The organism is Treponema sp. R80B11-R83G3 (assembly GCF_054786115.1).
In genome coordinates this window covers 1-83,504 of record NZ_BDHF01000608.1, presented here as the reverse complement: position 1 = coordinate 83,504, position 83,504 = coordinate 1, and the positions used below count along the sequence as shown (strand labels likewise).

The window sequence follows — 83,504 nt, the reverse complement described above, 5'->3', positions numbered from 1 at the left end:
TACAACACTTCCGTAACCCGGCCGTCATGGACTTTTGCGGTAACAGAAACCGAGCCAAATTTTAATTCAGCGGCATTTACCAAAAGACGCGTAATCATCGCCTCTGCCTTGCTCTGGTTCACGATTTCACTTCCTTAGTGTTTTTCTCAAGCCATTGAAGCAACACAGATTGCCGATACAGTACCCTGCGCCTCACCTTCGTTCTAGGGATTTTTAAGCTGTCCAAAGTCGCCATACATACTCCCAAGTAATTGGCGGCCGCCTTCCTCGATAGGACGCTGTCTTGTAAAGAAATGGTATTCATAATTCCTCCAAAATGAAATTTTCTAAACACAAAAAAAGCCGCCACCCATCTGTCGGAAAAAAAGCATGGCTTATATCCCATGCCTATCCCCGGCAGGATAGGTGACGGCTGTCCGTGTTTAGTTATCTTTTATACAATTACATTATACTTATGTAATGTTATTTTGTCAAGATATTTTTTATTTTTTTCTCTTTTATTTTACGCAATTAAATGTAAGAAGAAAGACAAAGAAAGACAAAGAAAGACAAAGAAAGACAAAGAAAACAAATAATGAGAATAAAAGAGTTAAAATTGCACATAACATTTCAATTGCACATAACATTTCAATTGCACATAACATTTCAGTTATGCATTTGCCCCGAAGGTATTAAATTGCCGAAGCTTTCAATCTGCGCCTGCTGTATCCGTTCCCTGTCTCCGGCTTTACGGTGGTCGCTGTAGTGATCGAGCATTACAAGGGTTTTATGTCCTGTTTGCGATTGCAAAAGTTTTTCATTCACCCGCTCCCTCATATAAGCGGTGAAGTAATGGCGCCACCCATGAAAGGTATACGCCTTCGCCGATTCCTTACTCATGCCGGTTCTTACCAGAGCCGCCCGTAAATCCCTAATAAAAATTTCCGCTTCCATCGGTTTGCTGTCTGACAGTTCCGCCCAAAAAATAAAACTGTCCATGCTTGCCCCGTGCGGATTGCGCCCAGCCAGTGCGAGCAGTTCCTGAATAATCGCCGGAAATGGCACTTCCACGGTCCTGCTCTCATTGTTCTTGGTTGTTTTCAAGCCGTCCATGAAGTTCCAGCTATGCCTGACATACAAGCAGTCCTTGCCTAAATCCTGAACCCTCAAGCCCTGTATTTCCCCTGCCCTAATGCCTGTTACCATCGCGAGCATATTGGCAAGCCGTGCGCGTTCATCATTCCATGAAACACGAAAAACCGCTGCGGCAAGTTCGGGGCTAAGTATTTGGCGTTCTGCCGTACTTCCTGAAAACTTGGTGTGTCCTGACGAAACATCGGAATCAATCATTCCCCGGTGAAAAGCCCATTTCAGAGGTACTGTCCCGGAAGTAATAATTTTATTTTTCCGTTTTGATGAAAGCGTAAGTTCTCCTAATTCCGATATAAAGGCATCTACATCGGCCCATGTAATATCTCCCACAACTTTGCCGGGGAAAAATGGAATCCAGTATTTTTCAACATCGCCGGACTGCCCCTTCACGTAACGCCGGTGCAGTCCGTGTTTTTTCCGTAGTTTCTCTTTGACGTATGGAGAATTTTCGTAATTCCAGAATTCCCTCAGATACTCCCCAAAGTCAACAGCCTGCTTACTCTCTGCCAGCACGTAACTTTTAAGGAATCCTCTCCGCTGTAATTCCTTGCATATAAAAACGGCGTCGGCTTTTGTAATATCCGCCGACTTAGCCATGTCTCGGAGGCTGTACTGCTTTATATTAATACAGCCTTCTCTGTTGGGGATTCCGTCCCTAAGCCAGGTAAAGGCTGTTTTTACAGCCTCTGATTCCGTTTTTTGCTTGGTACTTATTGCGGGAAGATATTCACCAGTTTCATCGTTTTTGAACGCTACCAGATAACATGGGCGATCCGCTCTTTTGAAAACTGAAAATGGGAGGTTCTTCATATTCCTAACCCTTGCAAACGGCATTGAAAAACGATTCCATGTGTCGTTTTTATGTGCCGTTTTCGTTATACGCAATGATTAAGAACGCCCGTTGTCGGGTAGTCCTCCCCATAATTCCTTATCACATAAGGAGTTAAGGTTCCAGCCAGAACCGGGAATCGAACCCGGGACCTGCGCATTACGAGTGCGCCGCTCTGCCATCTGAGCCATCCTGGCTAATATTTTCTTATTATATCAATTAATTCTCTAAATATTCAATAACTGTTACCCGGCGTAGCCGTATAGTTTCACGTTCTTAAAACTCCAACTCAACCGCGCCTCTCGACCTTATCCTCAGTACTGTCAGCGAACCTGCGCCGAATACCGCTTCGATATATGCGCGGTAGGCTATCATTGCGTCTATTGGAATATAAGTTTGAATAGTTCCGGCGAAACCGCCGCCGTGGACCCTGCACGCGCCGCGCAGTTTTTGTTTACGGAAAAAATTTTTTGTCAGCGCGAGAGCAGAGGCAATACCTTGATCTTTGGGGCGGGTTGGGGAAAATACGTTTTGCAAAAACTCCCATGAAGAGTCGCCCGATTCATTTACCAAATCCAAATAGGAGCTTAACGTCCGCTGTTTTTCGGCGGCTGTCGCGGTTTTTTCCATTTCCAATAAAATCGCCGTCATTGCGTCTACTCTTTCGTTTTCATTAAAAAAGTGAATGGCGCGTAAAAACGCCCTGTCTCCCAATGAATTTTGCACTTCGGCAGCGCGGGAAAGGAATGTTTCTTTTTCCAATTCCCTAAGTACGGATTTGCCGAAAAACGAGGCGACAGCTTTCATTTCCGCCGGAATGGAAGCATAATCGGCGGTAAGGTCGGCGTGACTGCCGCCTGTGTTCACTACGCAAAGAGCGTAACCGGCGGCGGCAGGATCAAAATTGATTTGCCTTACTTTGGGGAGCGAAACATCGGCAAAATCAATCGCTACAGCGCCCCCTGTGGCGCACGCCGCCTGATCCATTAAACCGCATGGTTTTCCAAAGTGGACATTTTCCGCTATCTGGCCAATTTGCGCTATTTCCAAAGCGCTAAGTTTTCCCTCACCGTAAAGAGAGTCGAATATGCGGCATAAAAGAGTTTCAAGCGCCGCTGATGATGACAACCCCGAACCTATAAGTACGGTTGAGTTTGCGTTAGCTGAAAAGCCGCCTGTTTTACAGCCGCGCTTTGATAATTCATCTGCTATTCCCCTAATGAGCGCTTCTGTCGTCCCTTTTTCTTCAGGTTTTGGCTGTAAATCAGGAGAGCCGTTTTTATCCGTCAAATTAATTTTTACGTCAGGAAATCCTGTTGAGCGGAAAAATACAATGTTATCGTTTCGTTTTTGAACAATGGCGGCATTATCCAGTTGAATGGACGCCGCCAGCACTTTACCCTGATTATGATCTGTGTGGTTGCCGGCAAGTTCCGTCCTTCCGGGAGCGCTGAAAACCCGCAAACTTTCTTGACAGCCGACAAACTCCTCCGTATTTTTTTGCGCTCCCAAAATTATCGATGTATAACGCTGTTTTGCGGCGTCAACTTCACGCTCTCCGTAAAGTTCTGTGAAAATTTCCGCAGAGTGTTTTGAATTAATTTTTTCCAAAAGACCGTTATCAATCATTGTACTTTTACGTCCGCTGTTTTTTTATAAATTATCAGATAATCAAAAAAAGAAATTATTGAAATAACTGCGGAAATAGCAAAGGCAATAAGCGCGCAGATTTTAATATACGGCAAGATCAGATTAAATAATCCCAATCGTTCAAAACTTACGGCTAAAAACGTAATAGCCGCCGTTATGATAAAAGCGACGGTTTTTATTTTTCCGCCCATACGCGCGCCCATAGCAATACCTTTTTTCGCCATCAGGTTGCGAAGGAACATGATGGCAAATTCGCGGTAAACAATCAGTAAAAATAAAAATGCCGCAAAAATACCGGCTGGAAAAACACCGTCGATAATAAAACAAAGGAAAAAAGTGATCTGCGTAAGCGTGTCGGCGAATGGGTCTAAAAGTTTTCCAAAGTCGCTTGTTAAGTTTAGTTTGCGGGCGGCAAAACCGTCAAAATAATCCGTTATTTCAGAGACGATAGCAATGATCCAAAGTACCGGCACTGTCCATGCCGCTCCGTTCACGAATAGCGAAGGAAAAAAGCGGGGTAAAAGATAAATGACAAAAAACACTGGGGCGAGGATAATGCGGAAAAATGACAATTTATTTGCAAGGTTCATGGTTAATATTGACTGTAAAAAGCGAATATGTCAATCGTTTTTTTTCTTGTCTTTTGGCGAAGAACTCTTTACGTCAATTAATACGGGAATAAGAGAGAATCCCAAATCTTTGCGTATTTTGTTACGTAAATACGAGATATATGAATCGCTTACAACCTGAATACGGGAAACAAAAAAAATGAAGTGTACGGGGTTTGCCGATTTTTGCACGGCGTACTTAATTTTAAAATAGGTTCGCGGCCCTGTAGGCGGCGGATATTCCTGCAACCACCGTTCCAAGGCCTGATTAAGCTGTGACGTTCCCACTTGCAGATTGAGTTGTCCGTACATTTTTATCGCCGTATTCAACAGTTTATCAACACCAGAGCCGTCTTTCGCGCTTACGGGGATAACGGGGGCGTATTCCATTTGACCAAACTGAAAATGAATTTTTTCTTCCGCGTCCTTAAATGTATTTTTTTGCTGGGGCATTGTATCCCATTTGTTAAGTGCCATAATAATGCCCCTGCCCTGGTCATGGGCGAGAGCGGCGATTTTCTTGTCTTGGTCTGAAAGTCCCTCTACCGCGTCAATCATTAGTATGACAATATCAGCGTCGCTGATTGTTTTAATCGCCCTATTTACGGAATAGTATTCGATATTTTCATTCACCTTTGCTTTTCGTCTTATGCCTGCCGTGTCCATGATAATAAAATTACGCGATTTCCAACTGAAACGCCCCTCAACAGTGTCTCTTGTCGTGCCTGGGATTTCGCTTACGATAGAAGCGTTCGCGCCTGTCAGCCTGTTTGACAGCGTAGACTTGCCCGTGTTGGGTTTGCCCAAAAGCGCTATTTTGATAACTTTTTCTTCCTGTTCTTCTTCCACTTTGGAAAAATCAAGACGCTTTAAAATTTCCTGTTGAAGCTCTCCGATATTGTCGCCATGCTCTGCGGAAATCATTAAAACTTTTTCAAAGCCAAAGGTAAGGACATTCCACGCGTCAGCCTCGTGTCTGCCACCTTCGGTTTTGTTTACGGTAACAATTAATTTTTTCCGGTACGGGCGTAAAATGTTTATAAGCTCTTCATCCTCGCTTGTTATCTCGCCGGCTTCAAGAAGCAAGACAACAAGGTCGGCTTTTTTTATTGTTTCAAGAGTTCTTTCAACTACCAATTTGTCAAGCTCATTGCAATCCGCTAGTTTGAATCCGCCTGTGTCGATAAGGCGTAAAGGTTTTTCATTGATAAAGCAATCCGCTTCTACGGGGTCTCTCGTAACGCCGGGCGTAGGATCGGTAATCGCCCTGCGTTTGTGAAGCAGTCGGTTAAAGAGCGTAGACTTTCCCACATTGGGACGGCCGGCGAGGACAACAGTAGGAAGGTTGCGGTATTTTATATTTGTAAGCATATTATTTCTTCCTAATCATTTTTATTAAGCCTGTAAGATTCTCGTCTTTAACAAGCGCAAGCAATAAAACACCTAACAACAGATAAATTATCGCGTTTATTATCAATGGTATGCCGTAACTGATAATACGCCCATGCCCGGCGGAAATATCACGTAACACAGGGGAGAGGAAATAAATTGGAACGGCGGCGATAGCGGAAAGAATTAACATTTTTAATATGTAAAGTAAAGCCGAACCTGTTACAGCACCTAATTTGATGTTGGGGTTTTTCCCAAGAAAAATCACGAGTAAAATTGTGTTAATCGCGCTTGCGAAAGACAGGGCAAACGCTATGCCCGCGCCCCGGAAAGGCACGGATAAAGCAGCGGCAAGGATAATGTTTACAACCATCGAAATAATTCCTGCGATGGTAGGAGAGACAGTATTGCTCTGAGCGTAAAAAGCCGGAGCGATAATTCTGTTAAGTGCTATAAATAAAAGTCCCGGCATGTGGAAGGTGAAAGCGGAAAGAGTAAGGGCTACAGATGTTTCGTCAAAACTGTGGCTTTGGAATAAAAGGCGGATTAAACTCTGCCCTTCTACAAGAGAGAACAATGTTACAGGTATCGCTATTAAAGCGATTATATTAATAGAAGAAATTAATCGCTTATTGTAAATATCCCATTGGGAAGTTTTTGCGTATTCGGTAAGGTTCGGCAGAAGCACTGTCCCAATCGACACGGCAAACACCCCTAAAAATAATTCCTGAAGCCGCAAAGAATATTGCAGGCTCGACACGACTCCTTCCCCCGCTCTCCCTCCTAACGCAGTGGAAACTAAATCGTTAATTTGATAGGCAGCCATGCCAATAACTGTGGGGCTGATCAATCTCAGCACTTTCCGCGTACCGGGATTGTCAATCGCGCGTTTAATTCCCGTGATAAAAAATTTATAGCCTTTTTTTATAACAAATGGAAACTGAATCGCCGCTTCAAGAAATCCGCCGATAAGGATGCCAACCGCCATTGCCCGGGCGGGATTTTTTGTAAAGGGACTCAAAGCGTAAGTGCAAAGTATTGTAACAATGTTTAATAAAATCGGCGCAAGCCCGGACGGAGTAAAAATGTGAAGGCTGTTTAACACTCCCTGAAACAACGCCGCAAGCGAAATAAATCCAAGAAACGGAAACATCACTCTTGTTAAAAAAACGGTCTCGTCAAATTCTTCTATTCCAAAAATACGGACAAGCAAAGGAGCGGCGAGTATTCCCGCCATTACCATCAATGTTACGATAAATGTTAGAAACGTAAACACGCATGAAAAAAACTCTCGTGCTTTTTCTTTGTCGCCCTCAAGCATATATTCCTTAAACGTAGGAATAAAAGCGACGGAGATTGAACCTTCGGCAAAAAGTCGGCGGAAAAGATTTGGCAACAAGAACGCTACTGAAAAAGCGTCGGATAGGGCGGTAGTGCCGAGGAACCTTGCCTTTGTCATTTCCCTGAGAAGTCCGAGGATACGTGAAATTAAAGTGAGGAGTGAAAGCGCCGACCCATGCTTTACAAGCGAAGCTGCCGTCTGTGGAGAATTATCAGATTGAGTTACTTCCATTTTTTTCCCGTTTGAAATGTACGGTAAATTTTACATTGTTTGGCGGATATTGTAAACCGACATTTATAGGAGGCTATACTGTTTTTTGTGTAAATGAAAACGTCATTTTTTCCCCATTCCTATTTACACAAAATTTATGACAAGCCTTGTAAGAAAACTGCTGGAAATTTGATTTTTTAAGAAGTAAGGAAAAATGGAAAATCTATTTACACAAAAAACAGGATACCTCTATTTATCCCAGACCGCACTAGAGATATTAATCAGTAATAAGTGATTGCCGAAGGAGAAAATTCTCAGGTATACATTTTGCCATAGGAAAATGAAATTATTTTTTAGCTGCTTTATGCTGTTCCAACTCTTCAAGTTTTCTTTTCGCAAGTTCTTTTACTATATCTTGAGGCATTGTGTCCAAAAGTTCTTTGTAATGAGGTTGGAATACCTTTCCGGATTCCATTATTATGCTACCTTTCTCCAAAGTAGTTTCTGATGTTTCTCTCATACGCTTCTTCTTCCTCGCTATCAGCTTCTCTGGCTGAAAAAATTCGTATTAATTGATCCCGCATGGTAAATGAAACGGTAATCAATAAATTTTACATTGTTTAACGGCTATTGTAAACAGGCATATAAGAGATTATACCATTTGCCCTCTACACGATGTATGCCCAAAGAATTTATTCAGTACAGGCGGACAGGCTGCGCACGCTGTAAAAACTTCGTAAGAGTCCGCCTCGCACTGGCGGCCACCTAAAGGCGGCCTTGCTTTTATTGGGGACTGCGGCATATTTATTGGTGCTCTCAGCGTGCGGCATTATTCATCTACACGGCTACGCCGTGCGTTTATTTGGCTGTGGCGGGGAACCCACAGAAGATGTTTTTGCCATGCGCAGCCTGCCCTGACTGTACTCAAGGATTTTTTTGGGCATACATTCTAACCACTAAAACACATTAAAAAAAGTATCATCGAAAAAGTCCTATTTATGTGTTTTAGTGGTCAGACGGTAATTAGGCATTTTCCCCCCAATTCCCACTTATACAAAATACTTGTAATTCCCCCAAAAAACGCTTGATATTTGCAACTTTCACTTGAAACTTTTAATGGGAACTGGTAACATATTCACAATGAGCCAAAATTCCGCCCATTTTACCGATAAAAATCATTCTCCAAGCTTAAAATTGCCTTCGGCAATTTTAAGCCATGATCGCAACAGGGCAACAGGGCAACAGGGCAACAGGGCAACAGGGCAACAGGGCAACAGGGCAACAGGGCAACAGGGCAACAGGGCAACAGGGCAACAGGGCAACAGGGCAACAGGGCAACAGGGCAACAGGGCAATTATATCAACCATGTAAAAATCGTGTCAACTATCTAACAGTATATAGTAAATCCAACTTTTATTTTTTCTCATTGTACATACAAGCGGACAGCGTGTTTCGATACGGGACAATTTGTCTTTTGTATAACTTTGTCGTTGACAAAGAATTCCGTCTCATAATGAACCGCAGGTTCAAGGACGGGTAAATCTTCGTGATTACCGTCCGTTCGCCAGCATCGTTGGCGCAGAAATTGGTAATCATAAAAAAAGAGGTTCTCAAATGAAGAACTTTGGAAAAGTTTTAGGCATTATCTCTCTTATAGCGGTAATCGGATTTTCAATGGTGTCATGCGGAGGCGATGACAGCGGTGGTGGCGGCGGAAGCATTGATTCTTCAATAGTAGGTAAATGGTATAATACACAGGCAAATGCCAATGCTGACGGTACTACAGGATTAATGTTTGAAATTAAATCTGACGGCACATTTACTGAAGGTGGTACTTATCCATATAATAGCGGACATTATGGCACAAAATGTACTACATCTTCAGGAACAATCACAACATGGGTTGGCAGTACAGATAAAGCCGCTGCGAAATATTCCGTTACAGGAACGGCATTATCCCTTACAAACGGCGAACACGGCTGGAATGGCATAACACCTGCAATTTATTACAAAAAAGCATCAAACAGCGGCGGCGGTGATACCACCTATACCGCAACGGCTGATAATGCAACCAGTACAACGGCCATCAATTTTACTTTTAGTGCGGCAGTTTCAGGTTTAACCGCAAGTGATATAACCGTTACTAATGTAACCGGCTCTGTTGCCAAAGGAGCATTGACAGGAAGCGGGACGAATTGGTCTTTGGGCGTTACCGTAAACACCGCCGGAACCGTAACCGTGATCATTTTAAAAAACGGCATCGAAAGCGGAAGCAAAACAATAACCGTTGCTAAAGGATCGGGCGTCGGTACTACAACCTATACCGCAACGGCTAATAATGCAACCAACACAACAGTCATCAATTTAACTTTTAGCGCGGCAGTTTCAGGTTTAACCGCAAGTGATATAACCGTTACTAATGTAACCGGCTCTGTTGCCAAAGGAGCATTGACAGGAAGCGGAACGAGTTGGTCTTTGGGCGTTACCGTAAACACCGCCGGAACCGTAACCGTGATCATTTCCAAAAACGGCATTGAAAGCGGAACAAAAACTGTAACCGTTGCCAAAGGATCGGGCGGCGGTGATACCACCTATACAGCAACAGCTGATAATGCAACCAACACAACAGCCATCAATTTAACTTTTAGCGCGGCAGTTTCAGGTTTAACCGCAAGTGATATAACCGTTACTAATGTAACAGGCTCTGTTGCCAAAGGAGCATTGACAGGAAGCGGGACGAATTGGTCTTTGGGCGTTACCGTAAACACCGCCGGAACCGTAACCGTGATCATTTTAAAAAATGGCATTGATAGCGATATAAAAATTGTTACCGTTGCCAAAGCATCGAGCGGAAATCCTTCATGGCCGACAGAATTACTGGGCTCTTGGTATGTTACTAATGCTAATATCGACGGCATAAGCTTTTACAATTCTACAGGCGGCGGCAAAGCTACCAGTTATTTTACCGCTCCGAACTCAATATCTAACAGAGGTCTTGAACTCAAATCAATCAACGGAAAAACCATTCAAGTGGTGATGGAGGGTTCATCGAAGTCGGATCCAGATGTAATAGTCACCTTGTGCACTGACTATACTGTTACAGGAGAAGGTCTTGAGACAACAATATTAGTTCTCAGCGGCGGAGATGCTATTTTTTCGAACTTAATGAATAAAGAGTATAAACTGCGGTCGAGAAATTAACGGTAACGTTGGTAGTAAACGCACGGGTGTCTCCTATGATTTAGTCAAGAGGAATTTTGTTTTTTCCTCTTGACCGCTCCCTCTCCTTAAGCACACATTGTTTGTCCGGCCGAAACAACCGGAATATTTTTCGGACCATCCCATTTCCGCGCCTCGTAAACCGTTTTATTGCGTAATATCGAGTACATGAGTTCCGCCAATTTGCGGGCTATCGAAACTATGGTCTTCTTTTTGCTTGCCTCCTGACATAGCGTATAATATTTATAACGCGTATGAAGAGCCCCGCCTTTTTTGCAAAGCGTCATCGACCAGGCCGCTTGCACCAGCAAACCTCGAAGATAAGCGTTCCCGCGCTTGGTTATATGCCCATGCCGTTGGATTGTCCCGGAAAAATCCAAGCGCGGAACAAATCCGATATAATTGCTCACTTGCGCCCCTTGTTAAATCTGCTGCCGTCCCCGACATGGGCTGTAAAAGCGAAAGCCACTACAGGACCGATGCCGGGTATGCTTTGCAGCCGCTTCATGTCCTCATCATTTTTCGCCTCTTCAGTCAGATACCCCCGGCAAAGCCGGGGGCTTGAATGGTGAACCGCTCAAAGCGGTTCGTTCTGGAACCGCCTAAAGGCGGTTTTTGGTGTTAGTTATCCTTGAACATTTCCAACTGATCAAGCCGGTGGTCCTCCGCTTCCTGTTCCCTGATATACTTTCGTATCATTGCTTCATCCCGTCCGACTGTTGACACATAATATCCTCTTGCCCAAAAATTCTGTCCGCTGAAGTTTTTTTGCATCCCTACAAATCTCCGCTCTATCGCAATAGCGCTTTTCCCTTTGATATAACCGATTACTTGCGCTACGGCATATTTGGGCGGTATTTCGATAAGCATATGGATATGATCAGGGCATAAATGCCCTTCTACTATCCGGCTCTCGCGTTCCCTTGCCAACTCATGGAATATACTTCCCAAGTATTTTGCCACTCCCCCATACAGCTGCTTCTTACGGCATTTCGGTATCCATACCACATGATACTTGCATTCCCATTTGCTATGGGCTAAACTCTTTACATCGTTCATTGTACCTCCTATCTCTTGAACTTTGGCGGTTCACCTTGATAGGAGGTTCTTTTATCTTCCCTGAAATGTCAAACTCTTTGAGTCCCCCGGCAAAGCCGGGGGATTACCTTGTATTTATGACAAGCCTTGCAAGAAAACTGCTGGAAATTTGATTTTTTAAGAAGTAAGGAAAAATGGAAAATCTATTTACACAAAAAACAGGATACCTCCCTGTATTGAAGAAAGTCTTTAAGCATACATCTTGCCATCACCTAGGAATTGTTCCCACTTAACTAAAAATATCTTTTCTCATACTGATTGTTTTGTTCCGTTTGCCGTTCATTTCGGCATTGGGAACAAAGCCGTTTTTTTGGTAAAAATCTATAACGCTTTTATTGTGTTCTATATCAGCATCTACAGTGAGGAAGCGGCAGGCAAAAAGTTGGCGATTACAAGTGCGGGCAACTGCTAAAGCATTGTTGATCATGTATGTGCCAAGTCCTTTATATTTACTCTGTGCCGGATTGGAAACAGCAAGTTTTGCTATTTTCATTGCTGGAATAGTCTTAAAAGGGTAATTAAGATTGTGGATTTCTTTTTCTGATACTGATAATTTAATTGCGTCAGCGATTAGCGACATATAAGCAACAATAGTACCGTTAGCTCGTTCTCTTAACAGCCATGTCAAGGCGATATGGTCGTTTTGAGAACGAAGGGCATCATCAAACAGATAATCGTTGTATTCATCTATAAGGCACGAAAAACCGCCTAATGAGGTATCAGATGAGAGTTGTTCAATCCAAAAATAAATATTGCCGTTTTCGAGGTTTATTGTCTGCCGTCTATTCATTTTATAAGAAGCCTCATAAAGGCTTCTTCTTCCGCTTTATGACGCTTCAGGACTGCCGCTGTCGGTTTACGGCGGATCTCCTGTATAACTTGATATATTATTTTTTTATCTTTTATCTCCGTTGGTTGGACGGGTTTTACTTTTGTTCCCATTATATTGCCTCTTTTTTTAATTTAATTTCTTGAAGGCATATTGTCAAGCGATAACTTTTTCTTGGCAACACACCAATGCCTGACACCGCTTTTTGATAGTGCCGTAAAAAGACCACAAAGAATAAGGGGTTTTTGTCCGTTATCTTATCGTAAAGCTCACGCTTAACCTTCGGACAAAAACCCCTTAATTCCTTTTATATTTCTACTACGCGCATATTTGTAGAAAATATCTTAGCTCTCTAGGTTCGCTCTGGTTCGTGTGGTTCGTGGTAGAAATTCTTTGTAAACCAATCCCTAGTAGTCCATTCCCCCCATGCCGCCCATACCGCCGCCAGGCATTGCCGGAGCTTCCTTCTTCTCAGGAATATCCGTAATGGCGCATTCGGTGGTGAGGAGCAAACTCGCAATCGACGCCGCGTTTTGTAACGCCGAGCGGGTTACTTTTGCCGGGTCAATGATACCGGCTTTCAGCATGTCAACCCATTCCATCTTGGCGGCGTCAAAACCGATGCCCTTCTTTTCGTTCTTTGCCTTTTCAGAGATGACTGCGCCGTCAAGACCGGCGTTTTCGGCGATTTGGCGGATTGGCTCTTCTAGGGCGCGTTTTACAATTTTAAAGCCGACTCTTTCATCGTCGGTAAGGTTGGAAGTGTCTGACTTGTCAAGCGCGAGACTTGCCTGAATCAATGCGATAGCGCCGCCGGGGACAATGCCTTCATCGATAGCGGCGCGGGTCGCGGACAGGGCGTCTTCAACGCGGTGTTTTTTCTCTTTAAGCTCGACTTCGGTAGCCGCTCCTACATTGATAACCGCAACGCCTCCCGCGAGTTTTGCAAGCCGCTCCTGTAATTTTTCGCGGTCGTAGTCGCTTGTGGTATCTTCAATTTGCGCTTTAATCTGCGCGATTCTGTCCTGAATGTCTTTCTGTTTGCCGGAACCGTTAATAATCGTGGTGTTATCCTTATCGATTTTTACGGTCTTCGCCTTGCCAAGCTGTGAAAGATCGGTGTTCTCAAGTTTGAGGCCGAGTTCTTCGGAAATTACTTCGCCGCCTGTAAGAATGGCGATGTCTTCCAGCATGGCTTTTCTGCGGTCGCCAAAACCGGGGGCTTTTACCGCGCAGGTGCGCAAGGTTCCGCGCAGGCTGTTCACAACCAAGGTTGAGAGGGCTTCGCCGTCACAGTCTTCGGCGATGATGAGCAGGGGCTTGCCGCTTTGGGCGACTTTTTCCAGCAAGGGGAGCATATCCTTCATGCTTGAAACTTTTTTGTCGTGGATAAGAATATAAACGTCTTCGTAGACGCTTGTCATGGTGTCGCGGTCTGTTACGAAATAAGCTGAAATGTATCCGCGGTCAAACTGCATGCCTTCTACAAATTCGATGGAAGTTTCCATTGTTTTGGCTTCTTCCACGGTGATAACTCCGTCTTTGCCGACTTTTTCCATAGCGTCTGCGATTGTGTTTCCAATCTCGCTGTCGTTGTTGGCTGATACAGACGCGACGTGAGAGATTTCTTCCTTATCCTTAATAGGTTTGGAATTTTTCTTGATTTCATCGACAGCGATTTCCACCGCTTTGTCGATACCGCGCTTTAGCTCGATTGGGGTCATACCGGCGGCGACGGACTTGAGTCCTTCTTTTACCAGCGAATAAGCCAATACTGTCGCTGTCGTTGTTCCATCTCCGGCGACATCGTTTGTCTTGGTGGCTACTTCTTTCAGTAACTGCGCCCCCATATTTTCGTATGGGTCGGCAAGTTCCACTTCTTTTGCCACTGAAACCCCGTCTTTAGTTACCGTGGGGGCGCCGAATTTTTTGTCCAAAAGGACATTCCGTCCCTTAGGGCCGAGCGTTACTTTGACGGCCTTTGAAATTTGCTCAACTCCGGCAAGCAACTTACGCCGGGCATCTTCGTTGAACATTAACTGTTTTGCCATATACATCTCCTTTTATTGCCGATAATCAAACTATGTTCATTCGGCATATATTAAAAAATTTGGCCTGACTTTTATATAAATCAGACAACTATAAAATACCAAATTGCTGAAATTTCGGCAATAGCCTTTTAACTATTCTTATTTATCTATTTATTCTTGTTTATCTATGGCTAAAACCAGCAATTTTGCCAGTTCAGCCGCTTCCGCCTGCGTAAGGGTGACGCCTTTGCCCATTTTTTCGCGTCCGGGAGCCCAATCCCTGATATCAAGTTTGGGCGTTCTGCCGCTCCAAGACACAAGATTTAGCTCTTTTTGCCAGCCGCTTTTTTCTTGGGAAATTACCCCAAAATGCTTTACCACTTCATAACTGAAATTATCCATAAAATAAATCCTCTTTATTATAAAATTTTAGTAAAGAATAGCATGAAAATATTAAAAAATCAGCTTGAAAAAGTGATATATTTAATGTATACTGTACCGGTAAACTTGAAAATTGTTCCCGGTAAGGAGGGACTAATGAAAAGAAAGATTTTTTTTGTTCTATTAACACTGTCAACAATTACATTGATGTGTATTTCCTGTAAAACAACGCCTAAAAAAGAAGAGCCTATTCCGGTTCCGGCAGTTTCAAACGAGGCAAAGAATAAAGCGGATCAAGCCAGGAAACAGGCAATGGATTTTGACAGTAACACTTATTTCCCAACTGAATGGGCAGAAGCTGAGAAACAATATGAGTCGGCAAATGATGACGCTTCTTATAAAGCCGCAGAAGACGGTTATAACGCGCTCTTTAAACAAGCCATTCCGCTTTATGCTCAGGCAAAGGAAGATGAAATGATGGCGGTCAGGGAAGAATTAATCGCTACCGGCTTTACTGATGTTTTTCCGCAGTACTTAAAAAAGGCGGATGATTTAGCCCTTTCAGCGCAGGAAAAATATAAAGCTGAAGATTATTACGGAGCCAAAGACACGGCAGCTTCGGCATTGGATGAATATAAAACCCTTTTAACCGGAGGCAAAACATTTTTAGTAAGGCAGGAAATTTTAAACCGTGGTTTTACAAATTATGACGCTGATAATTTTATAAAGGCGGATGCGACAGCCAAGTCGGCCATTGACGCTTATGACGCAGGAGATAAAAAAACCGCTCTTGCCAATGCGGAAGAAGCCCAGCTTCGTTACAATCTTGTGCTTTCAAACGGATGGACGGCCTATTCCTCAGAACGCAAAGAAGCCGCTTCAAAAGAAAGGGAATTGGCTGTAGCCGACAAGGCAAATATCGCGTCCCGTGAGACATTCCGTAAAGGAGAGACCTTACTTGAAGACGCAAAAGGTTTTTATGATGAGGGAAAATACTCGGAAGCCGCATTGGCATTTGTAGATGCTGAAGCGAATTACGCTATTGCCAGAAAAGAGACCGAAGAAAAACGCAAAAAAGCCGAGGAAGCGATGAAGATAGCCGGAGAAAAAATTGGAGAAAGTAGTGAAACGGCCGTAGAGGCTGAAAAAATAATAGAAGGAGGTTCAAGATGAACCGTAAAGTTTTATTTGTATTGATAATGTCAATGTTTTTTACAGTCTTAGCGTTTGCCCAGTATGATCTTCCTGAAATGGATGTAATTATTCCCTCTTATAGCTCGGTTGCGTATTTTGCAGCAGCGGGGGATGATAATGAATTGGCAATTCTCACCAACATAAGCAGGAATGAATATTACCTTCGCAGCCTTGAACTAAATAAAATGGCTGCGGAAACCTATGATTACGGCGATTATGAAGCTTCCGCCGGTTTTGCCCAAGAAGCGATACGTTATGCGGTACTTTCCGACGAGTATGTTTCCAATCAGCTTGTAGCCGAAGCTGAGCGTTTGATGAAATGGGCAAGTGATAACAAGTTTGATACAAAGTTTCCGAATAATTTCATTGAAGGAAAGACACAATATGAAAACGCGGTAAGCGCCCGTACTGACGAAAACTGGAACGATTCTATTGATTCCGCCATTAAAGCAATTGAAATTTTTACGGCGTTTCAATCCAACAAACAGGTCACGACAACTCCCGCTAAACCTGCGCCATCCGGCACATTGCCAAATCAGTATACTGTCAGAACATGGAGAGTAGAAAAAGATTGTTTATGGACTATCGCCGGTTATTCGTGGGTCTACGGAGATCCATGGAAATGGAAAGTGCTATATGACGCCAATAAGGATAAAATGCCCGAACCCGCGAATCCCAATTTGATTGAACCCGGTATGGTGTTGGACATCCCCCCCCTAAGCGGTGAAAAGCGTCAAGGCATGTGGAGTCCTACCAACAAATAAAACTGACCACGAACAAAGAAGGGAAGAATTTACCACGAACCACATTCACCTGACCACTCCAGAGTGGTCAGGCAAGCCAACACGAACCAAGAGGGATTAGCGTTTACTATTGATAAACGCGTAAGGCGAGAGCAAAGGAATTAGGGGTTTTTGTTTGTTATCTTATCGTGAAGTCTCATGCTAAGCTTTCGGACAAAAACCCCTGATCCCTTTGGATTTCTACTACGCGCATAACTGTAGTAAATCTCGCTACTTTCTTTGTTCGCTCCTTGTTCGTGTGGTTCGTGGTAGATATCTTCGATCCTGTTTCGTGTGGTTCGTGGTAAAATTTATTTAACAATATTTATTATAAAGAGCCAAGGCGGAAGCCATTAGCGCGTGAATGTACGGCTCTTTTCCCATGCCTTGAATTACGTCATCGGCATTTACTAAAACAACTTCGACATACTCGTCTTCGTCAAGCGATTGTTTGCCGCAGTTTGTCAGTTCTTCCGCGAGAAAAAAATGAACTCTATTGGACATTATCGCCGGGTTGGGGCTGAATTCCCCTATCTTTTTTATCTTCTGCGGAACGTATCCCGTCTCCTCGCGCAGTTCCCTAATTGCCGCATCTTTTGGATTTTCCCCCTCTTCAAAAACGCCGCCGGGAAATTCAAGGCTTAAACTTCGCGCTCCATGCCGCCACTGCCTAACCATGACAAATTGCTTTCCATTTACGCTTTCGATAACAGGCACAACAATAGCCCAGTCCTTCGCCTCAATAACCGAGAAAACATGAGATTTGCCATTTTTCTGCGCCGGCGGTTTGCAAACAGATTCCCAAACAGAGAATACCCTGCACTTAAAAACCTGTTTACGCTCTTCTTCTGACCACTCTAGTAGTTTTTTGTCCATAGTAAATATTAGCGTATTACGAATTTATTGTAAAGATTTTCACACCAAGATCACAAAGAGGGGATCAGGGATCTCTGTCCCTAAACTTATCGTGAAGCCCACGCATAGATTAATAACAACAACCCCACTCCCCATTCCCTACTCCCCACTCCCTATGCTACTCTTCATGAATTATTCCTTATTAACGCTTGCCCGTAATAAAAGTTGAGTATAAACTATAAGTACTAAAAATGAAAGCGTATATTGATATAGTTCAAAAAATTCTTAATAGCGGTACTCGTAAATCTAACCGTACCGGGGTTGACGCTCTAACTATTGCCGGGGCTATGTTTGAACATGATATGGCGGAGGGGTTTCCTTTGCTGACTACAAAAAAAACGCCTTTTCGTCTGATTGCGTCTGAATTGGAGTTTTTTATTCGCGGCATTACCGACAAAGAGTGGCTTAAAGAGAGAAATAACCATATCTGGGATGAGTGGTGCAGTTCTGACGTGGTTGCTTACGGTAATGATGACGAGACAAAGGCAAAAATGATGAATGAGCGCGAACTTGGCCCAATTTACGGCTGGCAGTGGCGCAATTTCGGCGCAAAGTATACGGCGCATAACGTTCCCGCGCAGGGACAGGGTATCGATCAACTTGGTATGCTGGTGCAAACTCTTAAAACAAATACTGATAACAGGCGCATGATTGTAAGCGCGTGGAACCCAATTGACCTTCCACGCATGGCGCTGCCGCCGTGCCATTACGCTTTTCAGGTAACGGTAATTGACGGCAAAGTGAACCTTCTTTGGAACCAGCGTTCCGTCGATGTCGCTTTGGGACTGCCCTTTAATATTGCCGGTTACGGATGTCTTTTACACCTGCTTGCGAAAGAAGCGGGTCTTGGCGAAGGCAAGTTAATCGGCTTTTTAGGCGATACGCATATTTACGTGAACCATCTCGAAGGTATTCGCGCGCAAATAGAGCGCTATCCAAAAGTTCTGCCGCGAATAAAGACGGATAAATTCACTTCTATTTTTGATTGGCATTACGGTGATTCGGTTATCGAAGGGTATGATCCGCACCCGGCGATTAAGTTTGATATTGCGGTGTAATAGAATGGAAAAAAATACTCCACAGGAAATAATTATTATTGCGGCGATGGCAGAGAATAGGGTTATTGGGAAAGATAATGCTATGCCGTGGGTGATTAAGGAAGACATGGCACGGTTTAAGAAACTGACTAAGGGGTGGCCTTGCGTTATGGGAAGGAAGACGTGGGAGTCTTTGCCTGTAAAACCGCTTCCGGAGCGGTTGAATGTTATTGTTTCGCGGACAATGACTGCTGACACTCCTCTCCATAAGGATGTAAAAATTTTTCCCTCCCTGTCCGCAGGCGTTGAGAATTGTTCAGGCTATGAAAAAATATTCATCATCGGCGGAGAGACGGTTTACAGGCAGGCGCTTAAGCTGGCGGACAAAATTGAATTGACGGTGATTCATAAACAGTATGATGGGGACGCTTTTTTTCCGGAAATAGATACAGCTTGCTGGCAATTGTCCAATACCGAAGATTTTGACACTTTTTCATTTTTAACATATACTAAAATTAATAAAAATAAGGAGCAAATATGAAAGGACCTATTTTAGTCGTGCTTGCGGCGGGTATGGGAAGCCGTTACGGCGGGCTTAAACAGATGGATAAACTCGGAAAAAACGGCGAAGTACTGCTTGATTATTCCGTGTATGACGCGGTTAATTCGGGGTTTGAAAAAATAGTTTTTATTATTCGCCATGATATAGAAAAAGATTTTCGCGATCTGGTATTGGCGCGGATGGGTTCAAGGGTAAATAGCGCTCTTGCTTTTCAAGACCCTGACAGTTTGATACCGCCTGATATTTTCCGCGCCGCACAGGAAGCGGGAAGAAGCAAGCCATGGGGAACGGGACACGCCCTGCTCTGCGCTGCGGATAAGATTGACGCGCCGTTCACTGTAATAAACGCCGATGATTTTTACGGCAGGGAAGCGTTTGCCGTTATGGGAAAACATCTTCTCGGATCTGACGCCAATGTTTCTTCGATTGTGCCTTACCGCCTTGATAAAACGCTCAGTCCGCAGGGAACTGTAACGCGCGGCGTTTGTGGAATTGAAAACGGTTATCTAGTCAGCGTGGACGAATTGACCGCCATCGAACAAAAAAACGGGCGCATTTTTAACACCGCGCCTGACGGTTCAATCCGTGAGCTTGCTCCCGATACTCCGGTATCAATGAATTTTTGGGGCTTTTCACCTGATTTGCTGCCAGAATATAAAAAATATTTTGATGAATTCTTAAAAACTTTCGTAGCGGATGTTAAAGGACAGATTAAAAGTGAATGTTTTATTCCCAAAGCCGTGGATTATTTTATTAAACATGGCAGTGTCAAAGTTAAAGTCCTCTCTGCCGGTTCAAACTGGTTTGGAGTAACATACAAGGAAGACAAAGAGGCTGCAATTAAAAAAATTGAAGAATTAACATCTTCCGGCGTATATCCGCCTTCCCTTTGGAATAATTAATGGGCGTTCCATTAATATTATCAATTACCGCGTTTCTGTCTTTTATGCCTATTTCCGAACTGCGCGGCGCGATTCCGTTTGCGATTGCGAATGGCATTCACTGGTATTGGGCTTATCTATTTGCCGTAGTATTGAACGCCCTTGTCGCTCCTGTCTGCTGGATATTTCTCGCGACCATACACAAATTTTTGTATGGCGAGAGCGAAGATAAAGGTTTTCGATGGTATAAAAGTTTTTTTAATCATTTTGTTGAAAAAGCGCGTAATAAACTTTCGGAAAAACTTGAAAAATGGGGATGGCTTGGCATCGCTATTTTTGTAGCGATTCCCCTGCCCATAACGGGCGCATGGACTGGAACGCTTGGCGCATGGATACTGGGCGTCAGTAAAAAACGCACGATGGCGGCTGTAATTTTAGGCGTAGTAATCGCGGGAGCGATTGTAACGGCAATAGTTGTTTTTGGAATTGAAGCGGCGAATTTGTTTATAAAGAAGATTAAATAAATTTAGCTTGTCTACATTGTCTTTTTATCTTATACTGAAATTGTTCGTAAAACAAGCTTGAAGTTTACGGACAAATCCATTTAATTTAAAGGAGAATATTATGGCTGAATTAAAAGGTTCAAAGACAGAGAAAAATTTACAGGCTGCGTTTGCCGGCGAATCCCAGGCGCATGTTAAGTATCAGTATTTTGCTTCAAAAGCGGAAAAAGAAGGCTATCAGCAGATAGGCGCGATTTTCCGTGAGACTGCTTTTAACGAAAAGGAACACGCGAAAATTTGGTTTAAATTTTTGCATAACGATAATGTTCCGCCGACCACCGACAATCTTAAAGCCGCAGCGGACGGTGAAAACTATGAATGGACTGATATGTACGCAGGTTTCGAGAAAACCGCCAAAGAAGAAGGCTTTGACCATATTGCCGAATTATTTAAAATGGTCGGCAAAATTGAGAAAGAGCATGAAGAGCGATACCGCAAACTGCTTGCCAATGTCGAAGGCGGCTTAGTGTTTTCGCGAGACGGCGACCAAGTTTGGCAGTGTTCCAACTGCGGACACATTATCGTTGGCAAGAAAGCTCCGGATGCGTGCCCCGTGTGCAAACACCCCAAGGCGTATTTTCAGATTAAAGCGCAAAATTATTAATCGTGGAAACGGGAATAGCCGTTAACGCGGCGGTTTCAGTTTTAAGTTAAATATGGCAGAAAAAGCGGTAATCGCCATGTCGGGCGGCGTTGACAGTTCTGTCGCCGCCGCCCTCATGCTTGAGAAGGATTTTCAATGTGTTGGCATAACGCTTAAACTTTACAAGGGCGAAAGCAGATGTTGTTCGCTTGCGGACGTAAATGACGCAAGAAACGTGGCTTTCAGTTTGGGCATGGATCACTATGTCCTAAATTTTACCGAAGAATTTGACAAACAGGTTATCCGCCATTTTATAGAAACTTACGAACAAGGCGCGACCCCTAATCCCTGCATTGAATGTAACCGCCATATAAAATTTAACCTGCTCCTTCTTCGCGCGCGTCAGCTTGATTTTAACTATCTTGTTACAGGTCACTATGCGCGTACAGCTAAAGATGCAAGCGGCAGATATTTGCTTTTAAAAGCGTTAGATGAAAAAAAAGATCAAAGTTATGTGCTTTATTGCCTTACCCAGAAACAGCTTCAATGCTCCCTTTTCCCTCTTGGCGGACTTTCCAAAAATGAAGTGCGTAAAATCGCTGAAGATAAAAAGTTTGTAAACGCGGCAAAGGGGGAGAGCCAAGACATTTGTTTTGTCCCTGACGGCGATTACGGCAATTTTATCGAAAACTACACAGGTAAAACATACCCGCCAGGCGACATTATCGACATAGAAGGGAAAAAAATAGGCACGCACAAAGGCCTTATCCGCTACACAATCGGGCAAAGGCGCGGATTGGGCGTCGCCGCCAATTATCCTGTTTATGTAACATCAAAGTCAACCGCCGCAAATACCGTTACGCTTGGCGCAGACGACGCTCTTTTTCGCAAATCGCTATCCGCCAAAAACATCAACCTTATCGCCTGTGAAGACTTAAAAAAACCGTTACGCGTAATGGTAAAAACCCGCTACTTGCAAACCGCCCAAAGCGCGACGGCAGAACAAACAGGGGAAGACAATTTGCACATTGAATTTGATTCGCCTCAACGCGCGATTACTCCGGGGCAGGCGGTTGTTATGTATGATGGGGATATTGTTGTCGGCGGCGGAACGATAGAGTAGAACTGTATAATAAAGAAGAATTTTTACCACGAACCACACGAACCAATACGAACTAGTAGATAATGAATATATTACAAACAATGATATTAATAACTCCACACTACACTACACGATGTATGCCCAAAGAATTTATTTAGTACAGGCGGGCAGGCTGCCCGCCTGTACTCAAGGATTTTATTGGGCATACATCTTCTAGCGGTAATAAGTACATCACAGTCTAGTTTGTTTTATTTGTTCATGATACAATAAAAACATGGAGCTTGACTTTGAAATAGACAAAATAACCGAATCAATAGAAAACGCCGAAACAGGCGAAACTCTTAATACTCTTGTCTTGCCCGTAACAAAAGCCGATTTGGAGGAAGTAACCAAGAAAAACGGCTGGCTTTTTAATTGGAAACAGGAGTTTTCCGAACCTGAAAAGCACGTGTATAAACTTGTTGCCGAGAAAGAACCGCAAACTATACACGGCATGGTATCGCTTGAAAAACGTGTAAAACATATTTTTATGCATTTAATAGAAAGTGCGCCGTGTAACATCGGCAAAGAAAAGAAATACCTTGGGGTATGCGGTAATTTGACCGCTTTTGGCTGTAAATTATAGAAAGATTTAGGTTTTAATGGAGTTATCGCTTTCGATCCTAAGACCGCTCTAATCCCCCATTACGAAAAGACGCTTGGGGCAGTTCTGATAAGCGAGCGAAGAATGGCTGTTTTTGAAAAAGACGCTCAAGTCTTACTGGATAAATATTTCCCTGAAACGGAGGCAAAATTATGATATGGTTAGATACCAAAGAAGAAGTAGACTTTGACTGGTTTATGGAAGTCCTGAGAAACAATGAACTACAGGTTGTCAGCAAAAAACTAACCAAAGAAGACGATGAAGAAATCTGTAGGGCAATTGATGAATACAATGCAAAATGCAACAGTAAGGCACCGGTAGCTGCTGCCTAAGCAATTCGATCACGTCAACTTTTCCTCTCCACACTACACGATGTATGCCCAAAGAATTTATTCAGTACAGTCAGGGCAGGGCTGCGGATGGCAAAAACTCTGGGAGAATCCGCCTACGGAGCCTTCCGCCGCCTAATAAACATATATTAGCGTTATACTTCGAAATCTTTTTTTTATTAGGCGGCGGACGTTTATTCTCTGAATTTTCTTTGTTTTATTCCCAAGTCTCCTACGGCGGGGAACCCACAGAAGATGTTTTTGCCATCCGCAGCCCTGCCCTGACTGTACTAAAGGATTTATTAGGCATACATCTTATAGCGGTAATAAGCATTTTACCAGTGTTAGCTATTAGCAATTAGCAATAGACATCATTGATAGCGTATAAATGTCGCATAACGACACTAGGGAAAAGTGGTGTCAGGTACTGTTGCATATACAATTCGTAAAAACTTCCCATAGGGGTTGTTAATAAATGCCGTCGGGCAATAAACGCAAATATAACTTTTGGAGAAAAAAGATGTACGGAAATGTAAAAAGATTTTATGCCGTTGTTTTGTTTCTTGCCGCGCTGTCCGTTTACGGGCAGGCAAATAAGCCTGTTCCGTTAGATACGGCGCTCATGGTGGCGGCGGAACGCATTGACGGAAGGCTTTCGGAAGGAATTAAAATCGCTTTGCTCAATTTTAATTCGCCAACCGATAAGTTTTCCGCCTATGTTCTTGATGAATTGACCGCTTATCTGGTTGACTCAGGAGCGCTGGAAGTTATTGACAGAAAGGAAATTGATCTTCGGCGCAATGAATTAAACTTCCAAATGTCAGGAGACGTTAGCGACGCGTCAATGCAGTCAATCGGGCGCACGCTTGGGGCGCAGTCTATAGTATCCGGCTCGCTTACGGAAATTGACGCCGGATACCGTATCGTAGTCCGCGTGTTAAATGTTGAAAGCGGGAAAGTGGAAGTGCAATATAGGACAAATATAATTAAGGACAACCTTGTAATGTCATTGCTTAATATAGCCCGTCCTCCAAAAACGGCGGGTGAAAAAACAGGGACAGGAGCGTTAAACATTTTGCTCGGCCTTGGCTCGTACCTTGAAGGCGACATTGGCGGCGGTATTACTATTACGGCGGGTTACGCGGTCGCGGCTGGGCTTTTTGTCGTAGAGGCGACAATGCTAGACTGGGACAATCCGATGGTCGGCGTTCCAGCGACTGCGGGAGTCGCGGTAGCGGGATTAACATTAGTTTACGGTTTTGTAAGGCCGTTTATCTACAACCGCGCGCCGCGTGTAGCGGATGTTATGGACAACGCGCGATTTAAAATTGTTCAAACTCCAGTTTCAGATAACGGCGCTTTGGCTTTTCAATTGGCGTATTCAGTCAAATTTTAAGGAGGCATAAAATGACAAAACGGCGGATAGGGTTTTTTATTCTGATAACGGTTATAGGTATAACATTTTTAGGTTGTGATTTGATGGCGACTCTTTTTCACGGGGAAAAACCGCCCGACACTCATACCGTAACATTTAACGCCAACAGCGCGACTGGAACGCCGCCTGAAACGCAAACGGTAAACGCCGGCACGGTTATAAATCTTCCCGATAAAGGGGGTTTAAGCAAGGGGACGGATATATTTGTAGGCTGGAGTGAAAGCACAAGCGGGAGCGGGACAATTTACGCCGTCGGGGCTTCCGTTACGGTTACCAAAAACATGGTTTTTTACGCCCAATGGTTTGACGTAAATACCCCGCAATTTACCGTTACCTATCACGCCAACGGCGGAAGCGGGACAGTTCCGCAACCGCAAACGGTCTACAGGGGGATAAGCGTTACCATCCCCGGACAGGGTACGCTCAGCAAAAGCGGCAAAATATTCAGCGGCTGGAACACGCTTGATACGGGAGGTGGGACGAACTACCTTGCGGGGGCGACATACACTGTAACCGCCGATGTAACTTTATACGCCAAATGGCTAAGCGAGGTTCAATATACCGTTACTTATCACGCCAACGGGGGAAGCGGGGTGGTACCGCAACCGCAAACGGTTGATCCCAATACGGAAGTTATCGTGCAGGATCAGGGAAGCTTGGCCTATACGGGGAAAAAGTTTATAGGCTGGAATTCCCAAATCAACGGCGGAGGGACAAATTATACGGCGGGGCAGACGTTTAATGTAACGGGAAATATAACGCTTTACGCAAAGTGGCAGGATTTATTTACTGTTACATTTAACGCTAACGGGGCAAGCGGTACAGCGCCAACAGCGCAGAGTGTAGACCCGGGAACGGTAATAAATTTGCCGGGGCAGGAGAGCATGAGCTATTTGGGGAAAACGTTTGAAGGGTGGAATACCAACGTAAATGGTTCAGGTACAAGTTATGCGGAAGGTGCGGCATATACTGTAAATGCGAATGTTACATTGTACGCGCAATGGGTTATACAGCCCGATCCTCCTCAAGGTGAAAATCCACCGGGCAATACCGTTGCAGAAAAACTGGCTTATATAGCCAATAATGCTGGCGATGGGACGGTATATGACATTGCCATGAGTAGCAATGTTTATATGGGGCCTACAACGGTTGCTACTATGGGCAGGAATATTACCGTTATTATCCGCAGCGCGAGTTCAGCGGATGTCAAATCAATTCAGCTTGAAAGTGTTGGGCATCTTTTTTCAGTGGATAACAATATTACGCTGGTATTAAAAAGTATTGTACTCAAAGGGATGAGTACGAATAATTGCGCTCTCATTCAAGTTGGGAAAGGGGGTAAAATGATTCTTAATTCTGGTTCAAAAATTACTTTGAATACAAATACTTCGAACTATGGCGGTGGCGTATGGGTAAATGGTGGTATTTTGGAAATGAATGATGGTTGTGAAGTCACTGGGAATGTAAACGGTATTCTTTCCAGTTATTATAGCAACGCTTTAAGAGGAGGAGGAATATATGTTGGAAACCAAGGCAGTATTACTATTAGAGGAGGAATAATTAGCGATAACAAGATTAATTCGGCTTTTCGTTCAGGTGCTGGTATGTGTATAGAAGGTAGTTCAACAGGAAGAATGGAAGGAGGAACAATCTCAAAAAATATAACTATTGGTGGTGGTGCACCTCTTGGTGGAGGCGTATTTGTAGCTAGTGATTCAAGTTTTATTAAGCGAGCTGCTTCAGGAAGTAGTATCAGTGGAATTATTTATGGCGGAACTGGGGATAATGCAAATATTACCTCAAGTAATCAAGGTCATGCTGTCTACCGTAATTCTGGTACACTAAAAAGCCGCAATTCCACCCTCGGTTATTATGATGAAATTAACACCCTGTCCGATGAAGGCTGGGAACAGTAAAACAAACGCCGCTATTGCCGACAGTGTTGGTAATAGCGGCGTTAACATACAAAAACAAAAAAACAGTCCTGTATGGGGCTGGAAAATTTGCCATAATACGGCAAGCGGATAACGGAGGCGTATTATGAATAATCAAGATTTAAGAAAAAGATTGTTTTATTTTGGTCAGATTATTTTACTTCTGTTAGGGGTATTTTTTTATCAGATGGGGGCTGGTAATGATATATAGAAATCGATGTGATAAAAATGAAAAAGTTAACAGCTACATAGAAAAATATGCAATGAAAATTGATATTATGACACAGGACAGTCTTCATTCATTGCGGCTAAATATAGAAAATGAATTGTTAAATCGCCTAACGCATGGTATGGAGATGCGAATATTATTGCCCTCTGAAAAAGAAATTCGCCATTTAAATAAAAATAAAGAACTGGTAGAATGGTGGGCAAATTTACCTGAGAACCAGCGAAATAACATCAAAATTCGCCGTTATGAAGGTACTCCGCAGGACTTGTATTTTCGTGTAGATAATATGATTTTTATTGGCCCGTATATTTTGGGAGTACAATCAAATCAGTCTTCCATAACCTATGAATTTGAATTGTATCACGGTGATAAAGAGGAAAAATCTAATGAAATGACCAAGGGGGGTAAACTTTATTCCGAATATTTTGAACGGATTTGGCGCGAATCAATTAGATACGAAATAAAATATGATAAACCATGAAATATCCGCCAATTAGCATTTCATACGCCATTACGTGGAAATGCCATTTTAAGTGTCCAATTTGTCATTCTGGTCTTACAGGAAGCGAAAATATGAAAGAGCATATAGACATATGGAAAAAGAATATATCTTCTTTGATTAAATATAATGGCTCCGTGCGCTTAACGCTTACCGGCGGCGAACCTATGGTGTTTTGGGATAAAACTGATGAATTGCTTGAATATATTAAATATTTACATAAAAACAATATTCATGTATGCCTGAATACGACAGGCGTAAATATGACGGTGGAAAAACTGGAAATCCTTGGCAATTATATTGATACCATTCTTTTATCTGTTCGTGGCTTAACGATTAGAGAAATCAGCAAGGAATTTGGTATTGATGAAACAAATGCAAAAATATTACGAGACGCACAATTGATGATTCTACATGAGATTCATAAAACAAATATCAGATTGGAAGTAGCGACTGTAATTACAAAAGAAAATTATCATGAAATTGATTATTTAGGCGGTAAGTTATGCGCCATTAACAAAAATATAATTTGGCGGATTGAGGAATATTACTGGAATGGAAGACAAGTTAATCAACCCAAAGAAAAATTTGATTTAGAAGAAGCTCAATATGATGAAAAAATGATAGATATATATAAAAAACACTCAAATAATTTAACTATTAGGCGTAGTTCAAAAGAAAGTCGGCTAAATGCCCCCGATCCTTTTTTGTTTCCAGATGGCGTTTTGCATAGTACATCAGATCATTCATATAGAAAATTATGCCCCATTGAGGAATTTGACTTTACGACAATAAAAACAAGGAGGGATTGGGATTCATATAAAAATTCCATGAGAGATTGGGGTTGGGAGCGTGATAAATACTGATGAATGACATAAGGAGCGCACTTTGAATGAAAATAAATTTTTTCTCAAAATATTTCGTCGTTTTCGCCCTATTCTGTATCTTCTCCTCGCTTTCCTCGCAGGCTGCCTATGCGCAGGACTTTTCTTCAATAGACAACGATTTGCAAACACTGGAATCCTTGATAAACGATACGCTAACCAACACGCAAGAGCAGCAGAAACTATTGGAAGACTTGAAGAAGAACTTGAACGCGAGCGCGGAATTAATAAACAACTACGAGAACACAATCAAAGAGCAAGAGAACTTACTGGCGGACTTACGGAAACAACTAACCGCAATGTCAGAAACTTACAAGAAGCAGTCAGCCTTATCGGCGAGATACGCGCAAAGCTCAAAGTTTTGGCAGACTTTTACGCTAATAGCGATCCCGGTAACAGCGGTAATTAGCGGCAGCGTGGTTTGGGCGGTGAGTAGATAACTATTTTTTTTTAACCACGAACCACACGAACAATTTGGAATTTATCCATAATATTTCTCACAAAGATCACGAAGAGACAAAGATCACGAAGTGATAAAATGCTAATTAGCGCCATAAGATGTATGCCCAATAAATCCTTGAGTACAGGCGGGCAGGCTGCGCGCGATGTAAAAACATCTTTCGGGCGTTCCCCGCCGGAGAGACTTGGGGATAAAACAAAGAAAATTCAGAGAAAAAATGTTCGGCGACGTACCATAGATAAAGCTTTCTACCCACCGCTGTTTAGTCGCCGAAAGGCTCGTAGGCGGACTCTTACGAAGTTTTTACAGCGTGCGCAGCCTGCCCGCCTGTACTGAATAAATTCCTTGGGCATACATCTTTCTACCACTGACAATAAATTAATGTTATTCACAGTGGTACTTTTTAATATGTAACACTAGCATTTGCCCATGCCTTATCCTCTTCAGGCGTATCCCAGTCTTTTGATAAGGCTTTTTCACTTTAATAACAGATACCCTGCCTTGCAAAAGAAAAGAGAAGAAAAGAAAGAAAAAATGGGCTTGTATTTTCCCCTTAAAATGAATATATTGAAAATATGGATAATCAAAAAACGCCTGTTTTAGCAAAATCGGCCCCCTCTGGCGGTAACTATGCTGAGCCTCGGGAAAATTCCTTCAATGCCGCAACTATGGCGGCCCTGCAAGAAACAAGCGATATTATGAGTGGCAAAAAAAAGGTTAAATGGAACCACTTTAAGCCGGGAGAAACAAAAACAGGTGCAAAAGAAAAACTGAAAGAAATCCTCGGCTTGTAACTAATGCTTGACTTTTATTTTATCAACCAATTTAAAAAAGACCTGAAACTGGCGCAAAAACGCCGCTATGATATGGATGCCGTTTATGATGTGATGATTGACATAATCTTTGAAATGCCCTTGCCGGAGCATTGCCGCCCACATAACCTTTCCGGTAATCTTGCGAAATATACCGAGTGCCACGCCCTAAATGATGTTTTGCTGCTTTATGAAGCTGATGAAAATAAAGTCACTTTTTCCCGGCTTGGAACACATTCCGATCTTTTTTAACGCCATAATCGCCCCTTATTTGCTCCTTCATTACTTTAGTAATATAAGGGGCAAGGGGAAAAATTGCTCGCTATCTTCCCTCTTCTTCAGGTTATATCATATTTCCCTTATTTCCTTTTTATCATTCCTTGGTGTGAACTCTTTCGTAAGGAGATTTAAATTTGAATGAAATATTTAATCGTTTTCGCCCTATACTTTTTCTTCTTCTCGCTTTCCTCGCCGGCTGCCTATGCGCAGGACTTTTCTTCAATAGACAACGATCCAGCGTAGTTGGAAAACTTTTACGCTAATAGCGATTCCGGTAACGGCAGTAATTAGCGGCGGCGTGGTGTGGGCGGTGGGCAGATAACTATTTTTTTTTAACCACGAACCACACGAACCAGAGCGAAGCGAGAGCGAAGATATTTACTACAAATATGCGTTTAGTAGAACGATATTCGAAAAATGCCTATTACCGCTAGAAGATGTATGCCGAATAAAATCCTTGAGTACAGTCAGGGCAGGCTGCGCATGGCAAAAACATCTTCTGTGGGTTCTCCGCCGGAGAGACTTTGGAATAAAACAAAGAAAATTCAGAGAATAAACGTCCCTGACCACTTAAATGCGATAAAGGAGTAATTTTTGTTCATTAAGAAAAAAGTAATAAATGAGTTAAGTATTTATAAATTTATCGTGATTTCGCATTTAAGTGGTCAGGGAAAGGCTCGGAGGCGGGTTCTCCCAGAGTTTTTGCCATGCGCAGCCTGCCCTGACTGTACTAAATAAATTCTTTGGGCATACATCGTGTAGTAGTTCGTGTGGTTCGTGGTAGAATTTTCCCTATGAATTGCCATCTAACATTTTTGTAAGCGTTGGGAACGAAATCCAAAGGGTAACGGGATCGCTCTTGCGCGTGTTGACTTTTAAGTGGATATATCCGCTTGGTAATTCCCAGCAAGATTCATAAACCCGCATTTCTGAGAGTAATTTTTCCAAACGTCCCGCCGAAGGAGGAGTATCGCCGTATAGCGTAACAAGATCATCTTGTACGGCGGTATAGCACTTCATCAATTCTTCAGGATTATTGGTGTCAAAATAATAGGCTCCGCCTTCCAGTCCCTTTTTGGAAAAATACACGACCATAAACGCGCGATACCCCGCTACAGATATATCTTTATAAACTAATGATTGAAAACCGTTGGCCGTTTCGACATGGACAGGATTACCCATTTTTGCTTTAAACGCTTCAAGGCTTGTTCCCCATGCAAAGTTATGGATTTTTACGGTTACTTCTTCTTCCTGCGCATACAATGCAGTTGTTATAAACAACGCGCAAATAAAAATTGTCAAATTTTTAATGGTACACCCCCATTTTATTATCGGCATAACGTATGGTATCATTTATTTTTTTTATCGCTATTGTTGAAACAAAAATTAAAGTTTAACACGCTTGTTTTCCATACAAATCAAAAAAGTATTATTTGAACCGCTTTTTAGACGATAAGTAAAAAGACCTTTTTAGGCAGGTCATAATAATTTTGGAGGTATAGCATGACATATGGCTATATTAGAGTCAGCACTGACAAACAAACAGTTGATAATCAACGGTTCGAGATTGAACGATTTTGTGAAAAAAATAATTTAATTATTGATGAATGGATTGAAGAAACTATCAGCGGATGTAAAACGCTTGACAAGCGACGCTTGGGTTCGCTTCTGGAAGAAGTAAAATCCGGCGATTTAATTATTTGTTCGGAATTATCAAGGCTTGGAAGAAATCTTTTTATGATCATGTCGATACTTAACCAGTTAATGATGAATGAAGTAAGAATATGGACAATAAAAGACAATTACAGGTTAGGTGACAATATTCAATCAAAGGTTTTGGCATTTGCCTTTGGCTTGTCGGCTGAAATTGAACGTGAGTTGCTCTCTCAAAGAACAAAGGAAGCTCTTGCGCGCAAACGCGCCGAAGGCAAAGTTTTGGGCAGGCCTTGCGGCAGGAAATCTTCTTATGTAAAACTTTCAGGGCGTGAACAGGATATAAAAGCGCTTCTTGACGATCAATTTTCAAAAAGCGCGATAGGCAGAATATACGGCGTAAACAGAATGACCGTGGCCTCTTTCCTTAAAGAAAGAATGATGTTGTATAAGCGGCAGTGAAATAGCGCTTACACACAGCCTATGCTTGTAAAAAAAGCGGCTGGAACCCAGCCGCTTTTAACTAATGTAATGTCAGCAATAACGTTTACAGGTTATTCATTATCCTGTAAAGCGTCGTATCCTTGCTCTCCCGTGCGGACTTTAACGACATTTTCAATATCCGAAACGAATATTTTGCCATCGCCCACATTTCCTGTATACAATACCTTTTTCACGGTGTCAATGACGGTTTGCGGCGGTATTTTGCATACGATTATATCAACTTGAACTTTGGGAAGCAGTTTTATTGTTACAGGAGCGCCGCGGTAATATTCCGTATGTCCCTTTTGCATACCATGACCGAGAACATTGGTAACCGTAAGGCCTGTAATGCCGATGCTGTCAAGAGCGGTGTGAAGCCTTGTAAGCTTGTTCTGATTGGTAATGATTGTAATTTTTGTCATCTTAGCGCCGGGCTTTGAATTGTTTACAACAGGAATTGCCACATTGGCGGGAACTGCCTCAGCATCCTTGGATGCGGGATCAGTTGCTACTGCCGTAGAAATCATGAAGTCTGCATAGCTGCTTTCGATGTTGTGTTCGGTAATATCCATACCGGCAATTTCTTCGGCTGGCGCAACGCGCAGTCCGATTGTTTTCTTGATTATCGTAAAGATGATGCACATGGTTATTCCTACCCATGCCGCTACCGCGACAACGCCGAGAACCTGAACTCCGACCATCGCCCATCCGCCGCCGTAAAACAGTCCGCCGTCAAGCGCGAATAAGCCGGTAAGAATTGTTCCCGCCGCTCCCGCAAGACCGTGTACTCCGATTGCTCCAACAGGATCGTCAACCTTTAATACTTTGTCAACGAACTCAATGCCGAATACAATAACAAACGCCGCCACGATGCCGATGCAGAATGCGCCGAACGGAGATACCGCGTCACACCCCGCAGTAATTGCCACAAGACCGGCAAGGGCGCCGTTCAATGTCATTGATACATCAGGTTTTTTGTAGCGGATCCATGTAATGAACATGGTAAAGACCGCCGCAGTTGCAGCTGCAAGGTTTGTTGTAACAAAAATACTGCCGGCGGACACAACATCATCTTGGTTTGTCATGGCGACCGTAGAGCCGCCGTTAAAACCGAACCAGCAGAACCAAAGAATAAAAACGCCAAGCGCGCCAAGCGTTAAGCTGTGTCCGGGAATCGCCCGCGACTCGCCTTTTTCAGAATACTTGCCGATACGGGGTCCGACAATCGCCGCGCCGACAAGGGACGCTATACCGCCGACCATGTGTACTGCTGTAGAACCGGCAAAGTCATGAAAACCTAGCTCCGCAAGCCATCCGTTGCCCCATATCCAGTGGCCAGAGATGGGATAAATCACGGCGCTGATGAGGAAGCTGTAAATACAGTAAGCTGAAAACTTAGTCCTTTCCGCCATCGCGCCTGATACGATTGTCGCTGCGGTCGCGCAGAACACCGTCTGAAAGATCAGAAAGGCGGGTAAGGGAAAGGTTAGTCCCAGGAAGGAGTAATCCTTCATTACCCCAAGGTCGAAACCGCCAATAAATGTACCGCTTCCGAACATGATCCCAAACCCTACCAGCCAGTAAGTTGGGGTGCCGATACTGAAATCCATCAAATTTTTCATGACGATATTTCCGGCGTTTTTTGCCCGCGTAAAGCCTGTTTCTACCATAGCGAAACCAGCCTGCATAAAGAATACCAAGGCCGCCGCTATGAGTACCCACATTGTGTCAAGTGGCGAAAACCCTGACCCAAACCACGACTCAACCACTTCAATCACTTCCATAAAATCCTCCTAAAATAAAATTAAGGCATGTGCTTTAAAAAACACACGCCTTTGTGTGCAAAAATAAAAATTAAATCACTAATGGCGGTTTACGACGTTCCGCCAACGGCGGAATGTAGGGCGGTTGCGCCGCCATGCGCATAAACCGCCCGTAAACCGCTACGTTAAACGACGTTTTAATGTCGTTTAGCGTGTGTGTAAGCGACGTTTTAATGGCGCTTACACGCCTTTGTGTGCAATAAAAAATCAATCCCTCCTAATGGCGGTCAGACGACACTGTAAAGAATCTCGCCGTAACTCGGGAACGGCCAATACTTTTTCGCAACAAGCGTTTCAAGCCCGTCAACGTCAATCCTGAGTTCCACCATTGCAGCAAAAACTTTATCGCGGTAGAAACTTGCCTGATCCGCAATATTGCGTTCTTCTTTGGTCTCCAAAAGCGCTTTTTCAAGCGTAGTTAATTTGTTAAGCAGACTGGCGGACAGTTTTGAAATATTAGTTATCAAATTTTCCTCCAGCGAAGAATCATAATAACCCAACGCTTTCTTTTTCTGAAGAAGCTTTAATAAATCGTTTTGGTAATTTACGCTGGCGGGGAAAATATCTCCCTTGACCATGTCCACCATAGCAAGCGCCTCAATATGGATAGTTTTGCAATATGCTTCCATAAGTATTTCATACCGCGAGTGAATTTCCACATCGGTAAAGACATGGTGCTTGGTAAATAACTCTATGCTCTTTTTGGAAATAAATGCAGGAAGCGCTTCAACCGTGGTTTTCAGGTTGGATAATCCGCGTTTCTGCGCCTCAACTACCCAATCTTCCGCATAGTTATTGCCGTTAAAAACGATCCGCTTGTGTTCGCTGATTGTTTTCTTGACCAACGCCGCAAGGTCTCCCTTAAAGTTTTTCGACTTCTCAAGTGAGTCAGCAAACTGGCTTAAAGTCTCGGCAACAATTGTGTTTAATACGATATTCGGTCCGCCGATGGAGAATGCCGAGCCAACCATACGGAACTCGAACTTGTTGCCGGTAAACGCAAATGGAGACGTGCGGTTACGGTCTGTCGTGTCTTTTGGGAAATGCGGCAAGACGGATACGCCGATTTCCATGTCGAGTTTTTCTCTGTTTTTATAACCCTTGCCTGATTCAATAGCTTCGATAATTTCAGTTAATTCTTCGCCGAGGAACATGGACACGATAGCGGGAGGCGCCTCGTTTGCACCGAGCCTGTGATCGTTTCCCGCGCTCGCGACAGAAACTCTTAGTACATCCTGATACTCGTCCACCGCCTTAATAACCGCTACCAAAAACAAAAGGAACTGCGCGTTATCATTCGGCGTATCGCCCGGCTCAAGCAGGTTTATGCCTGTGTCAGTACTGATTGACCAGTTGTTGTGCTTGCCGCTTCCGTTAACTCCGGCAAACGGTTTTTCGTGAAGCAGACAAACAAGGCCATGCCTGTCCGCGATGCTTTTCATCAGTTCCATTGTCAACTGGTTGTGGTCTGTCGCGATATTTGTCGTTGTGAAGATCGGCGCAAGCTCGTGCTGGGCGGGAGCGACTTCGTTGTGCTTTGTTTTCGCGCATACGCCAAGTTTCCAGAGTTCTTCGTCAAGCTCCTTCATAAAAGCGGACACACGGGGTTTGATAGTGCCAAAATAATGATCCTCAAGTTCCTGACCTTTTGGCGGTTTTGCGCCGAACAGGGTTCTGCCCGTGTAGATAAGATCGGGGCGTTTAAGGTACATTTCTTTGTCGATAAGGAAATATTCCTGTTCGGGACCGACCGTTGTAAGAACGCGCTGCGCCGTTGTGTCGCCGAAAAGTTTAAGCACGCGGATTGCCTGTTTGCTGATTGCTTCCATTGAACGTAACAGGGGAGTCTTTTTATCAAGCGCTTCGCCCGAATACGAACAAAACGCCGTTGGGATGCACAAAGTCCCGTCTTTGATAAATGCAAAAGAAGTTACGTCCCAAACGGTATAGCCCCTAGCTTCAAATGTTGCGCGTATACCGCCCGAAGGGAAGCTGGAAGCATCCGGCTCGCCGCGGACAAGTTCTTTCCCCGAAAATTCCATGATGATTTTTCCGTCTTCGGTTGGTGAGATAAAACTGTCGTGCTTTTCCGCCGTAGTGCCGGTCATGGGCTGGAACCAGTGCGTAAAATGGGTCGCGCCGTTTTCGACTGCCCAGTTTTTCATCGCATTGGCGACAACATTGGCAATATCAAGCTCCAAATGCGTGCCTTTTGACATTGTTTTTTTCAATGCCTTAAAAACATCCTTAGGAAGCCTGTCCCTCATGACAGTTTCGTTAAAAACCATGCTGCCAAATAGACTTGGAATGTCTTTCATCTTAATTTCCTCCAAAAAAATAGATTCCTGTTATAGGTGATTTGCTTATAAAAAAAAGCGCTCACCGGTAAAATGGAAAAAACCAGTTACCGATAAACGCCTTTGTTTATCTTGGGAAAATACTATTAAAAAGTAGTATTTTTGTCAAGTGTTTTTATGAAAAATTTTCTCATTAAAAGCACAAACGATAAAACCAAGATTACTATTGTTTTAAGAACTTCCATTGGTCAAAATCGTAGCCTTCGCCGTAGAAAACAAAAACCAGATCATGTATGCCGTAAACGGTTCGCAGCAGATCTATCGTTATACTTGTTTGTCCGGATTCGACAATGACATAACCGATTGCCGGCCCCTCAAGCCCGTCCTGCTTAATCTGGATTACCCCTTTTCCTGAAGCGGGCGGGACTACGCTGCAGTTAAACTTTTTTGCCCCTGTGCCAAAATCCACGCCGCGCAGGGCGATCCAGTCGCCTGAATTAATGCTTGTTACCTTCATTCGTATGCCATTAGCTGAAACGGGCGTGGTGCTTATTCCCGCCTGTGTGCCTATGGTCGCCGCGCTGGTCATGTCATACGGGTTAAAGCGGCCAACTTGCGCCGGACCTCTTCTTGTGCCTTGTACTTCCTGAATGGTACCGTCGCCTGTTATGGTAACCTCGTCTACGTGGGTAATACGGTAACCTTCGCCGTTAGCTGACGCTTTTCCCTCATCGTCAAGCCCCATCGCGTTCGCCAGCAGCCGTGAATGATAGGTAATATAATATTTTCCCTTGAATTTAAATATCGCGTGATGATTGTTTCCGCCCCTGATGTTGAACATTTCGCCGGGGTTGGTCAGTATCCTGTTCCGCAGTGTAAAACCTTCCAGCGGTTTGTCGCTGGTCATATAGGCAATGCTCATCCCTTTGCCAATTTTCACCGCATCAGCGTGAGAAGGTTCGGAAGCAGCCGCTGCGCTGGCGTAACCGTCTACCCCTCGGTTTGTACAATATGTGTAATAGTAGGTATTGTTCAGTTTGAAGCATCCGTTATCTTCAAAAGAGAACGGGGCGGGGATGGTTACAGGATTGCCGTTCAGACTGGTCATGTCCGCGCCAAGTTTTGCGGCCCTGATGGTGCCCGGCATGGGGTGTTTTGAATTTGCGTTGGGGTATATCCCTTCTGTGCCGCCCGAAGGCGTGCCGCCGCCAAAGTAAATATAGCCTGTTCCGTCATCGTCAATAAAGACGGCAGGATCAAAGAGCCATACAACATCACTGCAGTTGGGCGTTGAACTGTTAATAAGAGCTCTTCTTATCGGATCGGTAAACGGCCCGGTTGGGAAACTTGACGTTAATACGCCTATGCCGGTGCTGCCGTTGGCAAAATACAGAAAAAACTGATCCGTGCCATCATTATTCCGGTATGACGCAGCCGGCGCCCATGACCGAACCGCCCATGTTGCCGCGCCCTGAGTACCGGCAGCCTTTATTGCCGGATATTCTGTCCAGTTAACCATATCGTATGACGACACTACGCGGAGAATGTTTATATTGTCATAAGTATTTTGCGGAATTACCCCGCTTTCATTTGGTACGGGGGTGTCGCCTGTCATGTAGATATAGACTTTGTTATCATACACAAGGGCAAAAGGATCAGCGCCAAAGTTCTGGGTAAATACGGGATTGCCGTCATTGTAACCTTTGTAAGGCGTAGCAAGGGTCACGTCGTCAAACAGGGATGCTTCCTCAGGAGGCAGAGTTGCCCACTCGGCGGTAAGGGTGATGTTATCGGCTATAGGGGTTTGCGCTTTGTATTCATCCTTGTTGGAAGAGAACCAGCCGGCAAATTCATAACCGCTGCGTGTCGGAGCCGGCAAGTTATTGCCCAATGTTCCGTTCTTGGCGATAGTAATAGGTCCCGGCGTGTTCTGCGCCCCTTCATATCCAAGATTAAAAGTTACCGTGACTTGCGGAGTCTCTTCCTCTTTACCGCATCCCGGCAATAAAACTAAAACAACCGCAAACAGTAAAACAACTGCCATACTGCATACTGCGGATTTTTCTTTTGTTTTCATACTTAACTCCTTCCACCGGTTATACCGGTGATTATTTTATTTATGTCCATCTGCAAGCAGGTTGCTTTGCAGACAAACTCAATTCACATGGAAATAATCAAAGTCAACATACCCGCCAGCTTCCTTTGTCGCGTAATTGAACAATCCAAAACGCGCGCCGGTAAAGTGCTGTGTGGTCCACTGCATATTAAAAGTCGTTCCAAGAGTTGTCCACGTTGTTCCGTTAGTACTGTACTGAAAAACCGCCTGTTCGGCGCCGCTGGTGTTATTGCCTCTGAATGTACAGTTAACCCTAAGATAAATTCTATCGCCGTTAAACTCCGTCCGCGCCTGCCTGGTTTCAATCGCGTTTGCAAGCCGATAGGCGGCAGTGTCGTTGTCGCCGGTATACATGGCTATGTATTTTTGCGCTCCATCCTGCTCAATACAGATAAACCCTGAAAGAGACTGTAGTATCATAAGCCCGGCTCTATCTCCGTCCTTCATGCTTGTGGTCTCAAGGGCGGTTATACCATTGCAAGCGGGTTCAAAGACCCGCTGGGTAAGGGTGTTCCGCGCATGGTAAATGGTCTTGCTGGTTCTGCCGGTTCTAAGCCTTAAATAACCGGGTTTCTCCGTGAGTGACCAGTTGGCGTTGTCAGGGTTATGGTTCCACTGCCAGGCAAGCTGCAATTTAGTATTGTCAAATTCATCCGAAGCGTACAGGTTTTGTTCGTAACCTTGGGCAATTTTAATCTGCAATGTTGTCGGGATATTGCCGCCTGAATCGCCTAGCGTTGGCCAGCCGTCGTTACCCCAGCGTAAAGGAACCAGCACCGGTACGCGTCCGGAGGCATTAGGTTCCTTAAACAAGAAAGCGTACCAATCGCCGTCCGGCGTATCAACTATACCGCCTTGGGCGACATACTTGCCGTACAAACTTTTGCCATTCAGTAAAGTTTTTTGTTCATAAGGTCCCTTAATATTTGCTGAACGCAAAACGTGTTGTGTTTTCGGCCCCAGCCCCCATGTGCAGAAGAATACATAGTAATATCCGTTCGTCTCATTCTTGTATACTTGGGATCCTTCAGAGCCGGTTCCGCCGCCGGGGGCATCCGCCTGGGTAAGGATTGTTACATCTTCGCCCACTGTGGCGGATAAATCTGATGTCATCTCAGTTACGTATAAGGTTGTATAACCGTGGAAAACATACATTTTACCGTCATTGTCCTGAAAAATAGACGGATCGTGAAAACGTTTATTTATAACCGTGCGCGTCCAGGGGCCTGTATCGGCGTTTGGAGTACTGTATAGATAAGACTTGTTGGTGCTGTTATTGGTAAAAAGCACCCAAAACTTATTGTTGTAGTAGCGGATGCTGCTTGCCCACTGCCCCCTGCCGTAATCGCCAAGGCGGGTTGTTTCGTTTGAGTCCCATTCTTCCAACCTGAAATTTGGGGCATCATCTATTATATCCGCACAATAACTTACAATTTTCCAGTTCACCATGTCATAAGATTTCATAACAGGGGCAACAGGGCAAAAATACATGGTTGTACTGACCATGTAATAGGCGTTTCCAACACGGATTATCGCGGGATCCGGCACATCTCCGCCCTTTAACAGCGGATTATTAGCCGTTCCTATATTCAATTCAGGAGGGATTTCATTCCATTTTGCTCTAAGGTTTACATTCTTTTCAATCAGAGTGCCTTTTGTATATGGTTTTGAACCCTCGTACCAACCGCCAAAAGTATAGCCTCCTTTAGAGGGAGGACTTGGAAATTGACTGCCCATAGATTCCCCTTTGCCAACTTGTATTGGGGCAATATTTACCGGATTGCCTCCGTCAGTATCAAAAGTGACTGTATATGTTGATTTATCTACAGTATTAACGTTATTTTCCGAACAGGCGGTAAGCGGTAAGACATTTATCGTAACAGCAATACATACTAATACCGGAATAATTAAACAATAACTGTTTTTTCTCATAATAATCCTCGTGGAATACTTATATACCGAAATGATTTAAATGTCTTATCATTTCTTGCTTATTATTTATCAATTCTTGCTAATTGAGTTACAGTAAAAAACCGCCCCCTAAGGGGCGGTTTTTTGCGCCTCTGGCATTAAGCGCATGACGGCTAGTTAATCCTCTTCTTCGTAGGCCACAATCTCCCGAACTACCCTCAAGGAAGCATCTTCAGCCCCACGTGCAAAGACGCCTGGTTTTCCGCCGTCCCACAACTTGGTATCATCAGGACGAATTGCCGCGACAGGATCCGCCCCGCCTGACTTGGTAAGTTCGATGTCCTTAATATAGTAGCTGCCTGTCCATGATTGGCCTGCACCACCATTAACCCCCAAAGTGAAAAGAACGATGCCGGTGGTATTGTTGTCCCAATTTCTGGGCTTATCAGACAAAATATTCAACGTGTACGTTCGCCAAGTATTACCAACAGCCTGGTTAAAGGTAAAATTGTTATCTGTAACTAAATCACCGCTGGGTGGTAGAGAATTAAGCAATGCGGTTGACAATACGTTGTTTGAGCCTACATTCGGCAAAGTTTCAGAGGTGGTTTGCACACTTGTATTCATGGGACCAAAAGCCCGTATACGCCCATTTCCTGATGAGGCAGCAACCTTTATTTTACAAGTAAACTGGGTATAATCGCCTAATTTGCTGCCCTCTGGGAGTTCAAACGCAAACAAAGCGCCGCCTGCGTTGACAGAGGTATTTGTTATTTTTTCCATATACCTGGTATCCGGCGTATCCGTCCATTCCGCAGTTAAGAGCGTTTCACCTGTAATACGGGTATTGGGGGTGAAAATCGCACCATCAGCGTCTTTCCATGCTACAAAGTACATAGGCGGGTCTTCAGTGGTTCTGTCCGGTAATGTTGGCCAGTTTGCCTCACCTACGGCATACCCCTCATGGTTGGAATCTGTTCCCCAAATATCAGTCACATCAGGGATTTCATCGGCTCCTTCATAATTAGCGTCGAATGATACGGTATACCGAGGCGCTTTGTAGAAGGTAATGGAAGTAACGGTAAAATTCGGAATGTCAGTTGAACTATGGCCGCCTTGTATTCTAAAACCGCCCGTGTCTCCCGCGCCTTGAACTTCAAGTACCGCTTTACTCCCCAGATTGGAAAGCCAGTTTGATTTAGCTGTTCCGCCGCCTGTTAAGGCAGTTGATGTTCCATGCTTGTTAAAATTGACAGTAGAAGGACTCCCGGTAACGCCGGCTATATTCATAATTAAAACAAAGTAGTCGTAAGAATTAACTATCACCTCTTCCGGGAACAGGTATTGTATCCAACTGTTAGTGCCGCTCAGGCTATATGTGCCGGTGTTATTGTTCAAAGTGCTGTTGCCGCCGGCTTCAAACAAAGGCCTTTTGTGTACAAGGGTGTCATCGACTACTTCTGGCGTACCGCCTATAAATTCCCACTGGGCGTACACGGTAATACTCTCGTTTACATTGGTATCCCCTGTAAATTCAGTACCGTCACCGTCACTAGCCGTATTCCATCCTATAAATGCAAAGCTTTCCAATGTTGGTTCAGTTGGCAGTGTCTGTACAGTTGTATCCGGATCGATAACATCTTTGTCTCTGGGATTGGGATCGGTAGCTAGAGTGTTGTTTTTATCAAATGTAATTTTATACCCTCGCCTCCATTGTGCTTATACGGTAATGTCGTCTGTAATCAGGGTATTTCTGGTAAACTCGGTTCCCCTACCGTCGGAGCTTGTATTATAGCCGGAAAATATGTAGCCTGGTCGGGTCGGAGGTGTTGTAGGCAGACTTACCGTCCCCGTCCCGTCCAAAATATACGTTGGTTTGGTAGCCGGATTTGGGTCGGTGCTTCCCGTATCAGTGTTGTTTTTGTCAAAAGTGACGGTAAAAAATTCCTTTGGCTCCACAGGGGTAGGAGTAGGGGTTTTTCCTCCCCCATCCGAATCCGAACAACCTATTGTTAGTAAAGCGAATACTGCAAGTAACGCCAGAATTGCGAAAATTCCTTTTTTCATAATTATCCTCCTGCTTTTAGGAATACTGTCCTTTAGCAGCCGTAAATTAATAAATAACTCAACGAGTTAATTGGATACTTCAGTTACATGGAAATAATCAGTCAACATACCTGCCCGTTTCCTTTGTCGCATAATTACTCTATTTCTTAAGCAATACGGAAAGAATTGTGCTTGCGGGCAGGGTAACATAGGCTGTGTTTCCATCAACTCCGATAACTGCGTTTTCCGTTTGAGTTTTTACGTCAGCGTTAGATCTCATTGCTTCCACATTGGAAATCTTAAAGCCGGAAGGAAGTTGAATTTTTACGGTTCCCATGTCTATGCCTTTTGTGCCGTCAACCCATGTGGGAGTAAACATTACAAGGCTTATGGAGTTGCCGTCCGGCGACACGAACGCGCTTGCCTTTACCGCTCTTTGGTAGTCATTTAGGTATGACGGTTTTGAATTACTGTCATTGGGCCCCTCGCTGTAAGTTCCATGGTTGAAGTTGGCAGTTGTACCGGTAGTAGTGATTGGACTGCCGTCTCCGGTTGTTCCTGACACGCTAATATCAACCCTGTTGGTCTCTTTTGCGAATTTCGCAAAATGAGAAAGCCCATAGCCGCGAGGCAGAACGGTACCTGCCGTCGTGCCGTAGTCGCCTTCGCCGATTATACTGTACCAGCGTTTTGCCGTCCACCAGATAAAGGCGTTCTCATCATTTAAGCGGATGGATAAATCGACGGCGTTCATAAATAACCATACATAATTCCATGTATAGTCATTTCTTTCGTCTCTCTTGTTGCTGTTTTCGTTTATGTTATATTCGGACATCCATATTTCTTTACCGTAAAGATTTGCCATTTTACCCTGCATCTTATAGCCGTAAAGATGACGTCCAAGAATGTCAATGTTGGCTCTTGATATTGGATCATTCATTGCAGCGTCATTTATTTCTACGGTGTGCATTGTTTCGCCGTTCATGGCAAGTACCTTAGGCTGTACTTTGCCGCCGCCCCATCCCGTCGTACCAGTTGTAAAGTTGCCGACTTGCTTAAAAAAATCGCGCATTTCTTCGGGAGTCCATCTGCAGCCGTCATAACCTACGTGTCCGTTAGGTTCGTTTTGTATGGAAATCGCATAAATGGGTGCGCCTCTGTTTGACATTGCGTTACAGAAAGCTTTCAGGTAATCGGCGTAATTTTGATAATTTGCAGGAAGCAGACGGACAGGACGAATATTGTTAGCGCAATCTGAGGTGCCGGCAAATTCACAATTTACGGCATTGTTATTTTTCCAGACTGCGGGTGGAGACCACGGCGTTGCCAAAACATAACCGCCGTATTGGTTGACGAGTTTGACGCCTTCTATATAGTTTGGCCTGGAACCCCCCGCTTTGATAAGGTTGGTTATGGTAGTATCAGGATTGGTATTATCCGGCATTACCATTATCCGCATTATATTGTAGCCCAATTTATCCGGGTTATACATTGTTTCAATGTCATTAAGGGTTAATTGCTTGGCGCCGCCCGGCCACGGAGAATCTATTCCGCCAAAGCCCCGTACATATTGAAATTTAACGCCGGTATTAACGGTAACGGTGGCGTTTGGCGGCGGTATTGTGGTTACTTTTATATACGCGACTTCTGTAGTTATTGTTGATGTTGTCGTTATTAGCGCGTCCGTATTAGTATTTGTTATAACCGCGTAATAATAGTAATTTCCCGCCGTTGCGGTGGAAATAGGGGGCGTATACGAAGCTTTATCGGCGTTCGGAATTAATGTTCCTCCGCTGTTGGACGGCGTTGTGTTTGAATACCATTGGTAGGACACTTTCCCCCCATCTGAAGAAGAAGCGGCAACCGTCAGAGTAGGAATAGCTTCCCCTTTAAAAACCATAGCGCCTGTTAAATTTTTACTTATCACCGGCTGTGCTGCCGTATCCGGGGGTTCAGGGAGGTTCTGGGGGGTATTGGAAATATCCGCCTTGCAGACTGCAAAACCAAGCGTAAACGCCATAATTAAACCGGCAATAATTATTATAAATTTCCGTTTCATAAATTTACTCCTTAAATAATATATACCATCTTTTGCCGATTATACCAATCGAATATTGCTATTTTTATGCGAATTATTGCTTTCTAATTGTTTATACATTATAATAATACCAATAAAAGAGGTATTTTCCATGGCTTTGGCTAATATCAGTGATTATAACAAATTCCTGTATAAAACCAATTTATATATATTATTATGGGAAAATACTGAAAACATGGATTATCCCAGCCATTGGCATTCTGCAATGGAACTGATTATGCCAATTGAAGGGAGTTATAAAGTTCAGCTAAGGAACAAAACGTATCTGCTTAAAAAGAATGATATTCTCATTATACCCCCTCTTGCCGTTCATGGAATTACCGTGCCGCCGGATTCAAAAAAAGGAAAGCGAATTATATTGATGGTAGAACCGACAGTGCTGTTTTCTTTGCCGGGTATATCGGATCCCATTATAAAGCAGTACAATTTGAACCTTATCACGCATGAAGAAATGCCTGAAATTCATAGTGACATACAACGCCTGCTTATGGATTGTTACAACGAATACAAGAAAGGCGACATATATCAAATAACCGCCATGTATGCAAAAATTATTGATATATTTGTGATACTCTCACGGTACTACGACCGGAAATTATCGCATAGGAGTGATACTCAAACCTATAAACGGCAGGATTATATTGTTAAGCTTAATTCCGTGTTTGAATACATAGAAAGCCATTTAACCGATAAACTGACATTGGAAAAGCTGGCTAAAGTCGCACATTATTCAAAATTTCATTTTGAAAGAATATTTAAAGTGTTTACAGGAATGTCATTTAATCAGTTTCTAAAGATGAAACGCGTTTTTTTCTCGGAAGCGCTTCTGCTTGACCCTAAATTGACTATAATTGACACGGCTATGAAATCCGGTTTTGGAAGCATTAGCGCGTTTAATCAGGCATTTAAAAAAACAAAACACTGTACGCCTTCTGAATTCAGAAAAATGCGCCAACAATAATATATTTGTTCGGGAATCCTGTTGGTTTCCCTGATTTTGCTACCTGCTCATTGCTAGAGATTCAGGTAGCTCCTATGCTCCTATGCTACCTTTGCGTGTCCGTTGCAGATACCGGGGTAATATATATGCGGTAACCCGAAGTGCCATTACACCCGGTTACCGATACGGTTAGCACGTTATTTGTTATGGAACGCTCCTCCTCAGATATTGTGCGGGGGCCGTTTGACATAGTCCCTATGCTTACCCAATCAACCGCCTCGACCTTGACCGTCGCCGTCGCGCCCATCCACGACGGCAAGTTGCTGAACGTAACATTGATGCGGTTTGAAGGATCGTTTTGACCGCCGAACAGGAGCGATACAAATTTTTTGTTATGGTCTATATTGGCGAAGCCGTCCACGCCATTGGTGTTTGTGTTGGGCGGAGTGACGGAAATCATCTTGCCGCTCATATCGCCATACCACTTATAGAAATACCAACCCGCGCCTTTCGCGGTGTTGGAAGACAGTAAACTACCGAGATTCCCCGGTATACCTGAATGCCACCATGAAATACAGGCAGTCTCAACGTTAAGGCGTTCTATTTTTGCGACGATCGCGGCTGACCTGCCGGGATTGCCCTCAAAAGCACTGTTTTCCTGACTCTCCCCATACTCGTTAATGCTGATCGGGCGCGGAGGAATGCCGAGTTGCCTTTCAATTGCACGATAATTGTTTACATTGTCGGTAATGGTCGCAACGCCGCCCAATTCGTGCCAGCATATAATGTCGGGGATACATTCATTCTCTTTGCAGTATTCCAGAAAACTTCTTATTCTGTCGGCATTGAAATATGAATCGGACGAGCCGATGATTTTTGCCCCGGGGTCTTTTTCACGAATTAGATCGTAAGCGTCTCTCCAGAATGCATAGAAGTAAGGGCTTCTTTGCTGCCACGTCCATGTTGCAGAGGGATACTGGAAAGCGTTGTTTTGCCAAGTCCCAAACCAAGTCCCATGCCACTCGTTCCAAATCTCATACCCGTAAAAATTCTCCGCAGAGGAAGCGAGCTTGGCCGCTATCACGCTCTCTACCTGCGATTTCCAACTGTTCCAACCGGGAAATTGGTACGGCCATCCGGGGCACAAATCGGCAAGGCGGATTGTTACCTTCGCGGGAATGCCCGCTGCAACAAGACGCTCCGCAACGGGGATTGCCGCGCCTTTGGGCTGCTGAAACCCCGAACCGGCACGGGCGGGATTGGCGAACATATTCGGGTTTAGTGGTTTGACCAGTTCTTCCAGATTCGATGGGATATCCTCAACTACCCCGTACAATGAGCCGCTCGCGCAGTGCGTCACGTTTCGGAACTCGGAGCCGGCATTGACATCCAAAGAAGGCCGAGACAATGCAACGGACGGTTGTGTTCCACCAGCGTCAAGAGGGATAGAGTCGGAAATGTTTGCTATGGCGCTTCCGCTGACCGTTACCGTAAACATGCTGCCGCTTTTTGAAAGCGTTAGGGATGAGCCGTTTTCAGTAACCGTAGAAACCGTGCCAGTGCTTTTGCCTGTAACCGCATAGTCCGTATTGGTAATTGTCAGCACATAAGCGTCCCCGTTCTGCGGATTGTCGGCGGTTTTGGTTATTACGAGCGTGTAGGCGTTGCCGTCAGCGTCGTAAGCGGTATACGTTGCTTTTGTGGTTTGACGTTTTTCATCTGTCGTATCATCTCCGCCGCAGGCCGCCATTGCGAATGTTATTACCGCTATTACGGCGATAAGTCTGATTGTTTTAATTCTGTTTTTCATAGAATACTCCTTTTGTTGAAATATAAAAAAACCTTATACGGATATTCTGTAAAGAATACCTTTTTATATATTATATCCTGGCATTTATTTATTATACTAATCAAATATTGCTCTTTTTATGCGAATTATTGTTATTTTACCGTATATGCATTACAATAAGACCAATGAAATAGGCAGTTCAAAAAATACCTTCGTTTGTAAAAATAAAAGAAGCAGGAAATAATTATAATACATGAAGCAAATATTGATGAATTTACCGCCAATAACCTGTTTTGCGCAAAACAACGCCGTTCTTTACTATGCTCAGCCTGCTAAGGAATGGACAGAGGCGCTTCCGTTGGGCAATGGGCGTCTTGGCGCTATGGTCTATGGCAATCCTGCCCGCGAAGAATTGCAGATCAACGAGGAAACCGTCTGGGGCGGCAGCCCGCACCGCAACGACAATCCCAATGCACTGCGGCATTTAAATGAAGTAAGACGCCTTATTTTTGAAGGCAGAACAAAAGACGCGGAAATAATTATCAATAAAGAGTTTTTGGCGGCAAGCCACGGTATGCCTTATCAAACAATCGGCAGTTTGTTTCTTGCTTTTACAAGCCATGAAAACTATACCGGGTTCTGCCGCGAACTGGATATTTCCAAAGCCGTGGCAACCACAACTTATCAGGCGGATGGCGTAACCTTTACACGGCAAACCTACGCTTCGTTTGTGGATAACGTAATACTCATGAAGATAATCGCCGACAAAAAGGGAGCGTTGAATTTCACTGCAACTTACGACTCGCCAATGAAAGGATTCATCGTGAAGAAAGACGGCGAAAAACTCTTGCTGATTGGTCAAGGTGAAGACCACGAAGGCGTAAAAGGCGTTATTCAGTTTGAAAACCAGACTTTGGTGAAAACCGTTGACGGAAAAACGGAAATTGATAACGGCAGTATTATTGTTACCGGTGCGACTGCAGCAACAGTGTATATTTCGGCGGCGACCAATTTTGTGAATTATGCCTCTGTCTCAGGAGACGCGCACAAAAAAGCCGCAGATTTTCTGGACGCGGTGTTGAAAAAAGACGAAACCAAAATGCTGTCCGATCATATTGCGTTTTATCAAGAGCAGTACAATCGCGTGAAACTTGATTTGGGAACTTTTGAAAGCGGTAAAACAGCCACAGACGAACGACTGAAAACTTTTCGTAATAACAATGACCCGTCTCTGACTGTGTTGCTTTTCAATTTTGGCCGCTACCTGCTTATTTCCAGTTCACAACCCGGAGGTCAGCCCGCCAACCTGCAAGGCATCTGGAATTACCAGCTTTTGGCGCCGTGGGACGGGAAATATACGGTGAACATCAATCTGGAAATGAATTATTGGCCTGCCGATGTTACCAATCTGCGGGAAACCAGCCAGCCGCTGTTTCAGATGTTGAAGGAATTGTCAGTTACAGGCCGGGAGACGGCGCAAGTGATGTACGGAGCCAAAGGCTGGGTACTGCACCACAATACGGACTTATGGCGGAGTACAGGCGTGGTTGACGGCGCTACATGGGGTATGTGGCCCAACGGCGGCGCATGGCTTTGCCAGCAATTGTGGCAGCATTATCTGTACACGGGCGACAGGCAATTCCTGAAAGAATGTTACCCGGTAATGAGAGGCGCTGCCGATTTTTTCCTCGACTATCTCACAGAAGAACCGTCCAACAAATGGCTGGTAACCGTGCCGTCTAACTCACCCGAACACGGTCCTATGGGCAGCGACAGTACCATTATTGCAGGTTGTACCATGGACAATCAACTTGCGTTCGACATACTGATGAATACTATGCAGGCGGCCAAAATTCTTAACGAAGACACCGCATATATCGCCAAATTGCAGCAAACAGCCGACCGCCTGCCTCCAATGCAGATTGGCCGGCATAATCAATTGCAGGAATGGTTGCACGATGCCGATGATCCTGAGGACAACCACCGCCACGTATCGCATCTTTACGGACTATATCCAAGCAATCAGATTTCGCCCTATCGCCATCCGAGCCTTTTTCAAGCAGCCAAAAAGTCGCTGCTCTACCGAGGCGACATGGCAACCGGATGGTCTATCGGCTGGAAGGTTAATCTCTGGGCGCGCTTGCTAGACGGCAACCATGCCTATACCATCATATCCAACCTCATCGCCGACCGCACATATCCCAATCTTTTCGACGCGCATCCGCCTTTTCAGATTGACGGAAACTTCGGTTATACCGCCGGCATAGCAGAAATGCTGCTACAGAGCCACGATGGCGCGTTGCACCTATTGCCTGCCCTGCCCGACGTATGGAAGGACGGCAGGGTGAAGGGCTTGCTTGCGCGCGGAAATTTTGAAGCAGATATTCAATGGAAGAATGGTCAGTTGGAAAAAGCGGCAATAAAATCGAACTTGGGCGGAAACCTGCGCCTGCGGTCGTACATCCCGCTCAAAGGCGTCGGCATGAAAGAGGCAAATGGCGAAAATCCAAACCCGTTGTTTGCCACGGCGCAAATCAAAAGACCGTTAATATCAGACAAAATAAATCCTGAAATGCCAATTCTGTACCGCGTGTATGAATATGATGTGATGACGGAAGCAGGAAAGGAATACGTATTTGAACGCGATAATTTTTGAGGATAAATTTGTTATTTGATTTTAACCGCCTGCATTTGAGCTTTTACGCATAATTCGGCGGCTTTAAACGCGTGTTCCTGGGTCATGGCATTTTCCGTGCGGTTCAGGCAATCTAGGATCAGTTGGCCGAAGTAGGGGTAGCCTACCTGTCCTTCAACGTTGTAGTAGGTTTCTTCGTACTTGTTTGCAAGATACACGTTGCCGCCACGGCTGTTCTTCTCGCCTAACTGCATATACTTGCGCTGTTCGATAAAGCCCTCAGTTCCCAGAATGAACGAGCGTCCGTCACCCCACATCTGCAAACCGTCGGGGGTGAACCAGTCAACGCGGAAGTAGTGGGTCGCGCCGTTACCGCCTACAAGCGTGGCGTCGCCGAAGTCGTCAAGTTCAGGGTATTGCGGGTGGTTGTAATTGGCAATTTGACTGCGGACAATTTCCGCGTCTTTTTCACCGGCGTAAAACAGAAATTGTTCTATCTGATGACTGCCTATGTCGCAGAGTATGCCGCCATATTTTTCCTTTTTGAAGAACCAGTCCGGACGCCCCGCCGCGCCAAGCCGGTGTGGGCCAAGCCCCAACACTTGAATCACTTTTCCAATAGCGCCCTGCTCAATAAGCTGTCCGGCAAAAACGGCGCTTTCAACATGAATACGCTCACTGTAGTACACCATGTATTTTTTGCCGGTTTCCTTAACTTTTGCCTTTGCCGCCGCAAGCTGTTCCAAAGTGGTAAGCGGCGCTTTGTCGGTGAAATAGTCTTTTCCGGCGGACATAACCCGTAAACCCAATGCGCAGCGTTCCGATGTCACTGCCGCGCCGGCTACGAGCAATACTTGCGGATCGGAAAGGATTTCCTCCTCGCTTGCCGCCCGTTTCACATCGGGGAATTTAGCGCAGAAATAGTCCAGTTTTTTTAGATCGGGATCATACGCGCTTTTCAATACTCCACCCGCCTCAATAAGGCCGTTACACATACCGTAAATATGCCCGTGATCCAGACTGATTGCCGAGAAGGCAAACTCGCCCTTTTTTACGACCGGATTCGGTTTTCCCTTAGGGGCAAAATTTATTCCATCTGATACCATCGCCATTTTTTTCTCCTTACTTTTTGCCTTTAAAGTCACTGCCAAGGGTGATATTGCCGCTGAGATCGGCAACGGAGGCTGCTTTTTCATAAAAATGCGGAACCCGTTCCATAATACCTTTCACCGTGTAGAAGGGATCATCCGGTTTTAACGGCAATTCCACAGTCCGCTGTTCCGTACCGGCCTTGTAAATGGCGGTGATAAGTTCGATAGTGCGCCTTCCGTCCTCACCGCCAATCAACGGTTTTGCGCCTTTTTCAACAGCGGAAAGCACGTCATCAATTTGGCCTTCGTGCAGGGAGTGGGTGAGTTTCGGCTGGGATTCATAAAAATCGTTAAGCTGTTTAATCAACGCTTCATTTTGCTCTTTGGCGGGAAAACCGTTGGCTTGGGCGATTTGCGCTCCGATCTTCCATGGAGCGGAAACGCGGGCTTTTTCACCCTGAAAAATAAGCTGCTGTTCCTCGCCGTGATGGATAACGGAACTGGTTATCTGAGCCAGCGCCCCTTTCGCGCAAAGTCCGCCGCAGTACTGTAACACAGCTACGGAAATATCCTCCACTTCGGCGTTGTCATGGGAAGCGTTGCTTATTACCGCGCTGACCTTTTGGGGCGAACCCAGCATCCAGAGTAACATATCAATGTGATGTACCGCGTGGTTCAGGGTGCATCCGCCCCCTTCCTTTTCCCATGTGCCGCGCCACCACAGATCGTAATAGGAATGACCCCGCCACCAAAAAGAATCAACCTGGGCGTGAACAACCTTGCCAATCAGCCCCGAATCCAGGACTTTCTTTAAATTTGAAATGGGATCCCGAAAACGATTCTGGGCAATTACGGAAAACACCTTGCCGCTTTTCTTTGCAGTATCGAGCATCGCGTCACATTCTTCCAGGGAATTAGCCATCGGTTTTTCCACAATAACGTTTTTCCCCGCATTCAGAAAATCAATAACGGCTTCCGCATGGCAAAAAGGCGGCGTACAGATACTCACCAGATCGATGTCCGGATTATTTAAAATCTCTTTATAAGATGAGCTTACTTTTGCGCCGAGTTTATTATCCGCGTTTTTCTTTTCTGCTTTTTCCGGAAAAATATCCACCAGGCAGGTAATTTTACAGCGAGACGGAAAGGCGAGAAAGCTGTTTATGTGCTGTTGTGATATGCCACCCGTACCGATTATAGCTACTGATACCATGTTGGCTTCTCCAATAAAACTTTAGTTCTCTTCGATTTATATGTTATATATCCCGGCATTTGCTGATCATTCTTATTCTTTCACTCCGCCGACATTTAGCCCGGTAATAAAATAACGCTGCAGGAAAGGATACACGACAATAATGGGCGCGGCGGCAACAATGGTTATGGCGGCGCGAATGCTCACCGGCGTTACCATATTGGCTGCGGCATTCTGAGACATTCCCATAGAGCCAATATCAGCGGCAGTTTTGGACTGGCTTTGGCTTGATTGCAAAAATTCCATGAGTTTGTACTGAAGGGTGTGAAGATTAACATTGCGGGAGTTATAAATCATTGTGTCAAACCACGCATTCCATGAACCTACGGCAATAAATAACGCAATAGTAGCCAGTACAGGCAGACATAGCGGCAAAATAATCTGTAAAAATATTTTAAAATCGCCGCAGCCGTCAATTTGGGCGGATTCAATGATACTTTCAGGGAGGCTGTTTATATAGGTTCTGATCACAATAAAGTTAAACGCGCTGACCATGCCGGGAATAACATAAACAAGAAAAGTATTCATAAGGTGGAGGCTCCGCATAAGGAAATATGACGGAATAAGCCCGGCGTTGATATACATGGAAAGAAGCAAAATCATGGTGAAGGCTTTGCGAAAAATAAAATTTTTACGGCTCAACGCATACGCTATCATGGCGGTAAAGAATACGCCGGTTACAGTCTGTATCACTGTTCGAGCTATAGAAATGAAAAGCGCATGAAAAATGATTCCATCGGAAAATACCGCCTTGTAATTCTGCAAAGTAAATATCCTCGGCCAAATAGTGATACCGCCGCGCGTGGTATCCGTGGCAGTATTAAACGACACGGCAAGGGTATTCCAGAAAGGATATAACGTACAAATTGCGACCAGCAACAGGAGAATAGTATTACCAATAGTGAAAACATAGCGTTCAATTTTAGTCCCCATGTATTTAAAATTCATACCAAACGCTCCTCTCCCATGCGCTTTGCAAGCCAATTGGCAAAAAAGATCAGGCATACATTGATTAAATTTTTAAACATTCCCGCAGTTGTCGCCAGTGAATAGTTAAAATTTTCCAGACCGTAAGTAATAACATAGATATCAATTGTCTCCGCCACATCCTGAATCATGCCGTTTTTCAGCAGGTATTGGAGTTCGAAACCAGCGTCAAGGAGGCGGCCTATGCTCATAATGAGCAGAATCATAATGGTGGCTTTGATTCCCGGCAATGTTATATGCCACATTTTTTGGTAGCGGTTGCAGCCGTCAATTTCTGATGCCTCGTAAAGCGTGGGATCTATGCCTGCCATTGCAGAAAGATAGATGATTGTATTCCAGCCAACATCTTTCCATACAAATGTAATGCCTACTATTCCCCAGAAATATTTCGGCTCGCTCAGCCAAGGGATAGGCTCTTTAATTACCCCCAGAAATAATAAAAATTCATTGATCGTGCCGTTTTCCACAGAAAGCATGGAAGCGACCAACCCGGTAACAATGATCATGGAAAGGAAGTGCGGAAGATATGAAATTGTCTGCACAACGCGCTTAAAGAGTATTTTTTTTACCTCGTTAAGCAGCAAAGCCAATAATATTGCCGAAAAATACCCAAGAACCATGTTGATCAGACTCATGACGATAGTGTTTCTTAGTACGCGTAAAAAATCCCTGTCGGTAAAGAGGAATCTAAACCACTGAAGCCCCACCCACTCCTGTTGAGAAAATGAACGTGAGGGCTTATAATTCTGAAAAGACATTGTCCAGCCCCACAGAGGAACATAGGAGAAAAGCAACACATAGAGGATTATCGGAACCGTCATAAAAAGAAGCTGTTTTTGGGCCAGCAATTGCGAGGCAAAACTTTTTTTACGCAACGTCATTTTTTAAGACTCCATTGATTCTCATCTCTTTTATATCCCGCTATTCCACCAGCCTGTTATACGCTGCCTTTGGCTGGGAGTTCCTGTCAAAGAACAGCGGATAATCTACTCTGCCCGCAGGGCGGTTATTCAGCCAGCTATTAGCGTCGTTCAAACCCCATACCAATACCATGTCGAGTTTTCCATCATTATACTTTTGCTTGAACATATCAAACAGATCGCGGTATTTTGTCGCTTGCGTTGTCAACCGTGTGTTCAACTCTGCGTCCGCAAGCGTCAGGGTTGTTGAATCATTATAAAGCGACATATCCAGTTCGGTAACCTGGCTCATCAGTTTTACTCCGTTTCTCGTCTTTGCGGCAACTTTGTCAATGGCCATCGATAGTTCATTAACACTAAACGTATAATTTATGTGGGTCTGAAAACCAACACCGTCAATGGGAGCGTTATTTTGTATAAGGTAATCTACAAGCCTTAAAAATTCGGCTTGCTTTGACCACGAGTTGAATTCAATGTTGTAATCGGTCAGGTAGAGTTTTACGTTCTGTCCGTTGTTGGCATCGGCGTATTGGCGTGAAAATTGGAAAGCTTTAAGCACAAACTCGTACTTGTCCATGCCGGTCTGCCCTGAATTTTCCATCACCTTCGTGTACCATGATCCGCCGTTGGAAGGATTTCCCGCAGCGCGAATCTGGCCGTTGTCGCCGACAACTTCGTTGCACACGTCCCACCAGCCGACATCGCCTTTGAAATGTTCAAACACGGTCTTTATATGTTTTTCCATACGGTCATAGAGTTCTGCTTTGGTCATTGTTGTTGTTGCCGCGTCGCCGCTGCCTGTAACGTCAAAGAAGTAATCGGGGGTTTGGCTGTGCCATACAAGCACATGCCCTCTGATTTTTGTGTTGTTCGCCTTGGCGTAATTAACCAATGTATCCGCGTTAGTCCAGCGGTATGTGCCGGGGAATGTTGCCGGTTTGCTGGCGGGCATTACGCTTCCCGGCTTCATGTCGTTTTCGGCAACCAGTACGTTAAAATACTTGAGCAACGGATATTGTGCATTGCTTGTGGTAAAAGCGCTGGTGGGGGCGGCGGCGCCTACCATAAAGGGCCATTTGTTGTAGAGCAGCGTTAGGGGTACCGGATACACGACTGTAGTTTTTGGGTTCCCTGTAATTGCATAACCGGCTTTTATAACCAACACCAGAACAATGTTCTGCGCTGTAACGCCCGTTACGGCAAGGTTGTACGTCCCCGTTCCGGTTCTGGTCAATGCCCCTTTAACCGCGCCGGTTATTCCCGCGCTCAAGGTAATGTCAGAGTCGGTAAGATTCGTTATATCTTTGTCAAACGTTAAGGTAAGCGCGGTTGTCGTTGCCGCGCCGGAACTGTTTGCGGCAAGGCTTTGGAATGTTACCGCAGTCGGCGTTGAACTGGCGCCGGGCGCGTCCACTGTCGATCTGGTAACTTCCGTGGCGTTATTCTGAGAAATGGAGGCAGGGAAGGTTGAGTCAAGGAAATTGTTGATAAGCGCGTCAGGCGCCAATTGCGTATTGTCCTTTCTGACCAAGGCTACGTCTCTTATATAGTAGTTTATGGAGCCGTTATTGGTTGTCAATCCCGCTCCAAGAATCCATGGTCCGGCATTGCTTGCCGCAGGGTATTTAGTACCATCGTAATTTCCAAGGTACACGTTTTCAGTGGAGTTATTGGCAATGGACAGGGTATAGGTTACCCACTGCCCCAAAAGGCTTGACGGAGGCGTCACATTTTTACCAAGTATCTTGCTAATGGTAGCCGTGCTTGCCGTCCCTACTCCGTTGGGGCCTTTTTGATACCACACAAGCCGTAATGTGTTGTCCCATCCTGAACCTAAGCCCATCCAGCCGTTGGCAAAACCGGAAGTCAAAACGCCGTATACGTGGAGACGCCCGCCTGTGTTGCTGTAACTTTCGGAATCGTCCACACGTACCGTAAAGGTTATCTCTTTGAAATTTGACCATGTTTCTCCGACATTCGGCGTAAAACGGTACGCCGGTACGCCGGAATTTGACGCGGTGATCAACTCGGCCAACCCTGGCGGCACCGGCGCCGGTGTCGGATAAACGTTAGCCGTTTTGGGGTTTCCAGAAACGGTATAGCCTGTTTTCGCAACCGATACCGAAACGGAACCCTGTACAAGAACGCCCGTTACGGCAAGGCTGTACGTTCCCGTTCCGGTTCTAGTCAGCGTCGCCCCTTTAACCGCGCCGGTTGTTCCCGCGTTCAAGGTAATGTCGGAGGCGTCAAGGTCTGTTATATCTTTGTTAAAGGTTAAGGTAAGCGCGGTTGTCTGCGTGGAATAGGAACCGTTTGCTGCAAGGCTTTGGAATGTTACCGCTATATTCTGAACTGGCGCCGGATACACGGTCGCCGTTTTGGGGTTTCCTGTAACTGCATAACCTGTTTTCGCAACCGATACAGAAACGGAACCTTGTACCGTAATGCCCGTTACGGCAAGGCTGTACGTTCCAGTCCCGGTTCTCGCCAGCGTCGTCCCTTTAACCGCGCCGGTGGTTCCCGCATCAAGGTTAATGTTGGCGGCGGCAAGGTCTGTTATATCTTTGTCAAAGGTTAAAATAAGCGCGGTTGTCTGCGCGGAAGCGGTACTGTTTGCGGCAAGGCTTTGGAATGTTACCGCTATATCCTGAACTCCCGGTGGCTCCGGGGCTGGATACACGGTCGCCGTTTTGGGGTTTCCTGTAATTGCATAACCTGTTTTCGCAGCCGACACCGAAACGGAACCCTGTACTGTAACGCCCGTTACGGCAAGGCTGTACGTTCCTGTTCCGGTTCTGGTCAGCGCCCCTTTAACCGCGCCTGTGGTTCCCGCGTTCAAGGTAATGTCTGAGGCGGCAAGGTCTGTTATATCTTTGTCAAAGGTTAAGATAAGCGCGGTTGTCTGCGCGGAGGCGGTACTGTTTGCGGTAAGGCTTTGGAATGTTACCGTTATAGTTTTATTTGCGTCCGCGTTATCGGTCTCCTTACATGAAACAAAAAAAAGAATAAAAACGATCATAAAAAAAGGTAAAAGTTTCTTAGCCATAAAATCCTCCAAAATTATTTAAATAGTGAACCTCTAAAAACTCAACTGAGGTTTTTAAGAGTTCCTTTATATAATATCCTTGTTTCCTTGATTTTTCTAAATAATTTATTGCTCAATAATCGGTGTTTTTTACTAATTTTTTTTTGTAATGTCATTTTTTTGGACTCCATTTTTCAATGCGTTTGTTAATCTCCCGCTGCATATATGCTTCATAGTTCTCAAGGCCGGTTTTCTTTAATTCGGCAATATATTCCGCCCACAGTTCTTCAAATTGGTTAGGCTGCGCCAAAATAATCCGCGGCAGATATTTTCGGTATACGGATTCTGCGCGCTGCCACGCAATCTTGGCATCCGAGCTTTCCGCAAATTGAATCTGCCATGCGGGAAACCAAATAGAATTCGGCGGCGGATCCTTGTCCATTAATTCGGGATAGCTGGTGACTCCATAAGCCGCCCAAAGCTCCTTATCCTCGGGTTTTTGGATCGCTTCTCTCTCTGAGTAAATATCGGCGAGAGTTGTCGGATAACCGTCACTGAAAGACCCCTGTATTTTTGGATTATGGGCGATCCACAGTTGAGCCCTGTTATGCAGATTCCATGCGTCATCCTCCTGCTGCTTTCTTTGTTCTTCGGTGCGATAGGGCTGCCCGTTCTCATCGTATTGGTAATCCTCTCCTTCAAAACCCCATGATAAAACCCTCTGAGCATCCTCGGAAAGCTGCGCATCCAAAAAGCGTATAATTCTGACAGGGTCTTTTGCTTTAATGGTGATACTCAAGCCCCCCACGAAGCTTGGCACCGGCCGGGAGCGGTAATGGGGACGTATACTTTCATCAAAAACAACAGGCAAAGGCGCATAGGTTCGGTTAACCATCCCCTGGGTAGTTAGTGAGTCTTCCGCCTGCTTTATATGCCATGCCTGATCATGGAAACCCAAAACCCGGCCTGAAGCTATTTTTGCAAGGTACTGATCATAGTTGTCAATAAAACAGGAGCGGTCAACCATGCCCATGCTGTTCATCTTGTTGAACACCTTAAACCACCGTTTGGAAATATCCTGATATAAAAAAACTTTATATTGATGAGTATCCGGATCAATAGTTCCATTGCCGTCATTTGGAAAACCGGCCAGAAAAACCGGCGGATTAATCATGCAGTACGAATGCCAGTCATGGGCTAAAGACGTAAAGGCTATTGTCGGCTGGCCATTAATTGTCGGGTGTTTTTCCTTGTATTTATACAGCAGATCAACATACTCGTCCAGAGTCTTTATAGACGGGTACCCAAACTCTTTTAAAACTTCTTTCTGGACAAATAAGGCGGCTTCCCCGTACCATATACTATGATCCTTTCCATGATACACGCCCCAAATAGGCAGATTATAAATATGGCCGTCGTCTTCCTTGAGTTTTTCCCAAATTTCCTCATAGTGCTGTTTTAAGTTGGGACCGTATTGCTCAATCAGGCCTTCAAGGGGAATTAGCGCCTTAGCTTCAAGAAATTTTCTATCTGCCAGAAGCAAGTCGGGATAATCTTCTCCCGCTATCATAACGCCTATCTTTTGATCCCGCTGGCCTACCAGAATATCCCATGTAAATGTAACGTTAAATCTTCTTTCTATCCACTTGTAGATTTTATTATCAGCAGGAGGCTGCCGCATTGCCGATGTTGAGAATATTGAAATATTTATAGGATAATTGGGATTGTTTTTTTTCTCAGTTCCGCCCTTTTTACAACTGATAAATAAAAATATGCCGATCAGAAAAAACCACAGTACGTTTATATAATTTCTGCGTTTCATTTTTTCTCTCCTTTGCTTTAATATATTACTTTTCCCATAATTAATAAAGCTATTTCGTTAATTCTAATGTAATAACCGATCCGGGCGGCAATTCTACATTTATACAGTTTTCGGAGATTGAAGCGCCATTAAACGCTTTTAGAGCCACAAGATCCGGGTTTTCAAAGGTATTATGCTCCTGTATTCTGTCCGCAGTAAGAATTTGCCCGTTTATTTTAACGGAAGAGCTTAGTATACAGCCATTCATTTCGATTTTTACAGTCTGCGGTTTTACAGGGTCTATATTCGCTATTGAAACATGAATTTGACCATCTTCATTCCGGGAAGCGCTTGCGTTCAAAGCGGGCATACCATCGGCTGATTCGCTTTCAATATACAGAGGCAGTTTTACGGCGTCATGGTGAACCTTATACATATCAAAAATATGATATGTCGGAGTTAAAACCATGCGGGGACCGTCAGTCAATATTACCGATTGCAGCACATTGACGGTTTGGGCAATATTTGCCATAAAAACACGGCGCGCGTTATTATTAAAAATATTTAAATGAATCGCGGCAATCAACGCGTCGCGCATGGTGTTCTGCTGGTACAAAAATCCCGGGTTGGTTCCTTTTTCCACTTCATGCCATGCGCCCCATTCGTCAACAATAAGTCCGACTTTGCATTGCGGATCAAATTCATCCATGATTTTGCCGTGTTTCTGAACCAACTCTTCCATTCGGAGGGCTTTTTTCATGGTAATTAACCATTGGGGTTCGGTAAACTCCGTTGCAGCGCCTTTATACTGCCAATCGCCGGGTACTGTGTAATTATGCAGTGAAAGCCCATGCATAAAACTGCCGGCTCTTTCCATCATTACCCTTGTCCAGTTATAGTCATCCATATTCGGGCCGCAGGCAATTTTGTACAGCGGGGTATCGTTATAATTACGGGCAAACGTAGCATACCGGCGGTAATTACAGGCGTAAAATTCCACTGCCATATTGCCGCCGCAGCCCCAATTCTCGTTGCCTATCCCCCAAAAACGCACTTTCCATGGCGCATCTCGTCCGTTTTTTCTTCGCAAATCGGCCATTGGGCTAACTCCGTCAAAATTGCAGTATTCAACCCACTGCGACAGTTCCTGTACCGTGCCGCTGCCAACATTACCGCAAATATACGGCTCACATTCCAGCAACTCGCACAGCGCGAGAAATTCATGCGTTCCAAAGCTATTGTCTTCCAAAACGCCGCCCCAGTGGGTATTGATCATTTTTGCCCGTTCCGATGCCGGACCAATTCCGTCTTTCCAGTGGTATTCATCGGCAAAACAGCCGCCCGGCCAGCGGAGGTTGGGAATTTTTATACGCTTGAGCGCGGCAACCACATCGTTCCGTATTCCTCCGGTATTTGGAATGGCGGCGGCTGCAATGTTGTCATTGCCAACCCAGTAACCGCCATAAATACAACGCCCCAAATGTTCAGAAAAATGCCCGTATATATGGCGGCTTATCTTAACATCACCCTCTTGGGTTTTTATTACGATTCTGTTCATTATTCTTCTCCATTTTTTTATTTAGTATATCACGGCATTTATTGATTATACTAATCAAATATTGCTATTTTCATGCGGATTATTGCTATCTTACCATAAAGCCCACGCATAGCCTTAGGACAAAAACCACCTCTTTCCTTCTTTGCGTTCTTTGTGAGAAATTCTACGTATTACTTCGACTGCCTTACCTTTATATGCGCCTCGCGAAGCTGATGTTCGGTAACTTCGCAGGGAGCGCCCATCAGCAAATCTTGCGCGGAGCTGTTCATTGGGAAGGCTACTACTTCGCGGATATTTTCTTCTTCCGCCAACAGCATGACAATTCTGTCGATGCCGGGAGCCATGCCGGCGTGGGGCGGAGCGCCGTAGTGGAAAGCGTTGTAAAGGGCTGGAAATTTTTTCTCAATATCGGCTTGGGAGTATCCGGCAATTTCAAACGCTTTTACCATCACTTCCGGCAGGTGGTTGCGTACCGCGCCAGAGGAGAGTTCCACGCCGTTGCATACGATGTCATACTGCCAGGCTAAAATGTCGAGGGGAGACTTTGTTTCAAGAGCGGCAAGCCCACCCTGAGGCATGGAGAATGGGTTATGGGTAAATTCAACTTCGCCGGTTTCTTCATTGATACCGTACATCGGAAAGTCCACAATAAAACACAACTCAAACTTGCTTTTATCTATAAGATTCAATTGATTTCCCAACGCCGTGCGAATCTGCCCCGCGAGGCTGTTTACCTTAGCGGGCGCGTCCGCGATAAAAAACAATGTGTCGTTAGCTTTAAGACCGAGATCTTTTCTGAGCGTGTTTTGTTTTTCTGCGGAAAGGAATTTAACTATTGGTCCTTTGAGACTGCCGTCTTCCATAACGGAGATGTAACCAAGTCCCTTCATGCCGATTTCCGTGGCGAAGGCAAGCATTTTTTCAAAGAAGGATTTTGACTGTAACGCCGCGTCTGGAACTACTATTCCCCTGACAATAATATTTTTAAAAGGCTGAAAATTTACGTCCGCGAAAAATGAAGTGAGGTCGGTAATAATAAGGGGGTTGCGGAGATCGGGCTTGTCCGTTCCGTACTTGAGCATTGCTTCCGCGTAAGGAATTTTTGCGAAAGGCACGGGACTTACCTCTTTGTTTGAAAAAGTTTTAAAAACGCCGTACATCGCGTTTTCCGCCACTTCGAAAACATCTTCCTGCCCCGCGAACGCCATTTCAAAATCAAGCTGGTAAAACTCTCCCGGGGAACGGTCGGCGCGGGCATCCTCGTCGCGGAAGCAGGGGGCGATTTGAAAATAGCGGTCGAAGCCTGAAACCATCAGAAGCTGTTTAAAGATTTGCGGAGCTTGCGGCAGAGCGTAAAATTTTCCGTGGTGCTTTCTGCTGGGAACAAGGTAATCCCGCGCCCCTTCAGGGGAAGATGATGTCAGTATCGGCGTTTGAAACTCCGTAAAGCCAAGTTCTTCCATCTTTGACCGCAGAAAACTGATTATTTTTGACCGCAGAAAAATATTTTTTTTCACTTCTGGGTTTCTCAAATCGAGAAAACGGTAACACAGGCGGACTTCTTCCCTTGTGTTTTTGGATTCGCTAATTTCAAATGGTAGAGAGCGGACGGCCTTGCTTTGGATAACAAGCGTCTTGGCGTGAACTTCTACGGTTCCAGTTTCAATTTTTGGATTGATGGTCTCATCGTCACGTTTTTTTACCGGTCCCGTTACCGTGATAACGCTTTCTTTGCCCGATTTATATTCTTCATGCAGGACAATTTGAGTAACGCCGTACTGATCGCGGAGGTCAAGAAATGTAACGCCGCCGTGATCGCGGATGGTTTCTACCCACCCGGAGAGAGTGACGGTCTTTCCTGTATGCTCTTCTCGCAGTTCTCCGCAGGTATGCGTTCTATATTGATTCATATTGATTCTCTTGTGTTATTATGCCAATTATTACGGAATTGTGGAAGTGCTTCCTTTGCGTCTTTTGCGTTACGATATTTCCATGTTCAGAACTACTGTTTGCGTTCCTCGGCATAGGCCTGTGAATACTCCGCGCTCAATGGCGCTGTCGGCAAAATCGCGCCCCCTTGAGATGGCGATGTAGCCCTCGTCTATGAGTTTGTCGCGAGTGGGGTCTATGGCGCAGTATTGGTTTCCAGTCCATGCTTCTACCCATGCGTGGGTTTCTCCGTAACCGGAGGCGAGACCCGCAACGTAGCGGCATGGGATTTTATCCATGCGCAGGAGGGCAAGCAATATTTGCGCGTAGTCCTGGCAGACCCCCGCGCCTATTTCAAACGCTTTCACAGCCGAAGTTGAATTAGAGGTTGCGCCGCGCTCATAGCGCAGATGGGCATGGACGGCGCGTGAGAAATATTGAATACGCTCCAACGCGTCATTCGGGGCGGAAAGGCTAATGTCATTGTAGAAATCGGTAAGCTTGTTATTTGCGCGAGTCAATTCCGTAGGATAAAGCAGTATGCGCGGCGGATCGCCTGAAGTAGTGTAAGGTTCGTCTGTAACTTCCGCCGCACCCTCTATCCCAAAGCGGAAATGGTTATGCGGCGCGTTGATTTCTCCGGCAAGCGCGTCATTGCCAAAACTGTCAACGGTTTGCCAGATCGTATCCGGCGCGGGGTCTATTCGCCATGACAGGCTTTTTATCTGCTGTCTGCTGTCGTTTTGCGGCAGTATTTTAAGCAGGAACTGGTGCTCTGACGCTGGCGAAGAAAACGCCAATTCTGTTTGATATTGAAAACTGACCGTCTTCAAGCAGCTTGCTCCTCAAATAGCCTGCTTAGGCTGTCAAGCACTTCGTCCAGGCGGGTTTTGTAACTTTCCTCCGTGGCAAGGACTTCAACCAGCACCGCCAGATGTTGCGCGTTGCAAAAACCTTTGCGTACCCGCGCAAGAACATGGCACAGTTTTTCATACTCGCTGTTGATAAGTTTGTAGTTGTACGAGAACCTAAAGTACAAGTCGAGCCTTTCGACAAGTTTGCCGCACTTGATAATCGTACGCGCTTCACCGCTTGAGATTTTGTCATCTATACTGCCCCAGAACGCGAGCAGGTAATCAATGACCGGCATCAGCGACAGGCGGAGGTTTTTGGCGTTGCGGCTTGTGTTGAACGCGTCAACCGCAAGCTGGATATAGGCAAGCGCCTCACTGCCGATCACGTTCCGGCAGACAAGCGCATTATCGTGCGCAAAGCGAAGCGTAGAAGAGATGGTGAAGCAGTCCGCATCATCGTACAAATACCCTTTTATAAAACGGCCGTGATCGCCGTACTTGTCCTTAATGTCCAAATTACCAAGGAATTCCCTGTAGGAATTTTTATCCTTGTCCAGCGATATGTCGTGATAGTTGAAGAACGTTTTTAGCGTGGTATAGGCGCGTTCCGCGTATCTTCCTAGCCAGTACAGGTTTGAGCTGTATTCTACTGAGATAGTACCCATGTGTCTTTAAACCCTCCTCCTTGCGAAGAATTAACGATAAACGACCCCTCGATGCGCGAGAAGCGCGTTAAGCCGCTTGCCCACACGCGAGTGGTTTTACCGGTAAGCACAAACGCCCTTAAGTCCGCCTTTCGTGGAATAGTGCCGCCGTTTTCGTCCATAATGTCAAGGTCAATAAAATCGATGACCTCTTGCGATATAAACCGCCGTGGCTCTTTTTTTATAAGAGCTTTGATTTCAGCTAACTTTTCTTCCGACAACTCTCTGCCGAATACTACTCCGTAGCCGCCGGCTTCCGATACGTCTTTTATTACAAGGCGTTTGATGTTTTCAAGCGTAAACTTGAGGTCGTCCTCGTAATAGGGCAGGTATGTCGGCGCGTTTTGCAAAATCGGCTCTTCGCCCAGATAGTATTTTATCATCTTTGGCACGAAGTAATAAATGCCCTTGTCGTCCGCGACGCCGTTGCCCGGCGCGTTGATTATGGCGACATTTCCCTTGCGGTAGGCGTCCATGATATGCGGAACGCCAATCAGGGATTCCGCCATAAATGTTATGGGGTCAAGGTACTCATCGGAGATTCTGCGGTACACCGCGCCGACTCTCGCCTTGACGCCGAGGTAATCTTTTATGTACAGAACCGCGCCCTCAACGGTTAATTCCGACGCTTTTACGAGCAACGCGCCCGTGCGTTCTGCAAAGTACGAATGTTCAAAGTACGCGGCGTTGTACCTTCCCGGCGTGAGTATGACATTCAACCCGCCTCGGTTTACAAAGTCCATTGTCCCGCGCAATAGATCCGAGTAGTCGCGGTTGTCTGTAACATAGTTGTTTGAATAAGCGTCTGGGTCGGCGATTCTGCTCAGTTCCCTTGCAATAAGCGGATAGGACGCGCCCGAAGGGATGCGCAGGTTGTCCTCCAGTATGTACCACGCGCCGTCCTTTGCCTGAACAAGATCGATTCCGGAAATGTGGCTGTACACGCCCTGGGGCGGGATTAAATTTGCGCACTCCGGCAGGTATCCCTTGGAGATATAGACAAACTCTTCCGGCACTACTTTGTCGGCGATAATTTTCGCGCCGGAGTAAATGTCCCTTAAAAAGCAGTTCAGCGCGGTTACCCGCTGGACAAGCCCTTTTTCCAAAAACATGAATTCATTATGCGAAATGATCCGAGGTATTGCGTCGTATGGGAAGAGTTGTTCAATAAACTCCCCATTTTTGTAGATACCGAATTTTACGCCGTACCGCGCCATGAGTTTGTTAATTTCATAAGCTGTCGCTACCGACATTTCCATCCCAATTATCCCCTTCTTGCCGCCGTTTGGCGGTAAGCTGACGCAAAAAAAAAGCAACGGCTCCCATTTAAGGTTTGAGCGCCGTTGCTCATCTTTATAGTACTATATTTCGCTCTAAAAAGCAACATATAAAAGGCTTTAATTTTTCAGTTACACGAAATAGCCCCTGCCCTGACCGTACTCAAGGATTTTATTGGGCATACATCTTATACCGCTAATAGGCATTTTAATACTGTGATTACATTACGAAAGCCGCTTGATTATTTTTTTGCCAATATTTCTTTGATCTCTCGGTGACGGGGAACGGACTCGGCAATGCCGGTTTTCGGTTTTTGTACCAATCATAGTCGCTGCCGTGCCGGACAAAAACAGCTCCGTTTTGCTCAATGATTCTTACTAAATCAAGACGTTTCATACCGGAACGGCAACTAAACCTGTGTGTTCAGGAACAGCAGATTGTATATCATCAAACTTCATAATATCGCCATAGAGTGAAACAAGCATTTTTTCCAGTTCTTCTATGCTGTCACCTTGTGTCCAATAATCAGGATATTGATTAAGATAGCCGACATATCCGCCTTCTTTTACTTCCCAACAGGTATACGACAACTGCATTTTTTAACTTCTATATTAACTATATCATGGTTACAGCATTTATATAAGCCCTCAGATTTTCTCTCTTTAGCAAAACTCCCAAGCTAAGAGGCGTAGCCTTTTATCGCCCTCTTGACAAACTCCCCTAAAAAGCACAAAATACTCTCAATGAAACAAAAAGGGGCTATTAATACCCAATTCCCGACAAAAAACCGTTACTTAAAATTAGGTAATGCGTTCTATATATAACTTTATTTAGGGCATTTTTTTTTATTTTCTTGCAAAAAAGGGCATTTCCTCCCCAAGTTCCACTTGACAAAAATGCTAAAAAACAATAAAATAATCTTAATGAAACAAAAAGTGGCTATAAATGCCCAATTTACGACAAAAAAACCGTTATTTAAACGCTTTGGGTTTAAAGTAAAACGTACCCCCCCCCCCCCAAACAGAACGTTATCGTTGTTTCTTTTAATAATATGTAACTTATTAACATTGTTTGGATGTTTACAACCAGTTGATATCGGTAAATTTCTTAATGATCCAAATGTCATAGGAATCATAACCTCAGATAAAACAGGTAAAATAATTACCCATATCGAATTCAACATTGATGATCTGTGCCCCATGTTGACGAATAATGGCGACTTAATACCGGAAGGCGGGTCGGTAACAATACATAGAAACGCCGCCCCAAAATCAGCGGATATAACCGTTGACAACACGGAAATTTACACCGAAATTTACTGGTTTTACAACGAAATCCAACTTGCAGACGGAGCCGCTTTTACAGCGAGTACCGAGGTGGCTCCGTTTTTAACTGTCAAAACATATTTGATAACCGTCGTCGGGCTTAAGGATGATGAAAAAGCCTATGGGACGACTTTTAACATATCGGTGGTGTCATAAAAATGAAGAAAATAAAAAGTTTAAATAATATCAACAAGGAAGGAGAAAGAAAATGAAGAATTTTACCAAAAAACGCGGCTTTTTTGCCGCGGCGGCTGCATTGCTGGCAGTAACGGCAATGCTTGTAATAACATGGTGCAGTAACGCCATCGGCGGCAATAACGCGGATGAGTTTACCCCACCTGCGGGCAAAGGCGCGGTTAGGTTAAGTTTTAACAAAGAAATTGCCCGTACTATTTTACCTGAAGAAGTAGGTGTTCTTGCTGACATTGACGAATTTGAATTTCAATTCACGCCTGCAACAACAGGAACGGCAAAAACTATATCAAATATAGATCCCGCAGATATTACCCAAGAAATAGTTCTTGATCCGGGAACATATAATCTTATAGTGATTGCGTATGTAGATGTTGGTGGTGGTACTATGGAAGCAGCGGCAACTAACGGGACTCCTGGGGATTCTGTACTTATTGAAGCAGGTAGAGTAAAAAGTGCGAATATTAATTTGAAAGCTTATGCTCCTGCTACAGGAACAGATAAAGGAACATTCAAATATACTCTTGACGCTATTACTGGAGGATTTGGAACTACTGATACCGCTACCATGACACTTACTGTGATACCAGGAGCAGTAGGAACAACGCCAACACCAGTTACAGATTACAACCCAAATATTAAATCTCTTTTTGGCAGTACTGCACAGACTCTTACTCTTGCTGTCGGATATTATTATGTGGACTTTGTATTACATGTAGGCGCCGATACGGTTACATTCAGGCATGTTATACATATTTATAAAAACATGACCAGCGAATACACGTTTACCGTAACCTTGAACTACTTTAACGCAGTATTTAAATTTGGAGACACCGATATTAATTTTGTTGTAGAAGATAAAAAACCAGAGATAACATATAGTATTGCTGGTGTTAAATATACATATACTGAAAAAACTACAATTTCCATTCCACGAAGTACTATAATTACTTTCAATGTAGATAATGGAACTACTTATAAATTTAACAACATTGTCTACAGTATTGAATGGTTCGGCTTAACAAATTCTGCTCTTGCTACTGTTTCTGGTGTTACTACACTTTCTGCTGATAATACTAACTTGATAATTAATACTACCGCTAGTGATCCTTATAATCCGTTTTCTACGGCAAAAGTTTTTAATCTGACAGTAGTGGGAGAAACAGACGATAGTACACAATACGCCACTGTCATTGAGTTCTCGGTTACACCAACTGGCTCCGTGGTAATTCCGCATACAAATCTTACTGATGATACATGGGCTAACGGTAGGCTTGCCGCAGACGGCACCCAGTGGTTCTCATTTACTGCCGGAGCAACTACATACATTCACGCTAATGATATAGCCGTAACTTTAGCAGATGGTATTGATATTTATGTGTATAGTGATGCAACCGGTACTACTCAGGTCGGAAGCACAACCTTGCCTGATACTGGTAATTTATATGCTGAAATAACACCGTTATCATCAGGCACTACATACTATATCAAGGTTACACCGCATACGTCTAGTGAAAGCGGCACTTACAAAATAGGATTTACCAATTCAATTACTCCGCCTTCACCCTAATCCATCAATTTAAAGTATTTTTAAGGCTGTCCGCCAAGCTGTCCGCCAAACCACTTAGTGGTCAAGGCGGACAGCCTTTTTTTAGACCATTGTCAATGATAACGCAGAGTATCCACGCACAGATAACGAACAACAACATTGCTAATTGCTAATTGCTAATTTCTCACTACTAATTGCTAATTTCTCATTGCTAATTGCTAATTTCTCATTGCTAATTGGTTCGCTCCCTGTTCGTGCATGTACCGAAGGTACAATTCGTGGTAAATTCTTCTTCAATCATTGTATAAACCAACACAATACACTATCATAACAGACAAAAGCATTGTGTCTTTCCATAGCAAAAAACATAATAAGTACGGAGGCTTTAATGATAAAACATGTGTCTGTGGCGGCGCTGCCTGTCGCTGAAAACTTTATTATACAGAAGAACCGTATCGAAAACAACGCGGAAAAGTATTGCAAACGCGTCTGCATTGTTACGGGGACTCACGGCGATGAATTGGAGGGGCAATATGTTTGCGCCCGGCTGGCAAAGATTCTTAATGACGGGAAACAGAAGTTATCGGGTATCGTAGATATTTATCCCGCCGTAAATCCGCTGGGGATCGATTCCGTTACACGGGGGTTTCCCATGTTCGACTTGGACATGAACCGCATTTTCCCAGGATCTCCATCGGGGTCACTCGCGGAAGTCGCGGCATACGATGTTATGCGCGACATTGACGGCGCGGATATATGCATAGACATACACTCAAGCAACATCTTCTTGCGCGAAATACCGCAGGCGCGAATTAGCGAACAGAACGAGGCTTCGCTTTTACCCTACGCGGTACTGCTCAATGTTGATGTCGTGTGGATACACGCGTCTGCAACCGTGCTTGAATCGACGCTGGCGCATTCGCTCAATATACGCGGCGTAAAGACGCTGGTTGTCGAGATGGGCGTTGGAATGCGCATAACGGAGAGCTACTGCGCCCAGCTTGTGGACGGCATATTGAACCTGCTGCGCGAACTTGGAATGTGGAGCGGGGAAACGGCGCAGACGCGTCTGCCGCTTGTCTCAAAAGATCACAGCGTGGGTTTTTTAAATTCGGATGCGGGGGGAATATTTATTCCTCGCGCCGCGCATGGCAGCCATGTAAGCACGGGCGATTGCATCGGCATCGTCATAGACCCGCTTACCGGTTCCGTTGTCGAGGAAACATTAGCCACGTGCGACGGCTTGTTGTTTACGTTAAGGGAATATCCTGTCGTTTTTGGCGGATCGCTTTTGGCGCGGATTATGGAGGACTCTAAAAATGGTTAAAGACATTATTTACTCGATCAAATCGCCCTACCGACAGAGCATGGACATTGTAGGGTACACTTTTGGTTCAGGCGAGCGCTCGTGCTGCATAGTGGGGGCGTTGCGCGGCAATGAGATTCAACAGATGGCGATCTGCGCCCAGTTGGTAGACACGCTCAAACGCATGGAGGAGAACGAGTGCGTTTTGCTGGGCAAGAGCGTAATGATCATACCGTGCGCGAATACTTACTCCATGAATATCGGCAAACGCTTTTGGACAATGGACAACACCGACATCAACCGAATGTTTCCGGGATATGATCAAGGCGAGACGACGCAACGCATTGCTGACGGGCTGTTCAAGTCGGTCAAAGATTATGTTTACGGCATACAGATGGCGAGTTTTTATCGTGATGGCGAATTCCTGCCGCACGTCAAAGTGATGGACACTGAATGCAGAAAGCCGGAAACCTACGAGTCGCTGTCGGACTTCGGCCTGCCCTACGGACTGATTAGAATACCGCAGCCTTATGACACAGCGACTCTCAACTACAACTGGCAGATTTGGGGCTGTCAGGCCTATTCGTTATTCTCGACATACACCGAACACATCGGGAAGCAGTCCACGCAAACCGCAGTGAACGCGGTGTTGCGCTTCCTTATCGCCAAAGGGATACTCAGATGGGCGCTTCACGGCGGAATGCACACGCGCATATTAAACGAAGGATTGATAAGAAATGTTCAGACAAGCAGCGCCGGCATATTAAAAAAATACGTCTCGGTGGGCGACGAGGTTGCCGAAGGCGATCTGCTCTGTGAGATAATTCATCCTTTAGAGGGGAACACGATAGCTAGGATAGAGTCGCCAATGGAAGGTACGATTTTCTTTGCCTACAATAAACAGCTTGTGATGGAGCATACCGACGTGTTCAATATCGTGCCGTTTTCAAATGTATGATTGGTTACAGAATCTCCCACCCAACTGAAGAAACATGTTTCTCTTCACGGATTTTTTCGATCAGAGTTTCCGCGATTTCTTCCCGGTTTTTGCCGTAAACGTGCATTTTTGCTATGATTCTAACCTCGTCATCGCCAACATTTTTGCACTCCAGATCAGAAAGAACTAATTTTAACGAGGAAACATAGTCCGTAATTATGGAACGGATAATCTTTTTTTTACCTTCCGCGCAGACAGTCGTTATCTGATAACATTTACCGCTTTCATCAAACAAGGGACTGATTTTGTTTGAAATAGGCCTGAGAATAACATTAGCGGCTATCAGCAATACAGTTGCCACGAATGCGTACAGGATAAATCCTGAGCTTGCTAAAACGCCGATAGCCGCCGTACACCATATTGTAGCCGCCGTATTTAAGCCGCGTACATTCACGCCGTCCTTGAAGATAATACCGCTACACAAGAAACCCAAGCCCGTTACAATTTGCCCCGCTATTCTTGTCCTGTCGGGCGTGTCCATGATAAACGAAAATATGACAAATATACACGAACCTAAACTGACAAGCACATTAGTACGGATACCGGCGGGATGTCCTGTCAGCTGTCTTTCAAACCCGATTAAAAAACCAAATAACGCCGATGCCGCGATTCTGATAACAAAATCCAATAATGTCATCTAAACCTGCCTTTAAATAAATTTTATCAAATTTATTCAATCCCCATACAAGTCCCCACGGCAATGGCGGTATCGATCATGTAGTGATCTACCGGTACGGATCTTACTTTAGATTCGGGGATGTTTAAATTTACTGTGGTGATTTTGTCTCCGTCAAGAGCGACCATGTGTCCATACTCGCCCCTGGCGAGAATGTCCGCCGCCATTGTACCGAGGCTTGTGGCAAGAATGCGGTCAGCCGCGCTCGGAATACCGCCGCGCTGCACATAACCCAGAACGGTGGCGCGGGTTTCCATGCCGGTTTCATTTCCTATCTCCTTGGCAACGCGATAGCCGACTGAGGGACAGTTTTCGGCGTGGTACTTTTTTAGTTCGTGTTTTTCCATTTTTGCTTCTTCTATGGAAAGCGCTCCCTCGGCAACAACGACAATGGAAAAGGTTTTGCCTGATTTTGCCCGGTCTTCCAGATGTTTGCCGATAGCTTTTACATCGTAGGGAATTTCCGGTAATAAAATAACATCGCCGCCGCCGGCAACACCCGCGTACAGGGCAAGCCAACCGGCCTTATGCCCCATCACTTCAATCACAATCACGCGGCTGTGGCTCTGTGCGGTGGAATGTAAACGGTCAATGGCATCTGTACAGATAGTCAGCGCGGAATCAAAGCCGAAACTGCGGTCGGTGCCTACAATGTCGTTGTCGATGGTTTTGGGGAGGCCGACTACATTAAGCCCTTCCTGTGAAAGGCGGTATCCTGTGGTATTGGTTCCGTTGCCGCCTAACACGACCAGGCAGTCAAGATCATTCTTGCGGTAGGTTTCTTTAATAGCCTCCACCTTATCGCCGGCGACATCTTCATCGCCTTTGGCCTGTTTGAACGGCTTTTCCCTGCTTGACCCGAGGATTGTCCCGCCCCTTGTCAATATCCCCGAAAAATCAATTGGATTAAGCGGGTGGACATTTCCGTTGATAAGACCCCGGAAACCGTCGGCTATGCCGATAATTTTCATGCCGTAACGATCATGCGCCGCCCGGCAAACGCCCCGTATTGCGGCATTCAGTCCGGGACAATCCCCGCCTGACGTCAATATGCCGAATGTTTTGGTTTTACTGTTTCTAATTATACCCATAATATTATTATAGAATAAAATATGTCAATTTACCAATGTTCATAAAAAAATAATAACTAGAAAGCGCAAAGGTATCTGCTCAAAAATACCTTGCGCTCTTTCAACAGCAAAAATATAAGCGTCTTACATCACATTGTAACGGTTTACACTTGTGCTGGGATTTTTACGTTCCACTTCCTTTCAGCGTCTCTGTTAGAATCTTTTTCGCCATGTCGGGATTCCCCTTTCCGCCAAGCTTCTTCATAACCTGCCCCATCAAAAACCCAAACACTTTTTCCTTTCCTGCGCGATAATCCGCGACCGAGTTCTGATTTTCATTTATAACTGTTTTTACCGCTTCGATTACCGCGTTGTCATCGTTAATCATTAGCAATCCCTTTTCGGCAATGTATTTTTCAGGATCAACATTGTTCGTGAATACCGCTTCAACTGTTTCTTTGTACGCGCTTCGGTTGATTTTCCCGTTTGTAATAAGCGTGATGAGAGCGGAAAGTTTATCGGCATCTATAGTCAAATCTTCCGGCAAAACATTGGCATTGTTCATCAGCCGCATGATTTCACCGGTTATAAGGTGCGCCGCTTCTACTGGCTGCCCGCTTTGCCGCGCAATAGTCTCGAATAAGTCACAAATATTTTTGTGAACTGTCAAAACAACAGCTTCGGATTCGAGTATCTTAAAATCGCGGCAGTAGCGTTCCCGTTTTTGATACGCCAATTCCGGCAGATTTTCCCTGATGTTCGCAAGCCATGAGTCGTCAATCTCCATCGGCAACAGATCAGGCTCGGGAAAGTAACGGTAGTCCTGCGCGTTTTCTTTTGAACGCATACCGTAAGATTCAAGCCTTTCATCGTCCCATCTGCGCGTTTCCTGAATAATATGCCCGCCGTCTTCCAGTATTTCAATCTGACGTGATGTCTCATATTCAATTGCCCGCGCAATCGCTTTGAAGGAGTTCATGTTTTTTGTTTCGGTGCGCGTGCCAAGTTCGCCGCCTATGGGGCGCACTGACAGATTGATGTCGGCGCGGATGGAGCCTTCCTGCATTTTGCAATCGGACACGTCGAGGTACAGAAGCGTTTCGCGCAATTTTTCAAGATAGGCGATTACTTCGGCTGCGCTGCGGAAGTCGGGCTGCGAAACAATTTCTAAAAGAGGCACTCCGCAGCGGTTGAAGTCCATGAAAGTGTTCGCGCCGTTAGCGTCGTGAATCAACTTGCCCGCGTCTTCTTCCATGTGTATCTCTCGTATGTTGATTGTCTTTTTCTTGCCGTCAACTTCAATCTCGAGATGACCGTCTCTGCAAATTGGGAAGTAGAGTTGCGATACTTGATAGGCTTTCGGCAGATCGGGGTAAAAATAATTTTTACGGTCAAACTTGCAGTATTTGGTAATGTTAAATCCAAGAGAAAGCCCGAGCCTGAGAGCGTACTCCACTACGGAGCGATTAAGTACGGGTAATACGCCCGGCATTCCGGCGCAGACTGGGCAGACATGGGTGTTCGGCTCGCCGCCGTAAGCGACAGTGCAACCGCAGAAAATTTTTGACTTTGTTGAAAGTTCTGTATGAACCTCAATGCCAATGACGGTTTCCCACTTCATGCTTTTATCCCTTTTGGTTTTTGCAAATGGTAATCGGTACGGGATTGATAAACTTTCGCCGCGCCGATAAGTTTGTTCTCGGAAAAAGCGTCCCCGATGAGTTGAAAGCCGATTGGCAAACCGTTAGAATCAAATCCGCAGGGAAGCGCGGCGGAGGGGAGACCCGCTAAATTGATCGACACGGTGTAAATGTCGCCCATGTACATTTTCATCGGGTCGCCTGAATTTTCCCCGATACGGTACGCCGTTGTGGGCGCGACAGGAGAGAGTATCATGTCGTACTTGGCGAACAGCCGCGTGTACGCGTCTTTGATAAGGGAGCGCACCTGCAATGCTTTTTTGTAATAGGCGTCGTAGTACCCCGATGAAAGCACAAACGAGCCGAGCATTATTCTTCTTTTTACTTCCAATCCGAAACCTTCGTTGCGTGAAAGACGGTACACTTCTGAAAGAGACTGCGCGTTGGGACTGCGGTAACCGTATTTCAAACCGTCATAACGCGAAAGGTTTGACGACGCTTCGGCACACGCGATGATGTAGTAGGTAGGGATCACATAATCCAAAAATGGCATTTCAAATTCTTCTATAGTTGCACCCGCCGCCTTAAACTCTTTAGCTGTCGCAAGAACGGCGGTCTTTACCTCATCGTCAATGCCACCCGCAAAATAATTGCGAGGCAATCCAATCCTCACGCCTTCCAAGTTTGATTTTCCTTCGCCAAATTCAAACGGTTTTATTATTACGCAGGTGCTGTCCCGCGTGTCAGGTCCTGAAATGATCGACAGTAAAGCGGCGCAGTCGTCAATGTTTTGCCCGATGGGGCCGATTTGATCGAGTGATGACGCATACGCCACAAGCCCGTACCGCGACACTGAACCGTAAGTAGGCTTGATGCCGGTAACGCCGCAAAAGGCGCATGGTTGGCGTATACTGCCGCCGGTGTCGGAACCAATAGCGATGGGCGTTTCCCCCACGGCTACTGCGGCGGCGCTTCCCCCTGACGAGCCGCCTGCGACTCGCGCGGTATCCCAGGGATTATGTACCGCGCCAAACGCGCCTGTCTCGCTTGAGCCGCCCATAGCGTATTCGTCCATGTTGAGTTTGCCGATTATTATCATGCCGGCTTTTTCAAGCTTTTCAATAACTGCCGCGTTAAACACGGGCGTGTAGCCTTTGAGCATTTTAGACGCGCAGGTGGTTTCGATTCCTTCTGTGGAAATATTATCTTTAATGGCGATTGGCACGCCCGCAAGCGGTGAGAGCGTGCCGCCGCAGTCAATCTGCGACTGAATTTCTTTTGCGCGTGACAAGGCTTTGTCTTTTGATACCGTAAGAAAAGCGTTATAACGGCTGTCGTTTTTTTCGATTGATTCAATGTACGCGCCCACGGCTTCAACCGCGCTTAATTTTTTTGCTTTGATGAAAGCGGATAATTCCAAAGCGCTGCTTTGCACTAGAACGGTCGATTCAAACATAGCCGTCAACCTTTTACTCAACCGTCTTGGGAGCGATAAACATTTCGACATTCCTGACAGGAGCGTTTTGCAGAATAAGCGAGCGATCAAACGAAGGGCGCACTTCGTCATCACGGAATACGTTTACATTGTCAAAAGGATGACTGCGCTCAACAACGCCGTTAGTGTCAATTTCGCTAAGACGCGCCATGTAATCGAGAATCTCCTGCAAATCGCCAGTCAATCTGGTTTTTTCGCTATCCGAAAGCGTCAGGCAGGATAAATCTTCAAGATACGCAAGCAATCTATCATCTATTTGCATGAAAATTCTCCAATACTACGTCATAATAACGCGATTCCGGCGGACTTGCAACCTGAAACTGTTTTTTCGTCCCACACGGAAACCTGCACTTCCCCGACATGCGCTTTTTGCAGAAGAAGCATACACAGCCTTGATTGCCCGATGCCGCCGCCCATTGTCAGCGGGAGTTTGCCTTCGAGCAGCTTTTTGTGGAAGGGAAGTTCTCTACGGTGATCGCATTTTGCTTTGGCAAGCTGGGTATCCAGCGAATGTTCATCAACGCGGATTCCCATCGATGAAATTTCAAAAGCGCACCCCAAGACATCGTTCCAAAAAACAATGTCGCCGTTTAGCGTCCAGTCGTCATAGTCAGGGGCGCGTCCGTCGTGCTTGATGCCTGATTTTAATAAATCGCCTATTTGCATGATAAATACTGTTTTGTTTTCTTTTAAAAATGCGTTCTCGCGCTCTTTTACGGACAGCTTCGGGTATGCGTCCTCAAGTTGCTGAGTAGTAATAAATTTTACGTCACGCGAAAGGTTGAGGTTTATTGCCGGATATTTCTCTTTGATTTTATCAGCCGTATCGCAGATGGCGTTTACAATCGCGGTTACCGTCTTTTTCAACATTTCCTCATTGCGCGAAGCCTTGTTGATGACCACTTCCCAATCCCATTGGTCAACGTAAATGGAATGAAGGTTGTCCATCTCTTCATCGCGCCGCACGGCGTTCATATCAGTATACAAGCCTTCACCAACGGGGAAACCGTATTTGTACAGAGCCATGCGTTTCCATTTTGCAAGAGATTGGACAATTTGCGCCGTCCCGCGAGTATCCTTTATTGCAAATTCAACAGGGCGCTCAACGCCGTTGAGGTTATCGTTCAAGCCCGTTTGCGGCTCGACGAAAAGCGGCGCGGATACGCGCTTGAGGTTAAGCGCGCACGACAGATTATCCTCGAATAATCTCTTTATAGCGCCAATAGCGATTTGAGTCTCATAAACCGGCAGAATTGACCGGTATCCGTCCGGTACAATTAATTTACTCATTTCATCTTCTCCGTAAAAAAAATAGACGCGGCAGACCATAAGTCCACAGCGCCTTTGCTGTTTATCACATAATTATAATAGTATAGAACGATTTATATTGTCAAGTCGATGATACAATTTAGCCGGAAACTTTGGCAATGACTTCAACTTCAACGAGAACTCCGCGCGGCAGGGCGGAAACTGCCACGCAGGAACGGGCGGGTTTGCCGATAAAGTATTTCGCGTAAACTTCATTGAACGCGGCAAAATGCTCCATGCTTGTCAGGAAGCATGTTGTCTTTACTGCTTTTGTAAAATCGCTTTCCGCCGCCGCAAGCACAGCCGCGATATTTTGCATAACTTGTTCAGTTTGTTCCTTTATGCCGCCCGATACCACCTCTCCTGTTTCTGGCGACAATGGGATTTGACCGGAGGCAAAGAGAAGTCCGTCTGTTACGATAGCTTGAGAATAAGGGCCGATTGCCGCAGGCGCTGAATTTGTGGAAATTGTTTTCATGGTTTAATACTCCTGATATTTTTTTTCACAATAATTTACATCTCCTGATACGTCCCTAAATAATCAAACATATCCGTCTCTTGTTCAAGTTCCGCAAACACCTGTTTTAATTCATCTGAAATGACAGGCGTGTCAATGTCAAAATAAAAAAGAAATTCAAAGGCCTGCCCGGAAATGGGGCGGCTTTCCAGTTTGTTCATGTTGATTCCATGCGCGTAAAACTTAGCAAGGACATGGTAGAGTGAACCGGGTTTGTGTTTTAACGCCAGCATAAGGCTTGTTTTATGCGCTCCCGAATAGATTTCCGGCTTTTTAGAAATGCAGATAAAGCGCGTATAATTGTTGTCGGTGTTTTGGATGTTGAATGACAGCGCCTGCAAACCGTACAACTCCGCGCAATCGCGTGATGAAATAACAGCCGCGTCAGTCCGCCTTGAATTTGCCGCCTGCATTGCGGCCATTGCCGTATTCGCGCATTCGGTAACCTTTACGTTTTTCCAAGATTTTAAAAATCGGCTGCATTGGCGAATCGCCTGCTCGTGCGAAAACACTTCTTTAATATCGTCCATCTTCGCGCCGGGCGCCGCCAGTAACGTGTGCGTTATCGGCAGTTTAATGCTTCGCACAATGTAGAAACGGTAACGGTTCATAAGATCGTACACTTCGTTGACTGAGCCGGCGGAACTGTTTTCAAGCGGCACTACGCCATAACGGCACAAGCCGCCGTCCACCGCCTGAAACACTCCTTCAAAGTTGTTAAAGTAAGTGATGTCAGCGGGAGAGAACAATTTGTCGCAGGCGGCTTGTGAATACGCGCCTTCCACACCCTGACACGCGACAACCGCCCGCGAAGGAAAACTGTCACTCTTATGTTGAACTGCGTCTTCAAGCAATTTTTTTACAGCCGAATCATAATGCTCCTGCGCCTTCTGATGACTGTGGCAAATCTCGAAAATGGAAGAGAACAAAACCTTGACATACCCCGAAAGCTCAGGCCGCGCCTTCTCGCAAAGCCTGTACAAAATTTTTCTCTCATGTTCCGTATCAATAACAGCCAGCCCCTTTTCTTTTTTCTCCTTTTCCATTTCCAGCGCAATCTCCATACGCTTATCAAACAAGCTCAACAACTGTTCGTCAATATCATCAATTTCCTGATTCAGTTCATCAATCCCCATAATCCAACCTCACTCCAAAATATTACTATCCACTACATACTACTCACTATACACTGCTAATTGCTCACTGTTCACTGCTCATTGCTAATTGCTAATTGCTCACTATTCACTGCTCACTACTCACTGCTTTTCCCAACTATATCTAAAATCTTTTTAACGTCACGCGCCAAATCAGCGAAAGCGTCCGGCTTAATCGACTGCGGCCCGTCGCACAGGGCATGGGCGGGATCGTTGTGCACCTCGATGATCAATCCGTCTGCGCCAGCGGCGGCTGAGGCCATTGACAGCGGGTACACAAGTGCCGCGTCTCCAGCCGCATGGCTTGGGTCTATGATGACGGGCAGATGGGTCAGCCGCTTTAACATCGGCACGGCTGAAATATCGAGCGTATTACGAGTGGCAGTTTCAAAGGTACGGATGCCGCGCTCGCATAGAATAATTTTTCCGTTTCCGCCGGACATGATGTACTCGGCGCTCATCAAAAGTTCTTCGAGGGTATTGGCAAGGCCGCGCTTTAACAGGATTGGCTTTTCCTGCCTGCCAAGTTCTTTCAGCAGTTCAAAGTTTTGCATATTGCGCGCGCCAACTTGAATAAGGTCAACCTTATCGAACATTGGCAAATGATTAGCGTTCATTATCTCACTGACAACCGGCATTCCCGTGAGTTCCTTCGCTTTTAACAAAAACTCAATGCCTTCATCGCGAAGCCCTTGAAACGAATAGGGAGAAGTGCGGGGTTTGAACGCTCCGCCGCGCAGAAGATTCGCCCCCGCTTCTTTAACATGTTGCGCGATACCGCAAATCTGTTCAGCCGATTCCACGGAACAGGGACCGGCGATAAATTGAAAATGGCCGCCGCCGATTTTATACCCGTTCATGTCCACTACGGTATCGTCCGCGTGAAACTTACGGTTGGCGTTTTTGTATGGTTCGCTAATCCGCTGTACGCGCTCCACAATGTCCATGCCGCCGACAAGTTCGGAGTTGAGGCTGTGCGTGTCACCTATCAGTCCCAGCACAGTTTGATAAACGCCTCTGTTTACATTGACGCGCAGTCCCTGATTCTCAAGCCATGAGATCAGATTTTCTAAACTTTTTTCATTCGCATCTTTTTTAATAACAACAATCATAATTAACCTTTAATAAAAAATTTTATTCCCATTCAACCGTCGCCGGAGGTTTTGAAGAAATATCGTAAACAACTCTGCTTACTGACGGCATCTCCGCCGTTATCCGCGATGAAATACGGTCTAACAATTTGTGTGGCAGGGGGGCGTATTCACAAGTCATAAAATCATCAGTCTTTACTGCCCTTACCGCGATTACATAATCATAAGTCCTGTCGTCCCCCTTAACACCTACCGAGCGCGTATTAGTAAGAACGCAAAAATATTGATCCGGCCTGTCTTTAATTCCATCAAGTTCTTCGCGGAGAATCGCGTCGGCCTTTCGCAGAAGATCGAGTTTTTCTTCCGTAACCTCGCCAATGACTCGGATGGCAAGACCAGGGCCTGGAAACGGCTGACGGTTGACAATCATTGAAGGCAAGCCTAACTTTTTACCCATGACGCGCACTTCGTCTTTGAAAAGCCGCGACAAGGGTTCCACAACTCCGGTAAAGTCGAGTCCTTCGGGAAGACCGCCAACATTGTGATGGCTCTTGATAACCGCGCCGTGCTTGCCTCCCGATTCAACTACATCAGGGTAGATTGTTCCCTGCGCAAGATACGGAATATTTCCAAGTTTTCTCGCCTCATCTTCAAACACGCGGATAAATTCTTCGCCTATGATCTTGCGCTTTGCTTCGGGATCCGTCACTCCTTTTAATCTCGCAAGGAAGCGGTCTTTCGCGTTAACGCGGATAAAACTTAGTTTTTCTTTTGAAAATACGCGCTCTATCTCGTCACCCTCATTTAACCGCATTAAGCCGTGATCGACAAAGATGCACGCAAGCTGTCCCGGTATGGCTTTTGATAAAAGTTTCGCGCACACGGACGAATCTACGCCGCCGGATAAGGCAAGCAGGACATTTTCAGCGCGTACTTTTTTTTGGATTTGTTTTATTTGCGTTTTAATATAATCGTCAAGTTTATAATCTCCTGACGCGCCGCATACGTCGTATAAAAATCTGCGGATAATTTTTTCCCCGCCTTTTGTGTGCTTTGTCTCTGGGTGAAATTGCACGGCGTAAAGTTTTTTCGCTTTGTTTTCGCAGGCGGCGATACAGACAGAAGTTTTTGCCGTTTCACGAAAACCTTTAGGCAGGCGGGTCACGCAGTCTTTGTGGCTCATCAAAGCGGTAAAACTCTCTTTCTTGCCGCCAAATAATTTTGACGAAGTTTTTGCCGTCGTTACCGTAACGCGCCCATATTCGCCCTTGTCGCCGGACTCTACTTTGCCGCCAAGGGTATGGCATATAAGGTGCATTCCGTAACAGATGCCAAGAATAGGTATGCCCAACGAAAAAATTTTTGTATCGCACTTTGGAGAATCGGGCAGATATGCGCTGTTCGGCCCTCCTGTCATAATAATGCCTATTGGTTTCATTTGTAAAATTTCATCAACTGCCATGCTGCCCGGTTTTATTTCCGAATAAACCGACAAGCCTCTGACAGTCCCTGCAATAAGTTCCTTATACTGCCCGCCAAAATCCAATACCAATACCTGTTCGCTCATATTTCCACCGTCCCTTCAAAAACTTTTACGCAATCGCCCGTCATATATACAACTTCATCCGTGTAACGGATTATTAAATTCCCCCCGGGAAGACGCACTTTAATGTCTGTGTCCTTGTCGCAGTGTCCGTTAAGGATCGCGGCTACCGCAGAAGCGCAGGCGCTTGTTCCGCTCGCCTGAGTCTCGCCGCTACCGCGTTCCCATAAACGTATTTTTAAGTGGTTTCTTCCCACAACGTTGACAAATTCCGCGTTTACCCTGTCGGGGAAAAGCGGATCGTTTTCGAATAACGGACCTATTTCGCTTAAATCAAGATCGTCAAGGTTATTGCAGAACACTACGGCGTGCGGGTTGCCCATGGAGACGCAGGTAATTTCGTACTCAGCGCCGCCAATGGTTACTTTTCGCGCGATTGCGTTATCGCCTTTTAAGTTGACGGGTATGTTTTCCGGGCGCAATTCGGCGCGTCCCATGTTTACTTTAACGGACGACACTAAGCCGTTGCGCGTTGAAAGATGGAGTTCCTTTACGCCGCTTTTTGTTTCAATTTTCATATCGCGCTTTTTTACAAGGCCGCTGTCGTACAAATATTTTGCCACGCAGCGGATTGCGTTTCCGCTCATGCCGCCCTCACTGCCGTCAAGATTGAACATCCTCATTCTTGCGTCTGCAATACCGGCGGCGGACGGCAATATCAGCACAACGCCGTCACCGCCTATGCCCTTATGCCTATTTGATAAAAACACCGACAGCGATTCGGGGGAATTAATTCCTTCCGTTCTAAAACAATCAAAATAAATAAAATCATTACCGCAACTTTGCATTTTTGTAAACGGCAATTTCATGCGCTCAGTCCGCAGGCTGTTAATGTCAACTAATTCGGTATTTATTTCGCTGTACCCTGAAAGCAAACCGTCAGCAAGCGCGTTTGCCGTATCTACAGACGTTAGGCACGGCACGCCGAGAGAGCAGGCTTTTCTGCGGAGTTTTACGTCGTCTAACGCCGGGTCTCTGCCTTTTTTTGAGGTGCAGATGACGTAACTAATCGAGCCGCCAGCCAAAAGAGTTTCAGTGTTGATTTCCTGATTGTCGCATATCTTGTCTATCGGTTGGACTTCAAAACCTTTTTCTTTAAGATAACGCGTTGTTCCCCGCGTAGCGTAAAGCGAAAATCCGGCGCGGACAAATTTTTCCGCGACATCCCGTATCTCCGCCTTATCGCTGTCCCTCACCGTAATAAGCACGCCGCCTCTTTTTTTCATTTTGTATCCCGCCGCGATAAGGCCTTTGTAAAGCGCTTCTTCAAGATTTTTGCCGATACCTAAAACTTCGCCTGTGGATTTCATTTCAGGGCCTAAATGCGTATCAACTCCGGCGAGTTTTTCAAAGGAGAAAACGGGAACCTTAACCGCGACATACGGCGGTATTTTTCCTATGCCGGGAGAAATTCCAAGCGCGGAAAAATTTTTGCCTACGCTCATTTTTGTGGCAAGTTCGCACATTTGAATACCCGTAACTTTGCTCAGGTACGGAACGGTACGGGACGCCCTTGGGTTGACTTCGATAACGTAAATGTCGTTTTCATAAAAGACATATTGAATATTAACAAGGCCTTTTACGTCCAAAGCCATGCACAGTTTTTTAGTAACGTCAAAAATTCTTTCAGCTAACGCATCGTCTATGTTAATGGCGGGATACACCGCGATGCTGTCCCCCGAGTGAATGCCGGTGCGCTCGATATGTTCCATTATGCCGGGAATTAACACGTCCTTACTATCACACAGAGCGTCAACCTCTATCTCCGGCCCTTCAAGATATTTGTCGATCAACACGGGGTTTTCCTGTTTTGAACGCAAAATAATTTCCATATATTCGCGTATATCGTCCTGAGAGAACGCGATGATCATGTTCTGTCCGCCAAGCACATAAGACGGGCGCATTAACACTGGAAAGCCTAATTTTTCGGCGGCGGCTAACGCTTCTTCTTCCGTTAAAACTCCGTACCCCTTTGGGCGTTTGATTTGCAATTTTTCAAGCAGTAAGTCAAACCGTTGCCTGTCCTCGCAAATGTCTATGCTGTCCGCCGAAGTGCCGATGATGTTTACGCCGCGCTCGTGAAGTTTTTTTGTCAGCTTGATTGCAGTGCCGCCGCCAAATGCGACAATAACTCCGATTGGCTTTTCAATTTCGATAATGCTCATCACGTCGTCAATGCACAACGGTTCAAAATAAAGCCTGTCTGCGGTATCAAAATCGGTTGATACAGTTTCGGGATTATTATTAATTACAATAACTTCGTATCCTAAACTTTTCAGAGTCCAAACGCAATGCACGCACGCGTAGTCAAACTCAATCCCCTGCCCTATGCGAATTGGCCCCGAACCGAGAACCACAATCCGCTGTTTGCCGCTCTTTTGAATAAACGGCAAGGCTTCGTTCTCAGTACCGTTTTGAATAGAATAGAAATACGGCGTTTTAGCTTCAAATTCGCCGCCGCAGGTGTCTACCATTTTATAAATTAGGGAGTGGGGGGGGAAGGAGCGGAAACGCAATCCGCTGCGTGGCAAAATATTTGTACGACAGCGGCC

The 83,504-nt window shown here is 45.1% G+C and carries 74 protein-coding genes, 1 tRNA gene and 1 pseudogene; 28 read left to right on the top strand and 48 right to left on the bottom strand.

The genetic code is table 11. The features are described from left to right. Positions 1-645: 645 nt before the first annotated feature. The 7 genes from ACYVRH_RS16030 to ACYVRH_RS16000 form a co-directional block, all read right to left on the bottom strand. Positions 646-1,941: a tyrosine-type recombinase/integrase gene (locus tag ACYVRH_RS16030; RefSeq protein WP_461257846.1), complete on the bottom strand. Its 1,296-nt coding sequence runs from the start codon at positions 1,939-1,941 to the stop codon at positions 646-648. A 143-nt stretch (positions 1,942-2,084) separates the two neighbouring features. Next, positions 2,085-2,157 (bottom strand) — tRNA-Thr (locus tag ACYVRH_RS16025). A gap of 79 nt (positions 2,158-2,236) precedes the next feature. Further along, positions 2,237-3,589, bottom strand: a complete 1,353-nt coding sequence (locus tag ACYVRH_RS16020) for a galactokinase (RefSeq protein WP_461257845.1) — start codon at positions 3,587-3,589, stop codon at positions 2,237-2,239. Continuing rightward, entirely contained in the window at positions 3,586-4,200 is a 615-nt protein-coding gene (pgsA, locus tag ACYVRH_RS16015) for a CDP-diacylglycerol--glycerol-3-phosphate 3-phosphatidyltransferase (protein WP_461257844.1), read from the bottom strand. The genes ACYVRH_RS16020 and pgsA overlap by 4 nt, the downstream gene beginning before the upstream one ends. Positions 4,201-4,230: 30 nt before the next feature. Continuing rightward, positions 4,231-5,589, bottom strand: a complete 1,359-nt coding sequence (gene der / locus ACYVRH_RS16010; RefSeq protein WP_461257843.1) for a ribosome biogenesis GTPase Der — start codon at positions 5,587-5,589, stop codon at positions 4,231-4,233. A gap of 1 nt (position 5,590) precedes the next feature. Beyond that, positions 5,591-7,180 (bottom strand): murein biosynthesis integral membrane protein MurJ, encoded by a 1,590-nt coding sequence (gene murJ, locus ACYVRH_RS16005; protein ID WP_461257842.1) that lies wholly within the window; start codon positions 7,178-7,180, stop codon positions 5,591-5,593. Between the two features lie 325 nt (positions 7,181-7,505). After that, positions 7,506-7,679 carry a hypothetical protein gene (locus ACYVRH_RS16000; protein WP_461257841.1) on the bottom strand — a complete coding sequence of 58 codons (174 nt, stop codon included), beginning with the start codon at positions 7,677-7,679 and terminating at the stop codon, positions 7,506-7,508. Positions 7,680-8,275: 596 nt separating this feature from the next. Here ACYVRH_RS16000 and ACYVRH_RS15995 point away from each other — a divergent pair. Together ACYVRH_RS15995 and ACYVRH_RS15990 are read left to right on the top strand one after the other, a co-directional pair. Continuing rightward, a complete protein-coding gene (locus ACYVRH_RS15995; protein WP_461257840.1) occupies positions 8,276-8,530 on the top strand; it encodes a hypothetical protein in 255 nt (84 codons plus the stop codon). A 243-nt stretch (positions 8,531-8,773) separates the two neighbouring features. Continuing rightward, a complete protein-coding gene (locus ACYVRH_RS15990; protein ID WP_461257839.1) occupies positions 8,774-10,360 on the top strand; it encodes a hypothetical protein in 1,587 nt (528 codons plus the stop codon). An 86-nt stretch (positions 10,361-10,446) separates the two neighbouring features. Here the strand turns inward: ACYVRH_RS15990 and ACYVRH_RS15985 are convergent. From ACYVRH_RS15985 to ACYVRH_RS15960, 6 genes and pseudogenes are all read right to left on the bottom strand, one after another. Further along, positions 10,447-10,886: pseudogene (locus ACYVRH_RS15985) on the bottom strand (transposase). Positions 10,887-10,999: 113 nt separating this feature from the next. Beyond that, positions 11,000-11,437: an IS200/IS605 family transposase gene (tnpA, locus tag ACYVRH_RS15980; RefSeq protein WP_461257838.1), complete on the bottom strand. Its 438-nt coding sequence runs from the start codon at positions 11,435-11,437 to the stop codon at positions 11,000-11,002. 268 nt (positions 11,438-11,705) lie between these two features. Continuing rightward, positions 11,706-12,266: a GNAT family N-acetyltransferase gene (locus ACYVRH_RS15975; protein WP_461257837.1), complete on the bottom strand. Its 561-nt coding sequence runs from the start codon at positions 12,264-12,266 to the stop codon at positions 11,706-11,708. After that, a complete protein-coding gene (locus ACYVRH_RS15970; RefSeq protein ID WP_461257836.1) occupies positions 12,263-12,418 on the bottom strand; it encodes a hypothetical protein in 156 nt (51 codons plus the stop codon). Before ACYVRH_RS15970 ends, ACYVRH_RS15975 begins: the two co-directional genes overlap by 4 nt. Positions 12,419-12,712: 294 nt before the next feature. Next, entirely contained in the window at positions 12,713-14,356 is a 1,644-nt protein-coding gene (gene groL, locus ACYVRH_RS15965; RefSeq protein ID WP_461257835.1) for a chaperonin GroEL, read from the bottom strand. Between the two features lie 150 nt (positions 14,357-14,506). Further along, positions 14,507-14,737 carry a YdbC family protein gene (locus ACYVRH_RS15960; protein ID WP_461257834.1) on the bottom strand — a complete coding sequence of 77 codons (231 nt, stop codon included), beginning with the start codon at positions 14,735-14,737 and terminating at the stop codon, positions 14,507-14,509. Between the two features lie 135 nt (positions 14,738-14,872). Here ACYVRH_RS15960 and ACYVRH_RS15955 point away from each other — a divergent pair, with 135 nt between their 5' ends. Both ACYVRH_RS15955 and ACYVRH_RS15950 read left to right on the top strand, forming a co-directional pair. Continuing rightward, positions 14,873-15,889, top strand: coding sequence for a hypothetical protein (locus tag ACYVRH_RS15955; protein ID WP_461257833.1), 1,017 nt, complete (start codon positions 14,873-14,875; stop codon positions 15,887-15,889). Then, positions 15,886-16,674 (top strand): LysM peptidoglycan-binding domain-containing protein, encoded by a 789-nt coding sequence (locus tag ACYVRH_RS15950; protein ID WP_461257832.1) that lies wholly within the window; start codon positions 15,886-15,888, stop codon positions 16,672-16,674. The genes ACYVRH_RS15955 and ACYVRH_RS15950 overlap by 4 nt, the downstream gene beginning before the upstream one ends. 333 nt (positions 16,675-17,007) lie before the next feature. Here ACYVRH_RS15950 and ACYVRH_RS15945 read toward each other — a convergent pair whose 3' ends face one another. Beyond that, positions 17,008-17,568 (bottom strand): NUDIX hydrolase, encoded by a 561-nt coding sequence (locus tag ACYVRH_RS15945; RefSeq protein WP_461257831.1) that lies wholly within the window; start codon positions 17,566-17,568, stop codon positions 17,008-17,010. Positions 17,569-17,798: 230 nt separating this feature from the next. Between ACYVRH_RS15945 and thyA the strand changes: the two genes are divergently transcribed. The 17 genes from thyA (at position 17,799) to ACYVRH_RS15860 (ending at position 30,430) form a co-directional block, all read left to right on the top strand. Continuing rightward, positions 17,799-18,665: a thymidylate synthase gene (gene thyA, locus ACYVRH_RS15940; protein ID WP_461257830.1), complete on the top strand. Its 867-nt coding sequence runs from the start codon at positions 17,799-17,801 to the stop codon at positions 18,663-18,665. Between the two features lie 4 nt (positions 18,666-18,669). Beyond that, a complete protein-coding gene (locus tag ACYVRH_RS15935; RefSeq protein ID WP_461257829.1) occupies positions 18,670-19,185 on the top strand; it encodes a dihydrofolate reductase in 516 nt (171 codons plus the stop codon). Next, the gene (locus ACYVRH_RS15930) at positions 19,182-20,108 is read left to right on the top strand and encodes a hypothetical protein (RefSeq protein ID WP_461257828.1); all 927 of its coding nucleotides are present in this window, start codon (positions 19,182-19,184) and stop codon (positions 20,106-20,108) included. Before ACYVRH_RS15935 ends, ACYVRH_RS15930 begins: the two co-directional genes overlap by 4 nt. Then, positions 20,108-20,611 carry a COG2426 family protein gene (locus ACYVRH_RS15925; RefSeq protein ID WP_461257827.1) on the top strand — a complete coding sequence of 168 codons (504 nt, stop codon included), beginning with the start codon at positions 20,108-20,110 and terminating at the stop codon, positions 20,609-20,611. The genes ACYVRH_RS15930 and ACYVRH_RS15925 overlap by 1 nt, the downstream gene beginning before the upstream one ends. A 100-nt stretch (positions 20,612-20,711) precedes the next feature. Continuing rightward, complete coding sequence (rbr, locus tag ACYVRH_RS15920) at positions 20,712-21,254, top strand: rubrerythrin (RefSeq protein WP_461257826.1); 543 nt, start codon at positions 20,712-20,714, stop codon at positions 21,252-21,254. Positions 21,255-21,306: 52 nt separating this feature from the next. Next, positions 21,307-22,356: a tRNA 2-thiouridine(34) synthase MnmA gene (gene mnmA, locus ACYVRH_RS15915; RefSeq protein WP_461257825.1), complete on the top strand. Its 1,050-nt coding sequence runs from the start codon at positions 21,307-21,309 to the stop codon at positions 22,354-22,356. Between the two features lie 253 nt (positions 22,357-22,609). After that, entirely contained in the window at positions 22,610-22,960 is a 351-nt protein-coding gene (locus tag ACYVRH_RS15910; protein ID WP_461257824.1) for a hypothetical protein, read from the top strand. A 170-nt stretch (positions 22,961-23,130) separates the two neighbouring features. Next, entirely contained in the window at positions 23,131-23,310 is a 180-nt protein-coding gene (locus tag ACYVRH_RS15905; protein WP_461257823.1) for a hypothetical protein, read from the top strand. Positions 23,311-23,354: 44 nt separating this feature from the next. Further along, positions 23,355-23,669 (top strand): hypothetical protein, encoded by a 315-nt coding sequence (locus tag ACYVRH_RS15900; RefSeq protein WP_461257822.1) that lies wholly within the window; start codon positions 23,355-23,357, stop codon positions 23,667-23,669. A 158-nt stretch (positions 23,670-23,827) separates the two neighbouring features. Beyond that, a complete protein-coding gene (locus tag ACYVRH_RS15895) occupies positions 23,828-24,703 on the top strand; it encodes a CsgG/HfaB family protein (RefSeq protein WP_461257821.1) in 876 nt (291 codons plus the stop codon). An 11-nt stretch (positions 24,704-24,714) separates the two neighbouring features. After that, the gene (locus ACYVRH_RS15890; RefSeq protein ID WP_461257820.1) at positions 24,715-26,658 is read left to right on the top strand and encodes an InlB B-repeat-containing protein; all 1,944 of its coding nucleotides are present in this window, start codon (positions 24,715-24,717) and stop codon (positions 26,656-26,658) included. Between the two features lie 218 nt (positions 26,659-26,876). Further along, positions 26,877-27,386 (top strand): hypothetical protein, encoded by a 510-nt coding sequence (locus ACYVRH_RS15885; protein ID WP_461257819.1) that lies wholly within the window; start codon positions 26,877-26,879, stop codon positions 27,384-27,386. Beyond that, entirely contained in the window at positions 27,383-28,270 is an 888-nt protein-coding gene (locus ACYVRH_RS15880; RefSeq protein ID WP_461257818.1) for a radical SAM protein, read from the top strand. The genes ACYVRH_RS15885 and ACYVRH_RS15880 overlap by 4 nt, the downstream gene beginning before the upstream one ends. Positions 28,271-28,292: 22 nt before the next feature. Continuing rightward, positions 28,293-28,697 carry a hypothetical protein gene (locus ACYVRH_RS15875; protein WP_461257817.1) on the top strand — a complete coding sequence of 135 codons (405 nt, stop codon included), beginning with the start codon at positions 28,293-28,295 and terminating at the stop codon, positions 28,695-28,697. 626 nt (positions 28,698-29,323) lie between these two features. Beyond that, on the top strand, positions 29,324-29,542 hold the full coding sequence (locus tag ACYVRH_RS15870; protein WP_461257816.1) for a hypothetical protein: 219 nt from the start codon (positions 29,324-29,326) through the stop codon (positions 29,540-29,542). Positions 29,543-29,545: 3 nt separating this feature from the next. Beyond that, complete coding sequence (locus ACYVRH_RS15865; protein ID WP_461257815.1) at positions 29,546-29,812, top strand: type II toxin-antitoxin system YafQ family toxin; 267 nt, start codon at positions 29,546-29,548, stop codon at positions 29,810-29,812. Positions 29,813-30,280: 468 nt separating this feature from the next. Continuing rightward, positions 30,281-30,430, top strand: a complete 150-nt coding sequence (locus tag ACYVRH_RS15860; protein WP_461257814.1) for a hypothetical protein — start codon at positions 30,281-30,283, stop codon at positions 30,428-30,430. Positions 30,431-30,631: 201 nt separating this feature from the next. Here the strand turns inward: ACYVRH_RS15860 and ACYVRH_RS15855 are convergent, their stop codons facing one another. Then, positions 30,632-31,177, bottom strand: a complete 546-nt coding sequence (locus tag ACYVRH_RS15855) for a hypothetical protein (protein WP_461257813.1) — start codon at positions 31,175-31,177, stop codon at positions 30,632-30,634. Between the two features lie 165 nt (positions 31,178-31,342). Between ACYVRH_RS15855 and ACYVRH_RS15850 the strand changes: the two genes are divergently transcribed. Next, positions 31,343-31,954: a master DNA invertase Mpi family serine-type recombinase gene (locus ACYVRH_RS15850; protein WP_461257812.1), complete on the top strand. Its 612-nt coding sequence runs from the start codon at positions 31,343-31,345 to the stop codon at positions 31,952-31,954. 92 nt (positions 31,955-32,046) lie between these two features. Here ACYVRH_RS15850 and ACYVRH_RS15845 read toward each other — a convergent pair whose 3' ends face one another. From ACYVRH_RS15845 to ACYVRH_RS15815, 7 genes are all read right to left on the bottom strand, one after another. Then, positions 32,047-33,759: an ammonium transporter gene (locus ACYVRH_RS15845; protein ID WP_461257811.1), complete on the bottom strand. Its 1,713-nt coding sequence runs from the start codon at positions 33,757-33,759 to the stop codon at positions 32,047-32,049. Between the two features lie 266 nt (positions 33,760-34,025). Next, the gene (locus ACYVRH_RS15840; RefSeq protein WP_461257810.1) at positions 34,026-36,116 is read right to left on the bottom strand and encodes a glutamine synthetase III family protein; all 2,091 of its coding nucleotides are present in this window, start codon (positions 36,114-36,116) and stop codon (positions 34,026-34,028) included. Between the two features lie 202 nt (positions 36,117-36,318). Continuing rightward, on the bottom strand, positions 36,319-38,172 hold the full coding sequence (locus ACYVRH_RS15835; protein ID WP_461257809.1) for a family 43 glycosylhydrolase: 1,854 nt from the start codon (positions 38,170-38,172) through the stop codon (positions 36,319-36,321). A 78-nt stretch (positions 38,173-38,250) separates the two neighbouring features. Further along, positions 38,251-40,143: a beta-xylosidase family glycoside hydrolase gene (locus tag ACYVRH_RS15830; protein WP_461257808.1), complete on the bottom strand. Its 1,893-nt coding sequence runs from the start codon at positions 40,141-40,143 to the stop codon at positions 38,251-38,253. Positions 40,144-40,299: 156 nt separating this feature from the next. Next, complete coding sequence (locus ACYVRH_RS15825; protein WP_461257847.1) at positions 40,300-41,817, bottom strand: InlB B-repeat-containing protein; 1,518 nt, start codon at positions 41,815-41,817, stop codon at positions 40,300-40,302. 24 nt (positions 41,818-41,841) lie between these two features. Continuing rightward, positions 41,842-42,189, bottom strand: coding sequence for an InlB B-repeat-containing protein (locus ACYVRH_RS15820; RefSeq protein WP_461257807.1), 348 nt, complete (start codon positions 42,187-42,189; stop codon positions 41,842-41,844). A 139-nt stretch (positions 42,190-42,328) separates the two neighbouring features. Further along, positions 42,329-44,227, bottom strand: a complete 1,899-nt coding sequence (locus tag ACYVRH_RS15815; RefSeq protein ID WP_461257806.1) for a glycoside hydrolase — start codon at positions 44,225-44,227, stop codon at positions 42,329-42,331. 130 nt (positions 44,228-44,357) lie between these two features. Between ACYVRH_RS15815 and ACYVRH_RS15810 the strand changes: the two genes are divergently transcribed. After that, positions 44,358-45,227 (top strand): AraC family transcriptional regulator, encoded by an 870-nt coding sequence (locus ACYVRH_RS15810; RefSeq protein WP_461257805.1) that lies wholly within the window; start codon positions 44,358-44,360, stop codon positions 45,225-45,227. A gap of 85 nt (positions 45,228-45,312) precedes the next feature. Here the strand turns inward: ACYVRH_RS15810 and ACYVRH_RS15805 are convergent, their stop codons facing one another. Then, positions 45,313-47,016 carry a hypothetical protein gene (locus ACYVRH_RS15805; RefSeq protein ID WP_461257804.1) on the bottom strand — a complete coding sequence of 568 codons (1,704 nt, stop codon included), beginning with the start codon at positions 47,014-47,016 and terminating at the stop codon, positions 45,313-45,315. A gap of 232 nt (positions 47,017-47,248) precedes the next feature. On the opposite strand from ACYVRH_RS15805, the gene ACYVRH_RS15800 reads away from it, so the two are divergent. After that, positions 47,249-49,651, top strand: coding sequence for a glycoside hydrolase family 95 protein (locus ACYVRH_RS15800; protein ID WP_461257803.1), 2,403 nt, complete (start codon positions 47,249-47,251; stop codon positions 49,649-49,651). Positions 49,652-49,662: 11 nt separating this feature from the next. Here the strand turns inward: ACYVRH_RS15800 and ACYVRH_RS15795 are convergent, their stop codons facing one another. The 14 genes from ACYVRH_RS15795 to ACYVRH_RS15730 all read right to left on the bottom strand — a co-directional run bounded on the left by ACYVRH_RS15795 (position 49,663) and on the right by ACYVRH_RS15730 (position 66,212). Continuing rightward, positions 49,663-50,742 (bottom strand): Gfo/Idh/MocA family protein, encoded by a 1,080-nt coding sequence (locus ACYVRH_RS15795; protein WP_461257802.1) that lies wholly within the window; start codon positions 50,740-50,742, stop codon positions 49,663-49,665. A gap of 10 nt (positions 50,743-50,752) precedes the next feature. Beyond that, complete coding sequence (locus ACYVRH_RS15790; protein WP_461257801.1) at positions 50,753-51,934, bottom strand: Gfo/Idh/MocA family protein; 1,182 nt, start codon at positions 51,932-51,934, stop codon at positions 50,753-50,755. Positions 51,935-52,006: 72 nt separating this feature from the next. Next, positions 52,007-52,921 carry a carbohydrate ABC transporter permease gene (locus ACYVRH_RS15785; protein ID WP_461257800.1) on the bottom strand — a complete coding sequence of 305 codons (915 nt, stop codon included), beginning with the start codon at positions 52,919-52,921 and terminating at the stop codon, positions 52,007-52,009. Beyond that, on the bottom strand, positions 52,918-53,841 hold the full coding sequence (locus ACYVRH_RS15780; RefSeq protein ID WP_461257799.1) for an ABC transporter permease: 924 nt from the start codon (positions 53,839-53,841) through the stop codon (positions 52,918-52,920). Before ACYVRH_RS15780 ends, ACYVRH_RS15785 begins: the two co-directional genes overlap by 4 nt. Positions 53,842-53,881: 40 nt before the next feature. Beyond that, on the bottom strand, positions 53,882-56,926 hold the full coding sequence (locus ACYVRH_RS15775; protein ID WP_461257798.1) for an endo-1,4-beta-xylanase: 3,045 nt from the start codon (positions 56,924-56,926) through the stop codon (positions 53,882-53,884). A gap of 151 nt (positions 56,927-57,077) precedes the next feature. Next, entirely contained in the window at positions 57,078-58,727 is a 1,650-nt protein-coding gene (locus ACYVRH_RS15770; RefSeq protein WP_461257797.1) for a type 2 periplasmic-binding domain-containing protein, read from the bottom strand. A 49-nt stretch (positions 58,728-58,776) separates the two neighbouring features. Further along, positions 58,777-60,264, bottom strand: coding sequence for an alpha-N-arabinofuranosidase (locus ACYVRH_RS15765; RefSeq protein ID WP_461257796.1), 1,488 nt, complete (start codon positions 60,262-60,264; stop codon positions 58,777-58,779). Between the two features lie 170 nt (positions 60,265-60,434). Next, a complete protein-coding gene (gene aspS / locus ACYVRH_RS15760) occupies positions 60,435-62,174 on the bottom strand; it encodes an aspartate--tRNA ligase (RefSeq protein WP_461257795.1) in 1,740 nt (579 codons plus the stop codon). Positions 62,175-62,243: 69 nt separating this feature from the next. Beyond that, the gene (locus ACYVRH_RS15755) at positions 62,244-63,026 is read right to left on the bottom strand and encodes a transglutaminase family protein (RefSeq protein ID WP_461257794.1); all 783 of its coding nucleotides are present in this window, start codon (positions 63,024-63,026) and stop codon (positions 62,244-62,246) included. Then, complete coding sequence (locus ACYVRH_RS15750; RefSeq protein ID WP_461257793.1) at positions 63,023-63,712, bottom strand: alpha-E domain-containing protein; 690 nt, start codon at positions 63,710-63,712, stop codon at positions 63,023-63,025. The genes ACYVRH_RS15755 and ACYVRH_RS15750 overlap by 4 nt, the downstream gene beginning before the upstream one ends. After that, entirely contained in the window at positions 63,694-65,010 is a 1,317-nt protein-coding gene (locus ACYVRH_RS15745) for a circularly permuted type 2 ATP-grasp protein (protein ID WP_461257792.1), read from the bottom strand. The genes ACYVRH_RS15750 and ACYVRH_RS15745 overlap by 19 nt, the downstream gene beginning before the upstream one ends. A 238-nt stretch (positions 65,011-65,248) precedes the next feature. Next, positions 65,249-65,425, bottom strand: coding sequence for a type II toxin-antitoxin system HicA family toxin (locus tag ACYVRH_RS15740; RefSeq protein ID WP_461257791.1), 177 nt, complete (start codon positions 65,423-65,425; stop codon positions 65,249-65,251). After that, complete coding sequence (locus tag ACYVRH_RS15735) at positions 65,422-65,625, bottom strand: type II toxin-antitoxin system HicB family antitoxin (RefSeq protein WP_461257790.1); 204 nt, start codon at positions 65,623-65,625, stop codon at positions 65,422-65,424. The genes ACYVRH_RS15740 and ACYVRH_RS15735 overlap by 4 nt, the downstream gene beginning before the upstream one ends. A 230-nt stretch (positions 65,626-65,855) precedes the next feature. After that, positions 65,856-66,212, bottom strand: a complete 357-nt coding sequence (locus ACYVRH_RS15730; protein WP_461257789.1) for a hypothetical protein — start codon at positions 66,210-66,212, stop codon at positions 65,856-65,858. A gap of 16 nt (positions 66,213-66,228) precedes the next feature. Between ACYVRH_RS15730 and ACYVRH_RS15725 the strand changes: the two genes are divergently transcribed. The 4 genes from ACYVRH_RS15725 (at position 66,229) to ACYVRH_RS15710 (ending at position 70,359) form a co-directional block, all read left to right on the top strand. Next, complete coding sequence (locus ACYVRH_RS15725) at positions 66,229-66,510, top strand: hypothetical protein (RefSeq protein WP_461257788.1); 282 nt, start codon at positions 66,229-66,231, stop codon at positions 66,508-66,510. A gap of 52 nt (positions 66,511-66,562) precedes the next feature. Further along, positions 66,563-68,116, top strand: coding sequence for a hypothetical protein (locus ACYVRH_RS15720; RefSeq protein ID WP_461257787.1), 1,554 nt, complete (start codon positions 66,563-66,565; stop codon positions 68,114-68,116). A 367-nt stretch (positions 68,117-68,483) separates the two neighbouring features. After that, positions 68,484-69,422 (top strand): M14 family metallopeptidase, encoded by a 939-nt coding sequence (locus tag ACYVRH_RS15715; protein WP_461257786.1) that lies wholly within the window; start codon positions 68,484-68,486, stop codon positions 69,420-69,422. Continuing rightward, a complete protein-coding gene (locus ACYVRH_RS15710) occupies positions 69,415-70,359 on the top strand; it encodes a M14 family metallopeptidase (protein ID WP_461257785.1) in 945 nt (314 codons plus the stop codon). The genes ACYVRH_RS15715 and ACYVRH_RS15710 overlap by 8 nt, the downstream gene beginning before the upstream one ends. A gap of 4 nt (positions 70,360-70,363) precedes the next feature. On the opposite strand, the gene ACYVRH_RS15705 is transcribed toward ACYVRH_RS15710, so the two are convergent. From ACYVRH_RS15705 to carB, 11 genes are all read right to left on the bottom strand, one after another. Beyond that, complete coding sequence (locus ACYVRH_RS15705; RefSeq protein ID WP_461257784.1) at positions 70,364-71,035, bottom strand: MgtC/SapB family protein; 672 nt, start codon at positions 71,033-71,035, stop codon at positions 70,364-70,366. A gap of 32 nt (positions 71,036-71,067) precedes the next feature. Next, positions 71,068-72,165, bottom strand: a complete 1,098-nt coding sequence (locus ACYVRH_RS15700; protein ID WP_461257783.1) for a 6-phosphofructokinase — start codon at positions 72,163-72,165, stop codon at positions 71,068-71,070. Positions 72,166-72,328: 163 nt separating this feature from the next. Next, positions 72,329-73,765, bottom strand: a complete 1,437-nt coding sequence (gene gatB, locus ACYVRH_RS15695; protein ID WP_461257782.1) for an Asp-tRNA(Asn)/Glu-tRNA(Gln) amidotransferase subunit GatB — start codon at positions 73,763-73,765, stop codon at positions 72,329-72,331. Continuing rightward, positions 73,762-75,240: an Asp-tRNA(Asn)/Glu-tRNA(Gln) amidotransferase subunit GatA gene (gatA, locus tag ACYVRH_RS15690; protein WP_461257781.1), complete on the bottom strand. Its 1,479-nt coding sequence runs from the start codon at positions 75,238-75,240 to the stop codon at positions 73,762-73,764. Before gatA ends, gatB begins: the two co-directional genes overlap by 4 nt. A 13-nt stretch (positions 75,241-75,253) precedes the next feature. Then, on the bottom strand, positions 75,254-75,541 hold the full coding sequence (gene gatC, locus ACYVRH_RS15685) for an Asp-tRNA(Asn)/Glu-tRNA(Gln) amidotransferase subunit GatC (protein ID WP_461257780.1): 288 nt from the start codon (positions 75,539-75,541) through the stop codon (positions 75,254-75,256). Positions 75,542-75,561: 20 nt separating this feature from the next. Beyond that, complete coding sequence (asnA, locus tag ACYVRH_RS15680; protein WP_461257779.1) at positions 75,562-76,569, bottom strand: aspartate--ammonia ligase; 1,008 nt, start codon at positions 76,567-76,569, stop codon at positions 75,562-75,564. Between the two features lie 118 nt (positions 76,570-76,687). After that, on the bottom strand, positions 76,688-77,065 hold the full coding sequence (locus ACYVRH_RS15675; RefSeq protein ID WP_461257778.1) for a RidA family protein: 378 nt from the start codon (positions 77,063-77,065) through the stop codon (positions 76,688-76,690). Positions 77,066-77,100: 35 nt separating this feature from the next. Continuing rightward, the gene (locus ACYVRH_RS15670) at positions 77,101-78,240 is read right to left on the bottom strand and encodes a bifunctional chorismate mutase/prephenate dehydratase (RefSeq protein ID WP_461257777.1); all 1,140 of its coding nucleotides are present in this window, start codon (positions 78,238-78,240) and stop codon (positions 77,101-77,103) included. A 116-nt stretch (positions 78,241-78,356) separates the two neighbouring features. Continuing rightward, positions 78,357-79,370, bottom strand: coding sequence for a 3-deoxy-7-phosphoheptulonate synthase (gene aroF, locus ACYVRH_RS15665; protein ID WP_461257776.1), 1,014 nt, complete (start codon positions 79,368-79,370; stop codon positions 78,357-78,359). A 22-nt stretch (positions 79,371-79,392) separates the two neighbouring features. Further along, the gene (gene guaA, locus ACYVRH_RS15660; RefSeq protein WP_461257775.1) at positions 79,393-80,916 is read right to left on the bottom strand and encodes a glutamine-hydrolyzing GMP synthase; all 1,524 of its coding nucleotides are present in this window, start codon (positions 80,914-80,916) and stop codon (positions 79,393-79,395) included. Continuing rightward, positions 80,913-83,504, bottom strand: a 2,592-nt coding sequence (gene carB / locus ACYVRH_RS15655) for a carbamoyl-phosphate synthase large subunit (RefSeq protein ID WP_461257774.1), incomplete at its 5' end; no start/stop codon positions are given. The genes guaA and carB, both read right to left, overlap by 4 nt.

What these genes read in the sequence shown, in the direction of transcription:
- ACYVRH_RS16030 (WP_461257846.1), bottom strand. Translation starts at nt 1,941, where the DNA reads ATGAAGAACCTCCCATTTTCAGTTTTCAAAAGAGCGGATCGCCCATGT.
- ACYVRH_RS16020 (WP_461257845.1), bottom strand. Translation starts at nt 3,589, where the DNA reads ATGATTGATAACGGTCTTTTGGAAAAAATTAATTCAAAACACTCTGCG.
- pgsA (WP_461257844.1), bottom strand. Translation starts at nt 4,200, where the DNA reads ATGAACCTTGCAAATAAATTGTCATTTTTCCGCATTATCCTCGCCCCA.
- der (WP_461257843.1), bottom strand. Translation starts at nt 5,589, where the DNA reads ATGCTTACAAATATAAAATACCGCAACCTTCCTACTGTTGTCCTCGCC.
- murJ (WP_461257842.1), bottom strand. Translation starts at nt 7,180, where the DNA reads ATGGAAGTAACTCAATCTGATAATTCTCCACAGACGGCAGCTTCGCTT.
- ACYVRH_RS16000 (WP_461257841.1), bottom strand. Translation starts at nt 7,679, where the DNA reads ATGAGAGAAACATCAGAAACTACTTTGGAGAAAGGTAGCATAATAATG.
- ACYVRH_RS15995 (WP_461257840.1), top strand. Translation starts at nt 8,276, where the DNA reads ATGGGAACTGGTAACATATTCACAATGAGCCAAAATTCCGCCCATTTT.
- ACYVRH_RS15990 (WP_461257839.1), top strand. Translation starts at nt 8,774, where the DNA reads ATGAAGAACTTTGGAAAAGTTTTAGGCATTATCTCTCTTATAGCGGTA.
- tnpA (WP_461257838.1), bottom strand. Translation starts at nt 11,437, where the DNA reads ATGAACGATGTAAAGAGTTTAGCCCATAGCAAATGGGAATGCAAGTAT.
- ACYVRH_RS15975 (WP_461257837.1), bottom strand. Translation starts at nt 12,266, where the DNA reads ATGAATAGACGGCAGACAATAAACCTCGAAAACGGCAATATTTATTTT.
- ACYVRH_RS15970 (WP_461257836.1), bottom strand. Translation starts at nt 12,418, where the DNA reads ATGGGAACAAAAGTAAAACCCGTCCAACCAACGGAGATAAAAGATAAA.
- groL (WP_461257835.1), bottom strand. Translation starts at nt 14,356, where the DNA reads ATGGCAAAACAGTTAATGTTCAACGAAGATGCCCGGCGTAAGTTGCTT.
- ACYVRH_RS15960 (WP_461257834.1), bottom strand. Translation starts at nt 14,737, where the DNA reads ATGGATAATTTCAGTTATGAAGTGGTAAAGCATTTTGGGGTAATTTCC.
- ACYVRH_RS15955 (WP_461257833.1), top strand. Translation starts at nt 14,873, where the DNA reads ATGAAAAGAAAGATTTTTTTTGTTCTATTAACACTGTCAACAATTACA.
- ACYVRH_RS15950 (WP_461257832.1), top strand. Translation starts at nt 15,886, where the DNA reads ATGAACCGTAAAGTTTTATTTGTATTGATAATGTCAATGTTTTTTACA.
- ACYVRH_RS15945 (WP_461257831.1), bottom strand. Translation starts at nt 17,568, where the DNA reads ATGGACAAAAAACTACTAGAGTGGTCAGAAGAAGAGCGTAAACAGGTT.
- thyA (WP_461257830.1), top strand. Translation starts at nt 17,799, where the DNA reads ATGAAAGCGTATATTGATATAGTTCAAAAAATTCTTAATAGCGGTACT.
- ACYVRH_RS15935 (WP_461257829.1), top strand. Translation starts at nt 18,670, where the DNA reads ATGGAAAAAAATACTCCACAGGAAATAATTATTATTGCGGCGATGGCA.
- ACYVRH_RS15930 (WP_461257828.1), top strand. Translation starts at nt 19,182, where the DNA reads ATGAAAGGACCTATTTTAGTCGTGCTTGCGGCGGGTATGGGAAGCCGT.
- ACYVRH_RS15925 (WP_461257827.1), top strand. Translation starts at nt 20,108, where the DNA reads ATGGGCGTTCCATTAATATTATCAATTACCGCGTTTCTGTCTTTTATG.
- rbr (WP_461257826.1), top strand. Translation starts at nt 20,712, where the DNA reads ATGGCTGAATTAAAAGGTTCAAAGACAGAGAAAAATTTACAGGCTGCG.
- mnmA (WP_461257825.1), top strand. Translation starts at nt 21,307, where the DNA reads ATGGCAGAAAAAGCGGTAATCGCCATGTCGGGCGGCGTTGACAGTTCT.
- ACYVRH_RS15910 (WP_461257824.1), top strand. Translation starts at nt 22,610, where the DNA reads ATGGAGCTTGACTTTGAAATAGACAAAATAACCGAATCAATAGAAAAC.
- ACYVRH_RS15905 (WP_461257823.1), top strand. Translation starts at nt 23,131, where the DNA reads ATGATATGGTTAGATACCAAAGAAGAAGTAGACTTTGACTGGTTTATG.
- ACYVRH_RS15900 (WP_461257822.1), top strand. Translation starts at nt 23,355, where the DNA reads ATGCCCAAAGAATTTATTCAGTACAGTCAGGGCAGGGCTGCGGATGGC.
- ACYVRH_RS15895 (WP_461257821.1), top strand. Translation starts at nt 23,828, where the DNA reads ATGTACGGAAATGTAAAAAGATTTTATGCCGTTGTTTTGTTTCTTGCC.
- ACYVRH_RS15890 (WP_461257820.1), top strand. Translation starts at nt 24,715, where the DNA reads ATGACAAAACGGCGGATAGGGTTTTTTATTCTGATAACGGTTATAGGT.
- ACYVRH_RS15885 (WP_461257819.1), top strand. Translation starts at nt 26,877, where the DNA reads ATGATATATAGAAATCGATGTGATAAAAATGAAAAAGTTAACAGCTAC.
- ACYVRH_RS15880 (WP_461257818.1), top strand. Translation starts at nt 27,383, where the DNA reads ATGAAATATCCGCCAATTAGCATTTCATACGCCATTACGTGGAAATGC.
- ACYVRH_RS15870 (WP_461257816.1), top strand. Translation starts at nt 29,324, where the DNA reads ATGGATAATCAAAAAACGCCTGTTTTAGCAAAATCGGCCCCCTCTGGC.
- ACYVRH_RS15865 (WP_461257815.1), top strand. Translation starts at nt 29,546, where the DNA reads ATGCTTGACTTTTATTTTATCAACCAATTTAAAAAAGACCTGAAACTG.
- ACYVRH_RS15860 (WP_461257814.1), top strand. Translation starts at nt 30,281, where the DNA reads ATGCCGAATAAAATCCTTGAGTACAGTCAGGGCAGGCTGCGCATGGCA.
- ACYVRH_RS15855 (WP_461257813.1), bottom strand. Translation starts at nt 31,177, where the DNA reads ATGCCGATAATAAAATGGGGGTGTACCATTAAAAATTTGACAATTTTT.
- ACYVRH_RS15850 (WP_461257812.1), top strand. Translation starts at nt 31,343, where the DNA reads ATGACATATGGCTATATTAGAGTCAGCACTGACAAACAAACAGTTGAT.
- ACYVRH_RS15845 (WP_461257811.1), bottom strand. Translation starts at nt 33,759, where the DNA reads ATGGAAGTGATTGAAGTGGTTGAGTCGTGGTTTGGGTCAGGGTTTTCG.
- ACYVRH_RS15840 (WP_461257810.1), bottom strand. Translation starts at nt 36,116, where the DNA reads ATGAAAGACATTCCAAGTCTATTTGGCAGCATGGTTTTTAACGAAACT.
- ACYVRH_RS15835 (WP_461257809.1), bottom strand. Translation starts at nt 38,172, where the DNA reads ATGAAAACAAAAGAAAAATCCGCAGTATGCAGTATGGCAGTTGTTTTA.
- ACYVRH_RS15830 (WP_461257808.1), bottom strand. Translation starts at nt 40,143, where the DNA reads ATGAGAAAAAACAGTTATTGTTTAATTATTCCGGTATTAGTATGTATT.
- ACYVRH_RS15820 (WP_461257807.1), bottom strand. Translation starts at nt 42,189, where the DNA reads ATGAAAAAAGGAATTTTCGCAATTCTGGCGTTACTTGCAGTATTCGCT.
- ACYVRH_RS15815 (WP_461257806.1), bottom strand. Translation starts at nt 44,227, where the DNA reads ATGAAACGGAAATTTATAATAATTATTGCCGGTTTAATTATGGCGTTT.
- ACYVRH_RS15810 (WP_461257805.1), top strand. Translation starts at nt 44,358, where the DNA reads ATGGCTTTGGCTAATATCAGTGATTATAACAAATTCCTGTATAAAACC.
- ACYVRH_RS15805 (WP_461257804.1), bottom strand. Translation starts at nt 47,016, where the DNA reads ATGAAAAACAGAATTAAAACAATCAGACTTATCGCCGTAATAGCGGTA.
- ACYVRH_RS15800 (WP_461257803.1), top strand. Translation starts at nt 47,249, where the DNA reads ATGAAGCAAATATTGATGAATTTACCGCCAATAACCTGTTTTGCGCAA.
- ACYVRH_RS15795 (WP_461257802.1), bottom strand. Translation starts at nt 50,742, where the DNA reads ATGGCGATGGTATCAGATGGAATAAATTTTGCCCCTAAGGGAAAACCG.
- ACYVRH_RS15790 (WP_461257801.1), bottom strand. Translation starts at nt 51,934, where the DNA reads ATGGTATCAGTAGCTATAATCGGTACGGGTGGCATATCACAACAGCAC.
- ACYVRH_RS15785 (WP_461257800.1), bottom strand. Translation starts at nt 52,921, where the DNA reads ATGAATTTTAAATACATGGGGACTAAAATTGAACGCTATGTTTTCACT.
- ACYVRH_RS15780 (WP_461257799.1), bottom strand. Translation starts at nt 53,841, where the DNA reads ATGACGTTGCGTAAAAAAAGTTTTGCCTCGCAATTGCTGGCCCAAAAA.
- ACYVRH_RS15775 (WP_461257798.1), bottom strand. Translation starts at nt 56,926, where the DNA reads ATGGCTAAGAAACTTTTACCTTTTTTTATGATCGTTTTTATTCTTTTT.
- ACYVRH_RS15770 (WP_461257797.1), bottom strand. Translation starts at nt 58,727, where the DNA reads ATGAAACGCAGAAATTATATAAACGTACTGTGGTTTTTTCTGATCGGC.
- ACYVRH_RS15765 (WP_461257796.1), bottom strand. Translation starts at nt 60,264, where the DNA reads ATGAACAGAATCGTAATAAAAACCCAAGAGGGTGATGTTAAGATAAGC.
- aspS (WP_461257795.1), bottom strand. Translation starts at nt 62,174, where the DNA reads ATGAATCAATATAGAACGCATACCTGCGGAGAACTGCGAGAAGAGCAT.
- ACYVRH_RS15750 (WP_461257793.1), bottom strand. Translation starts at nt 63,712, where the DNA reads ATGGGTACTATCTCAGTAGAATACAGCTCAAACCTGTACTGGCTAGGA.
- ACYVRH_RS15745 (WP_461257792.1), bottom strand. Translation starts at nt 65,010, where the DNA reads ATGGAAATGTCGGTAGCGACAGCTTATGAAATTAACAAACTCATGGCG.
- ACYVRH_RS15740 (WP_461257791.1), bottom strand. Translation starts at nt 65,425, where the DNA reads ATGAAACGTCTTGATTTAGTAAGAATCATTGAGCAAAACGGAGCTGTT.
- ACYVRH_RS15735 (WP_461257790.1), bottom strand. Translation starts at nt 65,625, where the DNA reads ATGCAGTTGTCGTATACCTGTTGGGAAGTAAAAGAAGGCGGATATGTC.
- ACYVRH_RS15730 (WP_461257789.1), bottom strand. Translation starts at nt 66,212, where the DNA reads ATGTTGAATTCGATATGGGTAATTATTTTACCTGTTTTATCTGAGGTT.
- ACYVRH_RS15725 (WP_461257788.1), top strand. Translation starts at nt 66,229, where the DNA reads ATGTTGACGAATAATGGCGACTTAATACCGGAAGGCGGGTCGGTAACA.
- ACYVRH_RS15720 (WP_461257787.1), top strand. Translation starts at nt 66,563, where the DNA reads ATGAAGAATTTTACCAAAAAACGCGGCTTTTTTGCCGCGGCGGCTGCA.
- ACYVRH_RS15715 (WP_461257786.1), top strand. Translation starts at nt 68,484, where the DNA reads ATGATAAAACATGTGTCTGTGGCGGCGCTGCCTGTCGCTGAAAACTTT.
- ACYVRH_RS15710 (WP_461257785.1), top strand. Translation starts at nt 69,415, where the DNA reads ATGGTTAAAGACATTATTTACTCGATCAAATCGCCCTACCGACAGAGC.
- ACYVRH_RS15705 (WP_461257784.1), bottom strand. Translation starts at nt 71,035, where the DNA reads ATGACATTATTGGATTTTGTTATCAGAATCGCGGCATCGGCGTTATTT.
- ACYVRH_RS15700 (WP_461257783.1), bottom strand. Translation starts at nt 72,165, where the DNA reads ATGGGTATAATTAGAAACAGTAAAACCAAAACATTCGGCATATTGACG.
- gatB (WP_461257782.1), bottom strand. Translation starts at nt 73,765, where the DNA reads ATGAAGTGGGAAACCGTCATTGGCATTGAGGTTCATACAGAACTTTCA.
- gatA (WP_461257781.1), bottom strand. Translation starts at nt 75,240, where the DNA reads ATGTTTGAATCGACCGTTCTAGTGCAAAGCAGCGCTTTGGAATTATCC.
- gatC (WP_461257780.1), bottom strand. Translation starts at nt 75,541, where the DNA reads ATGCAAATAGATGATAGATTGCTTGCGTATCTTGAAGATTTATCCTGC.
- asnA (WP_461257779.1), bottom strand. Translation starts at nt 76,569, where the DNA reads ATGAGTAAATTAATTGTACCGGACGGATACCGGTCAATTCTGCCGGTT.
- ACYVRH_RS15675 (WP_461257778.1), bottom strand. Translation starts at nt 77,065, where the DNA reads ATGAAAACAATTTCCACAAATTCAGCGCCTGCGGCAATCGGCCCTTAT.
- ACYVRH_RS15670 (WP_461257777.1), bottom strand. Translation starts at nt 78,240, where the DNA reads ATGGGGATTGATGAACTGAATCAGGAAATTGATGATATTGACGAACAG.
- aroF (WP_461257776.1), bottom strand. Translation starts at nt 79,370, where the DNA reads ATGATTGTTGTTATTAAAAAAGATGCGAATGAAAAAAGTTTAGAAAAT.
- guaA (WP_461257775.1), bottom strand. Translation starts at nt 80,916, where the DNA reads ATGAGCGAACAGGTATTGGTATTGGATTTTGGCGGGCAGTATAAGGAA.